Here is a 115,343-nt window from a genome sequence, read left to right on the forward strand (position 1 = left end):
ACAGAGATGCCTTCAGTGCAGCACCTAAGCAGCAAAGGCGGCAAAACGATAGCCAATGGGCAAATCGATTTCGCAACGAGCCTATTGAGCAGGTATTAAGCGACTGGTATCAACAGCCAGTATTTAGTTCGCTAAATCATGCGCAAAGACAAAAACTGATAGATAAACGCAGTGCTAATCTAGGCCCATCGGTAGCGAATATGCTCGAGGCTACTTCGCTTGCGAAACAAGACTATTTACTCGATGCCCTGAAAGATTCAGGGATCAAAACTCATTATATATGTGGCGAAAAAGACAATAAGTTTAGTCAGTTGGCCAAACGAAGCGGTTTGTCTTTTAGCCAAGTTGAGAAAGCGGGGCACAATGTTCATATTGAACAGCCACAGGCTTTCGCAAATATTGTTAAAACTCAGCTGAACACCATTGGTTAGTATGCTGAGCCAGTAGGTAAACAAACTAGGAATCACCATGGCAAAAACAGTCGGTATCTCAGAAGAAGAACTATACGCTCCAGTTAACTGGAATGACTGCACAGGTGAATATGAAGATATTCAGTACCACAAATCCGAAGATGGTATCGCTAAGATCACTATCGCTCGTCCTCAAGTACGTAACGCTTTTCGTCCTCAAACCGTTAAAGAGATGATCAATGCTCTAGCAGATGCACGTTACGATGAAGGTGTGGGCGTTATTATCCTAACCGGTTTAGGTGAGAAAGCATTCTGTTCTGGTGGCGACCAGAAGATTCGTGGAGACTACGGCGGCTACCAAGATGATTCTGGTACTCACCACTTAAACGTTCTTGATTTCCAACGTCAAATTCGTACGTGTCCAAAGCCAGTGATCGCATCGGTTGCTGGTTGGGCAGTGGGTGGCGGTCACGTACTACACATGATGTGTGACCTAACGATTGCTGCAGAAAATGCTCAATTTGGACAAACAGGCCCTAAAGTGGGCTCATTTGACGGTGGTTGGGGCGCTTCTTACATGGCACGTATCGTCGGCCAGAAGAAAGCGCGTGAAATTTGGTTCCTATGTCGTTTCTACGACGCGCAAGAAGCGCTAGATATGGGGCTGGTTAATACAGTCGTTGCTGTAGAAGATTTAGAGAAAGAAACGGTTCGCTGGTGTCGTGAAACCCTACAACACAGCCCAATGGCACTTCGTTGCTTGAAAGCGGCACTGAATGCAGACTGTGATGGTCAAGCTGGCCTTCAGGAGCTAGCAGGTAACGCAACTATGATGTTCTACATGACTGAAGAAGGTCAGGAAGGTCGTAATGCGTTCAATGAGAAGCGTCGTCCTGACTTTAATAAGTTCCCACGCAACCCTTAATTTGTTGTTGATATCGTCGCTTTAGCCTCAATAACGTGTCGAGGATGCTCATATAGGCTTCTATATTCCGCGTCCTCTCCTTGTTCTTGAGGCTACAGCTTAGATATCAACGTACAAATGGGTGAAATATCCAATACAAGCTACATTTATATCAACAAAGAAAGGGATATTGCTATGAGATCAGCCAAACTGTATCGCTATGAATTGCCGATGGACAGTGGCGTGATACTGCGTGAACAAAAGCTCAAGCAGAGAGAAGGATTTGTCGTTGAGCTTGTTCTTGATGGTGAGCTTGGTCGAGGCGAAATTGCCCCTTTGCCTGGTTTTAGTATCGAGACGATGGACGATGTTTACTCGCAATTGGTCGAGCAACTGGCTTTGTGGCAACAAGGGCAAGCGTTCAACTTTGATGAGCTCTACCCATCGGTTGCTTTTGGCCTATCAATGGCGGAATTAGAGCTTAGTAAACAGTTGCCAGAACAAGGCTGTTTTCAAGCTGCGCCGCTATGTTCTGGTGACCCAGATGAACTTCTGCCTAAGCTGAATGCCATGACAGGCGAGAAAGTGGCCAAGATTAAGGTCGGTCTGTATGAGCCGATTCGTGATGGGATGCTAGTCAGCCTTTTCTTAGAATCGATTCCAGACTTAACACTCCGTTTAGACGCTAACCGAGCTTGGACTGCAGAAAAAGCGCAGCAATTTGCTAAGAAGATTGCCCCTTCGTTGCGTGGCCGCATCGCCTTTATCGAAGAGCCATGCCAAGCACCGGGAGACAGCTTCTCTTTTGCCATTGATACAGGCATTGCGATTGCTTGGGATGAAACGCTGCAACACGCGATCCGCAAAGAAGACTTCAAGTTAGAAGACCTCAATGGTGCGAAAGCGATTGTGATTAAGCCGACTCTGATTGGAACGGTTGAGCGTTGTATTGAACTGATTGATAAAGCCAAGTCACTTGGCATTAAAGCGGTAATAAGTTCGAGTATTGAATCTAGCCTTGGTTTAACCCAGTTAGCAAGATTAGCGCACTGGCAACTTCCAGAAGAAGTACCGGGACTGGATACTGTGGGGCTGTTTGCTCAGCAGTTAGAAGTTGCTTGGCCGGGTTGTGAATTACCTGTCGCAAGCCTGTCTGATCAGGCATTAATCTGGCAGTCGTAATGAGTCAGCTATCTCCTCTACGTCAATGGGCTCAATCGAGCCCATCTTTGTATGCTCTCTATACCCCCAACCAAAGTTACACTTGGGCTGAGCTTGAAACTGCCGTTGACCAAGTGGCGGCTTCGTTGGCAAGACAAGGTGTCGGTTCGGGAAGCGTGCTCACTTGTGTTGGCAAAAACAGTGTTGAGCTGATTTTGGTTTATCTCGCCTGTATAGAGCTAGAAGCGATTTGTGCGATAACCATGCCGCAAGCAAAGGCTGAATTTAACCAGAAACTCGCGACATTATATCCTGAACCCAGTCAGGCCAAAGTGTGGCTATCAACAGACGTTCCAGACTTGCGTAGCTTGCAAAACATAGAGCTGAAGCCTTTGGTGACTGAATGTTGTCGAGGCAAGTTCAGCAGCGAAGCGCTTGCTTCGATTGTATTTACGTCGGGTTCAACAGGCGCTCCTAAAGCGGTAGCTCATACCTCAAAGCAACATTTGGCCTCGGCTCAAGGTTTGCTGCAGCGCTTTGCGTTTACGCAAGGAGACACCTGGTTGCTAAGCCTACCTATGTACCATGTCTCTGGACTGGCGATTATTTATCGCTGGCTGCACAGTGGCGCCAGCTTGAAAGTGGGTAAAGGGGAATTAGCAGAAGATATTCAGGGTGTCACTCACGCATCTTTAGTTTCCACCCAACTTAAACGGCTTCTCGACAATGAAGTGAAACTGTCGCTCAGTCATGTATTACTCGGTGGCAGCCATGTGCCCATGGAACTCAGTCAGCAAGCTGAAAAACTCGGTATTGAAACATGGCTTGGTTATGGCATGACAGAAGCCGCGTCAACCGTGACGGCAAAACGTATTGACTCCGAATACACTGCTGGTGAGTTGCTACCAAAGCGTCAGCTTTGCCTTAAAGGGCAAAGAATTTATATAGGCGGTGAGACGCTAGCCTCCGGTTACTATATACAAGGGCAGCTAACACCAATTACTGAACTGGGTTGGTTTGATAGTAAAGATCTCGGTGAAATGGTCGGGCGAGAGCTAAAGATCATCGGCCGTGCTGACAATCTGTTTATCTCCGGCGGTGAAAACATCCACTGTGAAGAGATAGAACAAGCGCTTAATCAGATTCCTTTTATCAGCCAGTCGGTCATTGTACCGATACCAGATAGCGAATTTGGTCACAGACCTATCGCTGTTATCAAGGTAACAGATGAGATTGATGAGTTACAAATAACAGCGCATCTAAAAGGGTCATTAACCAAACTCAAATGGCCTGTTGCCTACTATGCGATGCCGGATGAACTGTTACAGGGTGGGATTAAAATCTCAAGACAGAAAGTAAAGCAGTGGTTGTTGGATCAACTCGCTCAGTAACCAAAAAGAAGTGCAGACTCGGTGACTAAGCGAAAATGCACTTCAGGGGGATGCGATGAAGGTGAAGTCACCGCAATTCTTTAAAAACTATTTTTCAGTAAACGTTGGATTAGCTAGCAAGGATGGTTTTCATCTGCTCTGCCACCTTGTCTACTTTGCCAAGACCAACGATAACTTGCAGACCGCCTTTGCCAACAGGAACTACCCCTGCCGCACCAAGTTTCTTAAGTTGTTCACTGTCTGCGACAGCAGAATCTTTTACTGTTAGGCGTAGACGAGTAATACAGTTGTCCACTTCTAGGATATTTTCAGCACCACCAATAGCCTGAATGTACTCCTTAGCAAGGCCTGAAATGTCCTCATTTGACTCACTGGCCATATCTTCGCCGCGACCTGGTGTCTTAAGGTTAAACTTGACGATAGCGAAACGGAAGATGGCGTAGTATAGGCAGAAGAATACCAAACCTTGAAGAATCAGCATGTACCAGTTAGTGGCTAACGGGTTTTGACTTGATAGAACGAAATCAACAAAACCTGCTGAGAAGCCGAATCCTGCCATCCATTCCATAGTTGCAGCAATGTACAAAGACAAACCGGTTAGCACCGCGTGAATTAGGAACAACACAGGTGCAAGGAACATAAAGCTAAACTCTAGTGGTTCTGTGATACCTGTGAAGAAAGAGGCCATCGCTGCAGCAAGCATAATCGCAAACACTTGGTTCTTGTTTTTCGCATCAGAGCAGTGGTACATAGCCAGAGCTGCAGCAGGTAGACCAAACATCATGATTGGGAAGAAGCCCGCTTGGTACATACCTGTTTGACCAGGAATACCCGTACCGTTAGCGATAGATTGAGCACCGCCCAAGAAGTTAGGGATATCGTTGATACCGACTACATCAAACCAGAACACAGGGTAAAGCGCATGGTGCATACCGATAGATAGAAATAGACGGTTAAAGAAGCCAAATAGACCAGCACCTACAGCGCCCATGCTTTCGAGTTTAATACCTAGAATAATCAAAGCGTCATAAACCGCTGGCCAGATGTAAAGTAGGGCAAAAGAGAGTGCCATACCTGCCACGGAAGTAAGGATTGGAACTAGGCGTTTACCACTAAAGAAAGCGAGTGCCTGCGGGAGTTCAACGCTAGAGTATCGGTTGTAAATCTCAGCTGAGATAATACCGATAATAATACCAATAAACTGGTTACTGATCTTACCAAACGCGGCGGGTACTTCATCTGCGCTGACACCAATCAACTGAGCTACAGAACCAGGCGCTAGCAGAGTTGTCACGACCAAAAACATAACAAAACCCGATAGCGCTGCCGAGCCGTTTTTGTCTTTACTTAAACCAAAGGCAACGCCGACAGCAAACAGCACTGCCATGTTATCAATGATGGCTGCGCCTGATTTAATCAGAAAAGCGGCGAGAATGTTTTCTGAGCCCCAGCCAACAGGATCGAGCCAGTAGCCAATCCCCATCAATATTGCGGCTGCAGGTAATGTCGCGACTGGCACCATCAGTGCCTTACCGACTTTTTGCATGTATCCGAGTATGTTCATTTATGCCCCTAGTTTTCAATTATTGATTTTTTGATGAGCTAGCACAGTGAGAGTCACTCTAGCGCTAGGTCACATTTAATAGATTGGGGACATTTTATGACTTATTTCATGGTGCGAACAAACGAATCAGATAGTAGTATAAATTAAAAATATTAATCCATTGAGGCAGTATGGCCAATCAACAATTGTTGCTTAGAAATCTACATACCTTCGACATGGCGGCAAAAACGTTAAGCTTTACCATTACAGGTAAGCAGCTTCACCTTACACAAGGAGCGGTCAGCCATAGAATTAAAGTGTTGGAAAAAGAGTTGGGGTTTAATCTGTTTGTCAGAGGAACTCGCCAGCTCGAACTGACGGAAGAAGGGGCTAGGTTTCACAGTACGTTGTCAAAAAATTTGCATGGCATCTTCTCTGAAATTGAAGAGATAAAGTCAACAGACATGGTGGGGGAGCTAAACATTGCAACCTCGACAGGCTTTGCAAATGGATGGTTGCTGCCAAGACTATCTGATTTCAAAAACAAGTATCCTAAATTCAATCTCAATATTTGGGGCTACCAAGAGCAGGAAGATTTCCACAAGAATAACATTGAAGTAGCGATATATTATGACTCTGCCAGTATGAAAGATGTGTATAGAAAACGTTTGTTTGGCGATGAGTACATTCCTGTCTGTACGCCGCAGTATGCGAAGAAACATCGCCTGTATGAAGATGGTTTAGAATCGCTGAAACGAATTAATTTTATTCATGCAGTCGGTTCAGACGTGTGGCAGCGATGGCGTGACTATATGCAGCTCGATATTGATATTTTTAATCAGTTTTACTGCGTAAGCCACCGAGAGATGGGTTTTATCAGTGCGCTTCATAATCTTGGTGTTGGTATGGGCAAATACCACTTTGTCAAAGATTTGATTGAATCTGGTGAGCTAGTCACCCCATACCCAAGTATGCCTACGAGCAAGAGTTATGATTTGCTTTGCCCTTTGGGAACCGAAGATAGGCCGAAAATTCGTACCTTTATTAATTGGATTGAAGGGCAGTTGCAATAGAAAAACCAACTTAGTTAATTTAGCAATTTCATAGTCCAAATGTGAATTTAGCTTTCTTATAACCCTAACTTATAATATCTCCAGAAAATTAAGAGTTAGGGTATAAGGATATGAGAGCGATTTTGGTTATTGCGGTGATCTTACAGATCATTGTGGCAGTTCAAACTGAGGGGCTCACACGAGCATTAGCTGAACTTTCGGCATTCTTGCTCGTGTTGGGGCTCGTATTTAGCTTTAAGCAGAACAAGCGAGCACAAGCTGCGAAAGATATCGGCCGTTTAGGCTAACAACAACCAAGCTAAAGATGTGGTTGAGATCAGAACCCACAGAGTAACACCAAACATCAAAGGCTTCGGACCTGCTGACTTAAGCTTATCCACTGAAATTCCGCAGCCAATCAAGAACAAACAAACGACGAGCGCTCGCTTGGCAATATCGAATATTCCTTGATAAATGACTTCAAATTGCGGTAACAAATCGCTGACCGCAATAGCTACGCAGTAAAACAAGATAAAGTAAGGGATGGTGACTTTTTTCGATTCACTGCGAAATAGGAATGCACTGACAAAAGCGACAGGAATGATCCATAACGCACGCGCTAATTTAAGCGTCGTTGCCGTCGTCAATGCTTCTTCTCCATAGGCTGAAGCTGCCCCCACTACCGAAGAGGTATCGTGAATGGCAATCGCGGCCCAAGTCCCAAAGGTGTGTTGATCTAAATTGAGTGCATGTCCAATCACTGGAAAAACAAATAGCGCGATAGAGTTAAGAACAAAAACCGTTGCGAGAGATAAACCAATTTGCTCGTCGTTGGCTTTGATGGCCGGAGACACCGCGGCAATCGCACTACCCCCACAGATAGCTGTCCCTGAAGAAATAAGATACCCAGTCTGTTTGTTTAACCCTATTGCTCTAGCAAGCCACCATCCAATAACCAGCGTACCAACAATGGTTGCGATGATGAGCCCAATGCCATCAGAGGTTACGGCTAACGCTTGTTCGAATTGAATCCCAAACCCTAAGCCAACGATTGAGTAGGCTAATAGCTTTTTGGTTAACTTAGCGAGATTGAACTGTTTTGGAACTAAACCAAGTGAGGCGAGTAGAAACCCAATAACCAAAGCGGTAGGGGAGGTGATAAATGGAGTTAAGCAAATCGTGAGTGCAAGCCAAAAAGGGAGTTGCTTATTGAAGTCATTCATTATTTTTATTGGTGTAGGGGGAGATTAAATTGGAAAGCGCTAGTTTAGCGAACCCAAAACGATAAAGAGAGTTGAATGAATTGAACATGCGTTAAGAAAAACTTAACGCATGTTAAAAGCATCGTGATTAGGTTTAACGCCAATCGCCTCGTAATGTCGCTACTTTATCATGCATAACGGATGTAGAAGCATTTTCTGGGTCAACCGGCTCGCCGACTTCAATTTCAATTTTCGACCAAAAACGTGTTGGTAACCCTTTGCATGCAGAACCTTTGTGACGACTGAAGTAACTACCCCAAAGTCCTTTAAGTGCAATTGGAATGACAGGCACAGGACTGCGCTTAATAATGATATCCATCCCGCGCATGAACTCATTCATCTCACCGTCGGAAGTGAGGCGTCCTTCAGGGAAAATACACACGATATGACCTTCAGACAGCGCTTGTTCAACATCATTAAATGCTTTGACGATTGAGCGACGATTGCCGGCCGAAATAGGGATAACACCAGCACGTTGCAAGAATCGTTTTAGTGGCGGCAAGTTGGCGTACTCTTCTTCCATCACAAAACGGATCAGCCTTGGACACACCGCGCTGAGCAGCAAGGCATCCATGTAACTCACGTGGTTGCACACGAGTAAAGCGCCACTTTTTTCTGGTAAGTTTTGCGTATTCTTATGGTTGACTCGGTACATGGTATGGGTGATAACCCACATTAAAAAACGCACCACAAAAATAGGCACTTGCATAAACAAGTAGCCTGCCACCAGCAGGTTGAGTACTGCCAACAGCAAAAATAGCTGTGGAATGGATAGCTCAATAATGGTTAAGCAGACAATGCCTAAAACAGCGCTTCCAACCATAAACAGTGAGTTATAGATGTTTAGCGCAGCGATAACCTGAGCTCGCTCGGTGACTTTTGCTCTTTGCTGCATAAGAGCATACAAGGGAACAATAAAGATACCACCTGAAGCTCCAAGTAACAGCAGATAAGCAAACACTGACCATAAAGGTTTGTGCATGACAAATTCGCTAAAGCTCGCAAACTCAGGTAACTGCTGAGGAACGGACGTTGCCATTAAAGCACCAAAAATGGTGATGCCTAAGCTACCTAACGGCACAATACCGACTTCAATTCTATGGTTAGACAGCTTGTCACAAGCTAGCGAACCCACCGCAATACCGACAGAAAACAATGCGAGTAAGAAAGATACCGCGCTTTCGCTTCCGTTAAGATGGAGCTTAGTGAAATTCGGGAACTGCGTGAGGTAAGCCGCACCCAAGAACCAAAACCAACTGATTGCCATTAGTGCGCGAAAGATAGTTTTATCCGCTTTAGCAATAGCGATGGTCTTCTTAGTTTGCTTAACAGGTTGCCATTTAAATTTAAGATCCGGCGCACTGGCAGGTGCTTCAGGAATAGAACGGCTAGAGATGTAACCAAACACGGCAAAGAGCACCACACAAGCCGCCGCTACGTACTTGGCGTTTTCAGCTGACGCAATCACCCCAGCACCAAGCGTACCCAACAAGATTGCGAGGAAAGTACCGGTTTCAACTAACGCGTTACCTGGAACCAGTTCGTTAGGCTTTAACTGCTGGGGTAGTAGGGCGTACTTTACTGGGCCAAAAAACGCCGATTGTGTGCCCATAAGAAACAGTAGGATCAGCAAGATAACGTAGCTTTCGGTAATAAAGCCGATTGCGCCCAAGCACATTATGCCGATCTCAGCGAGCTTCACCTTGCGAATGAACCAAGCCTTTTCGTATTTGTCGGCAAGAGCACCTGCGGAGGCAGAAAAAAGGAAAAAGGGAAGAATGAACAGCCCTGCCGCTAGGTTGATAAATAAGTTGCTAGAAATAGGTAGCGCACCCGCTCCCGCAAATGCGACGAACAGTAATAAGACATTTTTGAAAATGTTATCGTTAAAGGCACCAAAAAACTGAGTAACGAAGTAAGGCAGAAAGCGCTTCTGTCCTAATAGGGAAGTTTGGCTATTCGACATGCACAGATTACCAGTTGCTCAAATAATTAGAGAGTAGGTTTTCGATCAGCTCTTTTCCATCAATCGGTTCAGCAGCAAAGAATTTATCGTCGACACTTAACAGTGTTATACCGTGAACGCCAGACCATAATACGCGACTTGCTTGAAGCACTTCCGCTTGGCTACGCTCTGGTCCAATCAATTGCAACAGTTGTTCAAGCATACCTGTCATGGAATCAATACGTTGGGCTTGCCATTCTGGCAGCGTTTCACCATTCATATTGTGCTCAAAGATTAGCTGCCAGCGATGTGGGTGATGCTGCGCAAAATCATGATAGCAGTAGGCAAGTTCATACAGCGCTGACTTTGGATCTTGGCACTGAGAAACCACTCCTTTCGCTTCTTCCGAAAGCTCATCTAGGGTTTGAGCCACAGCGTGAAGTAGTAATAGATTATAACTACCAAAGACATTCACTAGAGTACTTGGAACATAGCCGATCATCGTCGCTATCTTTCGCAAGCTCAACTCGTGATAGGTGTTGCTTGCCAAAAATTCTTTAACAGTATTTAGCGTAAGCGCGATAAGTTCTTCTCGCGTATGATCGTTTCTTCGGGCCATGGTGAGTAATCTAAAATGAACAATGTTCAATATTCTAATGAGCCACTACCTATATCGTCAACAACCGCATGGGTTATTTGCAATATTCTGATACATGTGTCGGAGACGTTTTGGTTTGAATATGGGGCTGCTAGAGTTAATATAGTGTAATAAGTATAAGTTTATAACCTTGACAGGAACCTCAAAGGAAGAATATGAAACGACTCTTTTCCCTTGTTGCTCTACTGATGGTATCGGTTGCGATTACGCCAGTAGCAGAAGCGAAGAAGTTTGGCGGCGGCAAATCGTTCGGTAAGAGCTTCAAAACGGCGCCAGCGCCTAAGCAGCAACAGCAAAACACAAACTCGATTGGTAAAGACCAAACGGGTAAAACACAAAGCTCAAGCAAAAAAGGTCTGATGGGCGGCTTGCTAGGTGGTTTACTAGCAGGTGGTCTACTTGCTGCCTTCTTTGGTGGTGCATTTGAAGGTATCCAGTTTATGGATATTCTTATCATTGGTCTGATTGCATTTGTTATCTTTAAACTAATGCGTGGCATGCTTGGCGCTAAGCAGGGCAGCATGAATCAGAACCGCCAACAACCAGCATTTGGTGGTTCTTCTGCGCCTAAGTTTGAACAACCTAATGTTCACAACTTTGAACAGCCACAAAACAGTGGTGCTCAAACGGGTGGTTTCGGTTTTGGTGCTCAAACAGATGTACCACATAACTACCCACCGGGCTTTGACCAAGCGGCTTTCGTTAATGGCTCTCGTGAGCATTACCGTATTTTACAAGGTGCTTGGAACCACAATCAACTTGAAACGATTGAAGAATACGTATCGCCAAGCTTGTACCAAGACCTCAAATCAGAGCGCGCTAAGCTTGAAGGTGAGCAGCACACTGATGTGATGTATGTTGATGCCGAGATCGTACGTGCGGATTACGATGCGAGCAAAGCTCAGTTAAGCCTTCAGTTCAGCGGACGTTACCGTGACGCAGTTGAAGGTATCGAAGAAGATATTACCGACGTATGGCACTTAGAGCGCGATCTAACTGCACCAAACGCACCTTGGTTAATTGTTGGTATCCAAGCTTAATCAGCATTGAAATTGAAAAACGCCTGAGCTTTTTGCTCGGGCGTTTTTGTATTGAGATTACTCTAAGTAGGCTGATACAATCCTAGAACAAAAACAACGAAGAAACGATGAGAAGGTAAGTAAAGTGGCTGAATTTAAATACAAAAATCTATCCCAAGAAGAGCAAGATAAACTAGACGCAGCGGTGTTTCGTCGTCTGCTTACACATCTGGATGACAACAAAGATGTGCAAAATATCGATCTAATGATTTTGGCAGGTTTCTGTCGTAACTGCTTCAGTAAGTGGTACAAAGCTGAGGCTGAAACACAGGGTCTTGATTTAGACATTGATGACGCTCGCGAACGTGTTTACGGCATGACTTACGATGAGTGGAAGCAAAACCATCAGCCGAAAGCGACACCAGAGCAATTAGCGGCATTCGAAGCGCGTCAAAACAAAAAGTAATCATTAGGTCCACGGATCCTAGACATACAAAAACCGCCACTCAATGAGTGGCGGTTTTTTTTAAGCCGTTTACAGCGGAGGTATCACTTCCCATTAGCTAATCTGGCCTGTCGTTTCAAATTCTTCTAGCTTGATAGAGTAAGGCTGGGTATCACCAATATTCTCTTTAACCCATTCTGCGTTGTAGTAAGTATCTAAGTAACGCTCACCGCTATCGCATAGTAGAGTAACGATAGAGCCTTTTTCTCCACGCGCTTTCATTTCACTGGCCAGTTGAAGTACGCCGTAAAGGTTTGTTCCGGTAGAAGCGCCCACCTTGCGACCTAGAATTTTCTCTAGCCAATGCGCGGTTGCGACAGACGCTGCATCTGGAATAGTGCGCATTTCATCAACGACACCAGGAATAAAGCTTGGCTCTACGCGTGGGCGGCCAATACCTTCAATTTTGCTTCCATTATTACCGGTTAAACTCTTATCACCTGTTTTGAAGTAGTCGTGGAAAACTGAGTTTTCAGGATCGACTACGCACAATTTGGTGTCGTGTTGTTGGTAACGAATGAAACGACCAATAGTCGCTGAGGTACCACCAGTACCTGGACTCATTACAATCCAAGCGGGTACCGAGTGATCTTCCATTTCCATCTGGCTGAAAATTGAGTTGGCGATGTTGTTGTTACCACGCCAGTCGGTTGCTCGCTCAGCATAAGTGAACTGATCCATATAGTGGCCATTCAATTCTTTAGCTAGGCGGTGTGACTCCGCATAAATTTGATCTGAGCGATCTACAAGGTGAGCTTGGCCACCGTAGAACTCGATCTGCTCGATTTTTTTACGTGCTGTAGATTTTGGCATCACAGCAATAAAAGGCAGGCCAAGCAAGCGAGCAAAGTAGGCTTCTGATACGGCAGTGCTACCAGAAGATGACTCGATAATTGTTGTCTCTGGGCCTACCCAACCATTACAAATGGCATACAGGAACAGAGAGCGTGCCAAGCGGTGTTTTAGAGAACCTGTAGGATGTGTACTTTCGTCTTTCAGATAGACGTCGATACCCTCAATACTTGGAAGGTCTAGCTTGATTAGGTGAGTATCTGCGCTGCGTTGGTAATCGGCTTCGATTTTGCGAACTGCATTGTTAATCCAGTTATGATCAGTACACATAAGGTTTCTCCTTCAAATCGTTATGAGGTTAATTTACCTAGTTATAGAGAGAAAAGCTTTGCTAATTTTGTTGTCATTTGCTTATTATGGAGAAAAATTTTCTACTTTGAGAAGTGTGTGGATATGGATATTGATAAAATTGACCGCAAGATGCTCGACCTATTGCAAAACGACGCAACACTGTCGCTCAACGAACTGGCGGAAGCGGTTAACCTGACCACGACACCGTGTTGGAAGCGCCTGAAAAAGCTTGAGGAAGCGGGAGTTATTCAAAAGCGAGTCGCCTTGCTTAACCCAGAAAAACTCGATCTTTCATTCACTGCGTTTGTACTCGTTAAGACGAGTGATCACTCTCACGAGTGGTATAGCCAGTTTGTGTCTACTGCGTCAGAGTTCCCTGAAGTGATGGAGTTCTACCGCATGGCTGGGGAGTACGATTACATGATGAAAGTGTTGGTAAAAGATATGCAGTGCTTTGACCACTTTTACAAAAAACTGGTTAACTCTGTCGAAGGTATTTCCAATGTGACGTCCACGTTTGCCATGGAACCTCTTAAATACACCACAGCCCTTCCAATATGCCATACGTAAAGAAGTGTATGGCAGGGTAAAGCCAAGTAAAGCTCATTTTTAAACCTGTTAAGTGTGACTAATCTGACAGCAAACACACATAACAGGGATGAATAAAATGTCAGCGTTACCATCAACTCATGCCATGAGTTTAGCCATTGCAGCAGCACTACTTAGTGGCTGCAATGGCGGAGATGACTCAAGCAGCGCCACATCTACACCTTCGGTATCAGGTAATAACATCACCAATCTTTTGTTTACTAATCTTTCGGGTGATTGCCAACAATATCTAGGTACCTTTTTTTCAACCGTGAATGACATTCAACGCTCCCTCATTTACACAGGTCAAACGCAGATAACGTCGAGTGGTAGTAAGTGCGTTGTTCAGTCAAATGCGATTCCTAACCATGACTTCAATGATGTGACGGCTTCATTTGCCACCAACGTCTCCGAGCAATCGACCTACTATGAGTTTACCGCTTCACCTAGCTTTGCAGGTTCTACTACTGCGTTAAGCTTAGGGACCTCAGAAGCCATTCTTCTCAACGGAGTTAAAGTCGATCTGTTGGCGGCGGCTTGCTACGGCGTGGGAGATGAACGTACGGGGTGTGGTCAAAGTGAAATCAACAATCCTTGGCGCTACGACCCGATGTCGTCTCTAAACGGCTTTGGTACCGATATTCACAATGCACATGTACAACCTACTGGGGAGTATCATTATCACGGTAATCCCGTTGCAATGTTTGTCCAAGATTGTGTGGGGGGAGAAGCCTCTCCAGTGATAGGCTTTGCCGCTGATGGGTTTCCAATTTATGGCAGTTGTTTCCTAGATAGTTCAACCAGCCAGGTTCGTAAAGCGACGTCAAGCTACCGTTTGAAAACGGGGGCGCGTGTTGATGTGGGTAGCTATGCGGCTCCTGTTGTGGGTGGCAACGTTGTGAGCAGCAATTATGACGGGCAGTTTCGCGGCGACTGGGAGTACTCTGCAGGCTTGGGAGACCTTGATGAATGTAACGGTATGACAGTGAATGGTCAGTATGGCTATTACGTTACCGACGCATTCCGCTGGGTGATCAACTGTTTTAAAGCTAGCGTTGATACCAGCTTTAGTGGCTTTAGTATTGAGCGTTCGCACGGACACACGCATTAAAAAGCCTCCGTTAGGAGGCTAGTCTTGGAAGGATGATTTTATTCAGTAAAGCGCATGACGCCTTCTTGTACCGCAGAGGCCACCAAGTCACCATTGCGATTGTAAATCTCACCACGCACCAGACCACGCGTATTGCTCGCGGTTGGACTTTCAATGACGTACAACAACCATTCGTCCATCTTGAATGGGCGGTGGAACCAGATCGAGTGATCGATGGTTGCCACTTGGAATTTTGGAGTCATCAGTGAGACGCCGTGAGGGTGAAGAGCAGTCACTAAGAAACCCCAGTCAGAGGCATAGCCAAGCAAGTACTGATGGATCAATTGATTATCTGGCATTTCGCCGTTGGCTCTAATCCACAGGTACTGTTTAGGCTCAACCTTCTCAGGTTTTAAAGGATTGACCACAGTGACAGGACGCATTTCAATTGGCTTTTCGCCACAGAAGGTCTTCTTAAGTTTTTCTGGTAAAAAATTAGCAATACGTTCCGCTAACTCTGACTCAGAAGCATAGTTTTCAGGGCCCGGGATATCAGGCATGGTATTTTGGTGCTCAAAGCCTGGCGCTTCACCGTGATAAGACGCCGTTAAGTAGAAAATCGGCCGACCATTTTGAATGGCTTTAACACGGCGAGTACTAAAACTACGCCCATCACGTAGGTTTTCTACGTCATAGATAATCGGCTTTTCAGGATCGCCTGGGTAGAGGAAGTAGCTGTGAAATGAATGCACAGTACGGTCTTCATCAACGGTGTAACGCGCTGCTGATAAGGCTTGACCGATTACTTGACCACCATAGACTTGAGGAAGCCCTAAGTTTTCACTTTGACCTCGAAACAGGCCCTCTTCTAGCTTTTCAAGTTGGAGCAAGTCCAGCAATTCACTTAGAGGTTTACTCATTTTCTCTACCTTTAATCTTTATATCTAGGTGGCATTTTACCCGGTTTAGTGACAAATAAAACAGTTGTTTGATTTCTATGTCAGGCAAAACTCAACATAGTTAAAGTCTTGTCAATAATCATTGAATTGCAATGACAAGCTAATAGAGGCTACTTATAATTCTCTAAAATCTAATAAGTTAAGAGAGTATTCAATGAAGAAAATGTTCGCGCTAGTCGCTACAGCAGTACTAGGTTTAGTACTTGTCGGCTGCCAATCTCCTGAGACAACGCAAGCACAAAATAAAGTCGAAAGCGTGACCGGAACCGTCTCCTATCGAGAGCGAATTGCATTGCCAAAAGGTTCATTGATTACAGTGACTTTGCAAGATGTCTCTTTGGCGGATGCTCCTGCTAAGGTGATCGCTAAACATCGATTTGAAACTAATGGAGCGCAGTCGCCGTTTGAGTTTGATTTGGCTTACCACACCTCAAAGATCGATTCGCGTCATCGCTACAGTGTCAGTGCTCGTATCGAAGTGAACGGCAAGCTACGCTTTATCACTGATACTATTTACCCGGTAATTACGGATGCTGATAAGACAGAGAATGTTGATCTGCGACTTGTTGGCGTTCGCAACTAGTGATTTTTTATGGCAGCCTTAGGGCTGCCATCGATAGAGTCTTAGTTTCACTCTTCCATCGTTAGTCACTTCCACCCCTTCCGCAATTAGCGCTTCACGTTGGCGTGTTAAATCTTGCCCTTTTAGTGAAATTCTACCTTGACTATTAATCACGCGAAACCAAGGTAGTTTACTGTCAGCAGGTAGGTTCCCTAGCGCTTTTCCTACATGGCGTGCGTAACCGGGATAACCCGCCATTTTTGCGATCTCGCCGTAAGTACTGACTTTTCCTGAGGGAATTTGGTGAATTACTGCAAAGATTTGCATTAAAAACTGGTCCATAATGACAGTGTCCTAGTACAGATTTCCAAGGAATGGATAAGGAGAGGGCATGGTATTTTCTACATTTCAGTTCTTAGTGACAACTCTGTTAGCTGTTGTTTGTGCTCGAGCTATCAGCATAAGCGAGGGCGATATTCCTGTATTAGCCTTGGTGATCCCTGCGCTATGGATTTTCCCTCAAGGCGGTCTTGTTGGCTTGGTATTAATGGCCGCGATGACAACCTACGGTTTAACCCTTCCTCATCAACCTATCACACTTTCAGTTAGCTTGTGGGTCTTATTTCCTTTGTTAATGGTGGCTTTTTCAAGACGCAGTAGTCTCGGTGTGGTACTCACTAGCTTCTTAATCGTCGCGACCTTACTGATAGGTATTATGGTCACGCAAGCCGGAGATAAGCTAGCAGGAGAGCCTATTGTCACGCTCGTTCAAACCCTATCGGTTGCCGTTATATGGTGGGCCGCTTCACACTGGAAACCATCAAACAAGCACAGCTGGTGGGCACTTGGATTAATTCTTCCTCTCTGGATAGCAGATCTCTCTTATGCTGCATTAATCGCTTTATGTATCACCGGAATCATGGCTTCGATGGAGAGCTTATCTCAGCTTAAAACCTTTCGCTGGAGTAAGTTACTTTGTTGGACATTGCCAACGGTTGGTTTTGCTGCCTTGGTTGTTTCGCCCAATATTGAAGTACCGAACCCGGTGTTTGTGGTATGGATTTGCCTACTAGGAACGGCTTGGATGACGGACTACATTCTCCGCAGTGTCGAAGAGAATCAAGATATATAATAAATCCACTTTTTTGACTGAAGATGCAGGCTTGGCATATGTAACTTGTTGTGTCAGAATTGCCGAAAATCTGCTCTGGTCAGTCAAGGAATGGCTTAAACCAATATGGCAACTTACTGACGTGCCATAACTATTCAAAAGGGATTTATGATCAAAATGGGTCTTATCTGGCGAACGACTCTACTTATCATTAGCATATTCTGCGCGCCTTCAGCGATGAGTAATGTTGCCTATAAAGTAGGGATTGAAGCCGATGACTTCGTCACGCGTACCCTTTTTGATGCAGTTTCTGAACGCTTTGGTATTGAGATTGAATACGTCTACTACCCGAGCTTTAGTGACATTCTTGAGGCGGTTAAGAGCGGAGAGGCTGATTTTGCCGCAAACGTCACTTATACCCCAGAGCGTGCCAAGTACTTCGACTTCTCAAGTCCAACCAACATTGAATTTACCTATTTATATAGTGCCCATAATGACACGTTAGACTCGGCGGACATTATTGGTATCCCGGAAGGGACCATCTATGGTGAGCTTATTGCGGCAAATTATCCCCATATTACTCAGATTGAGTATGCTGGTCATGATGAAGCAAAGTCGTTACTAGAAACTCAAAAAGTGGATGGTATTGTTGATGCGATTAACCAATTAAAGCCCATGTTGTTGGCAGGTTACGATGCGCAGCTTCTGAATCACCAATTGTCGATCAAGCCTGTCTCGATCATTGCACCCAAGCAGATTCATCGAGATCTGCTTAAAACTATAGAGTCATACATTCATACCGCTGGAATTCAGAAACGTCTTCGTGAATCAGTTAAACGGTATCAATTTGAACTCCGTCAGCAAGCGCTGCGTCAATCAGTCATAGACAGTAATCTAAACCTTAATCGCACCTATCGAGTAAAACTCGAACCCGTAGGGCAATACGCGATGTACCATAAAAATGGACAAGTGACAGGGATCAGTGCCGATGTGGTCTTGCAAGCGTGTAAGATTTTGATGCTTAACTGCCAAGTGGTGAGTGATGCAAAAGAGACATGGGAAAGTATGTATCAAGACTTGGTGGCAAAGCGAATCGATATTCTCGCTCCTCTAATTGTTTCTCACCAGCGTAAACAGATTGCGGAATTCAGTGACCCCTATTACTTCCCTGAAGTTGTTATGATCAAGCGAGAAGGCTATAAAGACAATGTTTATAGTAATGTTTCTGAACTAATCGTAGAAGAAATAGGCGTATTAAAAGACGATTTTTTTGCGGATCTTTTGACGCAATTACTGCCAAACAAAGAGCTGCGTTCTTACACGACATCGCAGCAAATGTTTGATGCGCTACTCAGTGAAGAAATTGACTATATGGCGATTACTCGTGCAAGTTTTAACAAGAGATTGCGCGACTCAAGTGATTTATTACCCCTAGAAGAAGACAAAATGATTGGCAGTTTTTATCGCTCTGATATTGCGATTGGCTTTGCCAAAAATGACATGGGGGCGAACTTAGCTCCGCTGTTTACCCGTGCGATAAAGATGCTAGATATTGCTTCACTGATAGAGCAATATGACTATCAGCCTAACTGGCGTGCAACGTTGCAAGCAGAACAAGCCTTTTCGCGGAAAAGCCATATCCTTTTTGTCATGGTGATTGGTTTTATGTTGATTGTATCGATGTACCTACACAGCCAATCCAATACTGATCCTTTGACTCGTCTAAAGAATCGTCGGTCCATGCATCAGAGGTTTCTCAGTGGCGTAAATGCTGATCTTACGGTCATCTATCTTGATGTGAATAGATTCAAGCAAATTAATGATACATATGGACATGAGGTGGGCGACCAAGTGTTGAAAAGTGTCGCAGCGCACATTGAAAAAGTATGGAAGGGGCGTTGCTATCGTATCGGTGGTGATGAGTTTATCCTGATTGGTAAAGTAGACAGAGAAGAGGTGAGCACGTTACTTGAAAAGCTGCAGCGTGTTCCTTTTCAGTCTCAAGAGCAACAGTTGTCATTTGATATCTCAGTGGCTATTGGCATTTCATTGCCAAGGCGAACATTTATGAGTTTACAAGAAGTACTCAACGAAGCCGATGAAGCGATGTATCAGCATAAACAACAGTCAAAGCAATGCGCTAATGAAGATGTGAATGGCGATAAAAACGTCCACTATCTCAATTAATGGTTACTGACTAAGCAGTTGAAACGAAATGAGGCGTTTTCTGCGGTGTTAGACTTGAAATACCCCAGCGGATGTTTGATAATCCCCTCACTCCTTAGCGATGCTAAGGAAACAGAATCTATGGAGGCCCTGGTCCTCCCGCAACAATAGCTCGTGAACTCGGTCAGGTCCGGAAGGAAGCAGCCGCAGCGAGTGACTTGTGTGCCGGGATGTGGCTGGGGCTTCCACCCATTTAAAACGCCGCTTTTACTAGCGGCGTTTTGCTATCTGCCTACCTAGTTTTTTATTTGCAGTTTTATTCAATTCTTCGATGTTTGCCCTTGCAGCTTTTTTGCAGATAGGTAGCTTTACCAGCGATATGGCGATGTGTACCAGTGTGAGTAAAGAGTCTATGGCTTCTGGCGCCGCGAAAATGACCACTCGTGATTTTGCGATTGGTAGCTTCTTAATGGTCAACGGCGGTAAGAACTTTAAAGGTGAGCAAGTTATGCTTAATATCTTTTACCAGCTAGCTAAATAGATTTACTCGCAAATCACCCCACTAGCCTATGCTAGTGGGCTTTTGGAATACAGGTGTCAATCAACTGGTTGAACTCCAGATGATGAAGAAGTGATCTGCTTTTCTACATCAATGATTTTCTGATACTCCCCTGACTTTATGAGTTGTTCGATCCCTAAACGAAGGGCTTCTTTGAGTTCTTGGCTGCGGCTGAGGTTTTGCTTTGAGAACATCACATACATGTCATTTTCGATAATCGGTTTGGGATGCACTTTGAGCTGATTAATTTGCATGGCTGGAAGTAAATTGCCAAGCATATAGTAGCCACGTTCTAGCCCTGCGGGGTAGGCGTCAATTCTATGCTTGCCAAGCTTAATGAAATTGACGTCATCAGAGTTTGATATTTCGAGCTTTACCCCGTTAGATTGCATTAAGCGGGTTACTTCATATTCTTGAGTTGCACCGATTTGATATTGGTTGAGGTCGGTTATGTCTTGCCAGTCAAATTGGCTATTGCTGTGATAAAAGAAGACGATCTTCTGCACAAATAATGGTGATGAGAATAGGAATAATGCTTCCCTTTCACTGTTTTTAAACCAAGGGAAAGTTCCGTCGTACTTGTCTGTTTGGGCGTAGCGATAAGCGCGACTCCAAGGGTGATACTCAATTTTGACTTGATAATCCTGTGTGGCAAAAGCGGCGCGGACTAGCGTCTCTGAGATTTTATAGTTGAGGTTATCTTGGCTGCTGGTGTAGGGCTCCCAATCGCCAATCACAAAGTTAACGGTTCTGTTAACGACCTCTGCGCTGCAAAACGATGAGTAACTCAACAACAGTAGTAATGTGACAAGCTTACCCATAGTGCGCACCTTGATTATTCCTACCTACAAATTTAGATGACAATTTACTTAATAAGTAGTTTGGGACCTCAATATGACGTTTTTGTTTCATTACAAGCGGTTTAAGCCGCAGAGTTTTGGCTTAGGGTCTAAGTTTTTGTCACCGGATAGGTAAAGAGTAATTGACCCTCCCCTTAGGGTAAGGTTTAGCATAAACGAGATTGTTCATTATTAGGTGCGTTATGACGTTCAGAGTCAGCCAAAAAATCTGGATTGTTGCGATCAGCATGTTTTCGATGCTGTTCTCGACGCTATCTAGCAGCGCGCCTTTAATGAGCTTTGAAATGATGGACGCAAGCTCAATGCATCATTCTCAAAGCGCATGCAATATGCCGATGAAATCCAATCTAGAAGAACATTCCCCGACGATGATGGAGGAGTGTGAGTCCGAGCCTAGTCAGCACATGTGCTGCGACGTGATGTGCATGACAGTCTTTGCTTTGCTTAATCACTATCAGCCAGTCCACTCGACTTCTAGCCATCTTGCTCTTATTGTCCGAGACGATAGGAGTGTGCCGATCAACCAAACGTCCTCCCTGTATCGCCCCCCAATAGCGTAACTCGTTTTCTATTACTTCATCTCTTTACGATTTGTTCGTGAAGAGGCGCTTTTATGCCTTTTTAGGCACATAGAAACGGATTACTACGTGAAGACTAAACCAACGTGTCTGGCACTTACGCTAAGTGCAGCGTTGTGGTTTGCCCCGACTGCTGCATTGGCTGAGGCCGATTTAGCAGCGCAGCCACCTCGCGATTTACTGGCGCAGATGATTGATACTGCGTTAAATAATGATACCAATCGTAAACAGCTCTACGCCCAATCACTCGCAATGAGAGAAACGGGTATTGCTAACTCAACCTTAATGGACCCAAAACTGAAGGTGGGGTTTGGCGGTTTGCCAACCGAAAGCTTTAAGTTTGATGAAGACCCAATGACCAACATCTCGGTCGGTTTGATGCAGCAGTTTGAACGGGGCTCGACACTCGAACTGCAACGTAAGAAAGCGAACCAACAAGCGGATGGCGTGACACTGCAATTGCAATCGCGCGAACTTGAAGTTGCTAATGCGATGACTCAGTTGTGGTTAGAGCTGGGTTATTTGCAACAAGCTGAGCAGATTCTGCAAGAAAACAAACAGCTACTCGTCGAGCTACAGGGCTTTATTCAAACCAACTATTCAATTGGTAAGAGTGAATCTCAAGACTTACTCAATGCTCAGCTTCAAGTCAGCAAGCTTGATGAGCAACTGCAAGCTAACGGGCAAATGCAAACTCGATTGATCTCTCAATTCTCTGAGTGGCTAGGCATTGGCTGGCTCAATCAACACAGTGATTTGCGAGCGAGCAATCAGTTAGATTGGCACAGTTTGGCAACTAAGCTAGATAGCAACGCAAACCAAACCGACCACTTCGAGTTACTTAAACGACATCCAATGGTGCAGATGATCGATGCTTCGATAGCTGTGAATGAAACTCAGGTCAATATCGCCGAACAAGCTTATACACCTCAAGTTGGTGTTGAAGTGATGTATGCCTATCGACAGGCAAACAACATGATGGGCGAGCCTGCCTCTGATCTTGTCAGCGCCTATCTGACTGTCGATGTTCCGCTGTTTACGGGCAATCGACAAGATAGAAACCTAGCCGCAGCGCAGTATCAAGTTGGGGCGACTAAGTCTCAGAAAGATACTTTGTTGGCGCAGATGAATGCCCAAGTGAACGCGCTACTGGTTGATGAGCGTAATTTAAATCAACGTCTTGAACGCTACCAAGCCACCTTATTACCTCAAGCGCGCGCAAGAATTCTCGCCGTCGAACGTGGTTATCAAAATAACACAGCGCAGTTTAGCGACGTGATCGCCGCCACGAGAGATGACCTTGCCTTGCAATTAGAACAGCAACGTTTATTGACCGATCTAAACATCGTCAAGAGTAACTTAGCGACGCTATTTAGCGCTTTCGAGTTTCAGGTCTCGCTACCTGAAATCACTCAGTAGAACAATAAGGAACAAAAATGAAAACATTTAAGGTAGCGACGATCGCACTATTGATTGGTGGTGGTATTGGCTTTGGGGTGAGTCAGCTTTTACCTAGCCATTCGTTGATGAACATGGCGGATGCTGCGGCTCCAAGTAAGGACTCAAATGAGCCCTTGTATTGGGTGGCACCGATGGACCCAAATTACCAACGCGATAAACCGGGTAAATCGCCAATGGGGATGGATCTTATCCCTGTCTATGCCGAGGATATGGCTTCAGATGCCAACAAGCCGGGCACAGTGACGATAGACCCATCGGTAGAAAACAACCTCGGAGTGAAAACCGCGGCAGTTGAGAAGCAGCGATTGTCACCGAGGATTGAAACCGTTGGTTACGTTGCGTTTGATGAAAGTCGTTTATGGCAAACCAATGTGCGTGTTGCCGGCTGGGTTGAAAAGCTCAATATCAATGCGGTAGGAGAAAAAGTCGCGAAGGGTGAAGTGTTATTTACGCTCTACTCTCCAGAGCTAATTAAAGCGCAAGAAGAGTTACTCAACGCCTATCGAACCGGTCGAAGTGGTTTGGTGACAGGGGCGACCGAGCGCTTGGTGACCTTAGGGGTTGATCGCGCACAAATTAAAGCAATCAAGAAGCGAGGTAAAGCGTCTCGATCTATCGAGATTAAAGCGCCGGCGGATGGCGTTATCGCGAGCTTGAATATTCGCGAAGGGGGGTACTTATCGCCAGCGCAAGCGGTGATCAGTGCAGGCCCGCTGGAAGAAGTCTGGGTTGATGCGGAAGTCTTTGAGCGTCAAGCCCATTGGATGCAAGCAGGCAGCATTGCCACGATGACGCTTGATGCGATACCTGATGGTCAGTGGCAAGGAGAAGTGGACTATGTCTATCCCATTCTTGACCCGAGCACGCGAACTTTGCGGGTGCGTCTGAAGTTCCCCAACCACAATGGTGAACTCAAACCGAATATGTTTGCCAATATTGCCTTGCAGCCCGTTACCCAAGAGTCAGTATTGACCGTCCCTAAATCTGCCGTGATTCGCTCCGGAGGAATGACCCGTGTAGTGCTTGCAGAAGGCAACGGAAAGTATCGCTCTGCGCGCATCAATGTGGGTCGAGAAGCAGGCGAGAGTGTCGAGGTACTTGAAGGACTTACCCTAGGCGATAGTGTTGTGACGTCGGCGCACTTTATGTTGGATTCAGAATCTAGCCAATCTGCCGATCTGTCGCGAATTAATGGCACTGAGCCACCAGCTGAGACTGTTTGGGCTCAAGGTGAAATCACCGATGTAATGGCAGGGCATCGAATGCTGACCATCAATCACCAAGCCGTTCCTGAATGGCAATGGCCGGGCATGGTGATGAACTTTAGCGTAGCTGAGCCGCTAAACATGCAAGAGCTGAAATCGGGCCAAGCCATAGAGTTTGAGATGCAAAAGATGCCGGAAGGTCAGTATCAAATTGTTGATTATCGAGTCGGTGACAGTGTTGTCGCCAATGAGGTGTGGGTAAGCGGAGATATCACCATGTTGATGGCGGACTTCGGCATGATTACCTTACAACATTTACCTGTCGCGGAATGGGGTTGGCAGGCCGGAGAGATGAACTTTTCGGTGGGTGATGAAGTGGATTTATCTGGGTTTGAGGAAGGTCAGAAAGTTCGGTTTCTAGTTGAAAAGCAAGGGGCGGAATACCTACTTAAGCAAATCACGGTGAGTGAGGAGCCAGTATGATTAGTGCGATTATTCGATGGTCGATCAGTAATCGTTTCCTAGTACTGATTGCGACTTTAGCTTTAACCTTAGGTGGTCTTTATAGTCTGAAAAACACCCCAGTGGACGCTATACCCGATCTTTCCGATGTTCAGGTGATCATCAAAACCAGCTATCCCGGTCAAGCGCCTCAGGTGGTAGAGGATCAGGTCACCTATCCACTGACAACGGCCATGCTTGCTGTTCCCGGTGCAGAAACAGTGCGGGGTTATTCATTCTTTGGCGACTCATACGTCTATATCATATTTAACGATGATACTGATATGTATTGGGCGCGTTCACGGGTACTGGAATATCTCAGTCAGGTGGCTCCGAATCTTCCTTCTGGGGCGAAGCCCACGCTCGGGCCTGATGCCACAGGGGTAGGTTGGGTATACAGCTATGTCTTGCAAGACAAAACAGGTCAACACGATCTGTCTGAGTTACGCTCGCTGCAAGATTGGTTTTTAAAGTATGAGCTGCAAACTGTTGATGGCGTGTCTGAGGTTGCGACTGTTGGCGGAATGGTAAAACAGTATCAAGTACAAATTGATCCGGCCAAACTCCGTGCTTATAACCTGACGTTGCAACAAGTCAACAAGGCAATTCAGCAAGGCAACCAAGAAACAGGAGCTTCAGTCATCGAAGTGGCGGAAGCGGAACACATGGTACGTACCACTGGTTACCTATCGAGTGTTGAAGATATTCAATCCTTACCACTTAAAGTGACAGACAAAGGAACGCCTCTGCTACTCGGTGATATCGCAGATATTAACCTTGGCCCTCAAATGCGCCGAGGCATCTCTGAGTTTAATGGCGAAGGTGAAGCGGTTGGTGGCGTGATCGTGATGCGATTTGGTGAAAACGCCAGTGAAGTGATCACTAACGTCAAAGCCAAACTCGCAGATCTGCAGCGAAGTCTGCCTCCTGGTGTTGAGATTAAAGCGACCTATGACCGCTCGACATTGATTGATTCGGCGGTAGAGAACTTATGGAAAAAACTGGCAGAAGAGTTCATCGTAGTTGCGATTGTTTGTGCCTTGTTCTTGTTCCATATCCGCTCGTCGTTGGTGATTGCGCTGAGCTTACCTGTGGGGATTTTGTCAGCCTTCATTGTGATGCATTGGCAGGGTATTAACGCCAACATCATGTCGTTGGGCGGTATTGCGATTGCGATTGGAGCAATGGTCGATGGGGCGATCGTGATGATTGAAAATGTCCATAAACACATCGAGCGTACGCCTCTCAATGATAACAACCGATGGGAAGTAATAGGTAAGGCTGCGCAAGAGGTGGGTGCGCCGCTGTTTTTCTCGCTACTGATCATCACCTTGAGCTTTGTTCCCGTGTTTGCGCTAGAAGGCCAAGAAGGCAAGATGTTCTCACCACTTGCGTTCACCAAAACCTATGCGATGGCGGCTTCTGCAGGTTTAGCGATTACGCTAGTGCCTGTTCTGATGGGCTATTTCATTCGTGGTAAAGTGCTGCCAGAGAGCAAAAACCCAGTAAATAAGGCGCTCATTGCGCTTTATCGTCCGCTACTCAACTTAAGCTTAACTTATCCTAAAACCATGATTGTATTGGCATTAGGTCTGCTTGCCTCTGCCTACTATCCAATGAGTAAACTCGGCAGTGAATTCATTCCGCCTCTAGATGAAGGTGACTTGATGTATATGCCGACCACCTATCCGGGGATCTCTATTGGTAAAGCGCGCGAGCTATTACAGCAGACCAATAAGTTAATTAAGTCTGTACCTGAGGTTGAGACGGTATGGGGCAAGATTGGTCGGGCAGAAACTGCCACTGATCCGGCGCCACTGACCATGATCGAGACTGTGATTCAACTCAAACCCAAAGCGCAATGGCGCGATGGGGTAACGACGGAGTCGTTACGTAAAGAGTTTGATCAACTGGTTCAATTCCCAGGTTTAACCAACGCATGGGTCATGCCGATCAAAACGCGTATCGATATGCTGGCAACAGGGATCAAGACACCGATAGGCATTAAGATCGCCGGGCCTGATCTTAAGGTGATAGAGCAAATCGGTGGCGAGCTTGAGCCGCTTCTAAATCAAATCAATGGAACGGCGTCAGTCTACGCTGAGCGTGTCGCTGGTGGTCGTTACGTGACGATTGATATTAAGCGTCGTTCAGCTGCTCGTTATGGACTCAACATTCAGGATGTCCAGCAAGTTATCTCGACGGCGATTGGCGGAATGAATGTCGGCGAGACAATTGAAGGGTTAGAGCGTTACCCAATCAATGTTCGCTACCCGCAAGACTACCGTGATTCGGTGGTGAAACTGCAAAACCTCCCACTAGTGACACCTAATGGCGCGCGTATCGCGTTGGCAGATGTGGCTGACATTCGCTATGAAGATGGCCCTCCGATGATCAAAACCGAGAATGCCCGTCCAAACGGCTGGGTGTTTGTTGATATCGATGGGCGAGATTTAGGCTCTTACGTCAACGAAGCGCAGGCCATTGTCAGTGAGCAGCTCCAGCTACCTGCGGGTTATTCACTTACTTGGTCTGGTCAATATGAATATATGGAGCGTGCTAAGCAGCGTTTGAGCGTAGTGGTGCCTATCACCATTGCCATCATTATGTTGCTGCTCTACTTCAGCTTCCGCCGCGTAGGGGAAGTGTTGGTCATCATGTGTACTCTGCCACTGGCTATGGTAGGTGGGCTATGGCTGATGCACTACCTAGGTTACAACTTTTCTATCGCGGTAGGCGTGGGCTTTATTGCTCTAGCTGGGGTGGCAGTAGAGATAGGCGTCATCATGCTGGTGTACCTCAATCAAGCTTGGCACCAACGTAAACTCGATGCCGTGCAAAACCTGCAGTCGTTACACAAAGGTGATTTGACGGACGCCATTCGTGAAGGTGCCGGACTTAGGGTTCGTCCGGTGATGATGACGGTACTAACAGTCATCATAGGTTTAGTGCCAATTATGTACGGCGATGGAACTGGCTCTGAAGTCATGCAACGTATCGCGGCGCCGATGATTGGCGGCATGGCATCAGCGCTACTGCTGACTCTGCTAGTACTGCCTGCAATCTTCAAGCTGTGGAAGCAAAGAGAGCTTTCAAAGCTATCTAATGACAAACAACAGGCTTCAAATCAACAAGTTCCAAACCAATAACTTCAATCGTAGGTGGCAATGTCATTGTTGCTGCCTACAACCTAATCGTAAGGATATAAAAGATGAAAAAGACATTTGCATTGCTCACAACAGCCTTGGTTAGTTCATACGCTTTCGCTCAAATGGACCATTCGATGATGAATCATGGAGATATGGATCATAGTCAGATGATGGCAATGGATCACTCTGACATGGATCACTCAAAAATGATGAATATGGAAGGTATGTCAGATGTAGGTATGCCTGCGACAGGTGCAAAACCTGACAAGGTCGTCCACGTTGTTCTCAGCGATGATATGACCATTCGTTTTAAGAAAGAGGTTAAGATTGAGCCTAATGATGTGGTCCAGTTTGTGGTAATGAATTCAGGCAAGATAGACCATGAGTTTTCAATTGGTTCAGCAAAAGAACAGTTAGAACACCGTGAGATGATGAAAACGATGGCTGGTCATGCCCATGATTCTGGCAGCACAGTGACCGTAGAACCGGGAAAAGCCAAACAGTTACTGTGGCATTTCCATGGTGACAATAATGTGGAATTTGCCTGCAACATTCCGGGTCACGCTGAAGCTGGCATGGTAAAAAGCGCCACCTTATAGACCCAATAGCTTCGTAAAAAACGGCCAATTCCAATTGGCCGTTTTTGATTGTCAACTTAGCACGACAAACTCATACAAACTTCATATGTATTATTTGATTTTACATACGCTATCATCACCGGAACTTTATAATCTTGAGGTAGTCTGATGGCTACGCAAAACAATTTTTGGAAGTAAACCATGGCTAAACGTTGGCTTTTATCTGCTGTCGGTGTCGCATTGCTAGGTGGCGGCGCGTATTTTTATCTGCAATCTTCTTCTGAGCCACAAGCGTTTCCTAAGCTGGCAGTCGTAAAAGGAACCATTGAGAAACAGGCGGTTGCGGTAGGCAAAATCGTTCCGGCGCACTCAGTATCGATAAAGTCACAAATTGACGGGATTGTTGGAGAAATCTACGCCCAAGTGGGTGAGAAAGTAAAACAGGGCCAGCCTTTAATCAAAGTACGCCCAAACCCAACGCCTAAAGCACTGACAGATGCCTCAACTGAATTAATGCGTAGCGAAGCGGATCTGGAGTCGGCGAAGCAAAAACTCGCCAACTTAGAGAGCTTGGTTAAGCAAGACATTATTCCACGTAATTACGATGAATATGTTACCGCGCGTTCGGTGGTTAAGTCAGCTAAAGCCAATGTGTTACAGAAACGCCAAAACCTTGAGTTGATCCGAAGTGGTGAGGCTTCAATAGGTAATGCCCGCTTAACCTCCACCATTTATGCACCGATTGATGGCACAGTCCTCAATCGAAAAGTTGAAGTCGGTGAGCCAATTATCTCAACTGAATCTAGTCAAGCTGCGACCGAGATGATGTCGCTGGCGGACATGAAAAGCCTGATCTTTAAAGGCAGTGTCAGTGAGCATGATGCGGCGCAACTGTCACCGGGTATGCCGGTAATTCTTACGGTAGCCCCATACCCAGAGGTTGAAATAGAAGGTGTACTGACCAAGGTGGCGATCCAGTCAGAAAACCTGAACTCTCCGGATGCGACAGCGGCGAAGAGTTTCGATAATGGCTTCGGGGTAGAAGTCGGAGAACTGAAAATTCCTCAAGATATTTTGCTACGTTCGGGGTTCTCTTCTACAGCACAAATCACGCTTAAAAAGTCGGAAAATGTACTGACTCTACCAGAGCGTGTGCTTAAGTTTGAGGGCGAGACGCCCAATGTTCTGATTCCTGATAATTCGGAGCAAGGTTTCCATAAACAGAAAGTGAAATTAGGTCTTTCAGACGGCATAAATGTGGAAGTGCTCGATGGCGTTGAATTGGATGAAGAGATCATTGATAACAGCATGATGATGGGGGCTGCCCATGGCTAAGTTGCACCTATCTAAAATCAGTGTTGTGTTACTGGCAACAACCCTCAGTTTGCCGAGTTACGCGATATCTATTGAGCAGGCATGGCAACAAGCAAAGCAGAGCGATCCTAATTACGAAAAAGCCAAGATAGGTGTTCAGCTAGGTGAAACGGGCATTTCATCTAGCCGTAGTTCGCTACTGCCTTCATTAAGTGCCGATGCTTCTGCTAATTGGAACGAAACGACGCACAATACTAACAGCTATGGCGCCAACCTTTCCCAAACGATTTGGGATAGCAGCTTGTGGTCAGATCTAGACCGAGCAGAAGCAAACTTGCTAAAAGCCCAATTAGAGCTGTCTCAAACACACAATGAATTGGCGCAAAAACTCCTTTCTAGTTATCTCGATATGGCCAGTGCTCAGGGTGACCTTGTGTTGGCGCAAAACAAACTAGAAGAAGGGGCTAAGTTACTTAAGATCATCGAGAAACGATACAAAGCGGGCAAAGTGAAATCCATTGATGTGGAAGAAATTAGAGCCACTCAAGTTTCGGAAAAAGCCGCGATTCTCAAGGCTCAAGCTCAGCTGCAAAGCAAAAAAGCAGAGCTTGCTGCACTGATCAATCAGATGCCTGAAGAGGTAGACCAAGTCCGAACAGATTCGCTTGTTCAGCCGCCAATGTTAGTCGATTCTCAAGATCAGTGGCTCAAGCTAGCCAAAGACAGTAGCCCAGAGTTATTGGTTGCTATGCAGAATGTAAAAGCAAGCGAATTTGCTAAAGACTCTGCGCAGGGTGGGTATTACCCGACGGTTAAGGGCAAGCTAGGCTACAGCGATGACGATAGACGCTCAAGCGGTGAGTTCAATGCCGGGATTACACTCAGTGTGCCGATTGATCTTAATGGGGCGACGCGCGCTAAGGTTGATGAAGCATCGCTTAATATTTTAAGTGCCAAACAAGATTTGCGTCGAGTAGAAATAGATATCCAAAAACGCATCATCCAACGCTTTAGTCAGGTTGATATCAACTGGAGTCAGGTATTGATGGCGGATGAACTGGTTGAATCGCGAGCTAAGGTTTTACGCAGTAAAGAGAAGCTCTATGATGCTGGTCTTCTTGAAGTGTCGGAAGTGATCAATGCGCACAACAGTCTATTCGATGCAAAGAATAGCCTGCAAACCAACCTATATAACTACTGGCGTCAGAGAGTTGGACTACTGCAAACCGCTGGTAAGTTAGATGACAGCACTATGGCTTTGATTTCTCAGGCTTTTGATTCATGAGCAGTTTGTTACAGCAAACTTGGCAAACCTTGATTGCACATAGGCTAAAAAGCATTTTAGCGATCATTGCCATTGCATGGGGTGTGATTTCTGTCGTTGTTTTGATTGCGCTCGGTGAAGGCTTCTATCGTCATCAAACTCAGTCATTGTCATTTATGGTTAACAACGTGCAAATCGCTTTCCCTTCAAGTACCAGTAAGCCTTGGCACGGTATGCCCTCACGACGAAAAATCACTATTGAGCAAGATAAAGTCGATATGCTCAAACAGTCGGGTTTTGTCGCGCAAGCATCGACGGTGTACGCGAAGTGGGACGCCAGTGTAACCAACGTTAGAGGGCAGAAGTTGTCTGGCTTTGTGAGTGGGATAGATCCATCTTACTTTTCTTTAGTGCAGCGCAAGCTGGAATCTGGTTCGCGTAATATCTCGCCGAGTGATGTCATTAACCATACGCGAGTGGCTGTTCTCGGCGACCAAATTGCCAAAATGGGGAATATTAAGGTCGGCGAACAGGTCAAAGTCAACGGTATTCCTTTCTTGGTCATAGGTGTTATTAAGGATGAAGATACGGGGATTTCCTTTGGTGATAGCCGCAAGGTCTTTGTTCCGCAAACCACTTATCTCGATTTGTGGGATGCAAAGCCGTGGATGTTATTACTCAAGCCTGTTGAAGGTATGGACAGCGCATCTTTCAGGCAGAGTTTAGTTACCTTCTTTGCCAAACAACTGCATTTTGACCCGAGCGATAAAGAGGCGATAAATCTGCCCGATTTCAGTGAGGGCGGAGCATTGATTACAGGGATTTTCCGCGGTATTCAGATCTTCCTTGGCGCAAGCGGGGCAATGACGATGGCCGTTGGGGCACTAGGTGTAGCTAATATCATGTTCTTATCTGTGACGGAGAGAACGCGCGAAATAGGGGTTCGATTGGCGATTGGTGCAACGCAAAATTCGATATTGGGCCAGTTCATTCTCGAAGGGTTAATCTTAGTTGCCGTTGGGACAGGGCTAGGGTTAACCATCTCTTACGCGCTTGTTTCTCTGTTAAGTACAGTAACTTTACCTGATTGGTTAGGTTCGCCGGTGATTACGCCAGATTCGATTGCTTGGTCACTGTTGGTGACGCTTGTTTTAGCTCTACTAGCCTCATACTTTCCCGCGAGGAGAGCATCACGCTTGACTCCGGTTATCGCTTTGAGTGCGAGGGCTTAATGATGCTGTTACCGATGAGACAAATCTTCCAAGAGATGGCAGCAGAAAAGCTCAGGTTGGGTCTGACAATTTTGGCTGTGGCATGGGCGACACTTTGTATCGCAGCGATGTTATCTGTTGGCGAAGGGATTCGTCAGGGCGTATTGAGAACCGCGCAAAATGGCAACGGTAATCTCATCTATCTGACTGGTGGTATGGCGACCGTCGATTACGGAGCTTTTCATCAAGGTAAGTTCTTAACCCTTAAAGCGCAAGATGCGGACGTGGTTCGCGCGTTACCCGAGGTGAAAGGGGTTGTACCCACTGCAAGATGGAATGAGCGTATTAGTGCTGGTGATCGAGGTTCATGGCAAGAGCCTTTAGCGGTGACGACGGAATTTGCTTCGCTGACTAATTTGCGACCTTTAGCTGGTGGTCGCTGGCTCAACCCTCTCGATCAAAAAGAGATGCGTAAAGTCGTGGTTTTAGGTTACTCGTTAGCCGCTGATCTATTTAACCCTGTAGAAGACTTCAGTTGGTTTGCTGCAGTGACACTGCAAGCCAATCCGGTGGGGAAAAAGGTCAAGATTGGCAGTGAAGAGTTTACGGTTGTTGGGGTACTGAAAAAGAACAGCGCTGAAATTGAGCAGGGCGACCAAATCAATTACTCAAGCTTTGTTCCACTGGCAACTTGGCAGCGTTTTCACGCCAACGGTGAAATTGCAGGTATCAATGTCGAGCCTAAAGCGAATGCAGACAGAAAGGCGTTGGCAAAGACGATTCGCCAAGTGATAGCACGTAAGCATGGCGCAAGCGTCAATGATGAGCAGGTTGTACAAATCGAAGATATGTTCCTGCAACAGAAAAGCATGCAGCAGTTCCTAATTGGTTTGCAGAGTTTCCTTGGCATTATTGGCTTTGTCACGCTCGCTGTGGCGGGGGTAGGTATTGCCAACGTTATGTACGCAACAGTAAAGCGCTCGACCCGTGATATTGGCGTAAGAATGGCGGTTGGAGCAACCCCGACCGCAATCCGCTTGCACTATCTGGTGCAGTCACTCATGACCATGATGCTAGGGGGAGTGCTCGGTCTTGGCGTTACTTATGGGCTGGTATCCGCACTTAGTGCAATCAGCTTGGAAGGCAATGTGTTTTACGAGCAGCTAGGCAAACCGGTTCCTGAACTGTCTTGGATTGTGGTGCTGGTGGTGATTACGACCTTAATCATTATTGGTGTTGCGTCAGCCTGGTTGCCAGCGAATCGAGCAGCGAAAGTCAGTCCGTTGGAGGCATTACAAAGTGAGTAAGAACAATAGTGGAGAGAAGATGTCACACCAATCGCTCGTCGAGCTGAATAATATCTGCAAATACTATTCGAGCGGAGAAGCGGAAGTACGCGCGCTTGATGGTGTTGAACTCACGATTAATCAAGGTGAATTTCTATCTATTTTAGGTCCGTCTGGCTCGGGTAAATCGACCCTGATGAATATGCTTGGCTGTTTGGATAAGCCGACAGCAGGTGACTATCAGTTGGCGGGTCAGAATGTGGCGAGCTTAAGTGCCAATGAGCTCGCGGGGATTCGCAATCAAAGAATAGGCTTTGTCTTTCAGAGCTTTAATTTGCTCGAATACGCGACAGCACTCGACAATGTGGCGTTGCCTCTTGTTTATTCGGGTGTGAAAGCCAAAGAACGCCGAAGACGAGCAGCAAAATTGCTTGAACAAGTTGGATTGGGTGATCGCCTTGATCACAAGCCCAACCAATTGTCGGGCGGCCAAAAGCAGAGGGTGGCGATTGCTAGAGCCCTAGTTAATGATCCGCAAATTATTCTCGCCGATGAACCGACTGGGGCATTAGACTCTAAATCTGGTGCAGAGATTGAAGCCCTGTTTAATCAGCTTCATGCTGAGGGGCGAACATTGATTATCGTAACGCACGATAATGCACTCGCAGAACGTACCAAACGCATTATCACGATTAAAGATGGCAAAGTAATTTCTGACCGAAAACCTATTGCACAAGTTGCATGAGTAAGCGAGCCATTTGGCTCGCTTTTTAGTTCTCGTGAGGCGGAGACATAATGTGGTGGTTGGCGTGCTCTTGATGAGCTTTGTGCCACTGTTCCAGTTTTTCCCGTGTCTGATGAGAAGAAGGTTGCTCTAAACAATGCTTAGTCACGCTCTGATATTGGTTGGCAAGCTTTTCGCTCGCCTCCGTTGCTTGTTGTGAGACTGAATTTGTCTGCTTTAAGCGTTTCGCTTTGGCTTTATCGAATATTGATGTCATCAGTGACTCCTTAGCTAATCTTATAAACGTTAACTCGGTTAAGAGCGCAGTCGGGTAGGTAGAGGGTATGATTATGTGCGTGAAGCAGGTATGGCATCCATAGCTGGCCTTTACTTGGGTCGGCACCAAAGCCACTAAAACTATCAATAAATTGTCCCTGTTGGTCAAAGACTTTGATAGCTCGATTAACCAAATCAGACACAAACAACTTACCACGGTCAAAGTCTATACTGGTCGGTAGCAGGAAGTTGTCATTGGTCGTTCCGTAACCCTGCTGACCGAAACTGCCAACGTATTGATCATGACGATCGTAAATCACCACGCGATTGTTGTTTTGATCGGTTATGTACTTCTGACCATCCGGTGTAATCGTGATGTCGGTTGGTGTGAAAAATTCATTATCACCATGGCCTTTTTCACCAAAGGTAGTGACTAAGCCAGCGATTCCTTGTTGATTGAGCCGCCAACGACTAATGCGATTATTGCCAGAGTCGGCAATATAGATATCGCGGCTTATAGGATCGACGGCAACACCTTGAGGCTTGAATAACTGCCACTCTTGGTGACCCAAACCTCCAAAATAGCTAAAGGGTACTAGCTCGCCAATTAACTCGTCATATTGATAAATCGTCACAATACCGCTGATATAATTGCTGACAACCAGTAAAGGTATGTCTGGGTTGAGCTGTCCGAGTAATGGCGACGAAGGAGTTAGAGAACAGATGCCAAGTGATCCGGGTAAAAGGGGCAAGCTACCCGGCCTCACTGCATCGGGTTGAGTGCTTTCTGTCGCTTGTAGTTGATAGTTGCCGGCGTCAACCAGCCAAAGCAGTTGGTTTGGGTCATCAAACTTATCGCCAAGGAATATTCGTACCCAGGTTTGTTGCCATTTTTGCGTCCACTCCATCTGGGTGCTTAAGGTCATTGAAACCCAGGAAGGCGCATCGATTTGGTGAATAGAATTGAGCCACTTATCTTGCTGTTCAAAGTGGTTTTCCCACCATTCGCTGATAATAGGGTAACGACTTTCGGGGTTGTTTGTCGGAACAGGAGAGGTATCGCCAGCCACCGAGGTGACAAAGTGCAGCTGTCCTTTTTTATCGCGCTCATCACCCAATTGATCAACCACTAATGTCGATATAGGCAGTTGGGGGGATAATTCTGACCAGTCGATCTGATGAATCTCTAAAGAAGCGAGAATGGGCTCGGTAATCAACAGGCGATTTTGGTCAAGTTTGGTGATTTGTATTGGTGAAAAGAAGCCGATGAGATTACCTGAAAAATGGCCATCAATATCGTAAACAGACACTGAATACTGCTTGGCTCCCGGGATAAGGATTCGGTTATCAATGATTGAGACATCGCGTGCGAGGTCGATACCATCTAAATAGGTTTTACCATTCGCAAATGGGACGGGGTTTCCCTCCCAGTCACAGCGAACTACAGTCGCAAAGCCAGTATTCGCGACGTACAGATGACCGTCGAGATCGCAACTCAGTCCTTGAGGCCATAAAAAGTGAACCTGCTCTTTGGCTTCGATGACTGTGATGTCTCTTAACCATTTACCTTCCTCATTGAAAATCACTAATCGGCTTTCACCGTTTTCACCTTCGTAAAACTCGTCGGCCACGCACAGCTTACCCTGATAGAAAGCCATTCCGTTTGGACCCTGTAAGTTGATGGGCTCCTCGCTGCCAAAATTGCTGATTGAGCGGATGCTGAGCGCCTGATTGTATTCAAGGATATGAATACGTTTGTTGGCAATGTCGCTGACGTAAATCCAAGGTTTATTCGGGTGAGGTAACAGGCGAAAGGGCATATTAAACTGTTGGCTACCATTGCCAACACTGCCAAAGCTAGCTAGCAACTTGTCCATCTTTCGGTCGAAGACGAGTACGCGATTGTGTGCAGTGTCCGCAAGCCAGATTCGACCAAATTTGTCGACACAGTTGCCGACAGGGGTATTGAGTGAAACGTTGCCTGCCGCACGACAGGGGAGGTTAGGTAAATGCGTTACCTGCTTACCAATATAGGTGTGATATGCGATTCCCATAATAAGCCTTTATGACGTTAATATATATGTAATTAGATGTATAAATGTAGCAGGCTTAAATGACAGTTCCACGAAGTGTCATTGTTACATTTGAAATTGTGCGCGGGATTCGGAACTGATTGATAATAAACGGCCTTCTAAGTCAGAAGGCCGTTTTTTGCATTGGAAAACCTAGAAAGCGTAGTTAAACTGAATACCTGCTAACCAAGCACTTGTGTTGACGGTAGAAACGACATTGAAAGGCTCTGGGTCAACGATAAACTGTGACTCATCAATCGTCGTTTGCTCACCTGTTAAGTAGCCTAACGATAAATCGACGCTAAAGTTTTCGGTTGCTTTGTAAGTACCACCAAAGGTAAACCAATGTCTGTCAGTATCAGGAATCGACAGTGAACTGATTTGATCTACGGGTGACAAGTCATACATATAGCCCGCTCTTAGTTCGATAGAACGATTCAGGTAGTGAGTAACACCCACTGAAACGTGTCCGGCATCTTGCCATTGGTAGTCTTTAATGGATTCTGAGTAACTTTCCGAGGTTAAGCTATCAAACTCAGACCAAGCAACATACTGCAAGCTGTAGTGCGCTGCCCATTTAGAGTTGAGTCTATGGTAGCCAGAGAACTCAATTATATCGGGCAGTGGGATGTTAATTGAGTCTGTGACTCCTTGCCCCATCTGGTCTACATGGCCGTTCGCAGTTAGCTCAGGGCTGTAGCGATAAGATAAACCAAAGCGGTTATTCGCATCGAGGACATAAGCCACACCTAGATTAAACCCTAAACCAAACCCGTCAGCATCAATAGATAGCAGTGGCGCGTTGTTGTGTTTGCGCGCGATATCACCTTCGCCATAGATGATGTCTAGACCACCACCTACCGACCATGCATCATCAATTTGATAACTGGCAGAAAAGCCCGCATTGATGCTACTTAAGTAAGTTTTGCCACCGAATATAGGCGCAGCAAACTCCTGTTCAAATTCGACATCAGTACCAAAATTTGAATGGACGGTAGCGCCGAGTGTCCAAGGGGTTCCTTCTAACGGAAACACCATATTGGCGTTAGGTACTAAGGTATTGTTGTCGAGAGTTGTGTCATCGAGCGATTGAGTGATTGTGTTTGGCGTCGTGTAACGCATATCACTAAACTCAACTTGGCTAGCAATATTGACAGCACCCACTGATATCATCGGTTGGTCGATTAAGCTCATCGCCGCCGCGTTTTTGGATACCACAGCAGCGTTGTCTGCAATAATCGCATCTCCGGCGAATGCACGACCTAAACCCGTTGCCGACTGAGCATTAAGTTGAAAGCCTGCGGCGTGGACTTGTACGGTAAATGACAGAGCAGTAAGCCCCAAAACTGTTTTTCTCATTATGGTGCTTCCTGTGTATCGATACTTTCTTCATCTTTTTTAGAGATTGTTAGTTCACTTCCTTTAGACTTGATCATGTCTTGAACTAAGGATTGCTGTGTTTTCTTAGAACTTCTCACATCACTAAGCGAACCACAGTCACCAAAATCTATTTGATCGGCACAGTCACCAATATCGGGAAGTTGAGGGACGCCATTTTCATCAGCAGGTCCTTCATAAGAAAACAAGTAAGTACCGTGCCCACCTACCGTTGCTTTAACTACACCACGAATGTTCGATTGTGACGTAGTAGAAGTGATAGGTTGCAAGCCAAGGGCCCTAATTAATGGATCGGTACCAGTAAGAGTGTTGTCTTCTGCGTTATTAGGAACAACATTGTCTGGCACATAGTCTACATAAGGTATGCAAGCCCCTTCACACGTCCCTACGGCTTCAATTAATAAGGTTGGGTGGTCTGCAACCGATTGACGAGAAACTTTGCCCGCTGGGTCGGAACCATCGATAGTTTGTTGGACTCCTTGCTTTAACACAGGCAACAAAGCTGAGTAAATTTCGTTTTCAAGCATTGTGATACTTTCGCTCAGCTCATCATTGTGCTGTTCGAGTGCGAGAATACAGTCTTTGTTGCTCGTATTTGAGTCACATAAGCTCGGAAGAAGAGTTTCTGCAATTGCTCGTTGAACATCCGCAGAGCTTTTCACTGACTCTTCCATCACAGGACCGAGTAACTCAGAAGTTAAGGTTAGGTTTACCAAGCCTTGTCCTGGCACAACGTAGCTTGAAGTCGCTAGAGTTAATCCTTCAATCGCACCATTTTCTGCGTGCTCGGGGAAGGTTGCTTCGGTTGTCATAACAGACATGATTCCGCCAAGGGAATGACCAACAAGGTGTACTTCTCTGTTTGCTGAAGAGGAGCCAAAATTCAACGCTGATCTTAAACCAACAAAATCGTTGACTGTTTGGAGTAAGTTGGTACGAAGTGCAAGAGGCGAGGTGATGTTAATGAAATAAGATTTATCGATAGCTGCGCTTATTGGTGCACCGTTAATGTCTTGGACTATGCGAGAGCCGTGATAAGGCATATCGATAGCTGCGACAATAAAGTTTTTTGATTTCATCGCGCCAGTTACATAATCAGTAGCCATTAGCGACGCAGCTGACTTGTCACCTCCAATACCATGGTTAAACATGATGGCTGGGTGGTTTGTATTTTGTATAAAATCGACTGCTGCAGAAGGAGTGCTCGTTTGGCTATTTCCTGAGTCTTTGTAGGGCAGATAAAAATCAACATCGATTAAAGTAGAAGAGTCGTTGTATGTCGCAATCTCAACGTTATCTTGATTAAGAGTCTTCTCGGTGAGCATCTCACCGTTTGTTCCAGTCATCCATTTATACATAGAAGGACAACTAGCGATAGGGTCAAATCTATCTAGTGTACAGCCTTCGTCATCGGAAATTTGCTGAGTAAATGGCAGATAATTGTTAGTTTGAAGTTTCGCTGAGACTAAAACATGCTTACTTAAACCGTCACCTTTAATCTCATGTTTGACTATTCGAAGATCGATGAAAGGTGTGTCGTCCAAGGTTCTTGTTATCATTTTGTCGATGACGGAATAACTATTTTGAGTAGTAAATGTAGAGGCGTATACGACCTCATTTGGCTTACCTAAGTCACTATACGCAGATACAGCGTTTTTAGTTTTCTGTTGGAGATTGCGTTGTTGCTCATCTAGCTCATTAGGATCAGCACTTAACAGTTGTGCAAAGGCTGGCGCTGATTTTAAAGAAATGCCTTCTACCGTCATTACGCCGTTCGAAACGGCAATAAAATACTCCGTCCCTGGTTGAAGAGCAGCGCCGCATTCGATGATGAGTTTGCGACCATCACTAGATAGTTTAGTGTTTGGAACCTCTTGCCCAGTTGTTCCGTCGATGAGTAGAACGTTTCCTTGCAGAGAAGTTGGTTCTAGGGCAATAACTTGCTCAGAACCGACACTGCTAAGCGGAATCTCAATCGGTTCGACACACAAGCCCCAACCATCAACAGCGGCGAAACTGGTCTCGAAATTTTGGTAATAAGCGTCATATTCAGCATTGGTTGAATATGCATTGGGTGAAGAAGGTTCACCCGGCAAAGAGATTGTCCCGTCAGCATCATAGCCATAACCGTCATTCGGCATAGGAATGCTACTCAACGAAAAAGGTACTTCTACAGCGATATTATCAGAAGTGCTTTCCTCGCTCCCACACCCGCTAAGTAGTGTGATAGCCGAAATAGCTAAAGATAGAGAATGAAATCCTCTCATAGGAGATACCCGTTTAGTTGCTCAAATTGACCTGATATATCGAGCGAACAAGGGGTTATTTACAAATGTTTAACACTAAAAAAATCTAAAGGCTTGTGGGGATGGTAATTTAGATAGCGTGTCTAAATGAGTTTTTGGATAGAAATTTGTTGTGGGTATGCTTTGTTTTGGGGAGACGTTCGCTATTTAAGTGCACCTGAGTGACTAAGTTCACAGAACGCTGTTTTTCCGGAGATGAATGTAGCTAACTGTTAGCTAGATTACATTACTTTTGTTAATTTTTCCGCACAATATCTAGCATAAGATGCTAAAAAAAAGTGTCTTATTAGATAATTTGGCACTTCAGTCTGCTAGTTGAGGGAAATATAAGTTAATTAACTGACTAATTTATCTTTACTGGTGTTTTTTACCATTTTGTTGAAGTAACCGTGGAATTATACGATTTTTTGCTACATTTTTATGGCAAATTACTTCAATGATTGATACTGTGTGCCGCAATCTTTGTACGGTTTTAGATTTTTATGCTTAAAATTTGAGCTAAACAGATCTAAATCACTGTCCGTTCTAGTACTGTACAAAGAAGTCATGGATGCAAATGAAAAACTTGGAGTTTTACGCATGTATAAGAACAAAATCACACGCGCACTATTTATAGGCGCGGGCCTTTCTTTAGCTTTAACTGGTTGTGGCGACAAACCAGAAGAAAAGCAAGCTGCACAGCCAGCACCTGCTCCTGAAGCTAAATCAGACTCTCAGAAAACAGAACTTGCTGACGTACAAGAAATTGTTCGTGGTAATGGTACTGAAGTTGCGACAATCGACCCGCACAAATCTCAAGGTGTACCAGAGTCTCACGTAATTCGTGATCTTCTAGAAGGCCTAGTGAACCAAGATGCTGACGGTAATACTATTCCTGGTGTTGCAGAGTCTTGGGAAACAACAGACAACAAAACGTTCACTTTCCACCTACGTAAAGACGCAAAGTGGTCTAACGGCGATCCTGTAACTGCTGGCGATTTCGTATACAGCTTCCAGCGCGCAGTTGATCCAAATACGGCTTCTCCATACTCTTGGTACATGGAATACACCAAGATGGCGAACGCAAAAGACATCATCGCAGGCAAGAAAGACAAGAGCGAGCTAGGTGTTAAAGCAGTCGATGACCACACTCTAGTGGTTGAACTTGACGCAGCTGTTCCTTACTTCGTAATGATGATGGGTCACACAACAGTGAAACCTGTTCATAAAGCGACAGTTGAGAAGTTCGGCGACCAGTGGACTAAGCCAGAAAACTTCGTTGGTAACGGTGCATTCGTTGTCGACAACTGGGTTGTTAACGAGCGTCTAGTACTTAAGCGTAACGAACAGTACTGGGACAACGCAAACACCAAGCTAAACAAAGTAACTTTCCTACCTATCGAAAACCAGGTAGCGGAAATGAACCGTTTCTTAGCAGGCGAAATCGATATCTCTTACGAACTACCTGTTGAGCACTTCAAGCGTCTTAAGAAAGAGCACCCAGAAGAAGTATCGGTTACGGGCAACCTATGTACTTACTACTACATCTTCAACACTAAGAAAGCGCCATTTGATGACGTTCGTGTACGTAAGGCGATCTCTTACGCAATCGACCGTAATATCGTTACTGACGCTATCCTAGCGCAAGGTCAGAAACCAGCTTACTTCTTAACGCCTGAAATCACAGCTGGATTCAACCCAGAAATGCCTGCTTACGGTCAAATGACTCAAGCAGAGCGTGATGCAGAAGCGGCTCGTCTTCTAGAAGAAGCAGGTTTCGGTTCAGACAACCCACTTAAGTTTAACCTTCTTTACAACACATCTGAGAACCACAAGAAAGTTGCTGTAGCACTAGGTTCTATGTGGAAGAAGACACTTGGCCTAGACGTTACTCTAGAAAACCAAGAGTGGAAAACTTACCTATCTACTAAAGATTCAGGTGACTTCGAAGTGGCACGTGCCGGCTGGTGTGGTGACTACAACGAAGCATCTTCATTCCTAACTCTAATGAAGAGTAACAACACGACTGGCGGTATTCACTACGACAGCAAAGCTTACGACGAGATCATGACTAAAGCGATTGCCGCTCAGTCAGAAGAAGAGCGTCAAGCGCTGTACCTAGAAGCTGAGAAGCTACTAGCGAAAGACATGCCTATCGCACCTATCTACCAGTACGTGAAATCACGTCTACTTTCTCCTAAGGTTGGTGGCTTCCCAGCAAACAACCCAGAAGAGAAGATCTACTCTAAAGATCTATACATCATCAAGTAAATCTTGAACTGATAGAACTATAAAAATATTGGCCTGCATGTGAGAAATTACATGCAGTGCCTTTATACAATCTAAATTCGTAGAAATTTGATTGATTCTTAATTTTTAATTGTCACAGACTGAAAGAGTGAGTTTATGCTTAAATTCATCGCGAAAAGGATATTTGAGGCGATCCCAACCATGTTGGTTTTGATCACCGTATCTTTCTTTCTTATGCGCTTCGCACCGGGTAACCCATTCTCAAGCGAGCGTCCATTACCGCCAGAAGTTATGGCGAACATCGAAGCTAAATACGGGCTTGATAAGCCAGTATTTGAGCAATACACCACTTACCTAACAAACGTTATTCAAGGTGATTTTGGTCCTTCATTTAAGTACCTAGATTACTCTGTAAACGAACTGATTTCTGTTGCACTACCAGTATCGGCAAAAGTTGGTTTTATTGCGTTTATCTTTACGGTCATCATGGGGGTCACGGTTGGTACGATTGCTGCCTTAAAGCAAAATACCTGGGTTGACTACACCATAATGTCCACCGCCATGTTAGGTGTTGTAATGCCATCGTTTGTATTGGCACCGGCACTGATCTATCTCTTCTCGCTGCATTGGAACCTATTCCCAGCGGGTGGTTGGCATGACGGTAGTTTGAAATATCTAGTTCTACCAGTGATTGGTATGTCACTACTCTACGTCGCGACTTTTGCACGTATCACTCGTGGTTCGATGATCGAAACATTAAACAGTAACTTTATTCGTACCGCTCGTGCGAAAGGTCTAAGTTACCGTTACATCATCATCAAGCACGCACTTAAACCAGCGCTTCTTCCTGTTGTTTCATACATGGGCCCTGCGTTCGTAGGTATCATCACAGGTTCAGTTGTTATCGAAACCATCTTTGGTCTACCAGGTATTGGTAAGCTCTTCGTTAACGCTGCATTCAACCGTGACTACTCGCTAGTAATGGGTGTAACCATCTTGATTGGTTTCCTATTCATTCTATTCAATGCGATTGTAGATATCCTACTTGCAATGATTGACCCGAAAATTCGCTACTAACAGGGACGTTTGGTTATGTTAACGAAAAAAGAAAACCTAGAAGCGATTGAAAAGTTCTCTGAAAACTTAGAGATCGAAGGTCGCAGTCTATGGCAAGATGCTCGTATCCGCTTTATGCGTAACAAAGCGGCGATGGTGAGCTTGTTTATCCTATTCTTAATGACGCTAGCGGTAATCGTTTTACCGACTATTGCGCCATTCACTTATGATGATACTGACTGGTACGCGATGCACGTTGGTCCAAACGCAGAACACTGGTTTGGTACTGATAGTTTAGGTCGTGACCTTTACGTTCGTACCTTAATTGGTGGCCGAATCTCTCTGATGGTTGGCGTGATGGGTGCGTTTGTAGCGGTATTGATTGGTACGCTTTACGGTGCAGCTTCTGGCTTCATTGGCGGTAAAGTAGACCGAATCATGATGCGTATCCTTGAGATCCTTTACGCAGTACCGTTTATGTTCCTAGTTATCGTACTAGTAACCTTCTTCGGTCGTAACATCATTCTTATCTTCGTCGCTATCGGTGCAATTGCATGGCTAGATATGGCACGTATCGTACGTGGTCAGACGCTTAGCTTACGCAGTAAAGAGTTCATCGAAGCAGCGCACGTTTGTGGTGTGAGCAAGTGGAAAATCATCACTCGTCACATCGTGCCAAACGTACTGGGTATTGTAGCGGTTTACTCAACGCTTCTAATCCCAAGCATGATTTTGACTGAATCATTCTTATCATTCCTTGGTCTTGGTGTTCAGGAGCCGATGACAAGTTGGGGTGCGCTTCTTCAAGAAGGTGCACAGACAATGGAAGTAGCAATCTGGCAGCTTACATTCCCAGCAATATTCATGGTTGTGACTCTCTTCTGTTTCAACTATGTCGGTGACGGCCTGCGCGATGCGCTGGATCCAAAAGACAGATAATCAAAAAGCAATAAATTACAAAATCTATAAAAAAGATTAAGGAAGCAATGATGAGCTTATTAGATGTCAAAGATCTGCGTGTCGAATTTACCACTCAAGATGGTATCGTCACCGCAGTAAACGATTTAAATTTTTCTCTGAATCAGGGCGAGACTCTAGGTATCGTAGGTGAATCTGGTTCAGGCAAATCTCAGACTGTATTCGCTATCATGGGACTACTGGCAAAGAACGGTATTATCTCAGGTAGCGCAAAATTCGAAGGTAATGAAATTCTTAACCTTCCAGAAAAAGCACTCAACAAAGTACGTGCAGAACAGATCGCAATGATCTTCCAAGACCCAATGACGTCGCTTAACCCTTACATGAAGGTTAGTGATCAGTTAATGGAAGTACTTATGCTTCACAAAGGCATGGGTAAAGCGGAAGCGTTCGAAGAATCTGTACGCATGCTTGAAGCGGTGAAAATTCCAGAAGCGCGTAAGCGTATCACTATGTACCCGCACGAGTTCTCAGGCGGTATGCGTCAGCGTGTGATGATCGCTATGGCTCTGTTGTGTCGTCCAAAACTGTTGATTGCGGATGAGCCGACAACAGCTCTAGACGTAACGGTACAAGCTCAGATCATGGATCTGCTTAACGAGCTGAAATCGGAGTTTAACACTGCGATTATCATGATCACTCATGACCTTGGTGTGGTTGCAGGTTCGTGTGACAAAGTACTAGTTATGTACGCTGGTCGTACAATGGAGTACGGTACGGTCGATGAAATCTTCTACAACCCAAGCCACCCATACGCTGAAGGTCTGCTAAAAGCAATTCCTCGTCTGGATACAGAGGGTGAAATTCTACCAACGATTCCAGGCAACCCGCCTAACTTACTTCGTCTACCACAAGGCTGCCCTTATCAAGAGCGTTGCCACCGTGTAATGGATCGTTGTAAGCAAGAAGCGCCAATCTTGACGCCATTTGGTGAAGGTCGTCAGCGCGCATGTTTTTCTGAATGGGAGGCTTGGAGCAAATGAGTGTAGATAAGAACCTAATCCTAGATGTTAAAGATCTTAAAGTTCACTTTAGTATCGCATCAAAATCTGCTTGGCCTTGGTCAAAGCCTGCAAACCTTAAAGCAGTAGACGGCGTAAACGTCCGTTTATATGAAGGTGAAACCTTAGGCGTAGTAGGCGAGTCTGGTTGTGGTAAATCGACTTTCGCGCGTGCAATCATTGGTCTTGTTGAAGCGACTGACGGTGACGTAATGTGGCTTGGTCAAGACCTGACTAAGATGCAAGAAATCCAGCGCCGTGAAACGCGCAAAGAAATTCAAATGATTTTCCAAGATCCTTTGGCATCGCTCAACCCGCGTATGACAGTAGGTGACATCATTGCTGAGCCATTGGAAACCTTCTATCCAGAGCTTTCGAAAGATGAAGTGAAAACTCGTGTTAAAGAGATGATGGCGAAAGTAGGTCTACTACCAAACGTAATCAACCGTTACCCTCACGAGTTCTCAGGTGGTCAGTGTCAGCGTATCGGTATTGCTCGCGCGTTGATTCTTAAGCCTAAGATGATCATTTGTGATGAACCTGTATCGGCGCTAGACGTGTCAATCCAAGCTCAGGTTGTAAACCTACTTAAAGAGTTACAGAAAGAACTTGGCTTATCACTAGTATTCATCGCCCACGATTTGTCGGTAGTGAAACACATCTCTGACCGAGTGTTAGTTATGTACCTTGGCAATGCAGTAGAGCTTGGGGAAGCCGAAGCCTTGTTTGCGGATCCTAAGCACCCGTACACTCGCGCGCTTATGTCTGCAGTACCGATTCCTGATCCAAAGCTTGAGCGCAACAAGCACATCGAGATGCTAGAAGGCGACCTTCCATCACCAATTAGTCCTCCTTCGGGTTGTGTGTTCCGTACGCGTTGTCCTCAGGCGACGGAAGCGTGTGCTCAAACTAAGCCTGCTATCGAAGGTAACGACGTTCATGCCGTGTCTTGCTTGCACGTGAGCGTATAATTTCAGCCTGTGACGGGCTTAAGCGCGGCATCCTTACGGGGTCGCGCTTTTTTTGTATAGTCACTTTCTACTATTCAAATAATTCGAACAACTAAACCAACTGTCTCTAACCACCTGTGTTGCGTATTTATTTATACTCAATTTATTCAAAGAATTCGGGTTAGGAGACAATAATGGGTAAGCTAGTTGAAGGCGTATGGCATGATGTGTGGTACGACACCAAATCGAGCAATGGTAAGTTCGTTCGCGAAGATGCTGGGTTTAGAAATTGGGTAGAAAACAAACCTGATGCTCAGTTCCAACCAGAATCAGGGCGTTATCATCTCTACGTTTCGCTTGCCTGTCCTTGGGCTCATCGCACTCTGATTTTTAGAAAGCTAAAAGGGCTTGAAGAGCATATTGACGTCACCGTTGTCTGCCCTGACATGATGGGTGAAGGTTGGCAAATGGGGTTGCCTGAGCCTCTGTTTGGTCATACACGCATGCACCAAATCTATACGCAAGCCAAACCAGACTACACGGGTCGCGTAACGGTGCCGGTACTTTGGGATAAGAAACACAACACCATTGTCAGCAATGAGTCTTCTGAAATCATTCGTATGTTTAACTCTGAGTTTAATGAACTCACGGGTAATACAGCTGATTACTATCCGCAAGAGAAGCGCGAAATCATTGAAGAGTGGAATGCTTATGTCTACCCCCATGTTAACAATGGCGTTTACCGCTGTGGATTTGCCACAACCCAAGATGCCTATGAAGAAGCCTACAACCACCTGTTTGAATTGCTAGACAGATTGGATGATCATCTAGCGAAAAGCCGCTACCTTGCTGGTGACAGCATTACTGAAGCCGACTGGCGCTTGTTTACCACGCTGATCCGTTTTGATGCCGTTTATGTTGGACACTTTAAATGTAATAAGAAACGTATCGCGGATTACGCTAATCTTAACGGTTATATGAAAGAGTTGTATCAGGTGCCCGGTATCAAAGAGACAACCGATTTCTACCACATTAAACGCCACTACTACTTTAGCCACACAGGGATTAACCCGACACAAGTTGTTCCTCTTGGTCCTGAGCTAGATTTAACTTCACCCCACGGCCGAGATTTGGTTAGTGGTGCTTGATAACACGATTTGATCTCTGCCCTGTGCCTTTGCTTGGTATAGGGCTTGATCCGTTTCTGCCATGGTTTGATCGAGCAGAATGCTGTCGTTCACCACGATTAGTTCTCTTAATCCGGCACTGAAAGAGACGCGAATCTCTTGATGGTTGAAGTCGATTTTAAGTTGCTTTACCGCGAGTCGAATCGATTCGCTCATCTCCATTGCTTGTTCTTCATTTTTTGCGCATAGCAAAACACAAAATTCCTCACCGCCTACACGATAAAAGTATTCAGCATTAGGTTGCGAAAGGACCGCTTTACTCACCGACTTCAATACTTCATCCCCACACGCATGACCGTAATTGTCGTTGACTTGTTTAAAATGGTCGAGGTCAATATGCAGTAAGTAGTGATGACTCAGAAACTCAGGATGATGGGAGAAATCATTCTCCATACACAATCGATTTCTTGCACCAGTCAAAGGGTCAAGCAGAGCGGCATCACTGAGTTTTTGCTGTGTTTTGGCTCTGACATCTTCATGCACAAAGGCGATGGCCCAAATCAAAATGTAGGGGATGGCAAAGTTAAACGTCGTATGTGCGGTTGAATGAACGATGGGCGGATAGGAAAGGAATATAGAGACAACGATAAGGAAAAAGGCAAAAGTGACGGCTGACCCGACATATCGATTCAATAAGATGTGGAAGACGGGAGGCATACAAAAAGTCCAGAACACCAGTATCGAATAGCCCTTCGCCACCGCCAAGCTGTAGATCAAAATCAGGCTCAGACCGCAGATCAGTAAAGCCGAATACCAAGGTTTGTAATGGCCAAATTGAATTCTCAGATAGATAAACAAGCAGAGCAGGGTATAAGCAAAATCTATGTAGCCAAACTTCGGTACGTCCCAGATAAAGAAGTTAACTATGGTAAAGCCTGCGCCAGTAATTGCGAGGAAAAAGCTGGTGGTCTTAAGGACGCTTCTTTCAACAGTATCTGTAGTGGAAAATAGCTTGAGTGCCATTTGATTTCCTTTTCGAACGATGAACCTAAAGTGTAGCAACAGGCTGAGAAAAGGTGACGATATCAGCGAGATACCTAAATCCACAGATATAAAAAACCCTCGCAGGAGCGAGGGTTTGAAGTACTCAGATGAGAGAGATTAGTTAACCACTTTCTCTTCTGCTTGAGCCGCTTGGTCTGCTTGGATTGCAGTTAGAGCTACTGTGTATACGATGTCGTCTACGAGCGCGCCGCGAGACAGGTCGTTTACAGGCTTACGCATGCCCTGAAGCATTGGACCGATAGATACTAGGTCTGCTGAACGTTGTACCGCTTTGTACGTCGTGTTACCTGTGTTTAGGTCAGGGAATACGAATACAGTCGCTTTACCTGCTACTGGAGAGTTTGGCGCTTTAGAAGCGGCAACATTTTCCATGATAGCTGCGTCGTACTGTAGCGGACCGTCGATAACAAGATCAGGACGTTTCTCTTGAGCAAGCTTAGTTGCTTCACGTACTTTATCTACGTCTGCACCCTTACCAGATTCACCGGTAGAGTACGAGATCATTGCAACGCGAGGGTCGATACCGAATGCTGCTGCAGAATCAGCAGATTGGATAGCGATTTCAGCCAACTGTTCAGCTGTCGGGTCTGGGTTGATCGCACAGTCACCGTAAACCAATACTTGGTCAGGTAGCAGCATGAAGAATACAGAAGATACGATAGACGCATCAGGAGCAGTCTTGATGATCTGGAACGGAGGAACGATAGTGTTTGCTGTGGTGTGAACAGCGCCAGAAACTAGGCCGTCAACTTCGTCGTTCTCAAGCATCATTGTGCCTAGGAATACTGAATCTTGTAGCTTCTCGCGAGCAACAACTTCAGTCATACCTTTCGCGCCACGTAGTTCAACTAGGCGAGCAACGTAGTTTTCACGAACTTCATCAGAGTTGATGATCGTTACGCCAGCACCTAGCTCAACGCCTTGTTGTGCAGCAACGCGACGGATTTCGTCTGGGTTACCTAGAAGCACACATTCAGCGATGCCGCGCTCAGCACAGATAGCCGCAGCTTTAACTGTACGTGGTTCGTCACCTTCAGGAAGAACGATACGCTTACCTGCTTTACGAGCGAACTCAGTTAGCTGGTAACGGAATGCCGGTGGACTTAGGCGACGAGACTTCTGCGTACCCTCAGTCATAGATTCGATCCAGTTGCCATCGATGTTGCCAGCAACGTGCTCGTTGATGAACTCGATACGCTCTTTATCGTCTGCAGGTACTTCGATAGAGAAGCTCTGTAGGTTTAGAGACGTCTGCCAAGTGTTACCTTGTGCTTTGAAGATCGGTAGACCTGAATCAAATGCTGGCTTACATAGACCTGCGATTTCTTCTGGAATGTCGTAACCGCCAGTTAGAAGTACTGCACCGATTTCAACACCGTTCATTGCTGCTAGAGCTGCTGCAACGATTACGTCTGGACGGTCTGCTGAAGTTACAAGTAGAGAGCCTGGTTTGAAGTGCTCAATCATGTTTGGCAGAGAACGTGCACAGAATGTGATGCTCTTAATACGACGCGTGGCGATGTCACCAGCGTTGATAATATCAGCGTTTAGGTGCTCAGCCATGTCGATTGCACGTGTTGCGATTAGGTCGATGCTCCATGGCACACAACCTAGTACACGAATTGGAGAAGTGTTGAAGATTTCCATCACTTTCATTTCGTTTTGCTTCGCGCTATCCGCATCGTCAAAGATTTCAGATAGGTCAGGGCGAGTACGGCCAGCTTCGTCAACAGGAGCGTTTAGCTTGTTGATGATAACGCCAGAGATGTTTTTGTTCTTAGTGCCGCCGAAGTTAGAACATGCTACTTCGATACGTTCTTTAAGTTGCGCTGGGTTATCTGTGCCAGGAGTCGCTACAAGAACGATCTCTGCGCCAAGTGTTGCAGCAATTTCTGCGTTCACTTGGTTAGCAAATGGGTGTTTACGAGTTGGTACAAGACCTTCGATTAGCGTAACGTCCGCATCTTTGTTGATTTGGTTGTAACGCTCAACCACTGTTTCAAGCAGCTCATCCATGTTGTCGTTACCGATTAGGCTTTCAGCAACAGACATCATCATAGGTTGGCCGATCTTCACATCGCTGTTCGCGCCAACGATAGTTGAAGTTAGATCAGGTTGATCGCCGCCAGAACGTGGCTGACAGATTGGCTTGTAAAAAGAAACTTTAACGCCTTTGCGCTCCATTGCGCGAAGAACACCCATGCTTACGCTAGTAAGACCAACACCAGCACTTGCAGGGATAAGCATAATAGTACGAGACATTCGTAGAGTACCTATAGCTATTGGGATAAAAGCTTAACTGCGTATTCCTTACTGTGTGGAATAGGAGTTAAGCCCCTTAGTTAGAAAACCGGCTGACGATTGTCAGCCGGTTAAGTCAATTAAAGACCTGCTAGTTCTGCAGTGTCTTCAGCGATAACTAGCTCTTCGTTAGTAGAGATAACCATTGCTGGGATACGGCTGTTTTCAGTCGTGATAGTACCTTCGCCGCCGAAACGTGCTTTCAGGTTAGCTTCACCGTCAACTTCGATACCGAAGATACCTAGGCGGTTTAGAACCATTTCACGGATAGGACCAGAGTTTTCGCCGATACCACCAGTGAATACGATCGCGTCTAGGCGACCTTCTAGAGATGCAGTGTAGCCAGCAACGTATTTCGCTAGGCGGTGGCAGAATACGTCCATCGCGCGAGTTGCTTCTTCTTTTTCACCGTAGTTGTCTTCAACGAAACGACAGTCAGAAGTCACTTCAGTAAGGCCAGCTAGACCAGACTCTTTAGTTAGCATGTTGTTGATTTTATCAACAGAGTAGCCAAGAGTGTCGTGTAGGTGGAAGATGATCGCAGGATCGATGTCACCACAACGCGTACCCATTACTAGACCTTCTAGTGGAGTTAGACCCATAGAAGTATCTACTGACTTACCGTTCTTAACAGCACAAACTGAAGCACCGTTACCTAGGTGACAGTTAATGATGTTTACTTCGTCAACTGGTTTGCCAAGGATGTTAGCAATTTCACGAGTGATAAATAGGTGAGAAGTACCGTGCATGCCGTAACGACGGATGCCGTGCTCTTTGTACAGGTTGTATGGAAGAGCGTATAGGTAAGACTCTTCAGGCATTGTTTGGTGGAAAGCAGTGTCAAACACAGCAACGTTTTTCAGTGCTGGGAAAGATTTTTGTGCTGCTTTGATGCCGATGATGTGAGCAGGGTTGTGAAGAGGTGCAAGTGTTGCACAGTCTTCGATGCCTTTAAGCACGTCGTCAGTAATTAGTGCAGACTGAGTGAACTTCTCGCCGCCGTGTACAACACGGTGACCGATTGCTGCTAGGTTCTCAGAAAGCTCTGGCTTAGAAGCAAGAATAGTTTCTACCATGAACGCTAGAGCTTCTTCGTGAGCTGCGCCGTCGCCTAGTTGAGCTTCGTGCTTACCATCAAGTTTCCACTTGATGCGAGCTTCTGGAAGGTGCAGACATTCTGCAAGACCTGTTAGATGCTCATCACCGTTTTCTGCATCAACAACAGCAAATTTAAGAGAAGAACTACCGCAGTTTAAAACTAAAACTAGCTTTGACATGAGTGACTACCTGTAATAATCAGTTAGGATAAAAATTAATCACAAGAATAGACGATGCTATAGAAGCTGCGTACTAATCTTGGTCAAAAAAACTTCGAATTCCGTATAAAAGAGAGTGATGATCCAAATCACCACCCTTGCATCCGCTGCAGAAAGGTCTCAAGAGTTGCTTAAATTGTAAATAACGGCAACAATGAGATTGTGGGTCCGCAAAGGATAACGATAATAAGCAATGATAACAAAAAAAATTTGAAAGAATATTAACTTTCATCAATTTTTTGTCCGTTTAGTTGAAAGTTTCAACTAAATTTTAGTTTAGGACCCTGTACTGGAGTGAGAGAGCCCTATGAGTAATAAAGCCGGTTTAGTTCATAGTCTACGAGATGGACAAAAGTACATGGATACTTGGCCAATGCGTAAAGAGCTTAATTTGCTGTTTCCAGAGCAGCGAATCATTAAAGCGACGCGTTTCGGTGTAAAAGTGATGCCAGCGATTGCGGCAATCAGTGTCTTAACTCAAATGGCGTTCAATAATTATCAATCTATGCCTCAGGCTGTCATCATTGCACTGTTTGCTATTAGTATGCCTATTCAAGGCATATGGTGGCTTGGCAACCGTGCCAACACGAAACTTCCACCTGCGCTTGCCGGTTGGTATCGCGAAATCTACCAAAAAATAGTTGAAAGCGGCTGCGCGCTAGAGCCTATGAAATCTCGCCCTCGTTATAAAGAGCTCGCTCAGATCCTTAACCGCGCTTTTCGTCAGCTAGATAAAAATGCTTTGGAGCGTTGGTTTTAAGAGAGGGAGTGGGCTGCGCCCTGCGAGAAGCTAGAACGCAGCGCTCGAGACCAGACTTCGTCCTTCGAGATGTACTCGTGGTAAGTGTGCCGAAAGTTGCTAGCAGTGTTGGTTTCTGTTTTAGCGTAATTATCTAAAATTATAAGAAAAGGGTTGGTATTAAGTGCCACTCCTTTAAAATTTTCTCGCTTCTCGCTTCTCGCTTCTCGCTTCTCGCTTCTCGCTTCTCGCTTCTCGCTTCTCGCTTCTCGCTTCTCGCTTCTCGCTTCTCGCTTCTCGCTTCTCGCTTCTAGCATAAAAAAACGCCCACCGAAGTGAGCGTTTTCTCTTATTTAATACTATTCAACATTAGTTGAACATTGCGATAGCGTCAGCTGGGTCTACGTATTCTAGATCGAAGCTTTCTGCTACTTCTTTACACGTTACTTTACCGTGGATTACGTTTAGACCTTCTAGGAAGCCGTTGTCTGCTAGAAGCGCTTCGCGGTAGCCTTTGTTCGCTAGCTTAACGATGTAAGGTAGCGTAGCGTTGTTTAGTGCGAACGTAGAAGTACGAGCAACAGCGCCTGGCATGTTAGCAACACAGTAGTGAACTACGTCATCAACGATGTAAGTAGGGTCTGCGTGTGTTGTTGCGTGTGAAGTTTCAAAACAGCCGCCTTGGTCGATTGCAACGTCTACGACTGCTGCACCTGGCTTCATCTTAGCGATGTGCTCTTTTGTCACTAGTTTAGGTGCTGCAGCGCCTGGAATTAGAACTGCACCGATCACTAGGTCAGCTTCTAGAACATGCTTCTCAATAGCATCTTCTGTAGAGTAAACCACTTTTGCACGACCTTGGAACTCTTCATCAAGACGACGTAGTGTATCAACGTTGCGATCAAGGATAGTTACGTCTGCGCGAAGACCAACAGCCATACGAGCTGCGTTAGCACCAACAACACCGCCGCCTACGACGACAACTTTCGCTGGCTCAACGCCTGGTACACCACCTAGTAGAAGACCACGACCACCGTGAGATTTCTCTAAAGTTTGTGCACCTGCTTGAATAGACATGCGACCTGCTACCTCAGACATTGGAGCAAGTAGTGGCAAGCGACCCATATTATCTGTTACAGTCTCATATGCTATACAGATAGCTTTGCTCTTGATTAGCTCTTCAGTTTGTGGAAAATCTGGTGCTAGGTGCAAATAAGTAAATAAAATTTGCCCTTCTCGAAGCATAGCTCGCTCGACAGCTTGAGGTTCTTTAACCTTTACAATCATTTCTGCTTGCGCGAAAACGTCAGCAGCGGTAGGAAGAATGGATGCGCCTACAGCGATGTAATCATCGTCTGAAAAACCGATGCCTGAACCGGCATTAGTTTCAACAAAAACTTGGTGACCTTGAGACACTAGCTCGCGAACGCTCGCTGGGATCATGCCAACACGGTATTCGTGGTTTTTGATTTCCTTAGGTACGCCAATGATCATCCTGACTCCTCATTTTATATTGGTTGTATAAACTATATTAGTTGTATTAACTGTGTGTAGGGTAATTCTGTCGAATTAATATCTAGTATAGATATGATTGGATAAAATTTGATACTGAATATTAAAAAGTTGTAGTATATTTTTTTGCAAGGAAGTAATAAGGTGGAATAAAAAATGGCAGACAACAATAAAAAGCCGTCCAAGGATCTAGATCGCATCGACCGCAACATTCTTAATGAGTTGCAGAAAGATGGTCGTATTTCGAATGTAGAGCTTTCAAAACGAGTGGGTCTTTCTCCAACTCCGTGTTTGGAACGTGTGCGTCGCCTAGAGCGTCAAGGTTATATTACGGGCTATACAGCATTGCTAAACCCGCAATACCTAGATGCTTCGCTTTTGGTATTCGTAGAGATCACACTTAACCGTGGTGCGCCAGATGTGTTTGAACAGTTCAACACAGCGGTTCAGAAACTTGATGACATTCAAGAGTGTCATTTAGTATCGGGTGACTTTGACTACCTACTTAAGACTCGTGTATCTGACATGAGTGCTTACCGAAAGTTGTTGGGTGATACGCTTCTACGCTTACCAGGGGTAAACGACACACGTACTTACGTAGTTATGGAAGAAGTGAAACAAACGAATCAGTTGGTCATCAAAACTCGCTAATTCAAGCATGAGTTTGGCTTAAAGTCTTAATAGCTTTCCATATTCTGACTTTAAGCAATTGGGTTTTGTCCCTTGATATGGTTAAATCGATAGTCCGAGTAGCATAGCTGCTCGGACTATTTTTTTCCGACCAATCAGGATGACTTCTGAATCGATTGGTGTTTTATAAAGATAAAGTTGGTTATGTTCAAAGAGACCAAAAATAAAGTAGAAACGATCATTAAGACGGGAGAAGAGTCTCAACCGTCCCGCCTGAGCGGTCCTCAGCGCCTTCAAGAATGCAGTTTGATCGTAATCGTTCTTGCCTCAATTTTGCTTTCAGTCGCACTTTTCACATTTAGCGCTGCCGATCCGTCATGGTCTCAAACCGCTTGGGGGGGAGAGATAAATAATGCTGGTGGTCTAGTTGGGGCTTGGCTAGCTGATACACTCTTTTTTACCTTTGGCTCATTAGCGTATGTGATTCCTTTTGTGGTAACCGGTACAGCTTGGGCAATGCTGCGTAACCGTGATGAAGATGAATCAATCGACTTTATGCTTTGGGGAACGCGTTTACTCGGATTAACAATTCTTATTCTAACCAGTTGTGGTTTAGCGGATATCAACTTCGATGACATCTGGTACTTCTCTTCAGGTGGTGTGATTGGCGATGTACTGACCAGCCTTGCGCTACCGACTTTAAATGTGCTTGGCTCCACGCTTGTCTTTCTATTTCTATGGGGCGCGGGTTTCACGCTCCTAACTGGCATCTCTTGGTTATCCATTGTCGATTGGTTGGGTGAGGGCGCGATTCGATTGTTCACTAGCCTAATCAACAAAATACGTGGACGCGAGGATGAAACGCTAGAAGCTGAGCTCAATAACTATGATTATGAAACCGAAACGAGGCCAGTCATTGCTGAAGAACAACGTGAAGCTCACGAATCAGCAGAGCACATAGAAGAAACCAACGCTGAACGACGTCGTTATAACATTCATATGCCTGAAACTGCCGCAGCCTCAGCGCTAGCGACTACAGCAATGGCACAGCCACTGACACAAGAAATCGCTGAGACTATTGAAGAGCCAGCTTATGCAGGCGAAATCACTAACACTGTTATCGAAGATTCGATTGAGACAGACTTTGAGCGCAGCAAACACCTTGGGGCGACTATTGAAGATCTTGAGCGCGCCGCGATGAATGGTGATGAGCTTCCTCAAGTCGCTCAGCCGCCGCAACCAGAAGAGTCTTTCTATGAACAGCCGCAAGTTGAAGAGACTGCAAGTGAGCCACCTGCATTAAACCAGCCAGAGCAAGCGGTTACAGAAGCTGTTGAAGTCGCTGACGCTAATGACTTGCCGTGGGTTGAAGAGGTCGCCGAAGAAGAGATTGTTCAGCCAAGGATTAATCCATCTGAACTGGAACAGATTTCATCAGATATTGAACCAGAAGATGATTATCAGGAACCTGTTATATCATCATTTGATGTCGCTGAAGAAAGCGTAACGGTCACCGAAGAGGTAGAGTCAACATTACCAGAGGATGTAGACGCTGCAGCATTGCACAATATGGTTGCAGAAGCGCAAGCTAAAGTTGTCGCTCAGCAAAACCCATTCTTAGTACAACAAGAAGCGAATCTTCCAAAACCCGCTGAACCGATGCCGACTCTTGAGTTGCTGTACCACCCTGAAAAGCGTGAGAACTTTATTGACCGAGAAGCATTGGAGAATATTGCACGTTTGGTCGAAGCGAAACTGGCTGACTATAAGATTAAAGCGACAGTCGTGGATATCTTCCCGGGCCCGGTAATTACACGCTTTGAGCTCGACCTCGCTCCCGGCGTTAAAGTGAGCCGTATATCCGGTCTATCGATGGATTTAGCGCGCTCACTCTCTGCTATGGCGGTTCGTGTTGTTGAAGTGATACCGGGTAAACCTTATGTGGGGCTTGAGTTGCCAAACATGAGCAGACAGACGGTGTTCTTCTCAGATGTTGTCGGCAGTCAGCAGTTTATTGAAGCCAAATCACCAACAACAGTTGTACTTGGCCAAGATATTGCGGGTGAAGCTGTGGTGGCTGATTTGTCGAAGATGCCACACGTGCTCGTCGCAGGTACAACGGGCTCAGGTAAGTCTGTGGGTGTAAACGTGATGATCTTGAGCATGCTCTACAAGGCAACGCCTGAAGATGTTCGCTTTATCATGATTGACCCGAAAATGCTTGAGCTATCGGTGTACGAAGGTATTCCACATCTTCTGTCTGAAGTGGTTACTGACATGAAAGACGCATCGAATGCGCTGCGTTGGTGTGTCGGTGAAATGGAACGTCGCTATAAGCTGATGTCTGCTCTCGGTGTTCGTAACATTAAAGGTTTTAACGACAAGCTTAAGATGGCAGCTGAGGCAGGGCACCCAATTCACGACCCTCTATGGCAAGCTGGCGACAGTATGGATGAACATCCTCCATTGCTTGAGAAGTTGCCTTACATTGTTGTGATTGTCGACGAATTTGCCGACTTAATGATGGTGGTAGGTAAAAAGGTAGAGGAACTGATTGCTCGTCTAGCGCAGAAAGCGCGTGCAGCGGGTATTCACCTGATCCTCGCGACTCAGCGCCCATCCGTTGATGTTATCACTGGGCTTATCAAAGCGAATATTCCTACTCGGGTTGCGTTTACCGTATCCACTAAGACGGACTCGCGCACCATCCTTGACCAAGGCGGTGCGGAATCGCTACTGGGTATGGGTGATATGCTCTATCTCCCACCGGGTTCTAGCCATACCGTTCGTGTGCATGGCGCATTTGCCTCTGATGATGATGTGCATGCGGTAGTCAACAACTGGAAAGCACGCGGTAAGCCGAACTATATCGACGAAATTACTAATGGTGACCAAGGCCCTGAAGCACTCCTGCCTGGCGAGAAGCCAGAAGGTGAGGAAGAGATGGACCCGCTATTTGATCAAGTTGTTGAGCATGTTGTGCAGTCTCGTCGTGGTTCGGTATCAGGTGTACAGCGTCGCTTTAAGATAGGCTACAACCGAGCTGCACGTATCGTTGAACAGTTAGAAGCGCAAGGTATTGTGAGTGCGCCAGGCCATAACGGTAACCGCGAAGTGCTTGCTCCTGCTCCCGGGCGTGAGATGAATTAATTTAGAACGGGCTCCGCCCTCCGAGATAAGACAAAGCAGGGTGTTCTGAATCGAGATTGTAATGCCTCTAAGAGGTCGTCATTCCATAGACCGACGAAGGAGGGAGTAGGGAATCTCTATGGTCTCTTAGCTTAATTTTGGGAGATCCCCAACTCGGTCGTCCCTCCCTCTTGAGGACGACTTGTGTTTACGTAAAGGGTTGATGTTTAGCATTCTCTAGTTTCCCGTAAGACAAAGTCTGCTCCCGACTCCGTTTTCCATAGCGAAGCGTTCCTGCCTCATTCCAAACCAAAAAGGGCTGACATATTATGTCAGCCCTTCATTTTTGTGCGTTTCCGCCTCTCGCTACTTGCTCTTCACAAACTGCGCGACCACAAAAGGTACCAATGCAATTAGGTATGCAGAGAAAATGATCACTAACCATTGTGGCATTGAAAGACCTAAGAACTGCCACACGACCTTACCGCAGTCACCAAATGCTTCAAATAGCCAAGGTGCCCATTGGTTCAGTGGTGCCCAATCTGGGAAGCTGACGAATAAATCACAAGTCTTAAAAGGTGAAGGGTTAAATTGGTAATCAACATGCTCAAGTGAAAGCATCAGACCTTGATAAGCGCTTGCGCCCCAAGCGATAAAACCAAGCCAACGGAATGCTGTGTTATGCGGAGCAATTAAACCAATTAGTGCGGCTCCTCCAACACCAAACATAGCCACACGCTCATAAATACACATCACACAGGGTGAAAGCATCATGACATGCTGAAAAAACAGGGCACATGCTTCAAAGAAAATGATGGAAAGCAGTAGTAGCAACCAAGATAGTCGCCCTTGAGAAAATGTTTTTAGAGTGGAAAGAATGTTCACACAGATATCCTGTAATAAAAAAGCTCTGGGTAATCAGAGCTTTTTATCGTGTAAAAGTTTCGGTATCAACTAAAACTTTTTAATAATTTAGATTAGTGTCCGCTTGAGACTGCAGGAGTCAACTCTCCGACGTGCGCTGAAATCCAACCCGCGTCATAGAACCAAGCTGTCATCGGCTCGACAAAAAACACGATACCTGCAAGACCAACAAGAGCCAGTACGATGGTATAAGGCAGCGCCATTACTACCATACGACCGTAAGAAAGGCGGATAAGAGGTGCTAGTGCAGAGGTCAATAGGAATAGGAATGCCGCTTGACCGTTTGGTGTTGCAACTGAAGGTAGGTTAGTACCTGTGTTGATAGCAACCGCTAATAGATCGAACTGGTCACGAGTGATAACCCCTTCAATAAGAGCAGTTTTCACTTCGTTAATGTATACCGTGCCGACGAACACGTTATCTGAAACCATCGAAAGTATGCCATTAGCGACATAGAACAGCGCTAGCTGAGTGCCTTTGTCTTCTACGTGTAGTACGGCGTCTATAACAGGCTTAAATAGTTGCTGGTCGATGATAACGGCTACAACAGCAAAGAACACGGCAAGAAGCGCGGTAAATGGTAAGGCTTCTTCAAACGCTTTACCCATAGAGTGCTCTTCGATTACACCAGTAAAGGCAGTCGCTAAGATGATAACAGATAGGCCAATTAGACCGACTGCTGCAAGGTGAAGCGCTAGACCAACGATAAGCCATACTGCAATAAAGCCTTGAACCCACAGTTTAGCAAAGTCTTGCTTGGTACGCGTTTTACGCTCTTCACGGTCGAAATCTACTAGGATTTGACGAACATTCTCAGGTAGGCGAGCACCGTAGCCAAAGACTTTTAGCTTCTCGACCAGTACACAGGTAATCAGGCCGCAGACAAATACGGGTGCAGTAACGGGTAGCATACGAATGATGAACTCACCGAATTGCCAACCTGCTTGGTCCGCAATGATGAGGTTTTGCGGTTCACCTACCATGGTCATTACGCCACCGAGTGCCGTACCGACACCCGCATGCATAAGTAGCGAGCGAAGGAATGCGCGGTAATTTTCTAAATCATCACGTGTGAGCTCAGACAAGTGATCATCTTGAGTATGATCATGCGAGGCATGAGGGCCCTGACCAGAAGCAACTTTATGATAAATAGCATAGAAACCAACCGCCACGCTGATAACAACCGCAATGACAGTTAGTGCATCTAAGAAGGCTGAAAGGAAGGCAGCAGCAAAACAGAATGCAAGGGAAAGCATGCTTTTAGAGCGGATACCCAGAAGAATCTTGGTAAAGATGAATAGCAGCAACTGCTTCATGAAGTAGATGCCTGCAACCATAAAGACAAGCAGTAGCAGTACTTCGATGTTCGCCACAAGTTCGTGTTTAACTTGTTCTGGGCTTGTCATGCCTATGGCGATAGCTTCGATGGCAAGTAAACCACCAGGCTGAAGAGGGTAACACTTAAGTGCCATTGCGAGGGTGAAGATAAACTCTGCGACTAGCAGCCAACCTGCAACGAAAGGATCGACAAAAAAGAAAACAATTGGGTTAATGACTAAAAATGAAATGATGGCAACTTTGTACCAATCTGGGGCCTTACCAAGAAAATTCTTAATAAATGCATTTCCGAGTGACATCGGCATGATTTAGATACTCTTAATGTTGTTATGAATAGACACTGCACGCGCTTGTATCCATTTAATCGGAAACTTGAGAATTTCTGACCAGTGGAAATATACCCGTAGGTAGAAAACAAACCCGATTCAACAGTGACTTAGAAAAACAACATTCCGTTCACGATCATGTGGTCTTGCCAAGTCACTCCCTGAGAAAGACAAGCACTCCTTTACTTTGGTCGCCACTGTACTCTTCAACACAATTTAGTCAACGAGAAAATTGTGTTGAGTATTTTATTCGCTAACTTTTGTTTAAAAACGCGATCAAAGTTGCGTAAACATATCACGAGAGTTGTGAAAAACAATGGTTAATGCAAGCAAAACGACGAAAGCATAGAATAAGAAAGAATATGTAATTATATTGAATGGAAATGACAGTTTAATTATGTAATTTTACAAACTTAATTTTTGCGGCTGAAATGCCTAATGGTGGGCTCTGCGGGATGTTTTTTATTTGTTAAATATGAAAATTATCCTATTTCATAACCCAATATGTTTCAATAAAATCTGCATAGCGTTAGAGTTAATGCTCTATTGTGGTTTTGCCGCACGTTTACTGTGTGGTGGTTTCCGATATAGAAAAACTAGTGGTATGATGAGTTCTATTAGACCCATAAAAATACAAGTTTGGATAAGATATAAATGGTCATTAAGGCAAAGAGCCCAGCAGGATTCGCAGAGAAATACATTATTGAAAGTATTTGGAAAGGGCGATTCCCACCTGGTTCTATTTTACCAGCAGAACGCGAGCTCTCTGAACTAATTGGCGTAACGCGTACAACTCTACGAGAAGTACTCCAACGTTTAGCGCGTGATGGTTGGTTAACGATTCAACATGGTAAACCGACGCGTGTTAACCAGTTTATGGAAACGTCTGGTCTTCATATTCTGGATACGTTAATGACGTTGGACGCAGATAATGCGACTTCAATTGTTGAAGATTTGCTTGCAGCACGCACAAACATCAGTCCTATCTTTATGCGCTATGCGTTTAAAGCCAATAAAGAAAACTCTGAGAAAACCATTTCTAGTGTGATCAGCTCGTGTGAGGCTTTGGTCAATGCTGAGTCGTGGGATGTTTTCATGGAGTCGTCTCCTTACGCTGAAAAAATTCGTCAGCATGTTAAAGATGATGGTGAGAAAGATGAGTTAAAGCGCCAAGCCGTACTGGTTGCGAAAACATTCAACTTTTACGACTACATGCTTTTCCAACGTTTAGCGTTCCATTCAGGTAACCAAATCTATGGTTTGATCTTTAATGGTCTAAAGAAACTGTACGATCGTGTCGGTAGTTACTACTTTTCGAACCCACAGGCTCGTGACTTAGCCCTACAGTTCTACCGAGACTTACTTGAGGTGTGTGAAACCGGTAATCGTGACCAAATTCTAATTGTAGTGCGCCACTATGGCATGGAGAGTGCTCAGATTTGGAACCAGATGAAGACGACTCTGCCAACAAACTTTACTGAAGATGACAGTTAAATAGAGCTTGTCGCTTTCGTATTAAAAAAAACCGCCAGTTGGCGGTTTTTTATTGTTCATAATCTGTTTTTAGCAGTCAGCACAGGCTTCATCTCGGCCGCCAGCTTCAGTGAACCAAGCCGCTAAGTGTGACTTAAGGTCTTTAAGCTCATCTGGGCCGATAAGTGCTAAACCTAAGTCTTCTGCTCGAGTGATATCGTTATGACGAAGAGGGCGGAAGCTAACCAGCATGGCACGAGCTTGCAAGCCACCGAGCAAATCACGAAGCGATTCAAGTTTATACAAGGTATCGTCACCATCATCACGCATTCCTTTCGTCTTACACTCGATGATGTGAAGTTTATTGTTAACGACTGAAGCTACATCCAGTTCGTTACGCACTTCGCGCTCCCCAAGTTGACGGTAAACTTGAACGTTAAGTGAGCGGTCTTGAATGGTCGGCATATCTTGTTGGATCTGACGAACTGTGCTGTGAACGAGAGTTTCGAGCCATTCTCCGTTAGAGAAACGGCGCGCGTCTTCGTTGGCAAAGGTCAATACGCCGCCATGATAGGTCGCGATTTCGGCTTCAACTAAGTCACTAAGCAGCATATTCAGCTCGCGATAACCTTGTTGTTTTTCCGATAGCTCAACATCAAGACGCTGTTCTTTACGACAAGTTGTCGCAAGATAGTTGAGTGTGGCAAGGCCGGGGCCTAACTCTAATGCATTGCTTGCCCAACGCTCTCCGAGCTCATACAGTTTCTGATCAAGTTGAGGGGGTAATTCTTGGTCACTGAATTCACCGCGAGCTCCGAACACGGTAAGGTAGTCATCGATGGTGATTCTGTCCTGAACTTGAGTATCTTCTTTACCGTCAGGATAAAGCCAACATAGACGGTCACTGTTTGGTTCAACAACGAAAATAGGCCAGTGATAGGTGCGGAAAATCTCGTAGACCGATAGTAGGCGATGGCGAAGTCCACAGCTTGCATTCAGCTTAACTTCTTCGCCTCTTGCTTTTAGGTCTTCTGCAAGAATTGAAACGGCTTGCTTAATCTTTGATGGATTCGCGACGTTAGGAATTTCAAAAAACTCCGAGGTGATGTTCCTTTTGCTCAACACGCTGTGCAGACGTAGATACATATCTTCCTGAGCAGGGACTCCAATGAAAACGATATGATCGCTTACGGTGCGATTATCAAGAAGTGGAGTGACCAAGCGAATCGGGTCTTGATCGATGATGCCAACATGAACAGCCATAGTTTTTCCTCATGTTTGGCTTGCGAGAGAGTGAAAGAAAAGTGGGCAAGCCTATAAACCATATAATGACATGGGATATAAAAAACAAGGGCGGCTATGAAAAATAGCCGCCCAATCTCAATAAATTACATTGTTCTGACTTTCTAGAGCTTAAACCTATGGACCAACTCACCTTGTTGGTTCGCCAGTGAGGAAAGGTTATCACTCGTCTGAGCTATTTGTGCCATGGCTTGATAGCTTGAGTCGGCAATAAGATTGATCTCTTCGATATTACGAGCAATATCGCCAGTCGTCTCACTCTGTTCAGCCGCCGCTTGAGAGATATGGCCGCTCATTTGGCTAATCTCCATGATAAGCCCTTGGATCTCTTCCATTGCACTATTGGCATTAGAAGCTTGCTCCACTGAAAGCTCCATATCATCCATACAGCTTTGAATCACCTTATTGGCTGATGTTGAGCTACTTTGAAGATTGCTGATCATATTTTCAATTTCCGAGGTAGACTCTGTTGTACGTTGAGCCAACACTCGAACTTCATCAGCGACCACCGCAAAGCCGCGGCCTTGTTCACCAGCACGAGCTGCTTCGATAGCTGCATTCAATGCCAACAGGTTGGTCTGTTCGGCAATATTCCGAATAACATCTAGGATACTGCCGATTTGGCTACTCATTGCTTGCAGGTCTTTAACCGCATCAACAGACTGGGTGAGGCGCGTTTCAAGTTGATTGATAGTCGTAATGTTGGTGCCCATGATATGGCGGCCAGATTCAGAAGCTTTTTCGACTTGCTCTACCATTTGTTGTGAGCTTTGAGCGCTTTGTGCGACCTCTTGAACAGAATGCGCCATCTCGGTCATAGCGGTTGCAACATTTGCCGTCTGTTCACGTTGCTGGCTGAGCTGTGATTGCGCTTGAGATGAGGTTTGTTGGTTGGTTGTTGCTGTTTGAGTCAGATCATCGGACGCATCATTGAGCTTGACCAAAATGCCATGAAGGTTATCGGCTAGAGAATTAATATGGTTGCTAACGCGGCTGAACTCATTGTTGTAGCGAATCTCGATACGCTTGGTCATATCGCCTTCAGTAAGTGACTCAAGAGTGCCAAGAATGCGAGTGAGTGGGTCGCGTACGCTATGTGCAATATGATATCCAATCGCGATAGCCATTAAGATAACGATCGCGCCAATTGCAATTGAGCGAACCACCCCCTGTTCGTATACATCACCGGCTTCTTGTAGCGACGCATTTAAGCCTTGTTTTGCGACTTCACTGAATGAGTCAAGTACGGCCATGGTCGCATCAACCTGCTGAGTCAGACTCGCGATATTGGCGTACAGGGCATCTTTAGCCAATAGGTAAGCACTGTGTTGGTCTAATACGCCTCCTTTCTTACCGACATCACGAGTAAACTGTTGAACTGATTCGTCAAACGCCTTTTTTATTTCCGGCATTTGCGTTGTTAATCCGCGGTAGGCGTAGTTAAGGTGGGTGACGGCTTTCTTATTCTTCGCTACCGCTTTAGTCACCAACTCTGTATCACTGCTTGCTAAAGCATCTGAAGTGGTGAGTTCAGCATCTTTTAGTTTGATAAAATAGCTTTTGGCCATCACTTTAACTGAAATGCTGCTTTGGTCATCAACATACTCTTTCATTCCGACACTTAATTCAGAATGCAGGCGTTGGAAGCGTCGAGTAGACTGTTGTACTTCCTCTTGCGCGGTAAACATCGCGCGATAATTGCCCATTGCTTGTTCTGCTTCAGCGAAGTAACTCAGTTCCATCTCTTTGAGTTGGACAATTGACTGCTCTAGTTCAGCTTGGCCGACGCTTACTTGTTCTAACGCTGTTAGCTGTTGGTTATATGCTTCTTTCTTTTGAGCGAATTGCTCTGAAAGTTGATCCATGCGCTCAAAGCTTTGAGTTGTCAAAAAGTCTTTAAAAAGTTTGTCGGCAGACAATAAAGCAACGCTGGTTTGGTTTGATTGTGAAACTAGTGGCAGCGAGGTGTTTGAGACACCTTCGAAGTTTTGGTGGATTTGTTGCATTCCTCGCATCATCATCAACGTCGTAACGATGAACATAATAATGATCAATGCAAACCCAGCGTACATGCGCCTAATCACTGAGCCCTTCATAGATCTCTCCCTGTAATTATAAAGTCTTAAAAAATTAACAAAAAGAAAGCCATTGTATTGATACCGAGACACACATTTTTTGACGCACAATACATATTTAGCTAGTGAGTAATAACGGATTGTCGAATAAGTGAACTGAACAGCGTTTTTTATTGTGATTTTGCGAAGCTTGACGCATACTCGTTTCAACTCAATCAACAACAAGTGTATCAATGGAGCCCTTCATGGCAGAAGAAACCATTTTCAGCAAGATTATTCGCAAAGAAATCCCAGCAGATGTTGTCTATCAAGACGATTTAGTTACCGCATTTAGAGACATCAACCCGCGTGCTCCAAGTCACATTTTGATCATCCCAAATAAACTTATTCCAACCGTCAATGACATCGAAGAAGAAGATGAATTAGTCATGGGTCGTATGTTTACTGTGGCGCGAAAACTAGCGAAAGAAGAAGGTATCGATGAGGATGGCTACCGTTTGATCATGAACTGCAACTCTCATGGCGGACAAGAGGTTTACCATATTCATATGCACTTAGTGGGTGGACGCCCGCTTGGCCCAATGCTAATGAGCTAAAAACTTTTGATATGAATGGAACTTTTTAAAGGGTTTGATGTCGAACGTTAAATTTTTTAAAATACGAGACATGTCATCGTGTCAAATAGTACAAAAATCGGAGTAGAAAGTGCATAAACACATTCGACTCATGTTTGCCTTAGCAAGTAGTTTGGCTCTTTCCGCTTGTGCCAATTTATCTGTGGGCAATCTTTTCAGTCATTACAGTGCGCAAAATAGTGAGTTGCACCAAACAATCAAGAACGGCCGCTATTATGAAGCCGAAGAGTTGTTACCTGAGGAGATAGCTGGGGACATTCTAGATAACATGGAAAAAGGCAGAGTTTATCTGCTAAACCAGCAATACCCTGAAAGTAAGGGCGCATTTGAAGTCAGTGACCGAGCGGTTAGAGTGCAACAAGATCAAGCAACGATCTCTGTTTCAGAGACGGCAATGAGCTTAAGTGCGCTTGCAGTTAATGACAACTTAAAAACGTACCAACCTGCTGACTACGAACTGGGTTTTTTACATCTTTATTTAGGTCTTAACTATCTTCAAAAGAATGACCTTGAAGGTGCGATTATCGAGATGCGCCGTGCTAATCAAGTGCAAGAGCGCGCGCGTAAAGATAGAGAGAGTGAACTTGAATCGGCTCAAAGCCAGATGCAAGCACAAGGCGTATCGCCAAACCTTGGTAGTATTCTTGCTAACTATCCAGATGCCGGCAAAAAGCTGCAGGCAGTACAAAGTGGCTACTTGCTTTATTTGTCTGCACTGCTTTATGAAGCAGACAATGACTTAAACGGAGCCTATGTCGATTATCGTCGCGCGTTGGCCGTTATGCCGGACAATCAGCAGGTAATTGATGGGACTAAGCGTGTTGCTAAACGTTTAGGTATGCGTGAAGATCTAGCCAAACTCGAAAAGCGTTATGGTAAAGCCAGTTACCTAGATACGAATAAAGGTAGGGTAATTGTTATAGATGAGCGTGGCGTGGTAGACGCAATGAACGGTTGGACACAAACGCTGCCAATTTCGCGAGGCAGTAACCGTGGTTTATATACCGTTGCTTTGCCTTATTACGAAAACGTACCTGCGGAAAAATTTAGCCCTGTAATACTCAATGACAACAGCGTAAGCGAAAGTCTACTGACTGACGTAAATCTAATGGCAAAGCAAAATTTGACCGAGCGAATGCCATCTATCTTAATTCGTCAAGCACTACGAGTATGGGCTAAAGAGGAATTGCGTAGAGAGGCAACCAAAGATAATCCTGATGACTTAGGTAATGCGCTGTTTAACGTGTGGAACACACTAACTGAGCAACCTGATACTCGCAGTTGGATAACTTTACCTGGAGAAATCTACAGCGCAAGTTCTGTGGTTGAACCTGGGGAACAATCTGTACAGGTTGCTGGTCAAACTCATACCTTCAATGTTGAGTCTGGTCGTACAACGCTTGTTTGGCTTTCGCGCCAAGGTAACAACGCAACCATTTGGCATAAACAACTAGGAAATATACGATGAAAAAATGGCTTATTTCAATCGCAGCAGCGCTGACCTTAATGGGGTGTGCTAGCAACAGCAATACGGCTGGGCTGCGCATCGATGGCGCCTCTCAAACGGTCCTGTTTGGGGACAACGTTCTGGCAGGGCGTGTGAGCATCGAAGATATTTCAACGATTGATGTAGATGGTCGCGCACGAGGCATAGTGCGTTTGGCAAATCAAACCAAAGGCGACCAACACATTCAATACCGTTTCTATTGGTATGACGATCAAGGGCTAGAAGTGAACAACAAGCTTAGCCCATGGCGACAAGCCATTCTTCGCGGAGCTGAAGAGGTTTCTATTTCAGAGATTTCTATCAATCCAAATGGGCGCCAATTCCGCGTTCAAATCCGTGAACTAGACAATTAATTTTAAGAAGTAACTCAAGGATATCCTAAGGAACCGACAATGAAAAAAAGTGTAATTGCATTACTTGGTTTGGCTGTAGTGCTTGGTGGCTGTTCTAACCAAGTAAGCTATGGTGACGCTCAAGCTGTGGAAACAACAACAATTGATTTTGGTTCAACAGACTTGCAAAAAATTGCCGGTGAAATGGTCGACAGCATGATGATGTCGGGCTCTGTAGCAGCTATCACTCGCGATTCACGCCCTATTGTTTTTGTTGAGCGTATCAAAAATAAAACTAGTGAACATATCGATACTGAATCTATTACCGATTCTATCAGCACTAAGATGCTGAATTCTGGTAAGTTCCGTTTTGTAGATATGGATCGCGTAGAAGCAGTACGTGAACAGCTAAACTTCCAGAATAATGATGAGCTAGTGAACCAAAGCACGGCAATTCAGTTTGGTAAGATGGTTGGCGCTCAATACATGCTCTACGGTAACCTTTCAAGCATTAACAAGAATGCTGGCAGCGACAAAGACGTATACTACAAAATGACGATGCGTCTAATGGATCTAGAGACTGGTCTAATTGAATGGGCAGATGAGACTGAGATCCGTAAGCAAGAATCAAAAAGCTTCTTAGGCCTATAAGCCAAGCTTTATGTAACAAAAGGAGTGTACTATGGCGCGAATGTCGTGGAGTGAAGCATGCCAACTCGATCGTTCATTATTGTCCCTAGAACACTTCTTTTCTATTCCCCCTGACTATGCTCAAACGCTAACAGGGGGACTAACTAACCGTTGCTGGAAAGTGGTCACTTCAGACGGAAAGTCTTTTGTCTGGAGACCGACAACCAATATCACCAAAGCCTTCTCGATCTCTCGTTTTCAAGAGTATCAAATTCTCACGGCTATCGAATCTAGCGGTTTATCTCCGCAAGCCGTTCACATCAATGACCAAGGACTGTTAGTCACTTGGATCGAAGGCGAGTCTCTGACGCAGGGACTACCGTTTGATTCGCTACTTAAGACCATGATCTCCATTCATGATATGGACACGCAACGTATTCCTGTTGCGCCCTTTAATTTTACTGCGCGTGTCGATCACTACTGGATGTTGCTTGACGATGACCACAAAGTCGAGCCCTATGTGTCGATTTACAATCAGTGGCGTTCTGCTCCGAGCTTAGCGGATGTTGGCCAAACGTTATGTCACTTTGACTTAGCTGGCTACAACATGGTTAAAACTAATGCTGGAAATAAGGTCATTGATTGGGAATATGCTGCAATGGCGGACCCGCGATTAGATCTTACGCTCTCAATTGATGTCTGTAGTGAAAAGCCATTAGAGGCGGTATATCGTTATTGCCAGTTGAGAGGAGTAGAGGGCGTTGATGATTGGGTAGAAGGTGTAATGGCGTGGCAACCTCGAGCGATGATGATGGCAATGCTTTGGTATCTATTAGCCCATCAGCTCTGGGGCGATGAACAATATTTAACCCAAGCACGTAAACTCCAAGAAACAATTTGCAGCTAAGATCACTGTTTGGTGGTTCGGCGCGTTTAAAGTTACTCAGTGAGCTTTTAAACCTTATATTTCGTGGTAGATTAAAATCACAAGGATCGAGGGATTTACAATGATTATCTATTTACACGGTTTTGATTCGACCAGTCCAGGCAACCATGAAAAAGTGCTTCAACTTCAGTTTATTGATGATGATGTACGTTTCATTAACTACAGTACTCTCCATCCAAAGCACGATATGCAACACTTGCTGAAAGAAGTGCATAAGGTGATCGAGCAGTCAGGTGATAAGAACCCTATAATTTGTGGTGTTGGTCTTGGCGGTTATTGGTCAGAGAGAATTGGTTTCTTATGCGGTATTAAACAGGTTATTTTTAATCCGAACTTGCACCCTGAATTAACTATGCAAGGACGTATCGATAGACCTGAAGAGTATGAAGATATCGCCACTAAGTGTGTTTCAGAGTTTAGAACCAAGAACAAAGAGAATTGTCTGGTGATTTTGTCGAAAGAAGATGAGATTCACGACAACAGTAAAACGGCATCAGAGCTAGAGAATTACTACGACATTATCTGGGACGAAACTCAGACTCACAAGTTCAAAAAAATCTCCCAACATCTGCAAACCATGAAAGCATTTAAAGAAGCAAACTAGTCGTTAGCTTTTTCGATTTCTAATCCCTAGGTGACAGAGTGCTCTCTGTCGCCTTTTTATTGTTCAATTAACTCTAATCCTTACAAAATTTAGTGGGATCACGCGATTCTTTAGTTGCGTGTCATGTTTTGCTCTATATAATGAACTCACTACAAATTTTTTGATAAATATCAAAAAAAATTGAGAGCGAGTAAAAAACTTGCCCATTAGTGAGCTACGTCAAACGTGTAGCATTTAGTGATTCGGCTCTTTTATCCAATAAGCGTGTCATATTTGTTGGCCCTCTATGTCTAGACCGTGTGCGAAGAGAAAGTCGCCCCTAGACCAAAAATACAGAATTCCATCGAGTCGATTTTCGGCTTGATTCAGTTTTATTTTATTTTTTGAGGAAGTTGCTGTGACACGAATTATCGTAGTAGGCGGCGGTGCAGGCGGACTAGAGCTTGTTACCAAACTAGGTCGTACACTTGGCCGTAAAGGTCGTGCTAAAGTCACTTTAGTCGACCGCAAGGCGAGCCACTTATGGAAACCCCTTCTGCATGAAGTGGCGACGGGCTCTCTTGATGAAGGTGTGGATGCACTTAGCTACCGCGCGCATGCCAAAAACCACCACTTTGATTTTCAAATGGGCAGCCTAGAAAATATCGATCGCGAGCGTAAAGTGATTAAACTGCGTGAGTTGAAAGATGACAACGATGAGCTGCTGATGCCAAGCCGCGAGCTTGAGTATGACATTCTAGTCATGGCTATTGGCTCTACTTCAAACGATTTCAATACACCTGGCGTTCGCGACAACTGTATTTTCTTAGATAGCCCCGAGCAAGCACATCGCTTCCGTACTCAAATGAACAACGAGTTCCTTAAGCTACATGCTAAAAATGGCAATGGTACAGTGGATATTGCGATTGTTGGTGCGGGTGCAACGGGTGTAGAGCTGTCGGCAGAACTACACAATGCGGTAAAAGAGCTACGTACTTACGGTTTTGGTGACCTTGACTCAAGCAAGCTCAACGTGAACCTTATTGAAGCTGGCGAACGTATTTTGCCTGCGCTTCCACCACGCATTTCAGGCGCTGCTCATCAGGAGTTGACTAAGTTAGGGGTGAACGTCCGCACTGCGACTATGGTGACTCAAGCCGATGAAGATGGCTTAGTGACCAAAGATGGTGACAAGATTCCAGCTCAGATTATGGTCTGGGCTGCAGGTATTAAAGCACCTGACTTTATCAAAGACATTGCTGGCCTAGAAACCAATCGCATCAACCAACTTGTGGTCAAAGATACACTGCAAACTACGCGCGATGACGATATCTTCGTGATCGGCGATTTGGCGCAGTGTACTCAAGCGGATGGTTCGTTTGTTCCACCGCGTGCTCAAGCTGCGCACCAGATGTCGAGCCGTGCTTTCGCTAACATCGTTGCTAAGCTTAATGGTCGTGAAATGAAGCCTTACATCTACAAAGATAAAGGCTCTTTGGTGTCATTAAGTCGCTTCTCAACCGTGGGTAGCTTAATGGGCAACTTGACCAAAGGTTCTATGATGGTCGAAGGGCGTATTGCACGTGTTGTTTATATCTCTTTGTACCGCTTGCACCAGATGGCGTTGCATGGCGTGTTCAAGACAGGTTTGATCATCCTAATGGGGCGTATTAACCGAGTTCTACGACCAAATCTTAAACTTCATTAATTAATGAACAAATACTAAAAAGAGCGCCTCGGCGCTCTTTTTTGATTTGGACTACGTCTTGAAACTTAGTTAGGTATGACAGAGTAAACAAGGCCTGTTTTAGGTTTACCGTTGAAGATAAAGCGATTGCGCGCTTTGGCTTCCAACAGACCACCACAAGACTCTATCAGCTTTTGGCTAGGCAGGTTATCTGGGTCGCAGACCACTTCTACTCGCGTTAATTTAAGTTGGGCGAAGCAAAACTCGATTAAAGCATTGACCGCTTTTACACCGAGTCCCTTACCTTGATGTTGATCGGCAATCCAATAGCCAATACTCGCCATGTTAAAAGTATGGTAAAGCTCATTAATCGCAACCATTCCGACTAACTCGTCGCTTGTACGGCAAAATACGCCAAACCCATAGGCTTCAGATTTTACCCAGTTTAAGCGTGTTGCTAAGACAAAGCGCTCGGCGTCATTCAAGGAGAAGTCCGCATTGCACCAGTCAATCCAACGGTGAAGGCTAGGCGACTTAGCCACACAGTTTCTCAGAGAATTGCTCTCTTCACTGGTTATTAGCCTCAAGACTAAATGTTGGGTGACGATTTGATAATCTGGACTCATAAACAAAAAGCCCTCGTTGGAGGGCTTACTCGATTATTGATTGACGCGACGCACTTGAATGATGACACCCATTAGAGGGTGATCGAGGAAGTGTGTTTCCGTACTGCGCATACGGCGCTTCTGGTCAAATCGATAACTCTTCAAGAACTCAACTTTGTGAACAGTGGGAGTGACATCTTCCATCAAACCGACCTGAACAACCTGATTGTCAGTGGCAGGTTCTGCCGTCAACATTTCTGGCTGATGTTCTTGCAGAGTCACTTCTTTCACACTAGGTGATTTAAGGTCGAGCTCTACATCAGCATACAAATAGTGCTCTACATAGATTTGCAGTTTTCCATCAAGTTGATACAAAGGCTTTGGAATACTCTCTTCGGTAATGCCCTCTAGGACTTGGCTTTGACTTTCTTCGATCATAGAGCCATCAGGATTAAACTTGCCTGAATAATCTCGACCTGCTTGCACGTGGAAGATAGGCGCACCGAAACGGCCTTGATCTCCTTGGCGCCAAGCTTTGTGCATTAACACTTTAAAACCCGCATGCTGATTGAGCTTTTTAACTTCGCTATTAAGGGCATACTCGGAAGCGGGTAGCATTTGGACACCTTTCTTTGCGCGGTAACTTGCGTCACTAAAAGAGCCAGCTCTTTCAAGGTTAACTTTCGCGACGTCTGTAGGCCAAGATTCAGCAGTTTGCTCGGCATCCACGGCACGTTTAAAAATGATCACTTCGATATCGAATTGACGCTGCGCCATAGAAGGCATTGCAACAAGCATGAGCAGCAGCGGGATCAGTTTCTTCATTACAACTCCATAGTGAGGTGCGAGGCACCTCCATTTGATTTTGGCTTTACGCTTTTGGCAATAAATTTTGCTGGAATTCACCCAACATGTCACTAACAAACTGGATGCGCTTACGTCTATCTACTAATGGTATCGTAAACTTGAACTTAGTGGGTCCATCCATTGCGAATTTTTGTGGCTGAGATTGCAATAGTTTAACCAAATACATAGGGTTAATGTCAGCATCTGGATAGAATTCGATAAAGCCACCTTTGTCGTGAGCTTCAATCTTCTTCACTTTCAGAGCCGCTGCTTGCAGTTTCAACTTGGCTACTGAGAGTAGGTTCTTAGTGGCATCAGGCAATAAACCAAAACGGTCTATCAGCTCAATCTTAAGTTCACCTAACTCATCTTCACTTGTCACACTAGCAATTTGCTTGTACATCGAGAGCCTAGTGTTGATGTCTGGGATGTAATCATCCGGCAGAAGGGCAGGTAAGCGCATTTCGACTTCAGTTTGCTCTCGAAGTAGCTCGTCGAGTGAAGGCTCTTTGCCTTCTTTCAACGCTTCCACTGCTTGCTCTAGCATCTCCATATATAGAGTAAAGCCAACCGATTGAATTTGACCACTTTGCTCGTCACCAAGTAGTTCACCTGCACCACGAATTTCCAAATCGTGGGTCGCTAAGGTAAAGCCCGCACCGAGATCTTCCAATGAAGCAATGGCATCAAGACGTTTAACGGCGTCTTTGGTCATAGCTTTTGGATGGGGCGTCATTAAGTAAGCATAGGCTTGGTGATGCGAACGACCGACACGACCGCGCAACTGGTGAAGCTGAGCCAAACCAAGATTATCTGCTCTATCCATAATAATGGTGTTGGCTGTTGGTACATCAATACCGGTTTCAATGATGGTGGTACACACTAGCAAGTTAAAGCGCTGGTGGTAAAAGTCATTCATAATGCGTTCGAGTTCTCTCTCGCGCATTTGGCCGTGTGCGACGGTTACGCGCGCTTCTGGAATCAACTTCTCCAGATCGGCCGCAACTTTTTCTATAGTCTCAACTTGGTTATGTAAGAAGTAAACCTGACCACCACGCATAATCTCACGTAGCACAGCCTCTCGCACTACTGCGTCATCGCTCTGTCTGACAAAGGTTTTGATGGCGAGACGTCTCGCTGGTGGCGTGGCGATAATTGACAGATCACGCATGCCACTCATGGCCATATTCAAGGTACGAGGAATAGGTGTCGCGGTTAGGGTTAAGATATCGACATCGGCACGCATCGCTTTCATCTTTTCTTTCTGACGTACGCCAAAGCGATGTTCTTCATCAACGATTAGCAGACCAAGATCTTTGAACTTAATGTCGTTTGATAGAAGCTTGTGGGTTCCGACAACTAGGTCCACTTTACCTTCTTCAATATCTTGCAGTACCTGCTTCTGCTCTTTAGCTGTTTTGAAGCGAGACAAGACTTCGACTCTAACTGGTAAGTTAGCAAAACGGTCGCGGAAGTTCTCAAAGTGCTGCTGGGCAAGTAGGGTTGTTGGTACAAGGACAGCAACTTGCTTACTATTGTCGGTCGCAACGAATGCCGCACGCATTGCAACTTCTGTTTTACCAAAGCCAACATCACCACACACCAAGCGATCCATCGCTTTAGCCTGGCACATGTCAGACATAACGGCGTTGATCGCCATGGATTGATCATCGGTCTCTTCAAATGGGAAGCCCGCTTTGAATGTCGCGTATTGGCCGCGGTCTAACTCAAACTTGTAACCCGGCTTAAGTTCGCGTTTAGCGTAGACATCTAAAAGTTCAGCCGCGACGTCACGTACCTTTTCGGCGGCTTTACGTCTTGCTTTAGCCCAGGCTTCACCGCCAAGCTTATGCAGTGGCGCGCTTTCTTCTGCACCGCCAGAATAGCGGCTGATAAGGTTTAGTGAGGCAACAGGAACATAGAGTTTGGCATCATTCTGGTACTCAAGCGTTACGTACTCTGTCGTCATACCGCCAGCTTCTAGGGTTTGCAGTCCTATGTATCTGCCGATACCGTGGTCGATATGCACTACGGGTTGGCCTGGTTGCAATTCCGCTAGGTTACGAATGACCGCATCGCTATTGGTGGTTTTGCGGTCTTTGCGTCGGCGCTGAATGACTCGGTCACCGAGTAAATCACTTTCACAGATGAGTGCAACTTGCTCGTCACCAAATACGAAACCATGCTCAGCGGCACCAAGGATCAGACTGAACTTGTTACCACTACTCAGTGCTTGTTGTAAGTCGCTGCTTTCTTGTGGTTTTAACTTAATTCGCTGGAGCAGTTCAAGCAAAGCCTCACGGCGACCTTCTGACTCAACCGAGAAGACTATCTGACCGGTAAAGGTTTCGCTAAATTGGCGCAGAGCGGCCATTGGTTCTTTGTTTTGGTGCTGTACCGCAAGCTCTGGCAAGGAAGAGATATTAGGATTGCAACGACCCTGTTTTTCACTGACTGGCTCAACATACAGCTGCACTTGAGGTAACAGTTTAAACTGGCTAAACAGTTCATCCTTCTTAAGCCATAGCTCTTCAGGCGGCAGCAGTGGACGCAGCGGATCGACTTTGCGTTGATCGTAGCGGTAGTCCACATCTTCCAAGAAGGTATCTATGGCAGGTTCTAATTGACCGACCGTTAGCAGTTGTGTGTCCTCTGGGATGTAATCAAACAAGGTTTCCGTTTGTTCAAAAAACAGTGGCTGCCAGTATTCAATACCTGCTGGCCAAGTCCCTTTAGAGACTTGCATGTAAACGGATTCAGGTTCACGGCGAGCTTCGAAACGCTGACGCCAGCGAATACGGAAGTCTTCAATTGCGCTCTCAGAAGTCGGAAATTCATGCGCTGGAAGTAAACGAATCTCTTGTTTATCTTCGATTGAACGTTGATTCTCAGGATCGAAAGTACGTATTGTATCGATTTCATCATCAAAGAAGTCGATACGAAATGGGTCATTTGAGCCCATAGGGAAGAGATCTAAAATCGAGCCTCTGCTCGCATATTCACCTGGACCAAACACTTGGTCTACATGTCGATAACCCGACTTTTCAAGTTGAATGCGTAGCTTCTCTAGAGAGAATAGATCGCCCACTTTCACCATCAGCGTATGCTGCATTAAATAGTCGCGCGGGGACTGGCGTTGCAACAGCGTATTAACCGGAACGATAGTGATTCCACTCGATTGCGTTGGCAGCTGATAGAGTCGAGAAATTCGGTCTGAAATAATCTCCTGATGGGGAGAAAAGCTATCGTATGGCAAAGTTTCCCAGTCAGGGAACAAGGCGACTTCTTGAGTGGCGAACTGCTCTAGCTCTTGTTGTAGTTTTAACGCGGTTTGCGGATCAGGAACGGCGAGCAGAGTGTGAGAGCCGTGCTGTTGTGCGAGTTCAGCAATGGCAAGGGCTAAACTTGCCCCTTGAAGGTTACCAATCTGCTTTTTGTCTCCGGCGCGATCTGAGCACGCCAGATTAAGTAATGATGTGTTAGACATAGTTCTGTTTATTTGTCGCGATTAAGTGAGCGCTGACGAAGGAGCTTTTGTTGTTGGAATAGAGCGGCTTTGATAAGGAGATCTTCATCGAGATCACGCAGTAAATCGTATTTCACGGTGACGAGATGAGTGTCCTCGGTCACTTCTACTTGCGATATGTGTCCGTAACAATATATTGCTGCGGCAGGATGCTCTAAGAATAATTTTACACGAACTTTGGAATCAAGGCTCACTGCCGCATCAGAAATGTAGGTAAATTGACTGGCGCCAAATGAATGAGTTTTATGACGCATAGATGGGTCATCTTGCTGAGATAGCATAAAGGTCAACAGTAAGTTGAGTTTAGAGTTTTGCGTATCTAGCAGTTGAATTACATGCTTAAAGTCGCTATTTTTCAATTCATTACGCGCGCTGTCATTCAATAAATCAAGATTACTAAACTCGCTAGCAACAATGAAAGGTGCTGGGATTTCCCCTTCAAACTTTTCATAACTTGGGAAATCCACGCCCTCAGCCAAAGCTTCGACATTGACTGTCATTGTGTGGTTGACGGTAAAGAATTCTTGATCGGCCATGCTTGATTCCTTTTACTTGATAACTTTGATTATCGTTATAGCTGACAAGTAATCAAGCTATCCCTTTGTTTATTACATATTTTAACCACTAATTGGCAATTAAACACTACACGCCAAGGGATTTAATCGGTAGAGTAAGCACCATTACTTAGGTCATCAAACCCTAACATTGGTTTCTACTATGTTTCATCCAGTCTCAACCTTCATCGGTTTGCGCTACTTACGCGGTCGCTCCGGTGATAGGTTTAGCCGCTTTGTCTCTTATATGTCAACGGCGGGCATTACGATCGGTGTAATGTCGCTTGTGACTGTGCTTTCCGTTATGAATGGATTTGAAGCGCAGCTTAAAGGGCGCATTCTAGGCGTTCTTCCTCAAGCCATCGTTTCTCAAATTGATGGCAAAACGGCGAAAACAGAACGTGCTCCTGAATTTATCGCGCAACTTTCTTCTGCTGGGCATCCAGAGCCAATCGTTCAGAGTGAAGCTGTTATCCAAAGCCCAAGTCAACTTAACGCCGGCTTACTGATTGGTATTAAGCCTTCAGAGCATGACCCTATCGAGCGTCATTTAATTGCGGGCCACTTATCTAATTTACAAGCGGGTGAGTACCAGTTGTTTATTGGTCATTCGCTCGCCCGTTCAATGGACGTCTCGGTCGGTGATAAAGTCCGCTTGATGGTAACTAGTGCGAGTCAGTTTACGCCACTGGGTCGAATCCCAAGCCAGCGTTTATTTACTGTGGCGGGTATCTACAATACAGGTTCAGATGTTGATAAACAGCTGATGATCACGCATATTTCAGACGCTGGAAAATTGATGCGTTTGAAGCCGGACACCATGACAGGGTGGCGCTTGTTCTTTAATGACCCATTTGTGGTTGGCGAACTGAGCCAAAATCCACTTCCAGAAGGCTGGCAATGGCAAGATTGGCGCGATCAAAGAGGCGAGCTTTTCCAAGCGGTAAGAATGGAAAAGAACATGATGGGCTTAATGCTCGGTCTCATCGTGGGCATTGCAGCGTTCAATATCATTTCTGCGCTGATTATGGTGGTAATGGAGAAGCAATCTGAAGTCGCGATCTTAAAAACTCAAGGTATGACCGACAGGCAGATTCTTTCGATCTTCATTGTTCAAGGCGCAAGTAGTGGCGTAATAGGTGCCATCATTGGTGGTGGTTTGGGTGTCTTGCTAGCCAATAATATTAACTCGTTACTTGAAAGTGCAGGTATCGCTCTATTCGCGGTGGGTGGTGAGCTGCCGATATTAATCAACCCTGCTCAAATTTTTGTTGTTGTCGTATTGGCTATTGCGCTGAGCCTTGTGGCGACTTTGTTCCCTTCATACCGCGCATCATCAGTAAAACCAGCCGAGGCTTTAAGATATGAGTAGTCTTCTTCAATGTCACAACGTGTGCAAAACTTATCATGAGGGTGCATTCGATACTCAAGTTCTTAAAGGTGTGAGTTTTGATATCGAGAAGGGCGAGCTAGCCTCGATTATTGGGACCTCAGGTTCTGGTAAAAGTACGCTGCTGCATATCTTGGGTGCTCTGGATGATGCGACCGAAGGCCATGTCGAGTTTTTAGGCCAAGACTTATCGAAATTGAGTTCGAACCGTCAAGCTAAGCTGCGCAATCAGCACCTAGGCTTTGTTTACCAGTTTCACCATCTCCTGTCAGATTTCAGCGCAATAGAAAACGTTGCAATGCCTTTGCTTATTGGTGGTGTCAAAGTGAACCAAGCCAAGTCGGCAGCGAAAGCACTGTTAGATAAAGTGGGCTTAAGCCACCGAATAGAGCATCGACCAGCAGAGCTTTCGGGCGGTGAGCGTCAACGTGTGGCGATTGCGCGAGCATTGGTGAACAATCCCTCTCTCGTTTTGGCGGATGAGCCGACTGGTAACTTAGATCATAAGACGGCATTAGCGATTTATGATCTGATGCGCGAGCTTAATCAAGAGTCTGATACCGCATTTTTGGTTGTTACTCATGATGGCGAGTTAGCGGCGAAAATGGATCGTCAGTTACATATGCAAGACGGTTTGCTACTCAACATTGAGGGGGTGTAAGTGTTTTCATCCCTGTCTCTGTTTATTGGAGGGCGATTTAGCCGAGCCAAACAACGAAATAAAATGGTTTCGTTCATTTCTATGTCTTCAACCATAGGCATTGCCGTGGGTGTGGCGATGATCATTATTGGTTTGTCTGCGATGAACGGTTTTGAGCGCGAGCTTAATAATCGTGTCTTGTCGGTTATCTCTCACGGAGAGTTTGAAGGCGTAAGAGGTCCACTGATTGAGTGGCAAAACGTGGTATCCCAGAGTGAGAAACATCCTAAGATTGAAGCGGCGGCTCCCTATGTGAAGTTTACTGCACTTGCTGAAAAAGGCGCGCAGCTTAAAGCCCTTGAAGTAAGAGGTATCGATTCGCAACTTGAAAGCAAGGTTTCTAACTTAAGTGATTTTATTGACTCTGAGGTATGGGACGGGTTTCAAGCGGGGCAACAACAAGTCATTCTTGGCAAAGGGATTGCAGATTTACTCAAGGTCAAAAAAGGCGACTTTTTAACTTTGATGATCCCTACCTCTGGTGCCACGACAAAAGTTCAGGCGCCAAAGCGTGTGCGCGTAAAAGTTGCTGGCTTACTCACTTTAAATGGCCAGATTGACCATAACTTGGCGCTTGTACCGCTTCAAGATGCGCAGAATTACGCAAAAATGGGCCAAGGTGTAAGTGGTGTCTCCGTGCGTGTTACCGAAGTACTTAATGCGACTCAAATTATTCGTGAAGTAGGCAACACACTGGATGTTTATGTTTACTTGCGTAGCTGGCAGCAGAAATACGGCTTTCTTTACCGTGATATCCAACTGGTTAGAACCATTATGTACTTGGTGATGGTTTTGGTGATTGGTGTGGCGAGCTTTAATATCGTATCAACCTTGATGATGGCGGTAAAAGATCGTGCCGCTGAGATTGCGATTTTGCGCACGATGGGCGCGACAGATGGACTGGTCAAACGGATATTTGTTTGGCAAGGGGTCTTTTCTGGCGTGCTTGGAAGCGTTGCAGGCAGTGTATTTGGCGTTTTGATCGCGTTAAATCTTACCCCTATGATTAGCGCGTTAGAAAATCTCATTGGGCATAAATTTTTGTCTGGTGATATTTATTTTGTTGATTTCCTTCCATCTCAAGTCAATCCTAGTGATGTCATTGTTGTCTCTTTGACTGCTATCACTCTGAGCCTTTTTGCTACTTGGTATCCCGCTTCTAGAGCCAGTAAGTTGAATCCTGCTGCTGTGTTAAGCTCTAAGTGATGATGAGGCAAATCCGTTTGCCTCTAATTTGATGTTTACTCAGCCAGATAGTGCCTCTGAGTATTTGGTTGAGGAGACAATGCCAATAGAGCAAAAGGAATCAAATCAATGAGAAAAGAGCTTGTTGATCTTGTTGAGCGTGGAATCGTTACTTCCGACACTATAGAACGAGCGAAGGAGCTCGCTGAAATAAAGCCTGTTCCCCAAGCATGGGTTCGCTTTTTTAATCAATTGTTTGTTTGGCTGGGTAGCTTAGCGTTCAGTCTGTCTTTGATTTTCTTTTTCGCCTACAACTGGGCCGATCTAGGCCGATTCGCCAAGTTTGCCCTTATTGAATCCTGCCTAATTATATCTGTTGTTGTCTATGTTAAAGCCGATAGACATAAGTTGCTTGCTAATGCAGCCGCTATTGTTTCGTGTCTATTAATCGGGGCTCTGCTGGCTGTATTCGGCCAAACTTATCAAACAGGTGCCGATACATGGCAGCTTTTCGCCGGTTGGCTAGTGCTTATTACACCTTGGGTCATTGTCACACGCTTTATCCCAGCATGGATATTATGGCTCGTATTAAGCAATCTCTCGATCGCTCTTTACCTCGACACATTTTCACCTAATCAATTGTTGTTCGTTGACGCTTTAGATAGTGTGTCGTGGGTGCTGTTTTTGTTTAACTCGAGTGCTTTGTGCTTATGGCAATTTCTGAGCATGTCACATGCGTGGATGCAGAAAAAGTGGATGCTGCATATACTCGGGACAGTGTCTGGTGTCATTATTACCTATATTGTTTGGTCTTCTTTGGTTAACGCAAGCAGTGATACGCCTGTATCGATGTTAGCTTGGGGGGCTTCTCTTATTTGTGTCTATTACTACTATCGAAGACGTACCCTAGACCTGTTTATGCTCACGGGAGGATGTCTTTCGCTTATCTTAGTGACGGTAACTTTTGTGGCAAAAAGCATACAAGGTATCGATGAGCTAGCCTATTTCCTCATACTCACAATACTCGTAATCGTCACTGGAGTAATTGCTGCCGCTTGGCTGAAAAATGTTCAAAGCGAGGGGCGTTTGTGATGAATAAGCCGCTAAGAAACAAGCTTATCGAAGCAAATGTAATGTCTGAAAGCATGTTCAATGAGGCGCCAAGCGGTTTTCCTTGGTATGTCAAATTGTTACTGGCAATATCAGGTTGGCTAGGAGGCATGTGTTTACTGGGTATTTTCTTTGGATCTTTTTATTCGTTTTTCCAAAGTGAAATGGCTTCTGCGGCGGTGTCTGTGATCATGTTGGCGGTCGCGCAGCGGATACTGTCAGCGCCTAATAATGAGTTTTTGGAACACCTTGCCCTCGCGTTAAGCTTTTCGGCGCAAGTGCTATTTGTTTGGGCACTAATGCCGCTCGAGCAAGTGCAGGTTATCTTATTCTTGTTTGCAATGTTGCAAGCAGGACTGGCAGTCATCATGCGGAGTATGATTCATCGAGTCTGGTCTACCCTAAGTTGCTGCTTAGCTCTGTCAGCGTTACTCATTTCTTGTGGACTTTCATATTTGTTGAGTAGCATTTTGCTAGCACCTATGGTGTGGCTCTCACTTAATGAATTTCGTTTTCCGGCACTTTATCGGCTCATGTCAGGTATAAAATACGGGTTGGTGATATCGATAGTATTGCTGATGTGTATTCAGATCTTTCGAGCGGAAGTAGAGAGTGCTCTGGTTTCAATATCGGACACCACATTTTCTTTACCGCCCTGGGTTGCTCCCATCACCTATGTTTTGAGTGTTTTTGTTACTGCGTGGTACTTATTTCACTTCCACCAAGTGCGGCTCAACTCAATTGTGGCTAAATTAGGCGGGCTCTTCACTATTCTGGTGGGCGTATTAACCTGTATGGCTCCCGGCATAGGAGCGAGTTTGATGATACTCATCACTGCCTTCGCAAACAGCGACAGAGTGATGATGGGGTTGGGCGTGACAGCCTTGCTCGTGTATAGCTCAACATACTATTACATGATGGAAACGACATTGCTGTTTAAATCTGGGGTACTCATGTCTGTCTCCTTAGTCATGTTATTTAGCTACTTAGTGTTCAACAAAGTGCTAAACCAAGCAAAGGGGTAGTCGTATGCGAAAAACTATCTATATCGTTACGCTTGTTTTGGCGTTAGTTGCGGTCAATTGGTCCATATATCAAAAAGAGCAGCTTTTGGAGCATGGGCAGGTTGTTCTACTCAAGCTAGCTCCAGTTGATCCTCGTTCTCTGATGCAAGGTGACTATATGGTACTCAATTTTGAACTTAGCGAAGATGTCATCCGTGAATTAGCCGACAAGGGTATGAGAGACAGATACAGTGCGGCAGTCGACGGTTTTGTGAACATTGAGCTCGATAGCAATCGTGTCGCTCAGTTTGTGTCGACTTCGACAGAACGCTCGCCAAGCTCTCAAGTCGCATTGCAGTTTAGACTGAGATCGGGGCAAGTAAAATTTGCTACTAACGCGTATTTCTTTCAAGAGGGCAGAGCAGAAGAGTTAGACGCTGCGACATATGGTGAGTTTAGAGTAGCAGAGGATGGCGAATTGCTGCTTTTGGCGCTGCGGGATACGGATTTTAATCAGCTGTAGATAAATTTGTTGTGATAAATAAAAAGGGAAAAGCAGAGGCTTTTCCCTTTTTGGTTGAACACTGTCGGTGAGTCTATTTTGTCATTCTCACTTTTCATCTGCTTTCAAATGAATATTAACTCACCCGAAATTGCGTCTGCTGGCGTTTACTTCTTGAGTAGATTACCTATTCTGATTTTTCTTTGTTGCCAACTTCGTACTACTGAGTAGCGCCACAGAGCTCTGATACCAAAATAGCCTAACATCGCTGATAAAACGCCACAGATTAGACAGCCGAGTAGGAATGGAGGGCCTATCGTGCTCATTTGATGAAGGATGAACTCCCAAGAAAGCTCAAAGTGGAAATGCTGAGGGGGGACATGCATCGCCCAAGCACCGACTTTATATGCGAAATAGAACAAGACGGGCATAGTGACAGGGTTACTTACCCAAACAAGTGCGACAGAGAGTGGTAAGTTGACACCGCAGGCGATCGCTAACCCTGCCGCCATAATCATCTGGCTTGGTAGTGGGACGAAAGCCATAAATAAACCCACTGCGAATGCACCAGAGGCGGAGCGACGGTTAAGACACCAGAGGTTTGGGTTATACAGCACATTGCCAAAAATCTTTAGTGCCTTTTGACGTTTTATTACTTCGTGGTCAGGCATAAAGCGCTTAATGAATTTTCTTGGCATAGGGAAATGACTCTCTACTTACATTACTGGACGCTAATTTCATTCTCTTTGTTGATCACAACTAGCCCGTACTGGCTGATAATGCCGAAATTAGATTACCTGTTTATAGCTTTAGCTGTACTGGTTATTTCAACCAAGTATAGAAAAGCAAGAGGCTTCCTGGGACTAGCTTTAGCGTGTGTTGTCATCCTGATGCACGGCAACTTATTGCGATATCAAACAGAAACACTTTTTCAAGCTGGTCAGGATATTACCATAATCGCTGACGTTGACAGCCTTTTTAAACCAATAAATTTCGGCTTTCAAGGTATTGTTGTAGTTAGATCAATCAATGGCGAAGCCTTAACCACCTTTAACCAACCTAAAATGCGTCTAACTAGTCCAATACGTTTGGATTTGGGTGACCGAGTGACGGCAAGCATTTCGGTAAAACCGATTTACGGTTTGCTGAATGGCGTTGGGTTTGATGCTGAGCGACATGCACTATTTCAAGGGGTAGTTGGCACTGGTTCAGTCGATAGAAAGAAGAGCTTTTTCGTAACGAGTCAGCCTTCACTTCGAACGCGGTTGATAGACGCAGTTACACTTAAAACGCAATCACTCGACAATCAAGCAATGATACTGGCGCTTATGTTTGGAGATCGAGAGGGAATTACCCAGCAAAATTGGCAGATGCTTAAAACCAGTGGCCTTAGTCATCTTATTGCGATATCTGGCCTTCACGTCGGCATCGCGTTTGCTATCGGTTGGTATATCGGGCTTACTTTGCTCAAAGTTCATGTTTTGTTCTTGAACGCTCCCGTCTTGATTGGCCTAGCATCTGCTATTGGTTACGCTTGGTTGGCTGGATTTTCTATTCCCACAGAGCGAGCGGTCACCATGTGTTTGTTGCTGTGTATATTAAAGCCGCTTGCCGGTCAGCTTCCCAACTCATTTAAGTGGCTACTTGTGTTGAGCTTGTTACTCTTGTTGGAGCCATTTTCTGTTGTTTCTCCAAGTCTTTGGATGTCTATGGTCGCGGTTGGGGTGATTTTTCTTTACCAGTCCAGAGGTAAAGTGCGAGGGAATCTAGTTGTCCAAGCAGTAAAAGTTCAGCTGTTTCTCGTGGTTTTGATGGCCCCACTAGTCGTATATCTGTTTCATGGTGTTAGCTTAGGCGCTATTGCCTACAACCTTGTCTTTGTGCCTTGGTTTACTGTTTTGGTCATACCGCTCGTCTTTTTCTCCTTTGCTAGCCACCTAATGTTTCCTTGGTTTGAATTCCCTTGGGAGTGGCTAAATCTCAGTTTAATGCCAGTGAACTGGGCGATGGAATATGCTCAATGGACTTGGTTTGATGTTTCGAGACAAACACTGTTGTGGCTTCTTTGCATCTTAGCTGCGCTGATAATAAGTCGTTTAGTGTCGAGGCGATTTACAACGTTACTGACGTTGAGTGCAGGCTTAAGCTTAGTTGAGTGGTGGGATACGCCACTGTGGCAAATTGTTGTACTTGATGTTGGTCATGGCTTATCTATTCTTGTTCAGCAGCAGAATAGGGCTTTTGTTTACGATACTGGTGCCGCTTGGCAAAACTCTAGTATGGCTGAACAGGTTGTGACGCCATTAATGATTGCACGAGGGATTACTCAGTTAGATGTACTTGCTATCAGCCATTTTGACAATGACCACGCGGGAGGCTTGCAAGCAATAAAACAGCAGTGGAATCCTAGCAAGATACTGACTAGTCAGTCGGGAGAGTCTTTCGAACCGTGTGTCGCAGGGCGCTCTTGGCAATGGGGAAAGATCACAATAGAGTCATTATGGCCGCCCAAATTGACGAGTAGAGCTTATAACCCTCACTCGTGTGTGTTTAAACTCCAACATCAAGAGAGTCCAACTGCGCTGTTGTTGGCGGGAGATATTGAAGCCATCGCAGAATGGATTTTAGTAAGGGAGGGCGAACAATTGGATTCAGATATCTTAATCGTTCCCCATCACGGCAGTAAAACTTCATCAATTCCCGCGTTTATTGCAGCGGTTAGTCCCGAAGTTGCAGTTGCGTCTGTGGCTAAAGGGGGAAGATGGCGGTTGCCGGATGAAAATGTGGTTGAGAGATACCAAAAAGTAGGTGCGCAATGGATGGATACTGGGCATTTTGGTCAAGTGTTGTTCAATGTTTATCCGCAAAGTTATCAGGTTAGTGCGCTAAGGGCGCGCAAAGGTAAGACTTGGTATAGGCAGATGCTACGTAACGGAGTAGAATAGCCGCAATATTGTAAAAGAAAAATAAGCAACTCTATGTCTCTGAATCAAGACGAAACCACGTGGCAAACCTTTCAACGCCTGTGGATCTATATTCGACAGTACAAAGCGGGCCTCGCTGTAGCTGTTGTTGCTCTCATTATTAATGCTGCTGCTGACACTTACATGATGTCATTGGTCAAACCCTTGCTTGATGAAGGTTTTGGCGATGCAGAATCTAACTTCCTAAGAATTCTCCCTTTTATTATTTTCGGCATGATGGTGGTGCGAGGCCTTAGTGGTTTCGTTTCAACATACTGTTTGAGCTGGGTTTCCGGCAACGTGGTTATGGAGATGAGACGCTCTATCTTTAACCAATTCATGCATATGCCAGTTTCTTACTTTGATAAAGAATCCGCTGGTGGTCTGCTATCTCGCATTACCTATGACTCTGAACAAGTTGCGGGGGCAACGAGTCGAGCTTTGGTGAGTATTGTGCGTGAAGGTGCAAGTATTATTGGCTTGCTTATCCTTATGTTCTGGAACAGTTGGCAGCTATCACTGGTATTGATCGTTATTGCACCGATCGTGGCATGGGGAATTGGTTTTGTTTCGAAACGCTTCCGTAAAATCTCCAAAAACATGCAGGAAACTATGGGGCATGTCACCTCGTCCGCAGAGCAGATGCTAAAAGGCCATAAAGTGGTTTTGAGCTACGGTGGACAGCATGTCGAAAGTGAGCGTTTTGATTCTGTGAGCAATCAGATGCGTCAGCAATCAATGAAAATGGTCGCGGCTCAAGCGATTGCCAACCCAGTGATTCAAGTGATTGCGTCTATCGCTCTGGTAGTAGTCCTGTTTTTGGCGAGTGTTGAATCAATCCGCACAGAACTTACACCGGGAACGTTTACCGTCGTGTTCTCTGCCATGTTTGCACTAATGCGACCGCTGAAAGCGTTGACCAGCGTTACCTCTGATTTCCAACGTGGTATGGCAGCTAGCCAAACCTTGTTTGCTCTAATGGACTTAGAGACCGAGCAAGACAACGGTAAGTACCAAACTGAGAAAGCGCGTGGTGATATTGAAGTGAAAGAAGTGACCTTTACCTATGAAGGTAAAGAGAAGCCAGCACTGAATAATGTCAGTTTTAAAATCCCGAAAGGCAAAACCATTGCGCTTGTGGGTCGTTCAGGTTCGGGTAAGAGTACCATTGCTAACCTATTTACCCGTTTCTACGATGTAGATGCGGGCAATATTTGTCTTGATGAGCATGACATCCGTGATTACACCTTAAGTAATCTACGTTCGCACTTCGCTTTAGTATCGCAAAACGTTCACTTGTTTAACGACACAATCGCCAACAATATTGCTTATGCGGCAACCGAGCAATACAGTCGTGAGCAAATCGAAGAAGCCGCGCGTTTAGCCTATGCTATGGACTTTATCGAGAAGATGGATGATGGCTTAGATACGGTTATTGGTGAAAACGGCGCAAGTCTGTCTGGTGGTCAGCGTCAGCGTATCGCGATTGCACGTGCACTATTACGTGATGCACCTGTACTGATTCTCGATGAGGCGACATCTGCGCTTGATACTGAGTCGGAAAAGGCAATTCAGTCGGCTCTGGATGAACTGCAAAAGAACAAAACAGTGTTGGTCATTGCCCACCGTCTGTCTACGATTGAAAATGCCGATGAAATTTTGGTTGTGGATGAAGGTGAAATCGTTGAACGTGGTAATCACAGCGCGCTCATTGAGAAAGATGGTGCTTACGCTCAGCTTCATCGAATTCAATTCGGTGCCTAGCTTTGATTGAAAAGATTTGGTTTGAGAATCATCCACTAAAATATTTATTGTGGCCGCTATTGTGGCCGCTCAGTATTTTGTTTGGATTGGTAAGTCGTTCTCGCCGTAACAAGTATCAAACAGGTAAAAGCGCAAGTTATCGCGCTCCTGTGCCTGTGATTGTGGTGGGTAATATTACCGCTGGTGGTAATGGTAAGACGCCAGTAGTCATTTGGTTGGTTGAGCAACTTCAAGCGTTGGGCTATAAGCCAGGGGTGGTTTCACGTGGTTATGGGGCGAAGGCGCCGCATTACCCGTTGTTGGTGGGCAATGAGACATCAGCTAAGCACTGTGGTGATGAGCCTAAGCTAATTTTTAAACGCACAAGTGCGCCAGTAGCCGTTTCACCGGTTAGAAGTGAAGCTGTAAAGGCTCTACTACCGTTAGGTGTTGATATCGTTATTACCGATGATGGTCTTCAACATTATGCGTTACAACGTGATATTGAGATTGTCGTGGTTGATGGCGTGAGACGTTTTGGTAGTGAGTCCTTGATTCCGTTAGGTCCGTTACGCGAGTCTACCGTTAGGTTAGCTGAGGTAGATTTTATCATTACCAATGGTGGTCAAGCGTTACAAAATGAAGCCGCTATGGTGTTAAAGCCGACTCAAGCGGTAAATATGAAAACGGGTCAACGCTTGAGTGTCACGGAGCTGAAAGATAATCTCGTTGCGATGGCTGGGATCGGCCACCCTCCACGATTCTTCAAGACACTTGAACAGTTAGGTGCAAAGCCTTCTTATCAACAAGGCTTTGCCGATCATAAAGATTTTGAACTGTCTGATTTAGAGGCGCTCGCTGCCAAAGGCGAACACTTGATTATGACAGAAAAAGACGCGGTAAAATGCGCGCATTATGCGAAAGAGAACTGGTGGTATTTACCTGTCAGTGCTGAGTTTGAAGATGCAGATAAAGCGCGCATCTTAAATAAGATTAAAGAGGTTAAGGAACAGTATGGATCATCGTCTGCTTGAGATTGTTGCATGTCCAGTATGTAAGGGAAAACTAACGTTCGATAAGGACAAGCAAGAGCTAGTGTGTAAATTAGACCGTCTTGCATATCCGATCAAAGAAGGTATTCCGGTGCTTCTAGAACCTGAAGCGCGCAAAGTTAGTATGGACGAGGGCAGATAATGTCGTTTACGGTTGTTATCCCCGCGCGTTATCAGTCGACCCGTTTACCTGGTAAGCCGCTGGCGGATATCTGTGGTAAGCCTATGATTCAATGGGTTTATGAACAGGCAGTCCAAGCGGGTGCTGATAAGGTAATCGTTGCAACTGATGATAGCCGAGTAGAGCAAGCGGTTGAGTCTTTTGGTGGGCAAGTTTGCATGACTTCACCAAACCATGAGTCAGGCACTGAGCGCCTTGCTGAAGTGGTTGAGAAAATGGCGATCCCAGACGATCATATCATCGTGAATGTTCAAGGGGATGAACCTTTAATTCCACCTTCTATCATTACTCAAGTTGCAGAGAACTTGGCGAATAGCCGAGCACCTATGTCCACGTTGGCAGTTGAGATCAGTGATGAAGCGGAAGTCTTTAACCCGAATGCGGTTAAGGTGCTGACGGATAAAGATGGTTATGCGATGTATTTTAGCCGCGCAACGATTCCTTGGGATCGCGACAGCTTTGCGGAAGATACCAAAATCATTAAACAACCACTGATGCGCCATATCGGTATTTATGCTTATCGTGCAGGGTTTATAAACACCTATATCAACTGGGAGCCAACAGCGCTTGAAAAGATAGAGTGTTTAGAACAGCTACGTGTACTTTGGTATGGGGAAAAGATCCATGTTGAAGTGGCGAAGGAAGCACCAGTCGCAGGTGTCGATACGCCAGAGGACCTAGAAGTGGTTCGAAGCATTGTCGCCAAACAATAAGATAGACCGTATAAAAAAGGCCCCTCGGGGCCTTTTGTCATTGTTGAGTTTTATATTTTGCCATCATAGTCGTTTCGTTTAGGGCAGGTACCGAGAATTTCTCTGCGACCACTGTCTTTCACCTCTTCAAGAATGACGTCAAATCCCCATAAGCGATAAAGGTGTTTGAGAACTTCGTCGTAGCCCTCATCAAGAGGAATACGGTCATGTGGTACGTATTGTAGCGTGAGCGAGCGATCGCCACGCACGTCAACGTTAAACACTTGGATGTTTGGCTCTAAGTTACTCAAGTTATATTGAGCCGCAAGTTTTTCTCTGATTGCGCGATAGCCACTATCGTCGTGAATGGCACTTACCTCGATGTAGTTTTTACGGTCGTCGTCGACGATGGCAAACAGTTTGAAGTCGCGCATTAGCTTAGGCGACAAGTACTGGCTGATAAAGCTTTCGTCTTTGAAGTTCTGCATAGCGAAATGCACCGCTTCAAGCCAGTCTGTTCCAGCCAAGTCTGGGAACCACTCTTTGTCCTCGTCAGTTGGCTCTTCACAGATACGTCGAATATCGCGGAACATAGCAAAGCCTAATGCGTAAGGGTTAATACCGCTGAAGTAAGGGCTGTTGTAGGCCGGTTGTGCGACAACACCAGTATGACTATGGAGAAACTCTAGGATGAATCTATCCGTAACCAAGCCTTCATCATATAAGTGATTGAGAATGGTGTAGTGCCAGAAAGTTGCCCAACCTTCATTCATAACCTGAGTTTGTTTCTGTGGATAGAAGTACTGGCTGATCTTACGTACGATACGCACGATTTCGCGTTGCCACGATTCAAGTAAAGGCGCGTGTTTTTCTATGAAGTAGAGGATATTTTCCTGTGGTTCGGTCGGAAAACGTATTTTCTGGCTTTCAGGCTCAACGGTGGATTTCGGAACCGTGCGCCATAAGTCATTAACCTGCGACTGAAGGTAAGCTTCACGCTCTTCTTGGCGAGACTTCTCTTCAGCAATCGAGATCTTCTCTGGTCGTTTATAGCGGTCGACACCAAAGTTCATTAACGCATGACAGGAGTCGAGTAGGTCCTCAACTTCTTGAACACCGTATTTTTGCTCACACTCAGCAATGTAGTTTTTAGCAAACAATAGGTAATCAATGATTGAACTTGCATCGGTCCAAGTCTGGAATAAGTAGTTACCTTTGAAAAATGAATTGTGACCGTAGCAAGCATGGGCCATGACTAAGGCTTGCATCGTAACGGTGTTCTCTTCCATTAAATAGGCGATACATGGATTTGAGTTGATGACGATTTCATAGGCCAAACCCATTTGACCATGTTTGTACCCTTGTTCAGTTTGAATAAACTTCTTACCAAATGACCAGTGATTGTAATTGATAGGCATACCAATACTTGAATAGGCGTCCATCATTTGCTCAGAAGTAATGACTTCAATTTGGTTAGGATAAGCATCAAGCTTATAGTGATCAGCAACGCGTTTTATTTCAGTGTGGTATTGGTCAAGCAGATCGAATGTCCAATCAGGTCCATCTGGCAGCGCCTTACTCTTTGTTGGCTTTTTCGTTTTCGTTGTCATACAGCCTCCCTAAGCAGTCTCTTTTTTGAAAAGCTCTCTAAAGACGGGGAAGATATCCTCAACGCTGCGAATGTTTTTCATCGCAAAGTTAGGGAATGCTCCCTCAAGCTTTTCGTACTCATGCCACAAGGTTTGATGAGAGCGGCGAGTGATTTCGATGTATGAGTAGTATTGGCAGTTTGGCAATAAGTTTTTGGTGAGAAGCTCACGGCATCGCGGTGAATCGTCTGCCCAGTTATCACCATCTGAGGCTTGAGCTGCGTATATATTCCACTCTCCAACAGGGTAGCGGTCTGCAACAATTTCGTTCATCAGTTTTAGCGCGCTTGAAACTATAGTTCCCCCGGTTTCTTGCGAGTAGAAAAACTCGTGTTCATCGACTTCTTTTGCTTGGGTATGGTGACGAATAAACACCACTTCTACGTTCTCGTAGGTACGAGTTAGGAATAAGTAAAGAAGCACGTAAAAGCGCTTCGCGATGTCTTTGGTTGCTTGGTCCATAGAGCCAGACACATCCATAAGACAGAACATAACCGCTTGGCTAGATGGCACAGGTCGGCGCTCATAGTTCTTGAAGCGCAAATCAAAGGTATCAATGAACGGTACGGTGTCTAACTTACGACGCAGTGCTTTTATCTCTTCTTGAAGACGCTTCTCTTCGAGCATTTGCGCTGGCTCAGACATTTTAACGCGGTCGAGCTCTTCTTCGAGTTCACGCAACATGCGCTTTTTGCCTGCAGTCATGGCGGTTCGGCGCGCAAGTGACTGTTGAAGCGATTTTACAATCGCGATATTTGCTGGCACACCAGCGGTTTGATAGCCAGCGCGATGAGTTTTCCATTCGGTGATTTTGGCGATTTGGTTTTTTTCTAAGTTTGGTAACTCTAGATCTTCAAATAGAATGTCTAAATACTCGTCTTTAGAAATCTGGAATACAAAATCGTCTTGGCCTTCGCCGTCAGCACTGGCTTCGCCCTCGCCAGAACCTCCGCCTTGTCCGCCACCTTTAGGCCGTTCGATTTTATCTCCGGTAATGAACTGGTCATTACCCGGATGGACACGTTCCTTCAAACCACCTTTGCCTTGATGAAAGACGGGCTCTTTAATGTCTTTATGCGGAATGGATACGTCTTCACCGGTTTCAGTGTTGGTGATTGAACGGCGATTTACCGCATCCGCCACAGACTCTTTAATCTGCTCTTTATGGCGGCGTAAAAAGCGCTGGCGGTTTACCGCACTTTTATTTTTGCCGTTCAGTCGTCGGTCAATAAATTGCGCCATGAGTCACCCCTTATCTCTTATGCGCCTGCCGCTGCATGTCGACAGACACTTATTCATCCAATCTCCTACCAGAGCGTTATACTCTGGTAGGGATTTCATGGGCTAAAACACTGCTATTACGAAGATTTACGAACGCGTAGATACCATTCAGATAGCAAGCGTACTTGTTTCTCTGTGTAGCCTTTTTCCATCATACGAGCGACAAAGTCATCGTGTTTCTTCTGATCTTCAGAAGAGGTTTTAGTGTTGAAGGAGATAACTGGTAGCAACTCTTCTGTATTTGAGAACATTTTCTTCTCAATCACAGTGCGCAGTTTTTCGTAGCTTGTCCAAACTGGGTTGGTACCATTGTTGTTGGCGCGAGCACGAAGCACAAAGTTAACGATTTCATTACGGAAATCTTTCGGGTTGCTTATACCGGCTGTTTTTTCGATTTTTTCTAGTTCATTGTTTAATGCAGAGCGGTCGAATAGCTGACCTGTTTCTGGATCGCGGTATTCTTGGTCTTGAATCCAGAAATCTGCGTAGGTTACGTAGCGGTCAAAGATATTCTGACCGTACTCCGAGTAAGACTCTAGGTACGCAGTCTGGATCTCTTTACCGATAAACTCAACGTAACGTGGTACTAGGTAGCCTTTTAAGAATTCAAGATACTTCTCTGCCGTTTCTTGAGGGAATTGCTCGCGTTCAATTTGCTGCTCGATAACGTAGAACAAGTGAACAGGGTTTGCCGCTACCTCTGTCTGATCGAAGTTAAACACACGCGATAGAATCTTGAACGCGAAACGGGTTGAAAGACCTGACATGCCTTCATCGACACCAGCAAAGTCACGATACTCTTGATAGCTTTTCGCTTTAGGATCTGTGTCTTTGAGCGTTTCACCATCGTAGACTCTCATCTTGGAGAATATAGATGAGTTCTCTGGCTCTTTAAGTCGCGACAGAATACTGAATTGTGAAAGTAGTTCTAGCGTACTCGGTGAACATGGCGCTTTCGATAGCTCTGAATGGTCGAGCAGTTTTTGGTAGATCTTTACTTCTTCCGCAACGCGCAGGCAGTATGGCACTTTGACTATGTAAACACGGTCAAGGAATGCCTCGTTGTTTTTGTTGTTGCGGAATGTTTGCCACTCTGATTCATTCGAGTGGGCGAGAATCATGCCATCAAATGGTAGGGCTGATAGACCTTCCGTACCATTGTAGTTACCTTCTTGGGTTGCAGTAAGTAGCGGGTGAAGCACCTTGATTGGCGCTTTAAACATCTCAACAAACTCCATCAAGCCTTGGTTAGCTCGACATAGTGCGCCCGAGTAGCTGTAAGCATCAGGATCGTCTTGCGAGAAATGCTCAAGTTGTCGAATGTCGACTTTACCAACCAACGACGAAATGTCTTGGTTGTTTTCATCACCTGGCTCAGTTTTAGCAATCGCTAGCTGGTCTAGAATGGAAGGTCTAACTTTGACAACTTTGAATTTTGAAATGTCGCCACCGAACTCATGGAGTCGTTTTGCCGCCCATGGGGACATAATCGAACGCAAGTAACGTTTTTCTATGCCGTATTCTTGTTTAAGTAGCTCACCATCTTCACTGACATCAAACAGACAGAATGGGTGATCATTAACAGGGCTGCGTTCACCGTTAGCGGAAAGCACATAAATTGGAACTTGTTGCATCAACGCTTTTAGTTTTTCGGCTAAAGACGATTTACCGCCACCTACCGGACCAAGTAGATAAAGAATCTGCTTGCGTTCTTCAAGCCCTTGGGCCGCATGTTTGAGGTAGGAAACAATCTGCTCGATGGCATCTTCCATACCGTAGAAGTCTTTAAATGTGTCGTATCGAGAAATCACGCGGTTGGAGAAAATACGACTCAGTTGTGGGTCTTGCGCTGTATCAATGACCTCTGGCTCGCCAATTGCCATTAATAGTCGCTCAGCTGCGTTGGCATAAGCGCTTTTGTCATCCTTACATAGAGCCAAAAACTCTTGCAGTGATAACTCCTCATCCTTTGAGGCTTCGTAGCGCGCTTGGAAATGGTCGAAAATACTCATAATGAATTCCCCTCTGAACCTGTCAAACTGACAATAAACCCGCATAGAAAAGCAAATCCTTTCTTACTTAAGATTAGTTGGTTTTTAGAATTTTGCTTAAAAAATATGTGTTTAATTGCAATTTGTGACCGAGAGCTAGTTGTCTGACCACCCGCGAATGTAATGTGCAAAATTAGACATTTACGTCACTTATTATTGTTTGGTTTGTGCGGCTGAGTGCTTATGCAATTTGAGTGTTTTGTGGTTTTAGAAAATATAAGTACTTTTCAATAATGCTGGCTTGATTATTGCGTTGAATATGAGTTATTGCGTAAATGTATGCTGTTCCATATAATTGCGCCGTTATTCACCCCAATTATGAATTAGGTGTTGTTTTGAAATCTCTTTGGCAAAGGTTACTTCTTGTAGCGATCTTGTTAGTTGCTCCACAAGCTATGGCAAAAACTTCCCAATGGTCCATTGGTGCCGCAGCCTCTTACTCACCGGCCGTTTATAAAGATACGCCGTCGAATGAAACAATTATTCCTCTTATCGGTTATGAAGGTAAGCATCTTTTTTTACGTGGCTTTACTGCTGGATACCGCTTGTACCCAGTTGGTTCCCCGCAAAACATCGTTTTTAGGGCCGCATATGATCCTCGTACACTAAAACCGGAAGACTCCACCAACCCTGATATCAGACTTATGGATGAGCGCAAGGCGACCGTTTTGGGCGGGGTAAGTTACCAAGTGATCACTTTAGTTGGATTGTTTGAAGCCACTGTGGGTAGTGACATTTTACATCGTCACAGTGGTATTTATGCCGAAACGGTTTGGCGGTTACCGATTCGAAGAAGCGGGTGGGGTATCACACCGTCATTGGGCTTTGCTTATAACAGTGAGCGATTGAACAACCACTTATATGGTGTAAGTTCTCAAGAGGCTGCTCGTTCAAATTTTGACGAGTTCGATGCCGATTGGGATGGTCAGTTTTTCATCGGGGCTTCTGGCTATTTGCATGTTACCCCCCAAATACGCGTTACCGGAGGAGTTCGATACACCAATATTGAAGGTGGAATAGAAGAAAGCCCGTTAATTGAAAGTGGCGTTACGACTTCAGCCAACCTAGGTGTTGCCTATGTGTTTTAAACTCATCGCAGTCATTCGAATTAGCTAACGAAGTCGTCAAAGCATGCTTTTTGAGAGCAGCTCTCACTAACGATAGAAATTTGTTAACTTTCGAGTTAGATCATTATTTATTTCTACCCTCGAAATATAATGACTGTGACTCATAGAAGTTCAATACATAAATAAAACAAAAGTGAATAAAGCATGCTAAAAAAACTATCACTCAAAAATAAGCTCGCAATTTCGGCGAGTGTTGCCATAGTCATCGGGGGACTTTTGGTTGAGGGACTTTCATTCCGAGCTTCACTAGAAAGATTAAATGTTGAAGTGGAGCAACGCCTAGAAAGTACGGCCTCCTCATATAATCAGTATGTTTCCGATTGGATTTTGTCAAAAGAGAGAGCACTCACTTCGTTATCTCAAGAATCCAAGAAAGAAGATATTGTCACTCACCTCAAGCAAGTTAAAAACTCTGGAAATTTCGACAACATTTTTCTCGCTTACCCAGATGGTGGGCAAGATAATGCCAATGGTGTGGTTTTGCCTCCGGGTAACGATGACCCGAGGGAGTGGGGCTGGTATAAAAATGCAGTCAAACAACCGAGCAAAGTCTTTATGGACAATCCGACAATCGCAGCTGCAACAGGCGCAAACGTTGTTTCATTGGGTAAGGCTCTAGAGTTGCATGGACAACAAGTTGTGTTAGGTGCGGATGTTGAGATTACTGATATCCTGAGTGGAATGGAGAAGGTTATTCTTCCAGGTGAAGGCTATATGTTCATTGCCAACGATAAAGGCAACGTCTTTGCTCACCAAGATACTAAGTTACTTAACAAGTCTTTGTTGGAGTTGGGTTTAAATGAAAGCTCAATTAAGGAGGCGGTAAGCTCTGGTCACGACATCTATGTTGATGTACTAGGAAAAGAGTCCGTTATTTATGCGAAGTCTATTGATAATAGCGGTTTAACCACTGTTATTGTGGTTGACTATGATTCATTAGTTTCACCGTTGTTTAGTGCAGTCTGGGGACAGTTACTCGTCACCGGTATTGTTGTGGTTATCTGTACCATTCTATTTAACCTTCTTTGTAACATGCTTTTCCGTCCGTTGAACAATGTCTCTACGGCTTTAGAGCAGATAGCGAATGGTAGCGGTGACTTAACTCAGCGTATTAAAGTAGAGTCGCAAGATGAAGTCGGCAAACTAGCCCATAACTTCAATACTTTTGTTGGCAGCTTACAGCAACTGATAGGACACATAAGGGAGCAGTCTTCTCAGCTTACACAGCAGTCAGAGTCCAGCGCTCGTAGAGCTCAGAGTGCGGTGGATGAAATCCATCACCAGCAACAAGAGATAACCATGGTTGCGACCGCAGTCACTGAATTGGCGAGTGCGACACAAGAGATTGCGTCCCATGCAGAGCAAACGGCACAAGCTGCTCAAGATTCTACAGCGAGTACGGAAAATGGTCATGAGTTGGTTGAAAACACGAAGGGTTCAATCAACAAACTTGCCAACGAGCTACAAAGTGCAAGTGATATTGTTGGTGAGTTAGAACGTCACGGACAAGAGATCTCAACCGTACTTGCCACCATCCAAGGTATCGCTGAACAAACTAATTTACTTGCTCTAAACGCTGCGATTGAAGCAGCACGTGCGGGTGAGCAAGGAAGAGGCTTTGCTGTGGTAGCTGACGAAGTTCGCGTCCTTTCGCAACGAACTCATTCTTCGACAGAAGAGATCAAAAACACGATTGCTGTACTGCAAGAAACAACCGGTAGAGCGGTCTCGATAATGCACAGCAGTGCTGATTTAGCTGGGCTGTCAGTACAAGATGCCGATCGAGCTGCCAATGCGCTTGGCGAGATCAATCAAGCGGTGACATTAATCAGCGATATGGCAACTCAAATCGCCACGGCCGCTGAAGAGCAAACGCATGTGACTAGTGAAATCACCCAAAACATTACATCAATCAAAGATGTGGCCGACCAACTGGTGGTTGGCGTCAATCAAAGTTCAGAGGAGTCTTACCAAGTTAAGAGCCAAGCAGATGAGCTAAGTGCGAAAGTTGCTACATTTAAGTTGTCATAAAGGCAGACGCAAAGAAAAAGGGACCGCGTGGTCCCTTTTTTGTGTGTTCATAATATTCTTACGCGTTAAAAATCTGTTTTAACTCGTTGGCACATAAATGATATTGGCGAGGGCAGTTGCGCCATGTATTTAGCATGCGGCGATATTTCTCAAGCATTGGCATTTGAGCGTTAAAATGGTGCTCGCCTTTACTGAATTGTGGGTATAGACCTTCTGAATCGACTAAGAAGCGCACGTAGTTAACAAGTTGTGCTTCAGAAGCGATATCAAACCCTAAGAACGTTAGACGACGTTGGTCAACTTCACCTTGCTCTTGTTCAGAGAGCATTTTGTTTGATTCTTGCATCGCATGATACATTTCCATGATGTCGATGATTTCTCGACATTCTGCTTCTACTAAACAACCAAAGTCTTTATTTAGCTCTCGCATTTGCAGTTCATAGCCGCGCTCTACAATAGTTTGTAAACGCTGGTATTTTGCCGCGTTCTCCTGGTCGAGCTGCGACATTAGGTAATACTGGTTTGAAAGGATCAAACGTTGAGCGTTAGTCATTTCCATGGTGGCCTCACTAAAATAATCTAATACATTTTTAATGTGCTTAGGTTATCTGTTCTTTGCGGGGTGAAACATGATCTCAACACATATTTAATATGAAAAGCACAAAGATTGGACAACAAAATTCGTTACTACTTGTGATAGTGATTGTAGATGTAGTCACGATCAGAGAATACCCGCAGTAATTCGGGTTTAAAAACGGTTAGCACCGCTGCAGTCATACCATTTAGAAGCCCTTCAGGGAAAGCGAGTAGAGGAGTAAATACTAGGTAGTTATCGAAAATAGTTTGCCAGTCGTAATCACTAACAATCAGAAAATAAGCTGAGTTGATAATTAGATGAAAAGTCCCTGTTATACCGCCATTGAGAAAACCTGCAATGAAAATAAACACGAATATGTTCCTTGGCAGATATCGATAACTCGCTAGGAATACGCCATAGCTGATAAGAATAGGGATCAAACAGGAAAAAAGCAGGTACTCTGGAAATGCATAGAAGGTAAACTCACCAAACAGAGCCATCAGCAAAGCGACGATAATAGAGAGGGCGAACGCACTTTGCCAACCGTACATCAAAGTTAGCGCCGTTATGCCCAGAAAGTGTATTGATAATCCTTCTTTCACCCCAGCGTCAGCTGACCAAAGTACGAATAAAGCGAATATGATAGCAAAGGTGACGTGCTGAAACGTGCGTTCATTGATTAATTTCGGCAGGAATACTTCTTTGACATCTCGCCGTACAAAGAACAGAGCAACTAGCACGAAGGAGAGCGCAAGTAATTCGTTTAACTCCATGTAAACCTCAAAAAAATACCAACCGAGAGGGTTGGTATTTTTTACGAATTAGTTGTTGAGTGGTATCAGTATTTAACGTTTGAGTGATATTGCTCAAGAATTGATACGATATTATCCATGGTTTCTTTTGACGGTGGGTTAGTCCCTTCTAGTGGATACTCGATACCTAAGGCTTCCCATTTATGAGCGCCAAGCTTGTGATAAGGGAGCAGCTCAATCTTTTCAATGTTGTCCATGTCTTTAATGAAGTCACCTAGCATATGTGCTGCTTCATCATCATCTGTATAACCAGGGACGACGACATAGCGAATCCATGTTTTTTGCCCAATCTTATGCAGGTAGCGAGCAAAGTCTAAGGTTCTTTTATTAGAGACACCGATAAAGTCATGATGGATCTCATCTTTCATGTGCTTAAGATCAAGCATGACCAAATCTGTTGCTTCAAGTACCTCGTCAATGACTTCGGTGTGCTTACGAATATAGCCGTTGGTATCAAGGCAAGTGTGGATACCTTCAGAACGAGCTGCGCGGAAAAAATCGCGAACAAATTCAGGTTGAAGCATAGCCTCACCACCGGAACAAGTCACACCACCACCTGAAGCATTCATAAAGTGACGATAAGATTTTGCTTCATTAATGATTTCTTCAACGGTCACTTCCTTACCACCGTGAGTATCCCATGTATCGCGATTATGACAGTACATACAACGCATTAAGCAACCTTGCAAAAAGACAATAAAACGAATACCAGGTCCGTCTACTGTCCCACAGGACTCGAATGAATGAATACGACCAGTTGTTGACATGTGCTCATCTCGTATTTAGTAATTTGCCCGTTATTTTATTACAAAAAGTGGGGTTTAAATAGAGTTAGGGATTCCTAGAAACAACATTTTGCTAAATAAGAAAAAAAAACATACTTGGGCTAAAATGTATGTTATAAAAATGTTGCAAATATAAGAAAATCAATAATAAAAAGATAATTATTGGCTAGGCAAGTATTAACGCATACCACTGATGTTAAGGGATTATTTATGGATATGCTTGCACTTTCGCAAAAGCAAAAGGTGATGCTATTTTTGGTTGTTTTAGCATTGGGCTTTGTCGCTTTAGCAGGATTTACTTCATCAAGACTGACCCAAATGAGCGACCAGTATCATTTGAGTAGCGATATCTCTACGGGGTCTATGTCTATCTATCAAACGCAGAGTAAGATTCTTACGCTGAGCAGCAACTTGGATAATTTAAGCGGCTCGCAAGTTTCTGCCGCCACACAAGAGATCTCAGCAATAGTCGCTGCTGTGAATAAGGATGCAGAGTTTCTCACCAAGCTTGATTTGTCTCAGCAGGCAGACAATTTAACCCGGAATGTGAATGATTTTGAGTCAGCGGCTAACCCGTGGCTAAATTTGAAACAAGAACTAGGTTTTACCATCGATGAAGGAAAGCTTGGAGAACTAAAACAATTGGCAGATACGATTGAAAAGAAAATCGAAGAGACGGGGATGGTTACACTTAATTCCGATTTTCAGGCAATGGTAAAGTCTCAACAAAATTATTTGCTGCAACCCAATGAAGAGAATTTGAAGTTGTTTAATCGCGCTATGGGCAGCTTTGAAAGCATGTCTAATGTTTATGCGATGTTGGAACTATATGAAAAGGAAATCGAGCAATATAAGTCTACCTTTATCAGGGTCAGTGAATTGTCTCAGCAGTTAGGTAGTGTTGAACAGCAGTTACTGACTTCTAAAGCGCAACTGACGCAGTTAATCGCCTCTATTACTGATGAGCTCGGTTCGATTTCTCAGCAGTACCAATCATCAGCCGAAAATACTTCAGAACAAACCTTATGGTCGGTGCTGGTGGCTTGTGTATTGTTAGCTGTGTTTACCGTCGCTATTTTTGTTATGCAAAGTACTTCTTTGGCTAAATCGTTGGCGAGAACTCGACAGGTATTGCACGGTGTATCAAGTGGTGACTTGTCTCAGCGTATGGCGATGACAAAAAACCCTAATGATGAATTTAACCAATTGGCCAGCAGCATTAACGAAAGCTGTGAAAATCTGGGGGGGTTAGTTCGAGGTGTCCAAGATAGCAGTCAAGCGCTATCAGGTAATGCTGTAGAGTTAAACCAAGGCCTAGATATGTTGGCTCACCATCAATCAGAGGTATTAGGGCAGACTCAACTATTGGCATCAGCAACAGAGGAAGTAAGTGTAACGACTCAAGAGGTGTCTAATTCGTTGGAGTTTGTTTCTGAAATATCGCGTTCTTCAACGGACGCGGCTGAAGAGGGGGCCAAAGTTATTGGGGCTGCGATCGGGTCACTTGAAGAAGTCGGGACGATATTGACGTCTGCTGCAGGACATATTCAATTGTTAGAAGAAGCGTCTTCAAAGGTCGATTCTGTAATGGAGATCATTAATGGTATCGCTGAACAAACTAACTTACTCGCGTTAAATGCAGCCATAGAGGCGGCAAGGGCAGGGGAGCAAGGGCGAGGCTTTGCCGTGGTAGCAGATGAGGTTCGCAGCCTAGCCGTTCGTACCGTCGATGCAGTAACTGAAATTTCTGGCACGATTGACACCATGAAGAAAGAAAGTGCTGAAGTAATTCAATATATTGGTCAATCTGAATCTTCAATGGCAACAGGACGTGCCCGTGGTCAAGAGGCAATGGACGCGCTTAAGTTGATTACTGAAAAAGCAGATGAAGCATCTCACCAAACCGAAGTCATTTTTTCTTCCATTAAAGAGCTTGCGACGACTAGTCAGTCAATGGCAGATAGTATGACGCAGATTTCTTCGGCTATGAAAGAGTTAGAGCAGAACAATGAACAACTGCGAAGTGTCAGTGGAGTTGTTGAGGAAAGATCTGGCAGCTTGAATCAAGACTGCCAGAAGTTCACTATTTAAGGCTTTAGAAGAAAGCGTATAAGGCAATGCCACCTGTGCCATACATGCTTTCTTTTGCTTCTTTGTAGTCTGGCGTTTTCGCAGTAGCGGTTAAGGTGGCACCAAAGCTTTGGTTGTACCAAGCAAAACCGGCCACTGCGGTTGCTTGATTGTGTTCTAACGTTACGTCGTAGATGCTTGGATCGTGACCTTTTTGAATTGCGTAATCCCTGACGCCAGAACGATCTCCTTCTACGGTAATATCATTGAAGCGATAGCGAGCTTCAATGCCGGTAAAGACAAACCAACCGCCTTGAGAGCCTCCGAGCATACCGGCTCGAAACGGATTTTCGTTATCGATGTTGGCTGCGCCCATACTACCACCAAGGCCCGAACCCCAGCGGAACATAAACCCAGTAGACACATCACTTCGGAAGTTACCTGCGTTGACTTCTGAAACGTTAGATATCTCCCAGTCGGTATTCGCTATAGAGCGCTGACGCCATAGATTAAAATGGCTTAGGTAACCGACACTACCCGCAAAGCTATCGTCAACCTGATATGCCCAGCCGTTTGGTTCATCAGACTTGGTGATGGAATGGACTAACTTTTGCGCGTCTTCTGAAAGCGCTTTATCACCGGTTACACCCAGAGTCAGATTAAAACGCTGCGCTTGCTCAGGGTGTAGGCTGATGTAGTTAAATTCGGTATGAAGAAAACCTGCGTAAGGTCTGTCATTTACCATCGGTGTCGTTGACTCAATGTCTGAAGGTGTATACATCTTATGGCCGAGTACAAACTCAAACTTGTCTAACGAAGCCCCGCCCCAAAATGATAGGCTGAGAGGTTCAAACATAGGGTAGGGCGTGATGGCACCTGTGGTGTAGCTGAGAAACAGGCCGTTGGTGTAGTCTTGGTCGACACCGAAAATGCCATCGTTGTCGAGAGAGAAAGAAACGGTCGATTTTTCTGAAGCTAGGCCAGTCGTAGAAACCAGCAGTAGTGGCAGAATTAGAGTTCGATTTAACTTCATAGGCTTGTTGTTTAACTCAATTAGAGTTCTGATAGTACAGGATTAACTGAATTAAACGATAGCAATAAGTATACCAGTGAAGTGAATTGTGCACCGTATCTCTGAATTGGCAGTAAGGGCTTGATAGAAAAAATAAAGCCCCGCATCAAGCGGGGCTTATTCAATCATTCATTAATCTGAGATTATAGAGACTCAGTGAATGTACGTGCGATTACGTCTTTTTGCTGCTCTGCAGTTAGAGAGTTAAAGCGTACAGCGTAACCAGATACACGGATTGTTAGCTGAGGGTATTTCTCAGGGTTCTTAACTGCGTCTTCTAGAGTTTCGCGGTTTAGAACGTTCACGTTTAGGTGCTGACCACCTTCAATGCCAGTCTCGTGGTGGAAGTAACCATCCATTAGACCTGCAAGGTTAGCGCGCTGTGAGTTCTCTTCTTTACCTAGTGCATTTGGCACGATAGAGAATGTGTAAGAGATACCATCTTTCGCATCAGCAAACGGTAGTTTACCTACAGATGTTAGAGATGCTACCGCACCTTTCTCATCGCGGCCGTGCATTGGGTTTGCACCTGGAGCGAATGGAGCTCCTGCTTTACGACCGTCTGGCGTAGTACCTGTCTTCTTACCGTATACCACGTTTGAAGTGATAGTAAGGATAGACTGTGTAGGAATCGCATCACGGTAAGTCTTAAGCTTACGGATCTTGTTCATGAAGATAGTCACAAGTTCACAAGCCATGTCATCAACACGAGCGTCGTTGTTACCAAATTTCGGGTAGTCGCCAGAGATATCGAAGTCGATCGCGATGCCGTCTTCGTCACGGATTGGCTTAACTGTACCGTACTTGATTGCAGACAGAGAGTCAGCAGCAACAGATAGACCAGCGATACCACAAGCCATTGTACGACGTACGTCACGGTCGTGTAGAGCCATAAGCGCTGCTTCGTAGCTGTACTTGTCGTGAGAGTAGTGGATTGCGTTTAGCGCAGTCACGTATTGCTTCGCTAGCCAATCCATGAAGTTGTCTAGACCAGCCCAAACTTTGTCGAAGTCTAGCACTTCGTCAGTCATTGCTTCAGTCTTAGGACCTACTTGGATCTTAAGCTTCTCATCTACACCGCCGTTGATAACGTAAAGTAGAGTTTTAGCTAGGTTCGCACGAGCGCCGAAGAACTGCATGTGCTTACCGATAACCATTGGCGATACACAACAAGCGATAGCGTAGTCATCGTTGTCGAAATCTGGACGCATTAGGTCGTCGTTTTCGTACTGGATAGAAGACGTATCGATAGATACTTTCGCACAGAACTTCTTAAAGCCGTCAGGTAGCTGCTCAGACCAAAGAACAGTGATGTTTGGCTCTGGAGAAGGACCCATAGTGTATAGCGTGTTTAGGAAACGGAAGTTAGTACGTGTTACTAGTGTACGACCGTCAACGCCCATACCACCCATAGATTCTGTTGCCCAGATTGGGTCGCCAGAGAATAGCTCATCGTACTCTGGAGTACGTAGGAAGCGAACCATACGTAGTTTCATCACGAAGTGGTCGATCATTTCCTGAGCTTGTTCTTCAGTGATGATGCCAGCTGCGATGTCACGCTCAACGTAAACGTCAAGGAAAGTCGAAGTACGACCTAGAGACATTGCTGCGCCGTTTTGAGATTTAACAGCCGCTAGGTAACCGAAGTAAGTCCACTGGATAGCTTCTTGAGCTGTAGTCGCAGGACCAGAAATGTCGAAGCCGTAAGACGCTGCCATTTCTTTTAGTTGACCAAGTGCACGGTGCTGCTCTTGAAGCTCTTCACGCAGCTGCATAGTCATCTGTAGATCGTCACCAGCTTCTAGTTTCTCTTGAGTAGAGTGGAACTGAGCAACTTTGTCCTTCATTAGGAAGTCTACACCGTAAAGTGCAACGCGACGGTAGTCACCGATGATACGGCCACGACCGTATGCATCTGGAAGACCAGTTAGAACACCAGACTTACGACATTTTAGGATGTCAGGAGAGTACACATCGAAAACACCTTGGTTATGCGTTTTACGGTACTCAGAGTAGATTTTAGATACTTGTGGATCTAGTGTACGGCCGTAAGCTTTACAAGAACCTTCGATCATACGTACACCGCCGTTAGGCATGATTGCACGTTTTAGAGGCGCTTCAGTCTGAAGACCCACGATAGTTTCAAGGTCTTTGTTGATGTAACCAGCATCATGAGAAGTGATGGTAGAGATAACAGAAGTATCGAAATCAACAGGTGCGTGAGTAGAGTTCTCCTGCTTGATGCCTTCCATTACTTTAGCCCAAAGCGTATTAGTCGCTTCAGTACCTTCAGAAACTAGGAAAGATTCGTCGCCTTCGTACGGAGTGTAGTTCTTCTGAATGAAGTCGCGAACGTTAACAGTGTTTTGCCAATCACCTTCAGCAAAACCTTCCCAAGCTTTAGCAAATTGCTCTGCCATGACATACCTACCTTTTTAGTAGAAAAAACACGTACCTATCTGATCCGTTGAGCGAGTCAGACTCCCTTGAACGGGGCGGTACACTCTTATGAATAACAATATGTATAGTCTTTAAAATCGATCAACGAAAGGACACAAAACTATAAATATTGTCACTACTTTTTATATGGTGAACGATTAACTTGGTTTCAAGGATAAACTAAAAAAATTTTGCAAACCTTAAACTAAATCAATAAATCGTCCCTTATCCAAAGTTTTTTTTAGTATTTCTGAATTTATTAAAAAAAAGTTGAGAGCCCGAATTGGACTCTCAACTTTATGTTGATTATAGGAATGCAGGGATGCCGTATTGGCCTTCAAGCATGCCTACCGCTAGCATTGCTACTAGACAGATGACAAGTACGCCAACTGGAATCACGATTTTATCAACAAACGATAGGCGCGCTGCACGCTCTTTATCGCCAATCAGACCATTGTTATCCAGTAACATAGTCAGTGCCCAAGCAAGAACCGGGTTCACAACTGCAGAACCGAAGATACAGATACCAGCCGCTTGTGAGTCTTTTGAGTCTTTAACCATCTGCATACCAGCTTCAAGTAGAGGAAGCGATACACCAACCAGTAGAGCGACGCGCATTACTGGCGGCCATACTGCGATATCCATCGGGAACCCAAGGATAGCGATGATCATAACCAATAGACCAAGAAGGATAGCACCCGCTGGGATAGGACGTTTCGCGATCGCTGCTGGGATCATGTATGTACCCCAAGATGACGTGATGTTACCACCACCGACTGCTGTACCGACCATTTGACGGATTGAACACATAGTCATTGTGTCATCAACGTCCATTAGTACTTTTTCAGTCTTTTTAGGGTAGTTCAGCTCTTGGAAGATACGGTGACCTAAGAAGTCTGGAGACCACATTGCTACCGCAAGAATCGCAAATGGAAGTGACGCAATAAAGTGTTCTACATTTGGCAGACCTAACATCCAGCCTTCTTCAGTGCTGCCCCACCAGTAAACAGGGTTTAGGTTAGGTAGACCTGTTTCAGTTACGAATTTGATGTCAAAACCAGCGCCTAGAACTAGAGCAATCGCCAGACCGGTAAATGCACAAACAGGGATAGCCAACCAACGCTTGTTCACTTTCGCTAAGAATGCGTACAGAGCGATAGTGACCGCAAGAACGATAAGACCAACATAACCCATGCTGCCAGCAGCTACGGTGTCAGATTGTAAGCCGACTGCCCAAGACTGAATGGAGTTGATTTGGCTCATTGTGCCTGTTAAACCAAGGAATATGAGCAAGCCGCCTGCGGTGCCCTGTGAGGTTAGGTTAACTAGCTTAGAGCCACCTTTGAGGAAGCTAAGTAGTAGACCGAAAATACCGATTAAGATCGCCAATGCAAGAGGGTGGGCACCAGCGAGAGCAATGGTACCAATAAGAGGGATCATTGGGCCGTGGTTACCGGCAAGGTTTGCTTTAGGGTTAATGAAACCAGAAGCTAGAACACAGAATAGCAGCGCAGGAATTAGCATCTCTACACGAGCTACTTCAATCGCAAATTCCTTACCTAGGTTGATATGATCCCAAGCGGCAGTTAGCCCCTCAGCCCAAGACATCATTACCGCAGAGTACATTGCGATAATACCGATAGTACCTGCCAATGCTGGAACTAGGTCTTCAAGCTCGAAACGGAAGTCGCGACCAGGAAGGTTCAAACCAAAGCGACGTGGCTTCATGATTTGCAGTTCGTGGTCTAGATAGTCTGAACGGCTTTCAAACTCAGAAGCTGGGCGATGCAGCTCTTGATAGCTCTTATTTTCGATATCCGAATCAGAGTGCGGTTTATTGACTGCGTCTGACATAGATTCCTCATATTCTAAAAAGTTAATGATTCTTCAAAGAGTGACCCGATTATTATTCTGTGTCGGTCACTCCGCAAAACCCGGCGTAGCTTCCTGCCTTTGATTCCCGGCCTACCTCATGTAGCGTGCACTTGATGTGCTATAGCATAGAGGATTAAAAGACAAAAAGTACGACTATTGAGGCTTTTATCTTTGACGCGAGTTTAACGTGCTAACCCTTAAGAGTGATTGATTTAGATCACTTTATGAAAGGTTGTGAAAGAAAACTACACAACATTTGCTGGTCAGCTTGGCAAGAGCGTATCTGATTGAAATTTAGTTTCATAATGTGAGTTTTATTAGCGTATTACAAAGAGTTAAATCGCGACCAATATCAAACTTGAGATGGTTTATTGAGATAGATCTTGTTTTTATAAAATTGTTAATTAATAGATTTGGTTTATTGTTTGGCTGGAGAAGTGTTTTATGCGAATTTTGAAGCTTTTTCGACTATTGAATGCATTATTAGTCATATAAAGTGGCTAGATATTGCTGATTTGTAGGTTAATAATTTGTTGCAAGTTGGGCGGGGTAGTGCTAGTTTGTATCGCAATGTGGGTGGAACCCAGCAGTCAACCAAAAGCATTTAAACGATGCAATTGGTCATAATAAATACAGGGAGTAAAAGCGCATGAAAGATGTACCAGCGCTGGACATAAAAGAACTGCACAAAACATTTGGACAAAATGAAGTTTTAAAGGGCATCTCGTTAGAAGCTCACAAAGGGGACGTCATTTCTATTATCGGTTCATCAGGTTCCGGTAAAAGTACCTTTCTTAGATGTATAAACCTTCTAGAAACGCCAACTGAAGGTGAAATTTGGGTTAACGGTGAGTTAATTCAAATGAAAAACAATCGCCAAGGTGAGGCGGTTCCTGCCAATGAAAAGCAAGTTCAACGCATCCGTTCGCGTTTGGCTATGGTTTTCCAAGGTTTTAACCTTTGGTCGCATATGACAGTGCTAGAAAACGTTATAGAAGCACCGGTTCATGTATTGGGCGTACCAAAAGCTCAAGCGATTGAAAATGCAGAGCTGCTGCTGAAAAAGGTTGGACTTTACGAGCGTAAAGATTACTACCCAGGCCATCTTTCAGGTGGTCAGCAGCAACGTGCCGCTATTGCCCGCGCGTTAGCGGTAGACCCTGAAGTTATGCTGTTTGATGAACCAACATCAGCACTTGACCCAGAGCTAGTTGGCGAAGTGCTTGGCGTTATGCGCGACTTGGCTGAAGAAGGTCGCACCATGCTGGTGGTAACACACGAAATGGCTTTCGCCCGTGACGTATCAAACCATGTGATGTTCCTGCATCAAGGTTTAGTGGAAGAGCAGGGTGACCCAGCTAAACTATTCACTAACCCAGACTCTGAGCGTCTACAGCAGTTTATCTCATCGATTTATTAATCACCGCTTAGCGGTAAACACAACAAACAATCAAGTTAAAAATAAGAATCACAATCACAGGAGTATGGAAATGAAAAAGTGGTTATTAGCAGCAACACTGGCAGCGACAGCAGTATCTGGCGTCGCACAAGCGAAAGAATGGAAAACAGTTCGCTTCGGTATTGAAGGCGCTTATCCTCCGTTTAGCTGGACAGAGGCTGACGGTTCTCTCAAAGGCTTTGATGTAGACATGGCAAATGCGCTTTGTACTGAAATGCAGGTGAAATGTAAGATTGTTGCTCAAGACTGGGATGGCATCATTCCTTCTCTGCTTGCGCGTAAGTATGACGCGATTATTGCAGCGATGTCGATTACTGAAGAGCGTAAAAAGAAAATTGACTTCACTGGCAAATACGCTCTTATCCCTAACAAATTTATCGCCAAGAAAGGCGCTGGTTTAGACTTTGATAACCTTGCAGGTCAAAAAATTGCGGTACAGCGCGCAACAACTCATGACAAATACCTAACAGACAACTACGGTGACAAAGTAGAAATCGTTCGCTACGGTTCTTTTGACGAAGCTTACCTAGATCTTGCTAATGGTCGCGTTGCAGCCGTTTTAGGTGATGCTTCAGCATTGGAAGAAGGCGTACTTAACAAAGCTGGTGGCGAAGCATACGAGTTTGTTGGTCCGTCACTAACCGATCCTAAGTGGTTCGGTGAAGGTTTTGGTATTGCCGTACGTAAGCAAGACAAAGACCTAACTAAGAAGCTAGACGCAGCTATCCTTTCTCTACGTGAAAAAGGTGTTTACCAAGACATCGCTGCTAAATACTTCAACTACGACGTTTACGGTCAGTAATCGTTGCTAAGCGACCGTTGGTTCTTGTTCCTAGGAGTAGTAGCCAACGGTCGAATTTTATAAAGTTTAGGGATCAGGAACTTACCTATGCTGGATCTACAAGGATATGAAGCCTCGATATTAAAAGGGGCCGTAGTGACCATCGAAGTCGCGCTATTATCGCTACTGTTAGCGATGATTTTAGGCATGCTAGGTGCATTAGCTAAAATGGCCCCATATCGCTGGGCTAGAGCAATCGCGACGCTTTATACCACAGTTATTCGTGGTATCCCCGACTTAGTCCTCATGATGTTAATTTTCTTTGGTGGACAAATTCTTCTTAACAACAGTTTGTATTCCATCAACGAAACATTGAATGAATGGTTTGCCTCAAGCGATCCTAATCATGAGTGGACCTCGTATTTACCCGATTATATTGACGTCAGCCCATTTGTAGCGGGCGTACTCACCATTGGCTTCATTTTTGGCGCATATATGGCAGAGACTTTCCGTGGTGCGATAATGGCGGTCGACAAAGGTGAGCTGGAAGCCGCAAAAGCATACGGCATGAGTTCAGTGCTAGCGTTTCGTCGAATTTTGTTACCCCAAATGATTCGTCATGCGCTGCCAGGCTTTGGTAACAACTGGCTAGTTCTTTTAAAAACAACAGCGCTTGTTTCAATTATCGGTCTTGAAGACATGGTACGTATGAGCTCGCTAGCAGCAGGCTCTACCAAGATGCCATTTACCTTCTACATGGCTGTGGCAATTATCTTCTTATTCTTTACCAGTGTATCGACAGGGTTCCTGAAAATGGTAGAGCGCAAATTCAGTATTCATGCGAGGTAAAGAATGGACTTTTCACTTATTTTAGAAAGCTTCCCGATTTATCTAGATGGCTTGTGGACGACCACGTGGTTAGTCGGATTGGCGCTTATTATTGGATTAGTTGTCGCTATCCCACTTGGTGTGGCGCGCAATAGCCACAACTATTTATTGAATGGTCCGAGCTGGGCATTTATCTACTTTTTCCGTGGTACGCCGTTGCTCGTGCAGCTGTATCTGATTTATTACGGTATGGATCAGTTCTTCCCTGTGAAGGATACCTTATGGGAAAACGCTTGGTTCTGTGCGTTAGTCGCGTTCGTACTCAACACTTCCGCTTATACCGCGGAAATTATTCGCGGTGCTATCAACGGTTTACCTAAAGGTGAAGTGGAAGCTGCAAAAGCCTATGGCATGAGTACATTTAAAACCTATCGACGCATTATTTTGCCAAGTGCATTGCGCCGTGCACTTCCAGCGTACAGTAATGAAGTTATCTTTATGCTCCACGGTAGTGCTGTGGCGGGTATCGTAACTATTGTTGATCTAACAGGCGCTGCACGCCTAGTTAACTCTCGCTACTACGCGCCATTTGAATCATTCCTCACGGCTGGTCTGTTCTACATGGCATTGACGTTCATTATTCTTGCTTGCTTTAAGTTCGCAGAAAAGCGTTTCTTAGCTTACCTCAGACCGCTGAGCTAACAGAGTTCAACATGACAAACACAGAAAAGGCTTCCAATCGGAAGCCTTTTTCATGGGTATCTGTTTTATGAGCTTAGCTAAGAATGATGAGGATCGTACCAGCTAAAGTCATCAATATATTAGCGATGGCGTATGTACCCGCATAACCGAGAGCTGGGATGGTTGATTTAGCGTAGTCGTTAACAATATCCATGGCTGGGGCACAGGTGCGTGCACCAATGATTGCGCCAAATAGCAGTGCTCTGTTCATTTTCAGTAGGTAGGCTCCAACTAAGTATGCCACCACAACAGGCACCACACTGATCACGAACGAAAGGCCAATTACCTGCAAGCCAACTTGAGAGAGATGCTCAAACATCTTGCCACCCGCACTCAGCCCGATACCAACCATAAAGAACATTAAGCCCAGGTCTTTGACCATGTTTAGCGCCCCCTGAGGAACATAGCCGAATGTAGGGTGGTTGGCGCGTAAAAAGCCCAGCGTAATTCCAGATAGCAAAAGTCCTACTGCATTACCAAGTCCGAAGGAGACTTGACCAAACGTCATGGTAATCAAACCGAACATAATGCCGAGGATGAAGAAACTACAAAAAGCAAGTAAGTCTGCCATTTGGCTATGGATCGAAATAAAACCAATTTTTTCCGCAAGACCATGGACGCGACTCTTTTCACCACTGACCTGTAGGATGTCGCCCTTAGCGAGAACAATGTCTAGATCCATTGGCATTTCGATTTGAGCGCGAACTACACGGTTCAAGAAACAGCCGTATTCAGATAGGTTAAGATCTGACAGGCGCTTTCCAGCGATAGAGTCACTCTTTACGACGATTTCTTCTTCGACAACGCGTAGGTCAAGGAGGTTACGGTCAAAGACCTCTTTACCGTTTCGAAAGCTAGGGTCAAGACGTGCGTGACTATCAGGGAAACCAACCAGTGCGATTTCGTCACCTTGCTGCAAAATCGCGTCGCCGTCAGGATGGGCAAGAATACCATTGCGTCGAATGCGCTCAATATAGCACCCTGTCTGACGGTAAATACCGAGTTCGCGTAAGTTTTTGCCATCAATCCAATCGATCAGCTCTTGACCTACTCGGTATGCGCGAATGATAGGTAGGTAAACTTTACGTTGTCCTGAACTACCCAGTCCGCGTTCTTGTGCGATTTGCTGGGCAGAGTCTGATAGATTTTGCTTTTGCAGCTTTGGAAGAAGTTTGGCGAACATAATCATACTGATCAGGCCAATCAAATACGCCATCGCATAACCAACGGAGAGGTTTTCGATTACTTGGTTAAAGTCCATATTACGTGGCGTAGTGGCAAGCCCAGAGTTCAGTGCATCTTGCGCACCTACCAGTACGGGCGTCGAGGTTAACGCACCAGCCATCATACCGGCTGATAAACCAAAATCTAAGCCCATATAGTGGCTGGCATAATAGGTAATACAAAGCGCGGTAGAGAGCACCACCAAGCTTAAGATGAAGTAGTGCTTACCGTCGCGGAAAAAAATACCAAAAAAGTTTGGACCAGCTTCGATACCAACGCAGTAGATAAACAGCATAAAGCCGATAGTAAGTGCTTCGGCATTAAAGCTAAAACCAAGATGACCCATCACGAGCGAGGTGATTAATACTCCGATGGAGTTACCTAACTGCAAGTTGCCAAAGCGAATTTTACCGATGCCTAAGCCGATCGCTAGTACAACGAAAATGAGAAGAATAGGGTTTTGTTCGAGCAAGTGTACGACGTCAATGTTCACGGGCAATTCTTGTGTTGGTGCCGGGGAATAGGTTAAGTGTGCGAATTGTATCTGAATATTGCAAAAAGATAAGTGAAAATTTTTATAATTTACTATTAGCTGACTTAGGCAATGCAGTGAGTAAATTTGTTTAAATTCAGACACAAAAAAGCCGCTTATTCATAAGCGGCTCTTAAAGGTTCTTGGCGATTACGCGTCAAATAGACCTAGATGTTCTTTTGCATAAGCTTCGAAATCATCACAGCCACCGATGTGGTCTTGGTCAATGAAAATCTGAGGAACAGTTTCTACAGGCTTACCTACAGTTTTCTCTAGGTCCGCTTTAGAAATTCCTTCTGCATGAATGTCTACGTAGCGGTAGTTGAAATCATCGCGTTTAGCTTTTAGTGTTTCAGCGTGCTCTTTTGCACGAACACAGTAAGGACAAGCTGGGCGACCAAAGATAACTACGAACATATTCTCTTTCTCCTGTATTTTGTTAAGTGCAACTATGCCCGAATCATTGGCGGAAATAAAGGGTGATTTGCCTCTTGTTCTGATAGGTAATTCCTATTGAACAAAAAGTATCCTTTCACGCTGTCAATAATGCTATCAGTTTGTGCTGCAAGTCGAGAAAGCCCTATAAAAATAAAGGCTTTTGCCGACAAGTTGCACTATGTCATGTTTATTTCGTTTGATTCCGTGCAAGCTTAATATTCGGTTGTCACAGGGAGTGTGTTGAGTATGTTCCAGTTTATGACCTCGACTCGAATTATTTTCGGTGAAGGTGCATTACAATCCTCGTTATCCGTTATCAACCAGTATGGTTACAGTGTCCTTCTTGTTACTGGCAAAAATACCGACCGCGCTTCACCAATCCTCCACTACATTAAACAGCAAAATATGCGCTATCAACACGTCGCGATAAGTGGTGAACCTAACATTACCATGATCGAAGAAACGGCATTGGTTGGTCGCAAGTTTAAACCCGATATGGTCATTGCCATGGGTGGAGGGAGTGTCCTAGATATGGGCAAAGCGCTGGCTGCTGTCATCCCTAATCAAGGTGATGTCTATGATTATGTTGAGGTGGTTGGGCGTAACGTACCGCTTAAGTCTAAGCCGATTCCATTTATTGCCATTCCAACCACCGCAAGTACCGGTTCTGAAGTCACGCGTAATGCCGTGCTTCGTTCCGGTCAAGATCAAGTTAAAGTTAGCCTGCGCAGTCCGGATATGCTCGCCGATGTAGCGATCATTGATCCCACATTAACTTATGGTACGGATAAGTCTACATCTGGACGCGGAGCTATGGATGCGTTCACCCATTTAATGGAAGCGTATGTGTGTGGCGATCCCAACCCGTTAACTGACATGATTTGTGAAGAGGGATTACGTAGGCTTAGTCAGTCGATACTTCCCGCTTGTTTACAAGATGATTATAAAGCGAGAGCAGATATCTCGTTTGCTGCCATGCTGGGTGGCATGGCGATAACAAATGCGAAATTGGGCGCAGCCCACGGGCTCGCCTCTGCTTTGGGTGGCAAGCTTGATGCTCCGCATAGTGTCATTACAGGCAGACTGGCGCCGTTTGTGATGACTGAAAACATTAAAGCTGCAAAACGGGCAGGAAGAGGAGATGTGTTGCATCGATACTCTAAGGTAGCCCAAATCTTAACTGGAAGGGTTAATGCTTGCCGCGACGATGCTATCTTATGGGTCAATATGATGTTAGAGAAACTGGCATTGCCCAAACTTGATAGTTTCGGCATATGTACGACCTCTTTCGAAGAAGTTGCTGATGACGCGCTTAAGTCTGTTGCGATAAAAGGTAACCCATTGCCACTGACCAAAGAGCGATTAACTTATATCTTACGCCAAGTTTGTCAGTGTCAAGATAGCTGTAATATCGGTGAAAGTCGTAAGGCAGAATCAAACGCGAGAGTGATTTCACTGGGTGACAAGAAAGATCAGGGCAGCTTTCAAGACAGCTGATAGCTTGTTAATAAAAGTA

96 protein-coding genes and 1 other RNA gene are annotated in these 115,343 nt (G+C 45.1%); 61 read left to right on the forward strand and 36 right to left on the reverse strand.

Features of this window, described 5'->3' with window-relative positions; translation table 11 throughout:
* The 4 genes from AC6R16_RS08090 to menE form a co-directional block, all read left to right on the forward strand.
* Positions 1 to 431: alpha/beta hydrolase family protein (locus AC6R16_RS08090; protein ID WP_500674075.1), on the forward strand; the 431-nt coding region annotated here is incomplete at its 5' end.
* 37 nt (positions 432 to 468) lie between these two features.
* Positions 469 to 1,335, forward strand: coding sequence for a 1,4-dihydroxy-2-naphthoyl-CoA synthase (gene menB / locus AC6R16_RS08095; protein WP_004746667.1), 867 nt, complete (start codon positions 469 to 471; stop codon positions 1,333 to 1,335).
* Positions 1,336 to 1,509: 174 nt separating this feature from the next.
* Complete coding sequence (menC, locus tag AC6R16_RS08100; RefSeq protein WP_500674076.1) at positions 1,510 to 2,496, forward strand: o-succinylbenzoate synthase; 987 nt, start codon at positions 1,510 to 1,512, stop codon at positions 2,494 to 2,496.
* Entirely contained in the window at positions 2,496 to 3,866 is a 1,371-nt protein-coding gene (gene menE / locus AC6R16_RS08105) for an o-succinylbenzoate--CoA ligase (protein ID WP_500674077.1), read from the forward strand. The genes menC and menE overlap by 1 nt, the downstream gene beginning before the upstream one ends.
* Positions 3,867 to 3,975: 109 nt before the next feature.
* Here the strand turns inward: menE and nagE are convergent, their stop codons facing one another.
* Positions 3,976 to 5,430: an N-acetylglucosamine-specific PTS transporter subunit IIBC gene (gene nagE / locus AC6R16_RS08110; protein WP_500674078.1), complete on the reverse strand. Its 1,455-nt coding sequence runs from the start codon at positions 5,428 to 5,430 to the stop codon at positions 3,976 to 3,978.
* A gap of 170 nt (positions 5,431 to 5,600) precedes the next feature.
* Between nagE and AC6R16_RS08115 the strand changes: the two genes are divergently transcribed.
* The gene (locus AC6R16_RS08115) at positions 5,601 to 6,482 is read left to right on the forward strand and encodes a LysR substrate-binding domain-containing protein (protein WP_239856032.1); all 882 of its coding nucleotides are present in this window, start codon (positions 5,601 to 5,603) and stop codon (positions 6,480 to 6,482) included.
* Positions 6,483 to 6,592: 110 nt separating this feature from the next.
* The gene (locus AC6R16_RS08120; RefSeq protein ID WP_239856027.1) at positions 6,593 to 6,769 is read left to right on the forward strand and encodes a hypothetical protein; all 177 of its coding nucleotides are present in this window, start codon (positions 6,593 to 6,595) and stop codon (positions 6,767 to 6,769) included.
* On the opposite strand, the gene AC6R16_RS08125 is transcribed toward AC6R16_RS08120, so the two are convergent.
* From AC6R16_RS08125 to AC6R16_RS08135, 3 genes are all read right to left on the reverse strand, one after another.
* A complete protein-coding gene (locus AC6R16_RS08125) occupies positions 6,761 to 7,684 on the reverse strand; it encodes a YeiH family protein (RefSeq protein WP_500674079.1) in 924 nt (307 codons plus the stop codon). The genes AC6R16_RS08120 and AC6R16_RS08125 overlap by 9 nt on opposite strands.
* A 133-nt stretch (positions 7,685 to 7,817) precedes the next feature.
* Positions 7,818 to 9,689 carry an MFS transporter gene (locus AC6R16_RS08130; RefSeq protein WP_500674080.1) on the reverse strand — a complete coding sequence of 624 codons (1,872 nt, stop codon included), beginning with the start codon at positions 9,687 to 9,689 and terminating at the stop codon, positions 7,818 to 7,820.
* Between the two features lie 7 nt (positions 9,690 to 9,696).
* A complete protein-coding gene (locus tag AC6R16_RS08135; RefSeq protein WP_500674081.1) occupies positions 9,697 to 10,287 on the reverse strand; it encodes a TetR/AcrR family transcriptional regulator in 591 nt (196 codons plus the stop codon).
* A 194-nt stretch (positions 10,288 to 10,481) separates the two neighbouring features.
* On the opposite strand from AC6R16_RS08135, the gene AC6R16_RS08140 reads away from it, so the two are divergent.
* Together AC6R16_RS08140 and AC6R16_RS08145 are read left to right on the forward strand one after the other, a co-directional pair.
* The gene (locus AC6R16_RS08140; RefSeq protein WP_500674082.1) at positions 10,482 to 11,366 is read left to right on the forward strand and encodes a Tim44 domain-containing protein; all 885 of its coding nucleotides are present in this window, start codon (positions 10,482 to 10,484) and stop codon (positions 11,364 to 11,366) included.
* A 124-nt stretch (positions 11,367 to 11,490) separates the two neighbouring features.
* Positions 11,491 to 11,811 carry a DUF1244 domain-containing protein gene (locus tag AC6R16_RS08145; RefSeq protein WP_004748255.1) on the forward strand — a complete coding sequence of 107 codons (321 nt, stop codon included), beginning with the start codon at positions 11,491 to 11,493 and terminating at the stop codon, positions 11,809 to 11,811.
* Between the two features lie 93 nt (positions 11,812 to 11,904).
* On the opposite strand, the gene AC6R16_RS08150 is transcribed toward AC6R16_RS08145, so the two are convergent.
* Positions 11,905 to 12,972, reverse strand: coding sequence for a pyridoxal-phosphate dependent enzyme (locus tag AC6R16_RS08150; RefSeq protein ID WP_494504726.1), 1,068 nt, complete (start codon positions 12,970 to 12,972; stop codon positions 11,905 to 11,907).
* A gap of 123 nt (positions 12,973 to 13,095) precedes the next feature.
* Between AC6R16_RS08150 and AC6R16_RS08155 the strand changes: the two genes are divergently transcribed.
* Both AC6R16_RS08155 and AC6R16_RS08160 read left to right on the forward strand, forming a co-directional pair.
* A complete protein-coding gene (locus AC6R16_RS08155; RefSeq protein WP_272785327.1) occupies positions 13,096 to 13,563 on the forward strand; it encodes an Lrp/AsnC family transcriptional regulator in 468 nt (155 codons plus the stop codon).
* A gap of 97 nt (positions 13,564 to 13,660) precedes the next feature.
* A complete protein-coding gene (locus AC6R16_RS08160; protein WP_500674083.1) occupies positions 13,661 to 14,692 on the forward strand; it encodes a YHYH protein in 1,032 nt (343 codons plus the stop codon).
* Between the two features lie 38 nt (positions 14,693 to 14,730).
* On the opposite strand, the gene tesB is transcribed toward AC6R16_RS08160, so the two are convergent.
* Positions 14,731 to 15,591, reverse strand: a complete 861-nt coding sequence (gene tesB, locus AC6R16_RS08165; protein ID WP_500674084.1) for an acyl-CoA thioesterase II — start codon at positions 15,589 to 15,591, stop codon at positions 14,731 to 14,733.
* A 193-nt stretch (positions 15,592 to 15,784) separates the two neighbouring features.
* Here tesB and AC6R16_RS08170 point away from each other — a divergent pair, with 193 nt between their 5' ends.
* A complete protein-coding gene (locus tag AC6R16_RS08170) occupies positions 15,785 to 16,213 on the forward strand; it encodes a YbaY family lipoprotein (protein ID WP_500674085.1) in 429 nt (142 codons plus the stop codon).
* An 18-nt stretch (positions 16,214 to 16,231) separates the two neighbouring features.
* Here AC6R16_RS08170 and AC6R16_RS08175 read toward each other — a convergent pair whose 3' ends face one another.
* Entirely contained in the window at positions 16,232 to 16,534 is a 303-nt protein-coding gene (locus AC6R16_RS08175; protein WP_500674086.1) for a DNA base-flipping protein, read from the reverse strand.
* A 49-nt stretch (positions 16,535 to 16,583) separates the two neighbouring features.
* Here AC6R16_RS08175 and AC6R16_RS08180 point away from each other — a divergent pair, with 49 nt between their 5' ends.
* The 4 genes from AC6R16_RS08180 to AC6R16_RS08195 all read left to right on the forward strand — a co-directional run bounded on the left by AC6R16_RS08180 (position 16,584) and on the right by AC6R16_RS08195 (position 20,010).
* Positions 16,584 to 17,324 carry a VP0952 family biofilm-associated protein gene (locus AC6R16_RS08180; RefSeq protein WP_272785322.1) on the forward strand — a complete coding sequence of 247 codons (741 nt, stop codon included), beginning with the start codon at positions 16,584 to 16,586 and terminating at the stop codon, positions 17,322 to 17,324.
* 156 nt (positions 17,325 to 17,480) lie between these two features.
* The gene (locus tag AC6R16_RS08185) at positions 17,481 to 19,490 is read left to right on the forward strand and encodes a diguanylate cyclase domain-containing protein (RefSeq protein WP_500674213.1); all 2,010 of its coding nucleotides are present in this window, start codon (positions 17,481 to 17,483) and stop codon (positions 19,488 to 19,490) included.
* A 127-nt stretch (positions 19,491 to 19,617) separates the two neighbouring features.
* Positions 19,618 to 19,714, forward strand: an RNA gene (ffs, locus tag AC6R16_RS08190) — signal recognition particle sRNA small type.
* An 86-nt stretch (positions 19,715 to 19,800) separates the two neighbouring features.
* The gene (locus tag AC6R16_RS08195) at positions 19,801 to 20,010 is read left to right on the forward strand and encodes a hypothetical protein (protein WP_500674087.1); all 210 of its coding nucleotides are present in this window, start codon (positions 19,801 to 19,803) and stop codon (positions 20,008 to 20,010) included.
* Positions 20,011 to 20,066: 56 nt separating this feature from the next.
* On the opposite strand, the gene AC6R16_RS08200 is transcribed toward AC6R16_RS08195, so the two are convergent.
* Positions 20,067 to 20,849, reverse strand: coding sequence for a substrate-binding periplasmic protein (locus AC6R16_RS08200; protein ID WP_500674088.1), 783 nt, complete (start codon positions 20,847 to 20,849; stop codon positions 20,067 to 20,069).
* Between the two features lie 221 nt (positions 20,850 to 21,070).
* Here AC6R16_RS08200 and AC6R16_RS08205 point away from each other — a divergent pair, with 221 nt between their 5' ends.
* From AC6R16_RS08205 to AC6R16_RS08250, 10 genes are all read left to right on the forward strand, one after another.
* Positions 21,071 to 21,448, forward strand: a complete 378-nt coding sequence (locus AC6R16_RS08205) for a hypothetical protein (protein ID WP_500674089.1) — start codon at positions 21,071 to 21,073, stop codon at positions 21,446 to 21,448.
* Between the two features lie 87 nt (positions 21,449 to 21,535).
* Entirely contained in the window at positions 21,536 to 22,885 is a 1,350-nt protein-coding gene (locus AC6R16_RS08210; protein ID WP_500674090.1) for a TolC family protein, read from the forward strand.
* Between the two features lie 17 nt (positions 22,886 to 22,902).
* A complete protein-coding gene (locus AC6R16_RS08215) occupies positions 22,903 to 24,615 on the forward strand; it encodes an efflux RND transporter periplasmic adaptor subunit (protein ID WP_500674091.1) in 1,713 nt (570 codons plus the stop codon).
* Complete coding sequence (locus AC6R16_RS08220; RefSeq protein ID WP_500674092.1) at positions 24,612 to 27,782, forward strand: efflux RND transporter permease subunit; 3,171 nt, start codon at positions 24,612 to 24,614, stop codon at positions 27,780 to 27,782. Before AC6R16_RS08215 ends, AC6R16_RS08220 begins: the two co-directional genes overlap by 4 nt.
* A gap of 62 nt (positions 27,783 to 27,844) precedes the next feature.
* Entirely contained in the window at positions 27,845 to 28,381 is a 537-nt protein-coding gene (copI, locus tag AC6R16_RS08225) for a copper-resistant cuproprotein CopI (RefSeq protein WP_500674093.1), read from the forward strand.
* A 180-nt stretch (positions 28,382 to 28,561) separates the two neighbouring features.
* Entirely contained in the window at positions 28,562 to 29,695 is a 1,134-nt protein-coding gene (locus tag AC6R16_RS08230) for an efflux RND transporter periplasmic adaptor subunit (protein ID WP_500674094.1), read from the forward strand.
* On the forward strand, positions 29,688 to 30,959 hold the full coding sequence (locus AC6R16_RS08235) for a TolC family protein (RefSeq protein WP_500674095.1): 1,272 nt from the start codon (positions 29,688 to 29,690) through the stop codon (positions 30,957 to 30,959). Before AC6R16_RS08230 ends, AC6R16_RS08235 begins: the two co-directional genes overlap by 8 nt.
* Positions 30,956 to 32,170, forward strand: coding sequence for an ABC transporter permease (locus AC6R16_RS08240; RefSeq protein ID WP_500674096.1), 1,215 nt, complete (start codon positions 30,956 to 30,958; stop codon positions 32,168 to 32,170). Before AC6R16_RS08235 ends, AC6R16_RS08240 begins: the two co-directional genes overlap by 4 nt.
* 2 nt (positions 32,171 to 32,172) lie before the next feature.
* A complete protein-coding gene (locus AC6R16_RS08245; protein WP_500674214.1) occupies positions 32,173 to 33,456 on the forward strand; it encodes an ABC transporter permease in 1,284 nt (427 codons plus the stop codon).
* Positions 33,457 to 33,475: 19 nt separating this feature from the next.
* Positions 33,476 to 34,180 carry an ABC transporter ATP-binding protein gene (locus tag AC6R16_RS08250; protein WP_500674215.1) on the forward strand — a complete coding sequence of 235 codons (705 nt, stop codon included), beginning with the start codon at positions 33,476 to 33,478 and terminating at the stop codon, positions 34,178 to 34,180.
* 25 nt (positions 34,181 to 34,205) lie between these two features.
* Here AC6R16_RS08250 and AC6R16_RS08255 read toward each other — a convergent pair whose 3' ends face one another.
* The 4 genes from AC6R16_RS08255 to AC6R16_RS08270 all read right to left on the reverse strand — a co-directional run bounded on the left by AC6R16_RS08255 (position 34,206) and on the right by AC6R16_RS08270 (position 40,172).
* Complete coding sequence (locus AC6R16_RS08255; RefSeq protein WP_500674097.1) at positions 34,206 to 34,436, reverse strand: hypothetical protein; 231 nt, start codon at positions 34,434 to 34,436, stop codon at positions 34,206 to 34,208.
* A 10-nt stretch (positions 34,437 to 34,446) separates the two neighbouring features.
* Positions 34,447 to 36,489: an NHL repeat-containing protein gene (locus AC6R16_RS08260; RefSeq protein ID WP_500674098.1), complete on the reverse strand. Its 2,043-nt coding sequence runs from the start codon at positions 36,487 to 36,489 to the stop codon at positions 34,447 to 34,449.
* Positions 36,490 to 36,660: 171 nt separating this feature from the next.
* Positions 36,661 to 37,869 carry an outer membrane protein transport protein gene (locus AC6R16_RS08265; RefSeq protein WP_500674216.1) on the reverse strand — a complete coding sequence of 403 codons (1,209 nt, stop codon included), beginning with the start codon at positions 37,867 to 37,869 and terminating at the stop codon, positions 36,661 to 36,663.
* Positions 37,866 to 40,172 carry a lipase gene (locus tag AC6R16_RS08270; protein WP_500674099.1) on the reverse strand — a complete coding sequence of 769 codons (2,307 nt, stop codon included), beginning with the start codon at positions 40,170 to 40,172 and terminating at the stop codon, positions 37,866 to 37,868. Before AC6R16_RS08270 ends, AC6R16_RS08265 begins: the two co-directional genes overlap by 4 nt.
* Before the next feature lie 618 nt (positions 40,173 to 40,790).
* Here AC6R16_RS08270 and AC6R16_RS08275 point away from each other — a divergent pair.
* The 6 genes from AC6R16_RS08275 (at position 40,791) to AC6R16_RS08300 (ending at position 47,573) form a co-directional block, all read left to right on the forward strand.
* The gene (locus AC6R16_RS08275) at positions 40,791 to 42,461 is read left to right on the forward strand and encodes an ABC transporter substrate-binding protein (protein WP_004747466.1); all 1,671 of its coding nucleotides are present in this window, start codon (positions 40,791 to 40,793) and stop codon (positions 42,459 to 42,461) included.
* Between the two features lie 135 nt (positions 42,462 to 42,596).
* Complete coding sequence (oppB, locus tag AC6R16_RS08280) at positions 42,597 to 43,517, forward strand: oligopeptide ABC transporter permease OppB (protein WP_171321180.1); 921 nt, start codon at positions 42,597 to 42,599, stop codon at positions 43,515 to 43,517.
* 15 nt (positions 43,518 to 43,532) lie between these two features.
* On the forward strand, positions 43,533 to 44,435 hold the full coding sequence (gene oppC / locus AC6R16_RS08285; protein ID WP_494504756.1) for an oligopeptide ABC transporter permease OppC: 903 nt from the start codon (positions 43,533 to 43,535) through the stop codon (positions 44,433 to 44,435).
* A 50-nt stretch (positions 44,436 to 44,485) separates the two neighbouring features.
* Positions 44,486 to 45,457 (forward strand): ABC transporter ATP-binding protein, encoded by a 972-nt coding sequence (locus AC6R16_RS08290; protein ID WP_272785302.1) that lies wholly within the window; start codon positions 44,486 to 44,488, stop codon positions 45,455 to 45,457.
* On the forward strand, positions 45,454 to 46,446 hold the full coding sequence (gene oppF / locus AC6R16_RS08295) for a murein tripeptide/oligopeptide ABC transporter ATP binding protein OppF (protein ID WP_004747474.1): 993 nt from the start codon (positions 45,454 to 45,456) through the stop codon (positions 46,444 to 46,446). The genes AC6R16_RS08290 and oppF overlap by 4 nt, the downstream gene beginning before the upstream one ends.
* A 173-nt stretch (positions 46,447 to 46,619) precedes the next feature.
* Entirely contained in the window at positions 46,620 to 47,573 is a 954-nt protein-coding gene (locus AC6R16_RS08300; protein WP_500674100.1) for a glutathione S-transferase family protein, read from the forward strand.
* On the opposite strand, the gene AC6R16_RS08305 is transcribed toward AC6R16_RS08300, so the two are convergent.
* From AC6R16_RS08305 to AC6R16_RS08315, 3 genes are all read right to left on the reverse strand, one after another.
* Positions 47,538 to 48,575 (reverse strand): GGDEF domain-containing protein, encoded by a 1,038-nt coding sequence (locus AC6R16_RS08305; protein WP_500674101.1) that lies wholly within the window; start codon positions 48,573 to 48,575, stop codon positions 47,538 to 47,540. The genes AC6R16_RS08300 and AC6R16_RS08305 overlap by 36 nt on opposite strands.
* A gap of 138 nt (positions 48,576 to 48,713) precedes the next feature.
* The gene (gene pta, locus AC6R16_RS08310; RefSeq protein ID WP_500674102.1) at positions 48,714 to 50,879 is read right to left on the reverse strand and encodes a phosphate acetyltransferase; all 2,166 of its coding nucleotides are present in this window, start codon (positions 50,877 to 50,879) and stop codon (positions 48,714 to 48,716) included.
* Between the two features lie 119 nt (positions 50,880 to 50,998).
* Entirely contained in the window at positions 50,999 to 52,195 is a 1,197-nt protein-coding gene (locus AC6R16_RS08315; RefSeq protein WP_500674103.1) for an acetate kinase, read from the reverse strand.
* A 346-nt stretch (positions 52,196 to 52,541) separates the two neighbouring features.
* Here AC6R16_RS08315 and yfbV point away from each other — a divergent pair, with 346 nt between their 5' ends.
* Entirely contained in the window at positions 52,542 to 52,994 is a 453-nt protein-coding gene (gene yfbV, locus AC6R16_RS08320; RefSeq protein ID WP_500674104.1) for a terminus macrodomain insulation protein YfbV, read from the forward strand.
* A gap of 348 nt (positions 52,995 to 53,342) precedes the next feature.
* On the opposite strand, the gene ald is transcribed toward yfbV, so the two are convergent.
* Positions 53,343 to 54,467 (reverse strand): alanine dehydrogenase, encoded by a 1,125-nt coding sequence (gene ald, locus AC6R16_RS08325; protein WP_500674105.1) that lies wholly within the window; start codon positions 54,465 to 54,467, stop codon positions 53,343 to 53,345.
* 174 nt (positions 54,468 to 54,641) lie between these two features.
* Between ald and lrp the strand changes: the two genes are divergently transcribed.
* Positions 54,642 to 55,136, forward strand: a complete 495-nt coding sequence (lrp, locus tag AC6R16_RS08330; RefSeq protein ID WP_004414493.1) for a leucine-responsive transcriptional regulator Lrp — start codon at positions 54,642 to 54,644, stop codon at positions 55,134 to 55,136.
* Positions 55,137 to 55,319: 183 nt separating this feature from the next.
* A complete protein-coding gene (locus tag AC6R16_RS08335) occupies positions 55,320 to 58,265 on the forward strand; it encodes a DNA translocase FtsK (protein WP_500674106.1) in 2,946 nt (981 codons plus the stop codon).
* A gap of 345 nt (positions 58,266 to 58,610) precedes the next feature.
* Here the strand turns inward: AC6R16_RS08335 and dsbB are convergent, their stop codons facing one another.
* Both dsbB and nhaB read right to left on the reverse strand, forming a co-directional pair.
* Positions 58,611 to 59,129 carry a disulfide bond formation protein DsbB gene (dsbB, locus tag AC6R16_RS08340; RefSeq protein ID WP_500674107.1) on the reverse strand — a complete coding sequence of 173 codons (519 nt, stop codon included), beginning with the start codon at positions 59,127 to 59,129 and terminating at the stop codon, positions 58,611 to 58,613.
* A gap of 92 nt (positions 59,130 to 59,221) precedes the next feature.
* A complete protein-coding gene (gene nhaB / locus AC6R16_RS08345) occupies positions 59,222 to 60,811 on the reverse strand; it encodes a Na(+)/H(+) antiporter NhaB (protein WP_500674108.1) in 1,590 nt (529 codons plus the stop codon).
* A 675-nt stretch (positions 60,812 to 61,486) separates the two neighbouring features.
* Between nhaB and fadR the strand changes: the two genes are divergently transcribed.
* The gene (gene fadR, locus AC6R16_RS08350) at positions 61,487 to 62,326 is read left to right on the forward strand and encodes a fatty acid metabolism transcriptional regulator FadR (RefSeq protein ID WP_500641835.1); all 840 of its coding nucleotides are present in this window, start codon (positions 61,487 to 61,489) and stop codon (positions 62,324 to 62,326) included.
* A 69-nt stretch (positions 62,327 to 62,395) separates the two neighbouring features.
* Here fadR and AC6R16_RS08355 read toward each other — a convergent pair whose 3' ends face one another.
* Complete coding sequence (locus tag AC6R16_RS08355; RefSeq protein WP_500641836.1) at positions 62,396 to 63,568, reverse strand: DUF1887 family protein; 1,173 nt, start codon at positions 63,566 to 63,568, stop codon at positions 62,396 to 62,398.
* Positions 63,569 to 63,711: 143 nt separating this feature from the next.
* Positions 63,712 to 65,703, reverse strand: coding sequence for a methyl-accepting chemotaxis protein (locus tag AC6R16_RS08360; protein WP_500674109.1), 1,992 nt, complete (start codon positions 65,701 to 65,703; stop codon positions 63,712 to 63,714).
* Positions 65,704 to 65,927: 224 nt separating this feature from the next.
* Here AC6R16_RS08360 and hinT point away from each other — a divergent pair, with 224 nt between their 5' ends.
* The 7 genes from hinT (at position 65,928) to AC6R16_RS08395 (ending at position 72,023) form a co-directional block, all read left to right on the forward strand.
* Entirely contained in the window at positions 65,928 to 66,278 is a 351-nt protein-coding gene (gene hinT / locus AC6R16_RS08365; RefSeq protein ID WP_004746983.1) for a purine nucleoside phosphoramidase, read from the forward strand.
* Positions 66,279 to 66,408: 130 nt separating this feature from the next.
* Entirely contained in the window at positions 66,409 to 67,785 is a 1,377-nt protein-coding gene (locus tag AC6R16_RS08370) for a COG3014 family protein (protein WP_500674217.1), read from the forward strand.
* The gene (locus AC6R16_RS08375; RefSeq protein WP_004746985.1) at positions 67,782 to 68,177 is read left to right on the forward strand and encodes a YcfL family putative periplasmic lipoprotein; all 396 of its coding nucleotides are present in this window, start codon (positions 67,782 to 67,784) and stop codon (positions 68,175 to 68,177) included. Before AC6R16_RS08370 ends, AC6R16_RS08375 begins: the two co-directional genes overlap by 4 nt.
* 39 nt (positions 68,178 to 68,216) lie before the next feature.
* Positions 68,217 to 68,807 carry a penicillin-binding protein activator LpoB gene (gene lpoB / locus AC6R16_RS08380; RefSeq protein ID WP_004746988.1) on the forward strand — a complete coding sequence of 197 codons (591 nt, stop codon included), beginning with the start codon at positions 68,217 to 68,219 and terminating at the stop codon, positions 68,805 to 68,807.
* Between the two features lie 31 nt (positions 68,808 to 68,838).
* Complete coding sequence (locus AC6R16_RS08385; RefSeq protein ID WP_500674110.1) at positions 68,839 to 69,693, forward strand: phosphotransferase; 855 nt, start codon at positions 68,839 to 68,841, stop codon at positions 69,691 to 69,693.
* A gap of 100 nt (positions 69,694 to 69,793) precedes the next feature.
* Positions 69,794 to 70,336: an alpha/beta hydrolase YcfP gene (gene ycfP / locus AC6R16_RS08390; RefSeq protein WP_500674111.1), complete on the forward strand. Its 543-nt coding sequence runs from the start codon at positions 69,794 to 69,796 to the stop codon at positions 70,334 to 70,336.
* A gap of 397 nt (positions 70,337 to 70,733) precedes the next feature.
* Positions 70,734 to 72,023 carry an NAD(P)/FAD-dependent oxidoreductase gene (locus AC6R16_RS08395; RefSeq protein WP_486785774.1) on the forward strand — a complete coding sequence of 430 codons (1,290 nt, stop codon included), beginning with the start codon at positions 70,734 to 70,736 and terminating at the stop codon, positions 72,021 to 72,023.
* Between the two features lie 65 nt (positions 72,024 to 72,088).
* Here AC6R16_RS08395 and AC6R16_RS08400 read toward each other — a convergent pair whose 3' ends face one another.
* Genes AC6R16_RS08400 through AC6R16_RS08415 form a run of 4 tightly spaced genes read right to left on the reverse strand, consistent with a single transcriptional unit; the run spans position 72,089 to position 77,515 of the window.
* Positions 72,089 to 72,628: a GNAT family N-acetyltransferase gene (locus AC6R16_RS08400; RefSeq protein WP_500674112.1), complete on the reverse strand. Its 540-nt coding sequence runs from the start codon at positions 72,626 to 72,628 to the stop codon at positions 72,089 to 72,091.
* Between the two features lie 33 nt (positions 72,629 to 72,661).
* The gene (locus AC6R16_RS08405; protein ID WP_500641845.1) at positions 72,662 to 73,432 is read right to left on the reverse strand and encodes a peptidoglycan binding protein CsiV; all 771 of its coding nucleotides are present in this window, start codon (positions 73,430 to 73,432) and stop codon (positions 72,662 to 72,664) included.
* A 46-nt stretch (positions 73,433 to 73,478) separates the two neighbouring features.
* A complete protein-coding gene (mfd, locus tag AC6R16_RS08410; RefSeq protein ID WP_500674113.1) occupies positions 73,479 to 76,940 on the reverse strand; it encodes a transcription-repair coupling factor in 3,462 nt (1,153 codons plus the stop codon).
* Positions 76,941 to 76,948: 8 nt separating this feature from the next.
* Positions 76,949 to 77,515 carry a PilZ domain-containing protein gene (locus AC6R16_RS08415; protein WP_500674114.1) on the reverse strand — a complete coding sequence of 189 codons (567 nt, stop codon included), beginning with the start codon at positions 77,513 to 77,515 and terminating at the stop codon, positions 76,949 to 76,951.
* 181 nt (positions 77,516 to 77,696) lie between these two features.
* Between AC6R16_RS08415 and lolC the strand changes: the two genes are divergently transcribed.
* From lolC to AC6R16_RS08445, 6 genes are all read left to right on the forward strand, one after another.
* A complete protein-coding gene (gene lolC, locus AC6R16_RS08420) occupies positions 77,697 to 78,905 on the forward strand; it encodes a lipoprotein-releasing ABC transporter permease subunit LolC (RefSeq protein WP_500674115.1) in 1,209 nt (402 codons plus the stop codon).
* Positions 78,898 to 79,584: a lipoprotein-releasing ABC transporter ATP-binding protein LolD gene (gene lolD / locus AC6R16_RS08425; RefSeq protein ID WP_500674116.1), complete on the forward strand. Its 687-nt coding sequence runs from the start codon at positions 78,898 to 78,900 to the stop codon at positions 79,582 to 79,584. The genes lolC and lolD overlap by 8 nt, the downstream gene beginning before the upstream one ends.
* A complete protein-coding gene (lolE, locus tag AC6R16_RS08430; protein WP_500674117.1) occupies positions 79,585 to 80,829 on the forward strand; it encodes a lipoprotein-releasing ABC transporter permease subunit LolE in 1,245 nt (414 codons plus the stop codon).
* A 108-nt stretch (positions 80,830 to 80,937) separates the two neighbouring features.
* Positions 80,938 to 81,900, forward strand: a complete 963-nt coding sequence (locus AC6R16_RS08435) for a DUF2157 domain-containing protein (protein WP_500674118.1) — start codon at positions 80,938 to 80,940, stop codon at positions 81,898 to 81,900.
* On the forward strand, positions 81,900 to 82,943 hold the full coding sequence (locus AC6R16_RS08440) for a DUF4401 domain-containing protein (protein ID WP_500674119.1): 1,044 nt from the start codon (positions 81,900 to 81,902) through the stop codon (positions 82,941 to 82,943). Before AC6R16_RS08435 ends, AC6R16_RS08440 begins: the two co-directional genes overlap by 1 nt.
* Before the next feature lie 4 nt (positions 82,944 to 82,947).
* Positions 82,948 to 83,445 carry a GDYXXLXY domain-containing protein gene (locus tag AC6R16_RS08445; RefSeq protein ID WP_500674120.1) on the forward strand — a complete coding sequence of 166 codons (498 nt, stop codon included), beginning with the start codon at positions 82,948 to 82,950 and terminating at the stop codon, positions 83,443 to 83,445.
* Between the two features lie 146 nt (positions 83,446 to 83,591).
* Here AC6R16_RS08445 and AC6R16_RS08450 read toward each other — a convergent pair whose 3' ends face one another.
* Positions 83,592 to 84,122 carry a DUF2062 domain-containing protein gene (locus AC6R16_RS08450; protein WP_500674121.1) on the reverse strand — a complete coding sequence of 177 codons (531 nt, stop codon included), beginning with the start codon at positions 84,120 to 84,122 and terminating at the stop codon, positions 83,592 to 83,594.
* Between the two features lie 81 nt (positions 84,123 to 84,203).
* Here AC6R16_RS08450 and AC6R16_RS08455 point away from each other — a divergent pair, with 81 nt between their 5' ends.
* From AC6R16_RS08455 to kdsB, 5 genes are read left to right on the forward strand one after another with little or no spacing between them, the layout of a single operon-like run.
* Positions 84,204 to 86,369: a DNA internalization-related competence protein ComEC/Rec2 gene (locus tag AC6R16_RS08455; RefSeq protein ID WP_500674122.1), complete on the forward strand. Its 2,166-nt coding sequence runs from the start codon at positions 84,204 to 84,206 to the stop codon at positions 86,367 to 86,369.
* 33 nt (positions 86,370 to 86,402) lie between these two features.
* Entirely contained in the window at positions 86,403 to 88,151 is a 1,749-nt protein-coding gene (gene msbA / locus AC6R16_RS08460) for a lipid A ABC transporter ATP-binding protein/permease MsbA (protein WP_500674123.1), read from the forward strand.
* A 2-nt stretch (positions 88,152 to 88,153) separates the two neighbouring features.
* Positions 88,154 to 89,164: a tetraacyldisaccharide 4'-kinase gene (lpxK, locus tag AC6R16_RS08465; RefSeq protein ID WP_500674124.1), complete on the forward strand. Its 1,011-nt coding sequence runs from the start codon at positions 88,154 to 88,156 to the stop codon at positions 89,162 to 89,164.
* Positions 89,145 to 89,324 carry a Trm112 family protein gene (locus AC6R16_RS08470; RefSeq protein WP_004747022.1) on the forward strand — a complete coding sequence of 60 codons (180 nt, stop codon included), beginning with the start codon at positions 89,145 to 89,147 and terminating at the stop codon, positions 89,322 to 89,324. The genes lpxK and AC6R16_RS08470 overlap by 20 nt, the downstream gene beginning before the upstream one ends.
* Positions 89,324 to 90,076: a 3-deoxy-manno-octulosonate cytidylyltransferase gene (kdsB, locus tag AC6R16_RS08475; protein ID WP_500674125.1), complete on the forward strand. Its 753-nt coding sequence runs from the start codon at positions 89,324 to 89,326 to the stop codon at positions 90,074 to 90,076. Before AC6R16_RS08470 ends, kdsB begins: the two co-directional genes overlap by 1 nt.
* A gap of 50 nt (positions 90,077 to 90,126) precedes the next feature.
* On the opposite strand, the gene AC6R16_RS08480 is transcribed toward kdsB, so the two are convergent.
* From AC6R16_RS08480 to AC6R16_RS08490, 3 genes are all read right to left on the reverse strand, one after another.
* On the reverse strand, positions 90,127 to 91,665 hold the full coding sequence (locus tag AC6R16_RS08480) for a SpoVR family protein (RefSeq protein WP_004747026.1): 1,539 nt from the start codon (positions 91,663 to 91,665) through the stop codon (positions 90,127 to 90,129).
* A 9-nt stretch (positions 91,666 to 91,674) separates the two neighbouring features.
* A complete protein-coding gene (locus AC6R16_RS08485; protein WP_004747028.1) occupies positions 91,675 to 92,946 on the reverse strand; it encodes a YeaH/YhbH family protein in 1,272 nt (423 codons plus the stop codon).
* A gap of 116 nt (positions 92,947 to 93,062) precedes the next feature.
* The gene (locus tag AC6R16_RS08490; protein ID WP_004747033.1) at positions 93,063 to 94,997 is read right to left on the reverse strand and encodes a PrkA family serine protein kinase; all 1,935 of its coding nucleotides are present in this window, start codon (positions 94,995 to 94,997) and stop codon (positions 93,063 to 93,065) included.
* 434 nt (positions 94,998 to 95,431) lie between these two features.
* Between AC6R16_RS08490 and AC6R16_RS08495 the strand changes: the two genes are divergently transcribed.
* A complete protein-coding gene (locus AC6R16_RS08495; protein WP_500674218.1) occupies positions 95,432 to 96,124 on the forward strand; it encodes a MipA/OmpV family protein in 693 nt (230 codons plus the stop codon).
* Positions 96,125 to 96,307: 183 nt separating this feature from the next.
* Complete coding sequence (locus AC6R16_RS08500; protein WP_500674126.1) at positions 96,308 to 98,194, forward strand: methyl-accepting chemotaxis protein; 1,887 nt, start codon at positions 96,308 to 96,310, stop codon at positions 98,192 to 98,194.
* Positions 98,195 to 98,252: 58 nt separating this feature from the next.
* On the opposite strand, the gene AC6R16_RS08505 is transcribed toward AC6R16_RS08500, so the two are convergent.
* The 3 genes from AC6R16_RS08505 to pflA form a co-directional block, all read right to left on the reverse strand.
* Positions 98,253 to 98,753, reverse strand: coding sequence for a YfbU family protein (locus tag AC6R16_RS08505; protein WP_004743860.1), 501 nt, complete (start codon positions 98,751 to 98,753; stop codon positions 98,253 to 98,255).
* Positions 98,754 to 98,881: 128 nt separating this feature from the next.
* Positions 98,882 to 99,544 carry an energy-coupling factor ABC transporter permease gene (locus tag AC6R16_RS08510; protein ID WP_500674127.1) on the reverse strand — a complete coding sequence of 221 codons (663 nt, stop codon included), beginning with the start codon at positions 99,542 to 99,544 and terminating at the stop codon, positions 98,882 to 98,884.
* Between the two features lie 65 nt (positions 99,545 to 99,609).
* Positions 99,610 to 100,350 (reverse strand): pyruvate formate lyase 1-activating protein, encoded by a 741-nt coding sequence (pflA, locus tag AC6R16_RS08515; RefSeq protein WP_500641860.1) that lies wholly within the window; start codon positions 100,348 to 100,350, stop codon positions 99,610 to 99,612.
* 228 nt (positions 100,351 to 100,578) lie between these two features.
* On the opposite strand from pflA, the gene AC6R16_RS08520 reads away from it, so the two are divergent.
* Positions 100,579 to 102,459: a methyl-accepting chemotaxis protein gene (locus AC6R16_RS08520; protein WP_500674128.1), complete on the forward strand. Its 1,881-nt coding sequence runs from the start codon at positions 100,579 to 100,581 to the stop codon at positions 102,457 to 102,459.
* A 4-nt stretch (positions 102,460 to 102,463) separates the two neighbouring features.
* Here the strand turns inward: AC6R16_RS08520 and AC6R16_RS08525 are convergent, their stop codons facing one another.
* From AC6R16_RS08525 to AC6R16_RS08535, 3 genes are all read right to left on the reverse strand, one after another.
* Positions 102,464 to 103,471, reverse strand: a complete 1,008-nt coding sequence (locus AC6R16_RS08525) for a lipid A deacylase LpxR family protein (protein ID WP_500674129.1) — start codon at positions 103,469 to 103,471, stop codon at positions 102,464 to 102,466.
* 182 nt (positions 103,472 to 103,653) lie between these two features.
* Positions 103,654 to 105,930, reverse strand: a complete 2,277-nt coding sequence (pflB, locus tag AC6R16_RS08530) for a formate C-acetyltransferase (protein ID WP_239856136.1) — start codon at positions 105,928 to 105,930, stop codon at positions 103,654 to 103,656.
* A gap of 325 nt (positions 105,931 to 106,255) precedes the next feature.
* A complete protein-coding gene (locus tag AC6R16_RS08535) occupies positions 106,256 to 107,803 on the reverse strand; it encodes a DUF3360 family protein (protein ID WP_500641863.1) in 1,548 nt (515 codons plus the stop codon).
* A gap of 670 nt (positions 107,804 to 108,473) precedes the next feature.
* On the opposite strand from AC6R16_RS08535, the gene AC6R16_RS08540 reads away from it, so the two are divergent.
* The 4 genes from AC6R16_RS08540 to AC6R16_RS08555 all read left to right on the forward strand — a co-directional run bounded on the left by AC6R16_RS08540 (position 108,474) and on the right by AC6R16_RS08555 (position 111,594).
* Positions 108,474 to 109,244: an ABC transporter ATP-binding protein gene (locus tag AC6R16_RS08540; RefSeq protein ID WP_272785268.1), complete on the forward strand. Its 771-nt coding sequence runs from the start codon at positions 108,474 to 108,476 to the stop codon at positions 109,242 to 109,244.
* 70 nt (positions 109,245 to 109,314) lie between these two features.
* A complete protein-coding gene (locus AC6R16_RS08545; RefSeq protein WP_500641864.1) occupies positions 109,315 to 110,085 on the forward strand; it encodes an ABC transporter substrate-binding protein in 771 nt (256 codons plus the stop codon).
* 87 nt (positions 110,086 to 110,172) lie between these two features.
* On the forward strand, positions 110,173 to 110,913 hold the full coding sequence (locus tag AC6R16_RS08550) for an ABC transporter permease (RefSeq protein ID WP_500641865.1): 741 nt from the start codon (positions 110,173 to 110,175) through the stop codon (positions 110,911 to 110,913).
* A gap of 3 nt (positions 110,914 to 110,916) precedes the next feature.
* Complete coding sequence (locus tag AC6R16_RS08555; protein WP_500641866.1) at positions 110,917 to 111,594, forward strand: ABC transporter permease; 678 nt, start codon at positions 110,917 to 110,919, stop codon at positions 111,592 to 111,594.
* Positions 111,595 to 111,667: 73 nt separating this feature from the next.
* Here AC6R16_RS08555 and AC6R16_RS08560 read toward each other — a convergent pair whose 3' ends face one another.
* Both AC6R16_RS08560 and AC6R16_RS08565 read right to left on the reverse strand, forming a co-directional pair.
* Positions 111,668 to 113,350 (reverse strand): aspartate:alanine antiporter, encoded by a 1,683-nt coding sequence (locus tag AC6R16_RS08560; RefSeq protein WP_500674130.1) that lies wholly within the window; start codon positions 113,348 to 113,350, stop codon positions 111,668 to 111,670.
* A gap of 189 nt (positions 113,351 to 113,539) precedes the next feature.
* Positions 113,540 to 113,806, reverse strand: a complete 267-nt coding sequence (locus tag AC6R16_RS08565) for a GrxA family glutaredoxin (RefSeq protein WP_004749003.1) — start codon at positions 113,804 to 113,806, stop codon at positions 113,540 to 113,542.
* Between the two features lie 267 nt (positions 113,807 to 114,073).
* Between AC6R16_RS08565 and AC6R16_RS08570 the strand changes: the two genes are divergently transcribed.
* Positions 114,074 to 115,324, forward strand: a complete 1,251-nt coding sequence (locus AC6R16_RS08570) for an iron-containing alcohol dehydrogenase (protein WP_500674131.1) — start codon at positions 114,074 to 114,076, stop codon at positions 115,322 to 115,324.
* Positions 115,325 to 115,343: the final 19 nt, after the last annotated feature.

It is taken from the genome of Vibrio sp. R10-SG3-ISO10 (assembly GCF_059834185.1).

Bases quoted from the DNA above. Each gene is read 5' to 3' on its own strand.
- menB (WP_004746667.1), top strand. From the start codon at position 469: ATGGCAAAAACAGTCGGTATCTCAGAAGAAGAACTATACGCTCCAGTT.
- menC (WP_500674076.1), top strand. From the start codon at position 1,510: ATGAGATCAGCCAAACTGTATCGCTATGAATTGCCGATGGACAGTGGC.
- menE (WP_500674077.1), top strand. From the start codon at position 2,496: ATGAGTCAGCTATCTCCTCTACGTCAATGGGCTCAATCGAGCCCATCT.
- nagE (WP_500674078.1), bottom strand. From the start codon at position 5,430: ATGAACATACTCGGATACATGCAAAAAGTCGGTAAGGCACTGATGGTG.
- AC6R16_RS08115 (WP_239856032.1), top strand. From the start codon at position 5,601: ATGGCCAATCAACAATTGTTGCTTAGAAATCTACATACCTTCGACATG.
- AC6R16_RS08120 (WP_239856027.1), top strand. From the start codon at position 6,593: ATGAGAGCGATTTTGGTTATTGCGGTGATCTTACAGATCATTGTGGCA.
- AC6R16_RS08125 (WP_500674079.1), bottom strand. From the start codon at position 7,684: ATGAATGACTTCAATAAGCAACTCCCTTTTTGGCTTGCACTCACGATT.
- AC6R16_RS08130 (WP_500674080.1), bottom strand. From the start codon at position 9,689: ATGTCGAATAGCCAAACTTCCCTATTAGGACAGAAGCGCTTTCTGCCT.
- AC6R16_RS08135 (WP_500674081.1), bottom strand. From the start codon at position 10,287: ATGGCCCGAAGAAACGATCATACGCGAGAAGAACTTATCGCGCTTACG.
- AC6R16_RS08140 (WP_500674082.1), top strand. From the start codon at position 10,482: ATGAAACGACTCTTTTCCCTTGTTGCTCTACTGATGGTATCGGTTGCG.
- AC6R16_RS08150 (WP_494504726.1), bottom strand. From the start codon at position 12,972: ATGTGTACTGATCATAACTGGATTAACAATGCAGTTCGCAAAATCGAA.
- AC6R16_RS08155 (WP_272785327.1), top strand. From the start codon at position 13,096: ATGGATATTGATAAAATTGACCGCAAGATGCTCGACCTATTGCAAAAC.
- AC6R16_RS08160 (WP_500674083.1), top strand. From the start codon at position 13,661: ATGTCAGCGTTACCATCAACTCATGCCATGAGTTTAGCCATTGCAGCA.
- tesB (WP_500674084.1), bottom strand. From the start codon at position 15,591: ATGAGTAAACCTCTAAGTGAATTGCTGGACTTGCTCCAACTTGAAAAG.
- AC6R16_RS08170 (WP_500674085.1), top strand. From the start codon at position 15,785: ATGAAGAAAATGTTCGCGCTAGTCGCTACAGCAGTACTAGGTTTAGTA.
- AC6R16_RS08175 (WP_500674086.1), bottom strand. From the start codon at position 16,534: ATGGACCAGTTTTTAATGCAAATCTTTGCAGTAATTCACCAAATTCCC.
- AC6R16_RS08180 (WP_272785322.1), top strand. From the start codon at position 16,584: ATGGTATTTTCTACATTTCAGTTCTTAGTGACAACTCTGTTAGCTGTT.
- AC6R16_RS08185 (WP_500674213.1), top strand. From the start codon at position 17,481: ATGGGTCTTATCTGGCGAACGACTCTACTTATCATTAGCATATTCTGC.
- AC6R16_RS08195 (WP_500674087.1), top strand. From the start codon at position 19,801: ATGTTTGCCCTTGCAGCTTTTTTGCAGATAGGTAGCTTTACCAGCGAT.
- AC6R16_RS08200 (WP_500674088.1), bottom strand. From the start codon at position 20,849: ATGGGTAAGCTTGTCACATTACTACTGTTGTTGAGTTACTCATCGTTT.
- AC6R16_RS08205 (WP_500674089.1), top strand. From the start codon at position 21,071: ATGACGTTCAGAGTCAGCCAAAAAATCTGGATTGTTGCGATCAGCATG.
- AC6R16_RS08215 (WP_500674091.1), top strand. From the start codon at position 22,903: ATGAAAACATTTAAGGTAGCGACGATCGCACTATTGATTGGTGGTGGT.
- AC6R16_RS08220 (WP_500674092.1), top strand. From the start codon at position 24,612: ATGATTAGTGCGATTATTCGATGGTCGATCAGTAATCGTTTCCTAGTA.
- copI (WP_500674093.1), top strand. From the start codon at position 27,845: ATGAAAAAGACATTTGCATTGCTCACAACAGCCTTGGTTAGTTCATAC.
- AC6R16_RS08230 (WP_500674094.1), top strand. From the start codon at position 28,562: ATGGCTAAACGTTGGCTTTTATCTGCTGTCGGTGTCGCATTGCTAGGT.
- AC6R16_RS08235 (WP_500674095.1), top strand. From the start codon at position 29,688: ATGGCTAAGTTGCACCTATCTAAAATCAGTGTTGTGTTACTGGCAACA.
- AC6R16_RS08240 (WP_500674096.1), top strand. From the start codon at position 30,956: ATGAGCAGTTTGTTACAGCAAACTTGGCAAACCTTGATTGCACATAGG.
- AC6R16_RS08245 (WP_500674214.1), top strand. From the start codon at position 32,173: ATGCTGTTACCGATGAGACAAATCTTCCAAGAGATGGCAGCAGAAAAG.
- AC6R16_RS08250 (WP_500674215.1), top strand. From the start codon at position 33,476: ATGTCACACCAATCGCTCGTCGAGCTGAATAATATCTGCAAATACTAT.
- AC6R16_RS08255 (WP_500674097.1), bottom strand. From the start codon at position 34,436: ATGACATCAATATTCGATAAAGCCAAAGCGAAACGCTTAAAGCAGACA.
- AC6R16_RS08260 (WP_500674098.1), bottom strand. From the start codon at position 36,489: ATGGGAATCGCATATCACACCTATATTGGTAAGCAGGTAACGCATTTA.
- AC6R16_RS08270 (WP_500674099.1), bottom strand. From the start codon at position 40,172: ATGAGAGGATTTCATTCTCTATCTTTAGCTATTTCGGCTATCACACTA.
- AC6R16_RS08275 (WP_004747466.1), top strand. From the start codon at position 40,791: ATGTATAAGAACAAAATCACACGCGCACTATTTATAGGCGCGGGCCTT.
- oppB (WP_171321180.1), top strand. From the start codon at position 42,597: ATGCTTAAATTCATCGCGAAAAGGATATTTGAGGCGATCCCAACCATG.
- oppC (WP_494504756.1), top strand. From the start codon at position 43,533: ATGTTAACGAAAAAAGAAAACCTAGAAGCGATTGAAAAGTTCTCTGAA.
- AC6R16_RS08290 (WP_272785302.1), top strand. From the start codon at position 44,486: ATGAGCTTATTAGATGTCAAAGATCTGCGTGTCGAATTTACCACTCAA.
- oppF (WP_004747474.1), top strand. From the start codon at position 45,454: ATGAGTGTAGATAAGAACCTAATCCTAGATGTTAAAGATCTTAAAGTT.
- AC6R16_RS08300 (WP_500674100.1), top strand. From the start codon at position 46,620: ATGGGTAAGCTAGTTGAAGGCGTATGGCATGATGTGTGGTACGACACC.
- AC6R16_RS08305 (WP_500674101.1), bottom strand. From the start codon at position 48,575: ATGGCACTCAAGCTATTTTCCACTACAGATACTGTTGAAAGAAGCGTC.
- pta (WP_500674102.1), bottom strand. From the start codon at position 50,879: ATGTCTCGTACTATTATGCTTATCCCTGCAAGTGCTGGTGTTGGTCTT.
- AC6R16_RS08315 (WP_500674103.1), bottom strand. From the start codon at position 52,195: ATGTCAAAGCTAGTTTTAGTTTTAAACTGCGGTAGTTCTTCTCTTAAA.
- yfbV (WP_500674104.1), top strand. From the start codon at position 52,542: ATGAGTAATAAAGCCGGTTTAGTTCATAGTCTACGAGATGGACAAAAG.
- ald (WP_500674105.1), bottom strand. From the start codon at position 54,467: ATGATCATTGGCGTACCTAAGGAAATCAAAAACCACGAATACCGTGTT.
- lrp (WP_004414493.1), top strand. From the start codon at position 54,642: ATGGCAGACAACAATAAAAAGCCGTCCAAGGATCTAGATCGCATCGAC.
- AC6R16_RS08335 (WP_500674106.1), top strand. From the start codon at position 55,320: ATGTTCAAAGAGACCAAAAATAAAGTAGAAACGATCATTAAGACGGGA.
- nhaB (WP_500674108.1), bottom strand. From the start codon at position 60,811: ATGCCGATGTCACTCGGAAATGCATTTATTAAGAATTTTCTTGGTAAG.
- fadR (WP_500641835.1), top strand. From the start codon at position 61,487: ATGGTCATTAAGGCAAAGAGCCCAGCAGGATTCGCAGAGAAATACATT.
- AC6R16_RS08355 (WP_500641836.1), bottom strand. From the start codon at position 63,568: ATGGCTGTTCATGTTGGCATCATCGATCAAGACCCGATTCGCTTGGTC.
- AC6R16_RS08360 (WP_500674109.1), bottom strand. From the start codon at position 65,703: ATGAAGGGCTCAGTGATTAGGCGCATGTACGCTGGGTTTGCATTGATC.
- hinT (WP_004746983.1), top strand. From the start codon at position 65,928: ATGGCAGAAGAAACCATTTTCAGCAAGATTATTCGCAAAGAAATCCCA.
- AC6R16_RS08370 (WP_500674217.1), top strand. From the start codon at position 66,409: ATGTTTGCCTTAGCAAGTAGTTTGGCTCTTTCCGCTTGTGCCAATTTA.
- AC6R16_RS08375 (WP_004746985.1), top strand. From the start codon at position 67,782: ATGAAAAAATGGCTTATTTCAATCGCAGCAGCGCTGACCTTAATGGGG.
- lpoB (WP_004746988.1), top strand. From the start codon at position 68,217: ATGAAAAAAAGTGTAATTGCATTACTTGGTTTGGCTGTAGTGCTTGGT.
- AC6R16_RS08385 (WP_500674110.1), top strand. From the start codon at position 68,839: ATGGCGCGAATGTCGTGGAGTGAAGCATGCCAACTCGATCGTTCATTA.
- ycfP (WP_500674111.1), top strand. From the start codon at position 69,794: ATGATTATCTATTTACACGGTTTTGATTCGACCAGTCCAGGCAACCAT.
- AC6R16_RS08400 (WP_500674112.1), bottom strand. From the start codon at position 72,628: ATGAGTCCAGATTATCAAATCGTCACCCAACATTTAGTCTTGAGGCTA.
- AC6R16_RS08405 (WP_500641845.1), bottom strand. From the start codon at position 73,432: ATGAAGAAACTGATCCCGCTGCTGCTCATGCTTGTTGCAATGCCTTCT.
- mfd (WP_500674113.1), bottom strand. From the start codon at position 76,940: ATGTCTAACACATCATTACTTAATCTGGCGTGCTCAGATCGCGCCGGA.
- AC6R16_RS08415 (WP_500674114.1), bottom strand. From the start codon at position 77,515: ATGGCCGATCAAGAATTCTTTACCGTCAACCACACAATGACAGTCAAT.
- lolC (WP_500674115.1), top strand. From the start codon at position 77,697: ATGTTTCATCCAGTCTCAACCTTCATCGGTTTGCGCTACTTACGCGGT.
- lolD (WP_500674116.1), top strand. From the start codon at position 78,898: ATGAGTAGTCTTCTTCAATGTCACAACGTGTGCAAAACTTATCATGAG.
- AC6R16_RS08435 (WP_500674118.1), top strand. From the start codon at position 80,938: ATGAGAAAAGAGCTTGTTGATCTTGTTGAGCGTGGAATCGTTACTTCC.
- AC6R16_RS08440 (WP_500674119.1), top strand. From the start codon at position 81,900: ATGAATAAGCCGCTAAGAAACAAGCTTATCGAAGCAAATGTAATGTCT.
- AC6R16_RS08445 (WP_500674120.1), top strand. From the start codon at position 82,948: ATGCGAAAAACTATCTATATCGTTACGCTTGTTTTGGCGTTAGTTGCG.
- AC6R16_RS08450 (WP_500674121.1), bottom strand. From the start codon at position 84,122: ATGCCAAGAAAATTCATTAAGCGCTTTATGCCTGACCACGAAGTAATA.
- AC6R16_RS08455 (WP_500674122.1), top strand. From the start codon at position 84,204: ATGCCGAAATTAGATTACCTGTTTATAGCTTTAGCTGTACTGGTTATT.
- msbA (WP_500674123.1), top strand. From the start codon at position 86,403: ATGTCTCTGAATCAAGACGAAACCACGTGGCAAACCTTTCAACGCCTG.
- AC6R16_RS08470 (WP_004747022.1), top strand. From the start codon at position 89,145: ATGGATCATCGTCTGCTTGAGATTGTTGCATGTCCAGTATGTAAGGGA.
- kdsB (WP_500674125.1), top strand. From the start codon at position 89,324: ATGTCGTTTACGGTTGTTATCCCCGCGCGTTATCAGTCGACCCGTTTA.
- AC6R16_RS08480 (WP_004747026.1), bottom strand. From the start codon at position 91,665: ATGACAACGAAAACGAAAAAGCCAACAAAGAGTAAGGCGCTGCCAGAT.
- AC6R16_RS08485 (WP_004747028.1), bottom strand. From the start codon at position 92,946: ATGGCGCAATTTATTGACCGACGACTGAACGGCAAAAATAAAAGTGCG.
- AC6R16_RS08490 (WP_004747033.1), bottom strand. From the start codon at position 94,997: ATGAGTATTTTCGACCATTTCCAAGCGCGCTACGAAGCCTCAAAGGAT.
- AC6R16_RS08495 (WP_500674218.1), top strand. From the start codon at position 95,432: ATGGCAAAAACTTCCCAATGGTCCATTGGTGCCGCAGCCTCTTACTCA.
- AC6R16_RS08500 (WP_500674126.1), top strand. From the start codon at position 96,308: ATGCTAAAAAAACTATCACTCAAAAATAAGCTCGCAATTTCGGCGAGT.
- AC6R16_RS08505 (WP_004743860.1), bottom strand. From the start codon at position 98,753: ATGGAAATGACTAACGCTCAACGTTTGATCCTTTCAAACCAGTATTAC.
- AC6R16_RS08510 (WP_500674127.1), bottom strand. From the start codon at position 99,544: ATGGAGTTAAACGAATTACTTGCGCTCTCCTTCGTGCTAGTTGCTCTG.
- pflA (WP_500641860.1), bottom strand. From the start codon at position 100,350: ATGTCAACAACTGGTCGTATTCATTCATTCGAGTCCTGTGGGACAGTA.
- AC6R16_RS08520 (WP_500674128.1), top strand. From the start codon at position 100,579: ATGGATATGCTTGCACTTTCGCAAAAGCAAAAGGTGATGCTATTTTTG.
- AC6R16_RS08525 (WP_500674129.1), bottom strand. From the start codon at position 103,471: ATGAAGTTAAATCGAACTCTAATTCTGCCACTACTGCTGGTTTCTACG.
- pflB (WP_239856136.1), bottom strand. From the start codon at position 105,930: ATGGCAGAGCAATTTGCTAAAGCTTGGGAAGGTTTTGCTGAAGGTGAT.
- AC6R16_RS08535 (WP_500641863.1), bottom strand. From the start codon at position 107,803: ATGTCAGACGCAGTCAATAAACCGCACTCTGATTCGGATATCGAAAAT.
- AC6R16_RS08540 (WP_272785268.1), top strand. From the start codon at position 108,474: ATGAAAGATGTACCAGCGCTGGACATAAAAGAACTGCACAAAACATTT.
- AC6R16_RS08545 (WP_500641864.1), top strand. From the start codon at position 109,315: ATGAAAAAGTGGTTATTAGCAGCAACACTGGCAGCGACAGCAGTATCT.
- AC6R16_RS08550 (WP_500641865.1), top strand. From the start codon at position 110,173: ATGCTGGATCTACAAGGATATGAAGCCTCGATATTAAAAGGGGCCGTA.
- AC6R16_RS08555 (WP_500641866.1), top strand. From the start codon at position 110,917: ATGGACTTTTCACTTATTTTAGAAAGCTTCCCGATTTATCTAGATGGC.
- AC6R16_RS08565 (WP_004749003.1), bottom strand. From the start codon at position 113,806: ATGTTCGTAGTTATCTTTGGTCGCCCAGCTTGTCCTTACTGTGTTCGT.
- AC6R16_RS08570 (WP_500674131.1), top strand. From the start codon at position 114,074: ATGTTCCAGTTTATGACCTCGACTCGAATTATTTTCGGTGAAGGTGCA.